The sequence below is a fragment of the Haloarcula marina genome (assembly GCF_024218775.1).
Lineage (GTDB): Archaea > Halobacteriota > Halobacteria > Halobacteriales > Haloarculaceae > Haloarcula > Haloarcula marina.
In genome coordinates this window covers 1,975,198-2,090,540 of the sequence record NZ_CP100404.1, presented here as the reverse complement: position 1 = coordinate 2,090,540, position 115,343 = coordinate 1,975,198, and the positions used below count along the sequence as shown (strand labels likewise).

The 115,343-nt window shown below is 64.8% G+C and carries 99 protein-coding genes (2 of these 99 only partly in view); 65 read left to right on the top strand and 34 right to left on the bottom strand.

Annotated elements, in window-relative coordinates:
• The 5 genes from NJQ44_RS10835 to NJQ44_RS10815 form a co-directional block, all read left to right on the top strand.
• Positions 1-516 carry the 3' portion of a mechanosensitive ion channel domain-containing protein gene (locus NJQ44_RS10835; RefSeq protein WP_254271367.1) on the top strand. It extends 18 nt beyond the left edge of the window, so the window shows 516 of its 534 coding nt (coding positions 19-534); its start codon lies beyond the left edge, outside the window; its stop codon occupies positions 514-516.
• A gap of 78 nt (positions 517-594) precedes the next feature.
• A complete protein-coding gene (locus NJQ44_RS10830; protein WP_254271366.1) occupies positions 595-1,509 on the top strand; it encodes a metal-dependent hydrolase in 915 nt (304 codons plus the stop codon).
• A gap of 42 nt (positions 1,510-1,551) precedes the next feature.
• Positions 1,552-2,172: a hypothetical protein gene (locus tag NJQ44_RS10825; RefSeq protein ID WP_254271365.1), complete on the top strand. Its 621-nt coding sequence runs from the start codon at positions 1,552-1,554 to the stop codon at positions 2,170-2,172.
• The gene (locus tag NJQ44_RS10820) at positions 2,169-2,828 is read left to right on the top strand and encodes a DUF2238 domain-containing protein (protein WP_254271364.1); all 660 of its coding nucleotides are present in this window, start codon (positions 2,169-2,171) and stop codon (positions 2,826-2,828) included. Before NJQ44_RS10825 ends, NJQ44_RS10820 begins: the two co-directional genes overlap by 4 nt.
• A 1,040-nt stretch (positions 2,829-3,868) precedes the next feature.
• Entirely contained in the window at positions 3,869-4,690 is an 822-nt protein-coding gene (locus NJQ44_RS10815) for an SDR family NAD(P)-dependent oxidoreductase (protein WP_254271363.1), read from the top strand.
• 1 nt (position 4,691) lies between these two features.
• On the opposite strand, the gene NJQ44_RS10810 is transcribed toward NJQ44_RS10815, so the two are convergent.
• Positions 4,692-4,994: an L-rhamnose mutarotase gene (locus tag NJQ44_RS10810; RefSeq protein WP_254271362.1), complete on the bottom strand. Its 303-nt coding sequence runs from the start codon at positions 4,992-4,994 to the stop codon at positions 4,692-4,694.
• Between the two features lie 78 nt (positions 4,995-5,072).
• Between NJQ44_RS10810 and rhcC the strand changes: the two genes are divergently transcribed.
• Complete coding sequence (rhcC, locus tag NJQ44_RS10805; RefSeq protein ID WP_254271361.1) at positions 5,073-5,942, top strand: L-rhamnono-1,4-lactonase; 870 nt, start codon at positions 5,073-5,075, stop codon at positions 5,940-5,942.
• A gap of 12 nt (positions 5,943-5,954) precedes the next feature.
• Here the strand turns inward: rhcC and NJQ44_RS10800 are convergent, their stop codons facing one another.
• Positions 5,955-8,135: an LUD domain-containing protein gene (locus tag NJQ44_RS10800; RefSeq protein WP_254271360.1), complete on the bottom strand. Its 2,181-nt coding sequence runs from the start codon at positions 8,133-8,135 to the stop codon at positions 5,955-5,957.
• Positions 8,136-8,137: 2 nt separating this feature from the next.
• Positions 8,138-8,659, bottom strand: coding sequence for an LUD domain-containing protein (locus NJQ44_RS10795; protein WP_254271359.1), 522 nt, complete (start codon positions 8,657-8,659; stop codon positions 8,138-8,140).
• A gap of 280 nt (positions 8,660-8,939) precedes the next feature.
• Here NJQ44_RS10795 and NJQ44_RS10790 point away from each other — a divergent pair, with 280 nt between their 5' ends.
• The 7 genes from NJQ44_RS10790 (at position 8,940) to NJQ44_RS10760 (ending at position 16,934) form a co-directional block, all read left to right on the top strand.
• Positions 8,940-10,337, top strand: a complete 1,398-nt coding sequence (locus tag NJQ44_RS10790; RefSeq protein WP_254271358.1) for an ABC transporter substrate-binding protein — start codon at positions 8,940-8,942, stop codon at positions 10,335-10,337.
• A gap of 59 nt (positions 10,338-10,396) precedes the next feature.
• Positions 10,397-11,323, top strand: coding sequence for a carbohydrate ABC transporter permease (locus tag NJQ44_RS10785; protein WP_254271357.1), 927 nt, complete (start codon positions 10,397-10,399; stop codon positions 11,321-11,323).
• The gene (locus NJQ44_RS10780) at positions 11,323-12,288 is read left to right on the top strand and encodes a carbohydrate ABC transporter permease (RefSeq protein ID WP_254271356.1); all 966 of its coding nucleotides are present in this window, start codon (positions 11,323-11,325) and stop codon (positions 12,286-12,288) included. The genes NJQ44_RS10785 and NJQ44_RS10780 overlap by 1 nt, the downstream gene beginning before the upstream one ends.
• Positions 12,289-12,350: 62 nt before the next feature.
• Positions 12,351-13,517: an ABC transporter ATP-binding protein gene (locus tag NJQ44_RS10775; protein WP_254271355.1), complete on the top strand. Its 1,167-nt coding sequence runs from the start codon at positions 12,351-12,353 to the stop codon at positions 13,515-13,517.
• A 33-nt stretch (positions 13,518-13,550) separates the two neighbouring features.
• A complete protein-coding gene (gene rhcE / locus NJQ44_RS10770; RefSeq protein ID WP_254271354.1) occupies positions 13,551-14,579 on the top strand; it encodes a 2-keto-3-deoxy-L-rhamnonate dehydrogenase in 1,029 nt (342 codons plus the stop codon).
• Positions 14,580-14,694: 115 nt separating this feature from the next.
• Positions 14,695-15,900: an L-rhamnonate dehydratase gene (rhcD, locus tag NJQ44_RS10765; RefSeq protein WP_254271353.1), complete on the top strand. Its 1,206-nt coding sequence runs from the start codon at positions 14,695-14,697 to the stop codon at positions 15,898-15,900.
• Between the two features lie 2 nt (positions 15,901-15,902).
• Complete coding sequence (locus NJQ44_RS10760) at positions 15,903-16,934, top strand: LLM class flavin-dependent oxidoreductase (RefSeq protein WP_254271352.1); 1,032 nt, start codon at positions 15,903-15,905, stop codon at positions 16,932-16,934.
• Positions 16,935-16,955: 21 nt separating this feature from the next.
• Here NJQ44_RS10760 and NJQ44_RS10755 read toward each other — a convergent pair whose 3' ends face one another.
• Positions 16,956-18,152 carry an ABC transporter substrate-binding protein gene (locus NJQ44_RS10755; protein WP_254271351.1) on the bottom strand — a complete coding sequence of 399 codons (1,197 nt, stop codon included), beginning with the start codon at positions 18,150-18,152 and terminating at the stop codon, positions 16,956-16,958.
• 210 nt (positions 18,153-18,362) lie between these two features.
• Here NJQ44_RS10755 and NJQ44_RS10750 point away from each other — a divergent pair, with 210 nt between their 5' ends.
• The 5 genes from NJQ44_RS10750 to NJQ44_RS10730 all read left to right on the top strand — a co-directional run bounded on the left by NJQ44_RS10750 (position 18,363) and on the right by NJQ44_RS10730 (position 24,090).
• Entirely contained in the window at positions 18,363-19,121 is a 759-nt protein-coding gene (locus tag NJQ44_RS10750) for an IclR family transcriptional regulator (RefSeq protein WP_254271350.1), read from the top strand.
• 46 nt (positions 19,122-19,167) lie between these two features.
• Positions 19,168-20,016 carry a 2,4-diketo-3-deoxy-L-rhamnonate hydrolase gene (gene rhcF, locus NJQ44_RS10745; protein ID WP_254271349.1) on the top strand — a complete coding sequence of 283 codons (849 nt, stop codon included), beginning with the start codon at positions 19,168-19,170 and terminating at the stop codon, positions 20,014-20,016.
• Positions 20,017-20,473: 457 nt separating this feature from the next.
• Positions 20,474-21,325, top strand: coding sequence for a fumarylacetoacetate hydrolase family protein (locus NJQ44_RS10740; RefSeq protein WP_254271348.1), 852 nt, complete (start codon positions 20,474-20,476; stop codon positions 21,323-21,325).
• Between the two features lie 60 nt (positions 21,326-21,385).
• Complete coding sequence (locus NJQ44_RS10735; protein ID WP_254271347.1) at positions 21,386-21,907, top strand: LUD domain-containing protein; 522 nt, start codon at positions 21,386-21,388, stop codon at positions 21,905-21,907.
• 2 nt (positions 21,908-21,909) lie between these two features.
• Positions 21,910-24,090 carry an LUD domain-containing protein gene (locus NJQ44_RS10730; RefSeq protein ID WP_254271346.1) on the top strand — a complete coding sequence of 727 codons (2,181 nt, stop codon included), beginning with the start codon at positions 21,910-21,912 and terminating at the stop codon, positions 24,088-24,090.
• A gap of 18 nt (positions 24,091-24,108) precedes the next feature.
• Here the strand turns inward: NJQ44_RS10730 and xacF are convergent, their stop codons facing one another.
• Positions 24,109-25,551, bottom strand: a complete 1,443-nt coding sequence (xacF, locus tag NJQ44_RS10725) for a 2,5-dioxovalerate dehydrogenase (protein WP_254271345.1) — start codon at positions 25,549-25,551, stop codon at positions 24,109-24,111.
• 93 nt (positions 25,552-25,644) lie between these two features.
• Here xacF and NJQ44_RS10720 point away from each other — a divergent pair, with 93 nt between their 5' ends.
• Positions 25,645-26,511 (top strand): fumarylacetoacetate hydrolase family protein, encoded by an 867-nt coding sequence (locus NJQ44_RS10720; protein WP_254271344.1) that lies wholly within the window; start codon positions 25,645-25,647, stop codon positions 26,509-26,511.
• Positions 26,512-26,756: 245 nt separating this feature from the next.
• Here NJQ44_RS10720 and NJQ44_RS10715 read toward each other — a convergent pair whose 3' ends face one another.
• The 3 genes from NJQ44_RS10715 to NJQ44_RS10705 form a co-directional block, all read right to left on the bottom strand.
• The gene (locus NJQ44_RS10715) at positions 26,757-27,029 is read right to left on the bottom strand and encodes a DUF7968 family protein (protein ID WP_254271343.1); all 273 of its coding nucleotides are present in this window, start codon (positions 27,027-27,029) and stop codon (positions 26,757-26,759) included.
• Positions 27,030-27,115: 86 nt separating this feature from the next.
• Positions 27,116-28,213, bottom strand: a complete 1,098-nt coding sequence (locus tag NJQ44_RS10710) for a Gfo/Idh/MocA family protein (protein ID WP_254271342.1) — start codon at positions 28,211-28,213, stop codon at positions 27,116-27,118.
• Between the two features lie 4 nt (positions 28,214-28,217).
• Positions 28,218-29,393 (bottom strand): mandelate racemase family protein, encoded by a 1,176-nt coding sequence (locus NJQ44_RS10705; RefSeq protein ID WP_254271341.1) that lies wholly within the window; start codon positions 29,391-29,393, stop codon positions 28,218-28,220.
• Positions 29,394-29,540: 147 nt separating this feature from the next.
• On the opposite strand from NJQ44_RS10705, the gene NJQ44_RS10700 reads away from it, so the two are divergent.
• From NJQ44_RS10700 to NJQ44_RS10685, 4 genes are read left to right on the top strand one after another with little or no spacing between them, the layout of a single operon-like run.
• Positions 29,541-30,347: an SDR family NAD(P)-dependent oxidoreductase gene (locus tag NJQ44_RS10700; protein ID WP_254271340.1), complete on the top strand. Its 807-nt coding sequence runs from the start codon at positions 29,541-29,543 to the stop codon at positions 30,345-30,347.
• 4 nt (positions 30,348-30,351) lie between these two features.
• Complete coding sequence (locus NJQ44_RS10695) at positions 30,352-31,221, top strand: amidohydrolase family protein (RefSeq protein ID WP_254271339.1); 870 nt, start codon at positions 30,352-30,354, stop codon at positions 31,219-31,221.
• Between the two features lie 54 nt (positions 31,222-31,275).
• The gene (locus tag NJQ44_RS10690) at positions 31,276-32,442 is read left to right on the top strand and encodes an enolase C-terminal domain-like protein (protein WP_254271338.1); all 1,167 of its coding nucleotides are present in this window, start codon (positions 31,276-31,278) and stop codon (positions 32,440-32,442) included.
• A 60-nt stretch (positions 32,443-32,502) separates the two neighbouring features.
• Positions 32,503-32,958 carry a universal stress protein gene (locus NJQ44_RS10685; protein ID WP_254271337.1) on the top strand — a complete coding sequence of 152 codons (456 nt, stop codon included), beginning with the start codon at positions 32,503-32,505 and terminating at the stop codon, positions 32,956-32,958.
• Position 32,959: 1 nt separating this feature from the next.
• On the opposite strand, the gene NJQ44_RS10680 is transcribed toward NJQ44_RS10685, so the two are convergent.
• Complete coding sequence (locus NJQ44_RS10680) at positions 32,960-33,757, bottom strand: ATP-binding cassette domain-containing protein (protein ID WP_254271336.1); 798 nt, start codon at positions 33,755-33,757, stop codon at positions 32,960-32,962.
• A gap of 98 nt (positions 33,758-33,855) precedes the next feature.
• Between NJQ44_RS10680 and NJQ44_RS10675 the strand changes: the two genes are divergently transcribed.
• From NJQ44_RS10675 to NJQ44_RS10665, 3 genes are all read left to right on the top strand, one after another.
• Positions 33,856-34,842 carry an ABC transporter permease gene (locus NJQ44_RS10675; RefSeq protein ID WP_254271335.1) on the top strand — a complete coding sequence of 329 codons (987 nt, stop codon included), beginning with the start codon at positions 33,856-33,858 and terminating at the stop codon, positions 34,840-34,842.
• Between the two features lie 71 nt (positions 34,843-34,913).
• The gene (locus tag NJQ44_RS10670; RefSeq protein ID WP_254271334.1) at positions 34,914-35,975 is read left to right on the top strand and encodes a substrate-binding domain-containing protein; all 1,062 of its coding nucleotides are present in this window, start codon (positions 34,914-34,916) and stop codon (positions 35,973-35,975) included.
• 46 nt (positions 35,976-36,021) lie between these two features.
• Positions 36,022-36,891: an MBL fold metallo-hydrolase gene (locus NJQ44_RS10665; protein ID WP_254271333.1), complete on the top strand. Its 870-nt coding sequence runs from the start codon at positions 36,022-36,024 to the stop codon at positions 36,889-36,891.
• Between the two features lie 16 nt (positions 36,892-36,907).
• Here NJQ44_RS10665 and gfo6 read toward each other — a convergent pair whose 3' ends face one another.
• The 5 genes from gfo6 to NJQ44_RS10640 all read right to left on the bottom strand — a co-directional run bounded on the left by gfo6 (position 36,908) and on the right by NJQ44_RS10640 (position 41,669).
• Complete coding sequence (gfo6, locus tag NJQ44_RS10660; protein ID WP_254271332.1) at positions 36,908-37,990, bottom strand: D-xylose 1-dehydrogenase Gfo6; 1,083 nt, start codon at positions 37,988-37,990, stop codon at positions 36,908-36,910.
• Between the two features lie 53 nt (positions 37,991-38,043).
• Positions 38,044-38,805: an HpcH/HpaI aldolase family protein gene (locus tag NJQ44_RS10655; RefSeq protein WP_254271331.1), complete on the bottom strand. Its 762-nt coding sequence runs from the start codon at positions 38,803-38,805 to the stop codon at positions 38,044-38,046.
• A gap of 357 nt (positions 38,806-39,162) precedes the next feature.
• On the bottom strand, positions 39,163-39,924 hold the full coding sequence (locus tag NJQ44_RS10650; RefSeq protein ID WP_254271330.1) for an IclR family transcriptional regulator: 762 nt from the start codon (positions 39,922-39,924) through the stop codon (positions 39,163-39,165).
• Between the two features lie 73 nt (positions 39,925-39,997).
• Positions 39,998-40,969 (bottom strand): carbohydrate kinase family protein, encoded by a 972-nt coding sequence (locus tag NJQ44_RS10645; protein WP_254271329.1) that lies wholly within the window; start codon positions 40,967-40,969, stop codon positions 39,998-40,000.
• Positions 40,970-41,012: 43 nt separating this feature from the next.
• Positions 41,013-41,669, bottom strand: coding sequence for a transaldolase family protein (locus NJQ44_RS10640; protein WP_254271328.1), 657 nt, complete (start codon positions 41,667-41,669; stop codon positions 41,013-41,015).
• Positions 41,670-42,089: 420 nt separating this feature from the next.
• Here NJQ44_RS10640 and NJQ44_RS10635 point away from each other — a divergent pair, with 420 nt between their 5' ends.
• The 7 genes from NJQ44_RS10635 (at position 42,090) to NJQ44_RS10605 (ending at position 48,862) form a co-directional block, all read left to right on the top strand.
• The gene (locus tag NJQ44_RS10635; RefSeq protein ID WP_254271327.1) at positions 42,090-43,313 is read left to right on the top strand and encodes a sugar ABC transporter substrate-binding protein; all 1,224 of its coding nucleotides are present in this window, start codon (positions 42,090-42,092) and stop codon (positions 43,311-43,313) included.
• A 34-nt stretch (positions 43,314-43,347) separates the two neighbouring features.
• Complete coding sequence (locus NJQ44_RS10630) at positions 43,348-44,364, top strand: ABC transporter permease (RefSeq protein WP_254271326.1); 1,017 nt, start codon at positions 43,348-43,350, stop codon at positions 44,362-44,364.
• On the top strand, positions 44,361-45,191 hold the full coding sequence (locus NJQ44_RS10625) for an ATP-binding cassette domain-containing protein (RefSeq protein ID WP_254271325.1): 831 nt from the start codon (positions 44,361-44,363) through the stop codon (positions 45,189-45,191). Before NJQ44_RS10630 ends, NJQ44_RS10625 begins: the two co-directional genes overlap by 4 nt.
• A 53-nt stretch (positions 45,192-45,244) precedes the next feature.
• Entirely contained in the window at positions 45,245-46,147 is a 903-nt protein-coding gene (locus NJQ44_RS10620) for an SMP-30/gluconolactonase/LRE family protein (RefSeq protein WP_254271324.1), read from the top strand.
• Between the two features lie 67 nt (positions 46,148-46,214).
• A complete protein-coding gene (locus NJQ44_RS10615; RefSeq protein ID WP_254271323.1) occupies positions 46,215-47,402 on the top strand; it encodes a UxaA family hydrolase in 1,188 nt (395 codons plus the stop codon).
• Positions 47,399-47,710: a UxaA family hydrolase gene (locus NJQ44_RS10610; protein WP_254271322.1), complete on the top strand. Its 312-nt coding sequence runs from the start codon at positions 47,399-47,401 to the stop codon at positions 47,708-47,710. Before NJQ44_RS10615 ends, NJQ44_RS10610 begins: the two co-directional genes overlap by 4 nt.
• Positions 47,711-48,862: a UxaA family hydrolase gene (locus tag NJQ44_RS10605; RefSeq protein ID WP_254271321.1), complete on the top strand. Its 1,152-nt coding sequence runs from the start codon at positions 47,711-47,713 to the stop codon at positions 48,860-48,862.
• Positions 48,863-48,895: 33 nt separating this feature from the next.
• Here NJQ44_RS10605 and NJQ44_RS10600 read toward each other — a convergent pair whose 3' ends face one another.
• A complete protein-coding gene (locus tag NJQ44_RS10600; protein ID WP_254271320.1) occupies positions 48,896-49,861 on the bottom strand; it encodes a mannonate dehydratase in 966 nt (321 codons plus the stop codon).
• A 92-nt stretch (positions 49,862-49,953) separates the two neighbouring features.
• Between NJQ44_RS10600 and NJQ44_RS10595 the strand changes: the two genes are divergently transcribed.
• Both NJQ44_RS10595 and NJQ44_RS10590 read left to right on the top strand, forming a co-directional pair.
• Entirely contained in the window at positions 49,954-50,298 is a 345-nt protein-coding gene (locus tag NJQ44_RS10595; RefSeq protein WP_254271319.1) for an L-rhamnose mutarotase, read from the top strand.
• A gap of 93 nt (positions 50,299-50,391) precedes the next feature.
• Positions 50,392-50,850, top strand: coding sequence for a universal stress protein (locus NJQ44_RS10590; RefSeq protein WP_254271318.1), 459 nt, complete (start codon positions 50,392-50,394; stop codon positions 50,848-50,850).
• A gap of 13 nt (positions 50,851-50,863) precedes the next feature.
• Here the strand turns inward: NJQ44_RS10590 and NJQ44_RS10585 are convergent, their stop codons facing one another.
• From NJQ44_RS10585 to NJQ44_RS10575, 3 genes are read right to left on the bottom strand one after another with little or no spacing between them, the layout of a single operon-like run.
• Positions 50,864-51,325 carry a MaoC family dehydratase gene (locus tag NJQ44_RS10585; RefSeq protein ID WP_254271317.1) on the bottom strand — a complete coding sequence of 154 codons (462 nt, stop codon included), beginning with the start codon at positions 51,323-51,325 and terminating at the stop codon, positions 50,864-50,866.
• Positions 51,326-51,366: 41 nt separating this feature from the next.
• Positions 51,367-52,377: an aldose 1-epimerase gene (locus NJQ44_RS10580; protein WP_254271316.1), complete on the bottom strand. Its 1,011-nt coding sequence runs from the start codon at positions 52,375-52,377 to the stop codon at positions 51,367-51,369.
• Positions 52,378-52,417: 40 nt separating this feature from the next.
• Positions 52,418-53,419: an LLM class flavin-dependent oxidoreductase gene (locus NJQ44_RS10575; protein WP_254271315.1), complete on the bottom strand. Its 1,002-nt coding sequence runs from the start codon at positions 53,417-53,419 to the stop codon at positions 52,418-52,420.
• Between the two features lie 82 nt (positions 53,420-53,501).
• Here NJQ44_RS10575 and NJQ44_RS10570 point away from each other — a divergent pair, with 82 nt between their 5' ends.
• Positions 53,502-54,164, top strand: a complete 663-nt coding sequence (locus tag NJQ44_RS10570) for an RraA family protein (protein WP_254271314.1) — start codon at positions 53,502-53,504, stop codon at positions 54,162-54,164.
• A gap of 9 nt (positions 54,165-54,173) precedes the next feature.
• Here NJQ44_RS10570 and NJQ44_RS10565 read toward each other — a convergent pair whose 3' ends face one another.
• From NJQ44_RS10565 to NJQ44_RS10555, 3 genes are all read right to left on the bottom strand, one after another.
• Positions 54,174-54,962: an SDR family NAD(P)-dependent oxidoreductase gene (locus tag NJQ44_RS10565; protein WP_254271313.1), complete on the bottom strand. Its 789-nt coding sequence runs from the start codon at positions 54,960-54,962 to the stop codon at positions 54,174-54,176.
• 50 nt (positions 54,963-55,012) lie between these two features.
• Positions 55,013-56,074: a mannonate dehydratase gene (locus NJQ44_RS10560; RefSeq protein ID WP_254271312.1), complete on the bottom strand. Its 1,062-nt coding sequence runs from the start codon at positions 56,072-56,074 to the stop codon at positions 55,013-55,015.
• A gap of 79 nt (positions 56,075-56,153) precedes the next feature.
• Positions 56,154-57,389 carry an ABC transporter substrate-binding protein gene (locus tag NJQ44_RS10555; protein WP_254271311.1) on the bottom strand — a complete coding sequence of 412 codons (1,236 nt, stop codon included), beginning with the start codon at positions 57,387-57,389 and terminating at the stop codon, positions 56,154-56,156.
• A 79-nt stretch (positions 57,390-57,468) separates the two neighbouring features.
• On the opposite strand from NJQ44_RS10555, the gene NJQ44_RS10550 reads away from it, so the two are divergent.
• From NJQ44_RS10550 to NJQ44_RS10540, 3 genes are read left to right on the top strand one after another with little or no spacing between them, the layout of a single operon-like run.
• Positions 57,469-58,665, top strand: coding sequence for a CaiB/BaiF CoA transferase family protein (locus NJQ44_RS10550; protein WP_254271310.1), 1,197 nt, complete (start codon positions 57,469-57,471; stop codon positions 58,663-58,665).
• Between the two features lie 41 nt (positions 58,666-58,706).
• On the top strand, positions 58,707-59,864 hold the full coding sequence (locus tag NJQ44_RS10545; protein WP_254271309.1) for a glycoside hydrolase family 88 protein: 1,158 nt from the start codon (positions 58,707-58,709) through the stop codon (positions 59,862-59,864).
• Entirely contained in the window at positions 59,861-61,522 is a 1,662-nt protein-coding gene (locus NJQ44_RS10540; protein WP_254271308.1) for an acetate--CoA ligase, read from the top strand. The genes NJQ44_RS10545 and NJQ44_RS10540 overlap by 4 nt, the downstream gene beginning before the upstream one ends.
• Before the next feature lie 11 nt (positions 61,523-61,533).
• Here the strand turns inward: NJQ44_RS10540 and NJQ44_RS10535 are convergent, their stop codons facing one another.
• A complete protein-coding gene (locus tag NJQ44_RS10535; RefSeq protein WP_254271307.1) occupies positions 61,534-62,181 on the bottom strand; it encodes a DUF4864 domain-containing protein in 648 nt (215 codons plus the stop codon).
• A gap of 244 nt (positions 62,182-62,425) precedes the next feature.
• On the opposite strand from NJQ44_RS10535, the gene NJQ44_RS10530 reads away from it, so the two are divergent.
• Positions 62,426-63,172: a DUF7260 family protein gene (locus tag NJQ44_RS10530; protein ID WP_254271306.1), complete on the top strand. Its 747-nt coding sequence runs from the start codon at positions 62,426-62,428 to the stop codon at positions 63,170-63,172.
• A 30-nt stretch (positions 63,173-63,202) separates the two neighbouring features.
• Here NJQ44_RS10530 and NJQ44_RS10525 read toward each other — a convergent pair whose 3' ends face one another.
• The 3 genes from NJQ44_RS10525 to NJQ44_RS10515 all read right to left on the bottom strand — a co-directional run bounded on the left by NJQ44_RS10525 (position 63,203) and on the right by NJQ44_RS10515 (position 66,934).
• Entirely contained in the window at positions 63,203-65,107 is a 1,905-nt protein-coding gene (locus tag NJQ44_RS10525; RefSeq protein WP_254271305.1) for a PDC sensor domain-containing protein, read from the bottom strand.
• A gap of 2 nt (positions 65,108-65,109) precedes the next feature.
• On the bottom strand, positions 65,110-66,471 hold the full coding sequence (locus NJQ44_RS10520; protein WP_254271304.1) for an ABC transporter substrate-binding protein: 1,362 nt from the start codon (positions 66,469-66,471) through the stop codon (positions 65,110-65,112).
• Positions 66,472-66,634: 163 nt separating this feature from the next.
• The gene (locus tag NJQ44_RS10515) at positions 66,635-66,934 is read right to left on the bottom strand and encodes a DUF7344 domain-containing protein (RefSeq protein ID WP_254271303.1); all 300 of its coding nucleotides are present in this window, start codon (positions 66,932-66,934) and stop codon (positions 66,635-66,637) included.
• Positions 66,935-67,213: 279 nt separating this feature from the next.
• Between NJQ44_RS10515 and NJQ44_RS10510 the strand changes: the two genes are divergently transcribed.
• From NJQ44_RS10510 to NJQ44_RS10490, 5 genes are all read left to right on the top strand, one after another.
• Positions 67,214-68,080 carry a PAS domain-containing protein gene (locus NJQ44_RS10510; protein ID WP_254271302.1) on the top strand — a complete coding sequence of 289 codons (867 nt, stop codon included), beginning with the start codon at positions 67,214-67,216 and terminating at the stop codon, positions 68,078-68,080.
• Positions 68,081-68,158: 78 nt separating this feature from the next.
• A complete protein-coding gene (locus NJQ44_RS10505; protein ID WP_254271301.1) occupies positions 68,159-71,392 on the top strand; it encodes a PAS domain S-box protein in 3,234 nt (1,077 codons plus the stop codon).
• Between the two features lie 79 nt (positions 71,393-71,471).
• The gene (kdgK1, locus tag NJQ44_RS10500; RefSeq protein ID WP_254271300.1) at positions 71,472-72,431 is read left to right on the top strand and encodes a bifunctional 2-dehydro-3-deoxygluconokinase/2-dehydro-3-deoxygalactonokinase; all 960 of its coding nucleotides are present in this window, start codon (positions 71,472-71,474) and stop codon (positions 72,429-72,431) included.
• Between the two features lie 121 nt (positions 72,432-72,552).
• Positions 72,553-74,310, top strand: a complete 1,758-nt coding sequence (pyk, locus tag NJQ44_RS10495; RefSeq protein ID WP_254271299.1) for a pyruvate kinase — start codon at positions 72,553-72,555, stop codon at positions 74,308-74,310.
• Positions 74,311-74,367: 57 nt separating this feature from the next.
• The gene (locus tag NJQ44_RS10490; protein ID WP_254271298.1) at positions 74,368-75,339 is read left to right on the top strand and encodes an ROK family protein; all 972 of its coding nucleotides are present in this window, start codon (positions 74,368-74,370) and stop codon (positions 75,337-75,339) included.
• 40 nt (positions 75,340-75,379) lie between these two features.
• Here the strand turns inward: NJQ44_RS10490 and NJQ44_RS10485 are convergent, their stop codons facing one another.
• The 4 genes from NJQ44_RS10485 to NJQ44_RS10470 form a co-directional block, all read right to left on the bottom strand.
• On the bottom strand, positions 75,380-76,555 hold the full coding sequence (locus NJQ44_RS10485; protein ID WP_254271297.1) for a Cdc6/Cdc18 family protein: 1,176 nt from the start codon (positions 76,553-76,555) through the stop codon (positions 75,380-75,382).
• A 56-nt stretch (positions 76,556-76,611) separates the two neighbouring features.
• On the bottom strand, positions 76,612-77,688 hold the full coding sequence (locus tag NJQ44_RS10480; protein ID WP_254271296.1) for a DUF7973 family transport facilitator: 1,077 nt from the start codon (positions 77,686-77,688) through the stop codon (positions 76,612-76,614).
• A 3-nt stretch (positions 77,689-77,691) separates the two neighbouring features.
• Positions 77,692-79,224 carry a glycerol kinase GlpK gene (glpK, locus tag NJQ44_RS10475; protein WP_254271295.1) on the bottom strand — a complete coding sequence of 511 codons (1,533 nt, stop codon included), beginning with the start codon at positions 79,222-79,224 and terminating at the stop codon, positions 77,692-77,694.
• 128 nt (positions 79,225-79,352) lie between these two features.
• On the bottom strand, positions 79,353-81,929 hold the full coding sequence (locus NJQ44_RS10470) for a methyl-accepting chemotaxis protein (RefSeq protein ID WP_254271294.1): 2,577 nt from the start codon (positions 81,927-81,929) through the stop codon (positions 79,353-79,355).
• Positions 81,930-82,267: 338 nt separating this feature from the next.
• On the opposite strand from NJQ44_RS10470, the gene glpA reads away from it, so the two are divergent.
• From glpA to NJQ44_RS10455, 3 genes are read left to right on the top strand one after another with little or no spacing between them, the layout of a single operon-like run.
• Complete coding sequence (gene glpA / locus NJQ44_RS10465; protein ID WP_254271293.1) at positions 82,268-84,001, top strand: anaerobic glycerol-3-phosphate dehydrogenase subunit GlpA; 1,734 nt, start codon at positions 82,268-82,270, stop codon at positions 83,999-84,001.
• Entirely contained in the window at positions 83,991-85,262 is a 1,272-nt protein-coding gene (gene glpB / locus NJQ44_RS10460; RefSeq protein ID WP_254271292.1) for a glycerol-3-phosphate dehydrogenase subunit GlpB, read from the top strand. The genes glpA and glpB overlap by 11 nt, the downstream gene beginning before the upstream one ends.
• Positions 85,259-86,626, top strand: a complete 1,368-nt coding sequence (locus NJQ44_RS10455; protein WP_254271291.1) for an anaerobic glycerol-3-phosphate dehydrogenase subunit C — start codon at positions 85,259-85,261, stop codon at positions 86,624-86,626. The genes glpB and NJQ44_RS10455 overlap by 4 nt, the downstream gene beginning before the upstream one ends.
• A gap of 103 nt (positions 86,627-86,729) precedes the next feature.
• On the opposite strand, the gene NJQ44_RS10450 is transcribed toward NJQ44_RS10455, so the two are convergent.
• Both NJQ44_RS10450 and ppc read right to left on the bottom strand, forming a co-directional pair.
• Positions 86,730-87,182: a universal stress protein gene (locus tag NJQ44_RS10450; protein ID WP_254271290.1), complete on the bottom strand. Its 453-nt coding sequence runs from the start codon at positions 87,180-87,182 to the stop codon at positions 86,730-86,732.
• A gap of 96 nt (positions 87,183-87,278) precedes the next feature.
• The gene (gene ppc / locus NJQ44_RS10445) at positions 87,279-89,975 is read right to left on the bottom strand and encodes a phosphoenolpyruvate carboxylase (RefSeq protein WP_254271289.1); all 2,697 of its coding nucleotides are present in this window, start codon (positions 89,973-89,975) and stop codon (positions 87,279-87,281) included.
• Between the two features lie 224 nt (positions 89,976-90,199).
• On the opposite strand from ppc, the gene NJQ44_RS10440 reads away from it, so the two are divergent.
• From NJQ44_RS10440 to NJQ44_RS10400, 9 genes are all read left to right on the top strand, one after another.
• Positions 90,200-90,904 (top strand): helix-turn-helix domain-containing protein, encoded by a 705-nt coding sequence (locus NJQ44_RS10440; RefSeq protein WP_254271288.1) that lies wholly within the window; start codon positions 90,200-90,202, stop codon positions 90,902-90,904.
• 100 nt (positions 90,905-91,004) lie between these two features.
• A complete protein-coding gene (locus NJQ44_RS10435) occupies positions 91,005-92,438 on the top strand; it encodes an ABC transporter substrate-binding protein (protein ID WP_284440252.1) in 1,434 nt (477 codons plus the stop codon).
• A 1-nt stretch (position 92,439) separates the two neighbouring features.
• The gene (locus tag NJQ44_RS10430; protein WP_254271287.1) at positions 92,440-93,243 is read left to right on the top strand and encodes an ABC transporter ATP-binding protein; all 804 of its coding nucleotides are present in this window, start codon (positions 92,440-92,442) and stop codon (positions 93,241-93,243) included.
• Complete coding sequence (locus tag NJQ44_RS10425; RefSeq protein ID WP_254271286.1) at positions 93,240-93,938, top strand: ABC transporter ATP-binding protein; 699 nt, start codon at positions 93,240-93,242, stop codon at positions 93,936-93,938. The genes NJQ44_RS10430 and NJQ44_RS10425 overlap by 4 nt, the downstream gene beginning before the upstream one ends.
• Positions 93,935-94,924: a branched-chain amino acid ABC transporter permease gene (locus NJQ44_RS10420; protein WP_254271285.1), complete on the top strand. Its 990-nt coding sequence runs from the start codon at positions 93,935-93,937 to the stop codon at positions 94,922-94,924. Before NJQ44_RS10425 ends, NJQ44_RS10420 begins: the two co-directional genes overlap by 4 nt.
• A gap of 178 nt (positions 94,925-95,102) precedes the next feature.
• On the top strand, positions 95,103-96,227 hold the full coding sequence (locus NJQ44_RS10415) for a branched-chain amino acid ABC transporter permease (protein ID WP_254274332.1): 1,125 nt from the start codon (positions 95,103-95,105) through the stop codon (positions 96,225-96,227).
• Entirely contained in the window at positions 96,224-97,252 is a 1,029-nt protein-coding gene (locus tag NJQ44_RS10410) for a 3-oxoacyl-ACP synthase (protein ID WP_254271284.1), read from the top strand. Before NJQ44_RS10415 ends, NJQ44_RS10410 begins: the two co-directional genes overlap by 4 nt.
• 62 nt (positions 97,253-97,314) lie before the next feature.
• Entirely contained in the window at positions 97,315-98,118 is an 804-nt protein-coding gene (locus NJQ44_RS10405; protein ID WP_254271283.1) for an alpha/beta fold hydrolase, read from the top strand.
• The gene (locus tag NJQ44_RS10400; RefSeq protein ID WP_254271282.1) at positions 98,111-99,679 is read left to right on the top strand and encodes an AMP-binding protein; all 1,569 of its coding nucleotides are present in this window, start codon (positions 98,111-98,113) and stop codon (positions 99,677-99,679) included. Before NJQ44_RS10405 ends, NJQ44_RS10400 begins: the two co-directional genes overlap by 8 nt.
• A gap of 55 nt (positions 99,680-99,734) precedes the next feature.
• On the opposite strand, the gene NJQ44_RS10395 is transcribed toward NJQ44_RS10400, so the two are convergent.
• From NJQ44_RS10395 to NJQ44_RS10385, 3 genes are all read right to left on the bottom strand, one after another.
• The gene (locus tag NJQ44_RS10395) at positions 99,735-101,285 is read right to left on the bottom strand and encodes a sensor histidine kinase (RefSeq protein WP_254271281.1); all 1,551 of its coding nucleotides are present in this window, start codon (positions 101,283-101,285) and stop codon (positions 99,735-99,737) included.
• Positions 101,286-101,750: 465 nt separating this feature from the next.
• Entirely contained in the window at positions 101,751-103,001 is a 1,251-nt protein-coding gene (locus tag NJQ44_RS10390) for a mandelate racemase/muconate lactonizing enzyme family protein (protein WP_254271280.1), read from the bottom strand.
• Positions 103,002-103,052: 51 nt separating this feature from the next.
• Positions 103,053-104,249, bottom strand: a complete 1,197-nt coding sequence (locus NJQ44_RS10385) for an ABC transporter substrate-binding protein (RefSeq protein ID WP_254271279.1) — start codon at positions 104,247-104,249, stop codon at positions 103,053-103,055.
• A gap of 104 nt (positions 104,250-104,353) precedes the next feature.
• Here NJQ44_RS10385 and NJQ44_RS10380 point away from each other — a divergent pair, with 104 nt between their 5' ends.
• The 8 genes from NJQ44_RS10380 to NJQ44_RS10345 all read left to right on the top strand — a co-directional run.
• Complete coding sequence (locus NJQ44_RS10380; RefSeq protein WP_254271278.1) at positions 104,354-105,841, top strand: methyl-accepting chemotaxis protein; 1,488 nt, start codon at positions 104,354-104,356, stop codon at positions 105,839-105,841.
• Between the two features lie 123 nt (positions 105,842-105,964).
• Positions 105,965-106,930 carry a sugar phosphate isomerase/epimerase family protein gene (locus tag NJQ44_RS10375; RefSeq protein ID WP_254271277.1) on the top strand — a complete coding sequence of 322 codons (966 nt, stop codon included), beginning with the start codon at positions 105,965-105,967 and terminating at the stop codon, positions 106,928-106,930.
• Between the two features lie 22 nt (positions 106,931-106,952).
• Positions 106,953-108,059, top strand: a complete 1,107-nt coding sequence (locus NJQ44_RS10370; RefSeq protein ID WP_254271276.1) for a Gfo/Idh/MocA family protein — start codon at positions 106,953-106,955, stop codon at positions 108,057-108,059.
• A gap of 57 nt (positions 108,060-108,116) precedes the next feature.
• Entirely contained in the window at positions 108,117-109,196 is a 1,080-nt protein-coding gene (locus tag NJQ44_RS10365; RefSeq protein ID WP_254271275.1) for a M24 family metallopeptidase, read from the top strand.
• 108 nt (positions 109,197-109,304) lie between these two features.
• Entirely contained in the window at positions 109,305-110,963 is a 1,659-nt protein-coding gene (locus NJQ44_RS10360) for a glycoside hydrolase family 13 protein (RefSeq protein WP_254271274.1), read from the top strand.
• 2 nt (positions 110,964-110,965) lie between these two features.
• Positions 110,966-112,714 carry a glycoside hydrolase family 13 protein gene (locus tag NJQ44_RS10355; protein ID WP_254271273.1) on the top strand — a complete coding sequence of 583 codons (1,749 nt, stop codon included), beginning with the start codon at positions 110,966-110,968 and terminating at the stop codon, positions 112,712-112,714.
• 2 nt (positions 112,715-112,716) lie between these two features.
• Positions 112,717-114,432 carry a glycoside hydrolase family 13 protein gene (locus NJQ44_RS10350; protein WP_254271272.1) on the top strand — a complete coding sequence of 572 codons (1,716 nt, stop codon included), beginning with the start codon at positions 112,717-112,719 and terminating at the stop codon, positions 114,430-114,432.
• Between the two features lie 77 nt (positions 114,433-114,509).
• Positions 114,510-115,343, top strand: partial view of a glycoside hydrolase family 13 protein gene (locus NJQ44_RS10345; protein WP_254271271.1) — the 5' end (the start) only. The gene runs 885 nt beyond the window's last position; only the first 834 of its 1,719 coding nucleotides appear in the window; it begins with the start codon at positions 114,510-114,512; its stop codon lies off the right edge, out of view.

Genomic DNA, 115,343 nt, shown 5'->3' with positions numbered 1-115,343 from the left:
ACGTCGGCGCTCGAAGAACTCTACGCCAGCATCGCCGCCGCCCTCCCGAACCTAATCGCCGGAATCGTGTTCCTCGCCGTCGCGGCGGTGTGCATCAAAGTCGTGATGACGGCCGTGCGGGCGATACTCGCACGTACGCTCCCCGGCGAAGCACCGGTGTACCGTCAGTTCATCGCCGCACTCGTCCTCGTGTTCCTCTGGTTCGCCGTCGGCCTCTCGTTCCTCTCTATCGTCGGCCTGACGCTGGTGGCAGCGTCGCTCGGGACGGCGACGGGGTTCCTCGCACTCGGCGTCTCCTACGCCCTGTCGGGCATGATTGCCGACGCCGTCGCGGGCGTGTATCTGCTCCGCGACCCGGACTTCAACCCCGGCGATACGGTCACCGCTGGCGACACGACGGGCGAAGTGACGGCTATCGAACTGCGAAAGACCCGGTTCGACGTAGCGGGAGACACCGTCGTTCGGGCGAACGCAGACATCGAGAAACGCTGGACGAAGGTCGAATCGGACGACTGAATGCGTCTCGAAAGCGTTTGTACGGGAGACACAGACTGACACGCGATACTTATATCTCTCGGCGTCGAATTCGTGTCTATGTTCATCGGCCACGGATTAGTAGCGTTCAGTATCGCGGCGCTCGTCGCCGATAGACTGAACGTTCCCCGTGACCGCGCGCTCGTCTTCGGTTTCGTCGCCGGACTGTTCGCGTCAGTCCCCGACGTGGACGTAGTGTACGCGCCGGTGGGGCTGCTCCTCCGGTCGGTCGAAACCGTCGGTCCCGACGTGTTCTGGGAGACGGCCAACGTGATCCATCGCGGACCGACCCACTCGCTCGTGATGGGGGCAGCCCTCGCTGTCGCCGTCGGCCTCTGGGCGCTGGAAACCCGGAGTACGCGGGCGCTCTCGCTGTCGCTCGTCGGATTGCTCGTCGCCGTCGCCACGGCCGCCAGCGGCCTGGTCGGCGGCTTGGTCGTCCTCGTGTTCGCACTCGGCGGCCTCGGCGTCAGCGTCCTCGCACGGCGTTTCGAGGTGGGGGCGCGGCCCCTCGTTGCCCTCGCTGCGGTCGGCCTCCTTTCACATCCGTTCGGCGACCTCTTCACCGGGTCTCCGCCCCCGTTGTTGTACCCGTTCGACGCCGTCCTCGTCGCCGAGCGACTGACGCTCCATCCCGACCCGACCGGGCACCTCTTGGCGGCGTTCGCTATCGAACTCGGGACGGTCTGGCTGGCCGTCTGGACCTACGCCCGGCTGTCCGGGTATCGTCTGCCCGCGCTCGTCAATCCCCGGGCGTCGCTCGGCGTCGGCTACGCCGTGGCCGCCCTGGTCCTTCCGGCCCCGACGCTCGACCAGTCCGCGCAGTTCGTCTTCAGCGTGCTGGCTATCGGCGTCGTCGGCGCGCCCGTCCGGCCGTTCCGTCACGGGGTCGACTGGCTAGAGACGCTGGTCACCGGGTTGACTGCCGTCACCATCGCCGCACTCGCGTACGCGGTGGCGTACGGATTCCTCTGACCCGCCGATAGTATTTTCCACGCAGAACCGCTCCAAAGCGATATGAGTGGTGACGTGACGAATTTATTGCGCGATAGACGGACCAACGCGATACTCGCGTGGACGCTCGTCGCCATCGTGGCGGCCGTCGTCCTCGCGAGCGTCGTCAACGGACAGTTGCTCTGGGCGGCGTTCGCCGCCGCCGTAGCGGCGCTCGCGGTGCTCCCACCGGTGGCCCTCTGGAATCGGGACGCGATGCTCCCGTGGGAGATTCTCCTTCTGGCCGCGCTTCCGGTGGTCGGGCGCGCGTTCGCAACGGTTCGGGTGACCGGGAACGTAGCCACGTACCTCTCGGTGGCGGCCATCGCGCTCATCGTCGCCGTCGAACTCCACGTCTTTACACCCGTTCGGATGACGCCGCGGTTCGCTGTCGTGTTCGTGGCCGTCGCGACGATGGCGACGGCTGGCGTCTGGGCCGTCGTCCGCTGGGTCGCGGACCAAACGCTCGGGACCGCGTTCATCCTCAATCCGGCGCTCACCGAACATGCGATAGAGCGCGCCATCATGTGGGAGTTCGTCGCGTCGACTATCGCTGGGGTCGGCGCGGGCGTCGTCTTCGCCGTCTACGTCAGTCGGCAAATCGGCACGACGCGGATTCCCGAGGAGGTGCAACCGGAGGGATGAGGGTCCGCGACTACCTCGGGGTCAGCCACCGACGCCAACGGCAACTCTCACGGGCGATGACGCTGGCGATGGTCGGTATCCTCGCCATCGGCGTCGACCGCGGCAGCACCGGCGTCATCGTCAACACGGCCGTGGGCCTCGCGGTCACGCAACTCCCGCCCCTGCTCGAACGGGACTACGGCATCGCGCTCGACCCGGCCCTGACGCTGTGGATTACCTCGGCGGTGTTTCTCCACGCTCTCGGCGTCCTCGGTCTGCCCGGTTCCGAGACGAACTTCTACGCCGGAATCTGGTGGTGGGATCACGTCACCCACGCGCTCTCGTCGTCTATCGTCGCCGCCGTCGGCTACACGACGGTCCGGGCTATCGACCGTCACTCAGAGGAGATCTACCTCCCGTCCCGGTTCGTCTTCGTGTTCATCCTCCTGTTCGTCCTCGCATTCGGCGTGCTCTGGGAGGTCATCGAGTTCTCCATCACGTTGGCCGCGGAGGCGTCGGGCAACGCCACGATTCTCACCCAGTACGGCCTCGACGATACCATGTTGGACCTCGTCTTCGACACCATCGGGGCAGTCGTCGTCGCCGTCTGGGGAACCGCACATCTCACCGACGTTGTCGGTCACGTCGAGGGATGGCTGGAGACGCGAACGAGTTGAGGTCGCCGCCGCCGAACGGCGGCGCTTCATCGGTCCCGTTCCCGTTTGCACGAACCGACGTATGAGATACGCCGCGGCGTACCGTCGAACTTCTGCGTCGGAATTTAACGGATGTCTATATGGAGCTTGTAATCAGATTTTGCGTAGAAGAATGCCAACCTGAATATAGATTTGCGATAATAGTGGTATATTTGGCGCTAATAAACTCATTAAAAATATATTTGAACATAAATATAGAAAACTAGAGATAAAAGTACGAAATAAGATTCTATTGTGACTAAATATCTAGTTATAGGTTGGGAAATCCACTCCAGATAATCTCAATCGATCACTGCTAGAATCGTATTGAGGTCACGGACGGGCGCCCGGTCGAAAGATAGACTCTCATTCGAAATAACGTATGTACGGGTGTTATCTAAGAACTCTCCGCTCGGAACGCGAATAACAATAGTACGTGTATTATGGAGGTCTCAGACTGCTGACCTGCGGCGGTAGCACTACTTCAGCCCTGCATTTCCGGCGATACCGGACGAAATCATCGCCTCGGACGCGTGGATTTCGAATCGAGGCACGAACGGAGCGGAGTCAATCGCCGATAACCGCGAGAGCCAGATGGTCACCGCCGTCTCGACTGGAAGCGTTTACTGTGTCGATTTCGGGTATCTTACGGCTCTTCGGTCCTGTTCCCCTTCCCTGACTGTGGCCGGGACGCGCCAACAATCGACTACCGACCGGTCGCTGTCGCCAGTCCGCAATCCGGTATTGGCAGAAATGCTCCGGTATCACCGGAAAAATTACGACCGGTTGCTCCACGGCGGAATAAATTCACAATGTCGAGATTAGTGACGGGAAAACCGAAAGGGCGCTTGAACGTGTTGATGTCCCCACCTGAATGCGGTGGTGTGGTACGTACGCACGTGCTCTACGTGGCCAGTAGTTGGAGTGAATTTTCTCCGGTATTGCCGGACACACCTTTCGAAGGTCGGTACCGCGACCGAACACCCTACACGCTTACGTACGCTCGCCACGGACGAGCGGATATGTCTGCACCAGAGACGAGCGACCGTTCCGCACAGTCAGATACACGGCTTCGTGACCGCCACGTCGTCGTCACCGGTGGCGCACAGGGCATCGGTCGCGGCATCGCGGTCCGGTGTGCGCGGGCGGGCGCCGACGTGACCGTCTTCGACCTCGATACAGAGACAGCGGCCGAGACGGCCGATGCGGTGCGCGGACTCGGGCGCGAAGCGGCTGTCGTCGAAGTTGACGTGGCCGACGAAGCCTCCGTGGACCGCGGCGTCGAGGAGGCCGTCGCAACGTTCGGCCCCATCAACGGCGTGGTCAACAACGCCGGTATTCAGCGTTCCGTCCCCTTACTGGAGACGAGCGAGGCCGAGTGGGACCGGCACTTCGCGGTCAACGCCAAAGGGACGTTTCTGGTCGCGAAACGGGTCGCCGGGCAGATGATTGCGGACGACGTGGCGGGGAGCATCGTCAACATCTCGTCAGTGGGGGCGGAGCGCCCGTTCACCGGACAGGGGGCCTACGGCGCTTCGAAGGCCGCGGTCCTGACGTTGACGACGGTACTGGCGAAGGAACTCGCCGAGCACGGCATCACCGCGAACGCCATCAAACCGGGGACCGTCGAGACGCCGATGGTCACCCAGTGGCTCGAAGAGAAGGCCGCCCAGAGCGGTCAGTCGCCCGACGAAGTCCTCTCGGAGTCGCTGTCGTCGCACATCCTCGACAGACCGGCCCAACCCGAAGAAATCGGTCACGTCGCCGTCCTGTTGCTCTCCGACGAGGGCGAGTGGATAACGGGCGAGTCGATTGCGGTCGACGGCGGCTATCTGAAAGGCTGACTTAAACCATCCGATACACTTCGTCCATCCACTGGTCGTCCTCGTCGACGAGGATTGGGTCCATCACCACGTTCCAGTCGGCTTGCGCGTCGCTCTCGGCCATGACTTCCTTGAGTATCTCCGGATTCTCGACGTCGAGAAAGCCGAAGACGTGACCGTCCTTCTCGAAGACGCTGTACGTCTCGATGCCCGCGCCGGAGTCGAGATACGCCGACTCCAGCGCCTCGGGCACGTTCTCGTGTTCTTTGCGGTACGCCTCTCGCTGGCCCTCCTTGATGCGGAGGTGGAACGCTATTCGCGCCATACGTTGAGGCAGTTCCTCGGCCCTCGGCTTAGTTCTTCCCCGGTACAATTTAGTAGGCCGCCCGACGATTCTCCGCGTATGCTCGATACCCATACCCACGCGTGGGGCGCGGCGAGCGACGAGCACCCGTGGGTGAACGGCCCGATACTGGACCTCGTCGACGGATTCGACGTGCACACGGTCTACACAGCCGACAGATTGCTCGCGGACATGGACCGCAACGGCGTCGACGAGGCCGTCGTCGTCGGCTACCCTATCTGCGACTGGACGGACAACTGGTACACGATGCGAGCGGCCGCGGAGTACGACCGTCTGTACGGTATCGTGATGCTCGACCCGTTCGCCGACGACGCCGCCGACCAACTGCGCCGATGCATGGACACCGATGGCGTGCTCGGATTTCGCCTCGGTGCGGCGTGTCCGTACGACCAGATGTGGGAGACGTTCGACCCTAGCGTGACGTGGCTACGGGACGCTATCGCGGAAACCGAGTTCTGGGAGGCCGCCGTCCAGACCGATGCGACGGTCCAGATTCTCTGCGACCACAGCCAACTGGACCAGGCGCTCGAACTCGTCGACGCCTACCCCGAACTCACTTTCCTGTTCGACCACTTCGCGCACGCGGGACCGGAGACGCCCACTGACGAGGGAACGTTCGCGCAGTTTGCCGACCTCGCCGCATACGACGGCGTCGCGGTGAAAGTTTCCGAGATTCCACACATGTCCGACTCCCAGTTCCCCTACGACGACATGCACGACCACGTCCGGTGGTTCCTCGACACGTTCGGCCGTGAGCGCGTCATCTGGGGGTCGGACTTCCCGAACGTAAGCGACGTGGCGACGTACCCCGAGTCGTACAACTGGCTTCGACACGTCGATTCGGTGTCGGCGAAAGACTGCGAGTGGATAACCGGCGAATCGTTCCGACGGCACGTCGGTCTCGACTGACCGCGGACAGACTTACTCGGCGAGCAGTTCTACCGGATGTCGGGGCTGTCGTTCGAGGAGCGCGTCAATCTGTTCGAGACAGGAGGTGCCGCTGGCGACCACTGGGCGGTCCCTGACGTCGTCGGCCTCGAACTGCTCGCGCAGGCGGTCACCGACATCCATGCTGAGTTCGTAGTAGTCACCCTTGTAGCCGAAACTCCCGGCCATGCCGCAACACTCCACCTCGGAAGTCGTCACGTCGTAGCCACACTGCTCCAAGACGGCGACAGTGTGTGCTTCGAGGCCGAGCGTCCGTTGCTGGCAGTGACTGTGGTAGGCGAGTCGTCCGTCCTCGACCGTCGAGAGGGCATCCGCGTCGGCCCCGTGCACCAGCAGGCCGTAGACGTACTCCATGACCTCGTAGCTGTTCTCGGCGAGGGTCATGAACTCGCGGTCGCCGAGCAGTTTCTCGTACTCCCGCTGGAACATCGCGTGGTCGCTCGGTTCGACGACGACCACGTCGCGGCCGTCCTCGATATGTGGGGCGAGGGCGGTGGAGACGCGTTCGGCGTGGTCCTGCGCGGTGGCTATCATCCCCTGTGAGAGCGGCGCGCGACCGCTGGAGGCGACGGACGGGACGACAACGTCGACGCCCAGCGCTTCGAGGACCTTTACGGCCGCTTTCCCGCGGTCGACTTGCACGTGGTTCGTGTACACGTCGGGATAGAGAACCGCGCGGCGGTCGGGGTTCGAGACGGTCGACTCGCGCGCGGCGACCCACTCGACGAACGTCTCGCGCTGGAACTGCGGGAGGTCCCGACGCGGGTCGATGTCCAACGCCCACGCCATCGCTCGGCGCGACAGACCGGTGTCGGCCAGCCAGTTCGAGAGGGGGGCGGTGGCGCTCCCCACCTTCGCCATCGTCTCGAAGTTGCCGAAAAAGCGCTTCTGGAGCGGCGCGCCTTCGTTTTCCTCGTCGGGCGTGAGGCCGTCGACCAGCCACTCTACCGGTTCGTCTTTCTCCCGGTTGATGCGGTCGCGGACGACCGTGTTTATCCACGGGATGTCGATGCCGACGGGACAGGCGTTCACACAGCGGCTACATCCGGTACAGAGGTCGTTGAACTCGGCGGCGGTATCGAGGCCCTCGATGCCCGCTTCCCATCCGGTGGCGATGCCGCCCGAGTACGTCTCGCCGCCGAAGGCGTGGCCGCCGACGCTCTGGAAGTTCGCACACGAGTTCGAACACGCCGAGCAGCGGATACAGTACAGCGTCTCTTCGAGGTGTTCGTCCTCGCGCATGTCCATGCGGCCGTTGTCGATGAGCACGAGGTGGAAATCCCGGTCGTTCTCGAACTCCGAGAGGGGCGTCTCGTCGTCCTCGAAATCCACGACGGGTGTCTCGACGGGCGGAGTCAACAACGAGACGTAGGAGGTGATGTCCTGTCCGGTCCCAGAGCGGCCGATGAGTTCGACGAACGGGTGCAGGTCGCTGACGGTCGGAATCACCTTCTCGACGCCAGCGACCGCGACGTGTGTGTCCGTCGCGGCCACCGTCTTGCGGGCGTTGCCCTCGCTGGTCACCAGCGCCATCGTTCCGGTGTCCGCGGTGACGAAGTTCGCGCCGGTGATACCGACTTCGCTGTCGACGATTTGTTCGCCGAGTTTCTCGCGAGCGAAACGAGTCAGTTCTTCGGCCGTCTCCAAGGGTTCGTCGGGGTCGAAGACCTCGTTGAACAACTCTGCGATGCTGTCGCGGGACTTGTGGATGGCGGGGGCGACGATGTGGGAGGGGGCTTCGTCGGCCACTTGGAGGACCCACTCGCCGAGGTCGGTTTCGACCACGTCGACGCCGTCACTCTCCAGTGCCTCGTTGACCTCGATTTCCTCGCTGGTCATGGACTTGCTCTTGACGACGCGGTCGGCGTCCCGGTCGGCGACCACCTCGCGAATGTAGGCGTTGGCGTCGTCAGCGTCGTCGGCGACGTACACAGTCCCGCGGTTTTCTTCGACGGCCTCGGTCAGTTGGTCGAGGAGTTCGGGGAGGCGCTCGATGGCGTCTTCCTTGATGGCGCGGGCTTCGGTCTTTAGGTCCTCGTAGTCCTCCAGTTCGGCGACCGAGCGGTACCGGCCCTCGTTGAAACCGCGCGTGTTCTCCGCGACAGCGACGCCTTCCGTCCGCATCAGTTCTCGAATCTCGTCGGCGCTCGCCATCCTTACGCACCCTCCTCGATGATGACGACGTGGACTGTTTCGGGGCCGTGCGCCCCCTGGACGAGCGCGCCCATGTCCGCCGTCGCGCTCGGTCCCGTCGCGAGAACCGCGCTCCCTCCAGTCCGATTGAATGTCGCGTCGAGGGTTTCGATGGCGGTGTCCATGTCGTCGACGACGTCGCTCGCACGGACGAGGGCAACGTGGCGCTCGACGAACAGACTCACCAGTTCGCTCGCGCGGTCGTCCAGCGTCAGAACGAGCGACCCGTAGTCGGAGACTGCGAGGTCGGCGGCCGTTACACCGGTCGTCGCCTCGCGGAGTTCGACTGGCGTCGGGTCGACGGACACCCCCGCGTCGGCGAGCGTGAACCCGTCGCTTCCGAACGCGTCCCCGAGTGAGACGCCGACGGCCGGGTCGACGACGGTTTCGGTGAGCGCCGCCGCGATGGTCGATTCCTCTGTGCGGGTTACTGTCACACCCAACTCGTCGAGAGATGTCTCGAAGGCCGAGCGGCTCTCTGTCATCGTATGCGTACGCTGGCACTACTCCGTCATTTAGCTTTGGTTGCCGAGCGGCGGCGTTTGTGTCCGGTATCGACGTATGACGTTCGTTTCGCACCCGCCCGCACACTCATACTTCCTCGCAACACACGCGGACGCTCGGTCACTCTGTGAAATGCCCATTATAAATTCCGATAAATTTATTAGATGCGACACACCTCATTTGTAATAGCGGACCATGACAAACGATAGCTCGCGGACTCGGCTCAACAGGCGACGATATCTGACCGGCCTCGGAACCGCAATGGCTGCTGGCCTCGCTGGCTGTGGCGGGGGCGGCGGTGACGGCGGAAGTAACGGCGGCGGTGGCGGCGGAAGTGACGGCGGCAGCGGCGACGGTGGATCCGGTACGCAGAACCTCGACTTCTGGCTGTTCGGCGGGATTCCTGCCGAACGGGAGTACATCAGCGGCAACTACGACAGCTACGGGACCCACAACATCAGCTACCAGCACCAAGAGTGGGGCCAGAAGTACCAGATTATCGCCTCGGCGGCGGCCAACAGCAACCTCCCGGACGTGATGGCGGGCCAGTGCCAGCAGATTCCCGACTACGTCGGCGCGCAGGCGATTCAGCCGCTCGACCAAGACGCCTACGCCGACCAGCTGGAGGAGATTAACAGCCACTTCGTCCAGGCCAACATCGATACGATGGTCTACGAGGGCCTCGGTGAGACGAGCGGCGAGCGCCAGTGGGGCCTCCCCGGCGGCTACGCCGACCTCGGACCGTTCATCGACATCCGGACGGACTACCTCGAACAGACGAGCTTCGACGCGCCGCCTCGGAACTGGCCCGAACTCCTGCAACTCGGCCAAGAGATGCAGGAAATCGACGAAGTCTCGGCCGCTATCACCGCGCCGGGGACGGACTTCGGCCTGACGACCGGGTACTTCATCGGCTTCGTCTACGCCAACGGCGGCCGGTACTTCGACCCCGAGACGATGGAGGCCACCGTCGATCAACCCGGCTTCGTCGACGCCGTGAAGCTCTATCAGGACATCGCGGAAGCCGGCCTGTTCCCGGACTCGATGGCGGAGAACAACCACATCGACGCCGGGCGACTCCTCCGCGAGGGCGAGTCGGGTATCTTCATCACGTACTCCCACGCGAACGCCGTCTACCAGACGACCGGTGCGCCCCAGCCGTGGCTCGACGGCGAAGGTCACACGGTCACCCGCGCGCCTCTGCCGGACTCCCCGTCGGGGAGCTTCCAGCCTCAGGACCTGCTCCTGCAGAACGCACAGGGCTTCATGATGGGCGGCGGGACGGCCAGCAGCGCCGAGCGCGACGCCGCGTTCGACTACATCAGTTGGTGGAACCAGCCCGAACAACTCGCACCGTGGACGTACAGCGCGGACGCCGACGTGGGCATCCGCGGCCGCGTTCCGACGCTCACGAGCGCGTTCGAGGACCCGAGCGACCTGTTCATGAGCCAGTTCGGCGACCTCGTCACGCTGTACCAGGACGACGACCTGTTCACGCGAACCTCGCGGTTCCCGTCGTTCTCGGGCATCGCCTCGATGCAGAGCATCATCAACACGCAGGTCATCCAGCCCGTCGTGCTGGGTGATGCGACGGCTGAAGAAGCCTGTAGCAACGCCAACTCCGCCATTCAGGAAGTCGTCGACGACCAGATCGCCTGAACCCCGGGGAAATATTCTTAACCACGACTATAGATATTCGAGGTAGATACGATTCAACTATGAGTTACGTAGACCAGGCACAGTCGTCGTACGAGAACGCGACCAAGCACATCCCAGAGGGCGTCAAGGTGTATCTCCCGATACTGCCGGTGATGGCGCTGGTGGGTGTGTTCATTCTCTACCCCATCGCACAGGCGATTTACTCCAGTTTCTTCGCCAAGAGCCTCCTCCGGCCCGACCAAGCGGAGTTCGTCGGCGTCGCGAACTACGTCGAGATTTGGACGGACCCGGACATCCATCAGGTCCTCTGGAACACGTTCGTCTGGGTGACCGTCGGCAGTCTGGCGGCCATCGTTCTCGGCTTCCTGATGGGATGGCTTCTAGACGAAAAGCTCCCGTACACGAGCGTCGCGAGCGCCATCGTGCTGATTCCGTGGGTCCTCCCGCGGGTGGTCGGCGCGTCGATTTGGCAGTTCATGTTCGGTGGCTCGCAGGGTATCGTCAACGAACTGCTGGTGCAGATGGGTCTCATCGACGAGTACATCGTCATGCTGGGGTCGTCGGACCTCTCGCTGTGGCCGCCCATCATCGGGATGATTTGGCGGCTGGCGCCGCTGTTCGCGCTGTTGACGCTGACCTCGTTGCAGGGTATCGACGAACACCTCTACGAGGCCGCGCGGATGGACGGCGCGACGCCGTGGGAGCAGTTCCGCTACATCACCATCCCGATGATGAAGTACAACCTCGCCATCGGCTTCCTCCTGATGCTCATCTACAACGTCAGGAACTTCTCGATGGTGTGGGTGATGACCAAAGGTGGTCCGGGCGTCTCCAGTAGCACGCTCCCGGTCATGATCTACCGCGCGGCGTTCATCGACTTCGAAGTCGGGTTCGCCTCCGCGCTCTCGGTGATGCTGTTCGTCGTGTTGCTGGTGTTCTCGTACTACTACATCCAGTTCTACGACAAAGTCCAAGGTGAAATGTAATGGCGACACAAGACTCAGACCCGACGGCGGAGTTCCGGAAGAATCAGTCGTGGCTCTACGACTCGAAAGCGGGCGGGTACGTCAGGAAGACGGCCATCGGCCTCCTGACGCTCGTCATCGGCGTGTTCGTGCTGTTCCCGCTCTATTGGATGGTCGTGACCGCGTTCAAGACGACGGCGGAGATTCAACAGATTCCGCCGACGGTGTTCCCCGAGGACTTCTCGCTCGAAGGGTTTAGACTCGTCATCGAGTCGTCGATACAAGCGGGCGGGTACGCGGGACTGGTCCAGAACCTGTTCGGTATCACGGTCACGTCGGCCATCGACATCAACCTGCTCGGTCTCGTCGTCAGCAGTCTGAAGGTCGCTGTCGGGGCGGGCGTCATCGCCGTCGTCCTCGGCACGGGGGCGTCGTACGTCCTCTCGCGCCGCGAGTTCCGCGGAAAGAACCTACTGATGAGCCTCTTGCTGGCGTCGCTGATGTTCCCCGGGACCGCCATCATGGTCCCCGAGTGGGAACTCATCTCGTGGCTCGGTCTGTTCAACACGCACCTCGCGCTCATCCTCATCTACGGCGCGATGACCGCGCCGTTCGTCGTCTGGCTGATGAAGGGGTTCTTCGACGACTTCCCCGACTCCATCATCGAGGCGTCGCGCATCGACCAGTGTACCCCCTTCGAGACGTTCTGGTACGTGCTCGTTCCGATGGCGCGCAACTCGCTCATCGCGTCGTTCATCTTCGCGTTCCTCCTCGCGTGGAACGAGTTGGTGTTCGCGCTGACGCTGCTCGACAACTCGAAGTTCACCGTCCCGCCGGGACTGCTGACCTTCGTGCAGGGGTTCAACACGCAGTGGAACGTGGTCGCCGCGGCGTCCATCATCGTCTCGATTCCGGTGCTCGCCGGGTTGGCCTACATCCAGCGCTACTTCGTGCAGGGGCTGACCGGCGGCGCAATCAAGGGGTAACACCCTTCGTCAGCGTCGACATGACGCTAGCTTTAAGGTGCGCTGGATGGTAGCAATTTTCAATGACACACCTAGAGTTAGATAGTGTCACGAAAGTGTTCGGCGACCCCGAGAAAGACGGCGTCGTCGCTGTAAACGACCTGCACATCGACGTTCCGGACGGCGAGTTCCTCGTCTTGCTCGGGCCGTCTGGCTGTGGGAAGACGACGACACTCCGGATGATTGGCGGCCTCGAAGACCCGACCGAGGGCGAAGTCCGATTCGACGGCACCGTCGTCAACGACGTGAAAGCGCGTAACCGCGACGTGGCGATGGTGTTCCAAGACTTCGCGCTGTACCCGCACATGACCGTCCGGGAGAACCTGGGCTTCGGTCTCAAACGCGAGGACAACGGGATGTCCGACGACGAAATCGACAGCCGCGTCACCGATGTCGCCGAGATGCTCGAAATCGAGGAACTACTCAACAACAAACCGTCACAGCTCTCCGGCGGCCAGAAACAGCGCGTCGCGCTCGGGCGGGCCATCATCCGAGAGCCGCGAATGTTCCTGTTCGACGAGCCACTGGCGAACTTGGACGCGAAACTCCGGAAGACGATGCGGACCGAAATCGACGAACTCCAGTCGGAAGTCGGTATCACGTCGGCGTACGTCACGCACAACCAAGAGGAGGCGATGACCATCGCCGACAAAATCGCCGTCCTCAACAACGGCCAACTCCAGCAACTCGGCACGCCCGACCAGGTGTTCAACGAGCCATCGAACCTCTTCGTCGCGCAGTTCGTCGGCAGCCCCGACATGAACCTCTTCGACGGGACGCTCAGCGACGCTGGCGACGCGTACCGCGTGGACATGGACACGACGACCTTCGACATCCCGAAGGCACTGGTCGAGGGGGAGATAACCGCCGACGAGGTGCTCGTCGGCTTCCGTCCCCAGGACCTGTACCAGGTCCGGAACCGAGCCACCGACGGTCCGGAGTTCGACACCGAAGTGCGCGTCGTCGAACCGGTCGGCACAGAGGCTATCGTTCACGGGACCTCGTTCCTCGGCGACGTGACAGCGAAAATCGGTACCTTCCACGACCTCGAACCGAACGACCAGATGACGCTCACCATCGCGCCCGAGCACGTCTACCTGTTCGACGCGAACACGGAGAAACTGCTCAAAGGGCGACTGGTCAGCGAGCGGAGCGAGAACGAAGCGTCGGCCGACAGCGTCGAAGCGTGACCTGTCAGCGTCGGCACCCACCACTTACCAACTATGAAAGCAATCGTCCAGACAGGACCCCGGTCCGTCGAGATACAGGAACGAGAGAAACCGACGATAGCGCCCGACGAAGTGCTCGTCAAAGTCCACACGGCGGGCCTGTGCGGCAGCGACGCGCACGCGTATAAGTACGACGGCGGCTACGAGTGGATACCCATCCCGCGAATCATGGGTCACGAGTACTCCGGCGAAGTCGTCGCTGTCGGCGACGCCGTCGACGGGTACGCCGAAGGCGACAAGATAATCGAGGAACCGATTCACGACTGCGGGCACTGCTTCCAGTGTAAGAACGGCCAGGAGAACGTCTGCCAGAACTTCTCCATCACGGGGATGCACCGCGACGGAGCGTACGCAGAGTACGTCGCTGTCGCGCCGGAACACCTCCACGTCGTCCCCGACGGCGTCCCCCTTCGGCACGCCGCCATTACCGAACCGACGAGCATCGCCACGCGCGCGGTGCTCGAACAGTCGGTGACGACGCCGGGCGACAACGTCCTCGTGGAGGGGCCCGGTCCCATCGGCGTCCTCGTCGCCGCCGTCGCGGACTCGCTCGGCGCGAACGTCGTCGTCTCCGGGCTCGACCAAGACGCCGCCTATCGCCTGCCCCTGCTCGACGACCTCGGAATCGAGACAGTCAACGCCCAGTCGACAGACCTCGGCGACGTGGCCGAGGACCACACCGGCGGCATCGGGTTCGACGTGGTGTTCGACTCGACCGGTCACCACTCGGGTATCGTCACGGCGAACGACCACGTCCGCAAGGGCGGACAAGTGGTCGTCGTCGGCATCCCGAACGCGGCCAGCGAGGTGACGCTCACCTCGACGGTGCGCGGAGAAGTCGATATCAACACCTCCTACGGGTCGACGTGGACGAACTTCGAGCAGGCGCTTCGCCTGATGGAGCGCGGCGAAATCGCCGTCGACGAAATCGTCGACACCTCGTACGGGATGGAGGACCCGCAGGACGCCTTCGAAGCGTTCCTCGCCTCCGAGACCTGCAAACCGGTCTTCCAGTTCAGCTAACCGCGACGCCGAAGCGCGCGAACGCGTCGACGTAGCGACAGCTATTCAATCCACACCAAATCAGGGGGATAGAAAGGCTTTAGCCCCGTCGTGCGGACTGTTCTAGTAGCACACAATGGAGATTACAGACGTTTCAGCGACGAAAGTCAGCAACGAATCGTGGGGCGAGTTCATCGAATTTCCCCTCGTCACCATCATGTCGAAGTACGACGAGTACCGCAACGTCGACGGCGAGAACCCCCAGGCCCGCCGGAAGTGGATGGGACCGGTGGGCGACGTGGTCGTCGAAGTCGAGACCGACGCGGGCATCACCGGTGTCGGCGTCGGCAACTGGGGTAGCGGCGCTATCGCTACCGTCGTCGAAGAGACACTCTCGAAACTCGTCGTCGGTGAAGACCCGATGCGCCGCGAGCACCTCTGGGAGCAGATGTACCGCGCGACGCTCCCCTTCGGGCGAAAAGGCGTCGCCGTCATGGCCATCAGCGCCGTCGACCAAGCCCTGTGGGACATCGCCGGCAAAGAGACCGGGAAACCGGTCTACGAACTGCTCGGCGGTCCCACCAAAGACGAGATTCCCGCCTACGCGTCCAACCTCCACCCCGTCGACATGGAGAAACTCGAACGCGAGGCAATCCAGTACGCCGAGGCTGGCTTCGACGCGATGAAGTTGCGCTTCCTCCACGGTCCCGAGGACGGCCGCGCGGGTATGAAGAAGAACGAGGAAATCGTCAAGACCGTGCGGGACGCCGTCGGCGACGAAATCGACATCGCCGGGGATGCCTACATGGGCTGGTCGGTAAAGTACGCGAAGAAGATGACCCAGCGCCTCGCGAAGTACGACATGGCGTGGGTCGAGGAACCGGTCATCGCCGACGACATCGACGGCTACGCCGAAGTCCGGGAGGCCGCGCCGATGCCCATCTCCGGCGGCGAACACGAGTTCACGCGGTGGGGCCACGAGGAACTGCTCGAACGGGAAGCCGTCGACATCCTCCAGCCAGACGTGGGTCGCGTCGGCGGTATCACCGAGATGAAAAAGGTCGCTGACATGGCGGAAGTCCACGATGTGCCGGTCATCCCCCACGCCGGGACGAACCCGACGCTGCACGCCATCGCCGGGCACACCAACATGCCGATGGCCGAGTACTTCCCCATCCCCGAGTGGTTCCAAGAGCAGCAGGAAGAGCAGGAGTCGACGTACGCCGACGCCATCTTCCAGAATCCGCCCTCGCCCGAAGACGGGTCGATACCGCTACCCGACGAACCCGGCGTCAGCACGGAACTGAACCACGAGGCACTGGAACACTTCGCCATCGAGTGACCATGTCGGACATCAGTTTCGAGTACAACGTCCCCGTCTTCGCCGGTGCGCCAGATGCTGGCGACGACGAACCCGTCCACCGGGACACGCCGGAGTACGAGGCGCTCGACTGGGAGACGACCAAGGAGGGCATCCTGCTCGCCGAGGAACTGGGCTTCGACGCCGCGTGGGCGCCCGACCACCTGATGCTCGGACGGAATCGAGCGGAGTACGAGTGCTGGACGCTCCTGTCGGCGATGGCCGGATTCACCGACGAGATGAACATCGGGTCGCTCGTCCTCTGTAACGACTACCGCAACCCCGCGCTGGTCGCGAAGATGGCGGCGACGCTGGACGTCATCTCCGACGGTCGCCTCGAACTCGGTCTGGGCGCGGGATGGCACGAACCCGAATACGACGCGTACGGCTGGGAGTACCGCGACGGGTTCGAGCGCCTGATGCGCTTGGACGAGTCGATTCGGCTGATGAAGCGGATGTGGGACGCCGGCGGCGACGGCGCGAGTTTCGACGGCGACCACTACCAAATCGAGGACGCGGCCTGTGCCCCGACGCCCGTCCAAGACCCGCACCCGCCGATTCTGGTCGGCGGGCAGGGAGAGCAAGTGACGCTGAAACTCGTCGCGAAGCACGCCGACGTGTGGAACACGGACGTGTTCAACGGCGACGTTGACACGCTGAACCACAAAATCGGTGTCATCGAAGACCACTGCGACACGGTCGGCCGCGACCCGGACGACATCGAGTACTCGTGGGACGGTCACGTCATCTGCACGCGCGACGAGGAGAAGTTCGACCACCTCGTCGACCTGATGACGCCCATCCAGTTCGAAGCGGAGTATCAGGACCAAGCGCCGATTCGCACCGCCGAGGACGCCCGGGAGTTCTTCGTCATGGGGACGCCCGAGGAGTGCGCCGAGGCCATCGAGTCACGTATCGACGCCGGCGTCACGAAGTTCCAGTGCTGGTTCGTCGACTTCCCCGACACCAGCGGGATGGAACTGTTCGCCGACGAGGTCATGCCGGAGTTCCGATAGGCCCCGTCGGGTCGCTCGTACCTACTTCTCGCGGTCGAGCGCGGTCAGTATCTGCGTCGCCGTCGCGTCCACGTCCCCTTCGGACAGGAACGTCGCTATCGCCGTCAGCACGCCGACACGCTGGTCGGGGGCGATTCCGAGTCCGCGGGTCGCGTCGACGTGGTTCCTCGCCGAGCGGTAGGCGTCCATCTGGTCCCGAAAGAACGGCGAGAAGCGGTCGAGCGAGACGTCCTCGCGCGGTGGAAGCGCGCCGCGGGTCCGTGTGAAGCGCTCGATGGCCGTCGCTGAACCGACATGCCGAAGCACGTCCTCGGTCGTCTCGGTATTCGTCGCAGTCGAGGGCATGAGGAACGCGTCCATCACCAACTGGAACGTCTGGGTCGTCCCGGGAAACGCGACACAGCCCCAGTCGGTCCCGTAGTCGAATCCGTCGCGGTTCTTGAGGACGCCGCCCGCCCAGTCGCCCATCGCGAAGAAGGCGGCCTCGCCGTCGACGAACCGGTCCAGACCGGCCTGCCAGTCGTCGTACAGCGCGTCGTCGGGGACGAACGAGGCGAGGGTCGCCAGCGACGACAGCGCCTCGCGGACGAGGTTCCCGTCGCGCTGCGGGTCGTCGCCGCGGAACAGGCGGTCGTACGCGTCGGCGGTCCCGTGGCTCAACACGAGCATGTCCCACACGTCCAGCGACGGCCACGGGCGTTTCTGCGGCACGAGGAGGCCCGCCGCGTCGGTTTCGTCTTCGACGGATTCCAACGCCGTCACGAGCGCAGCGACGTCGGTAATCGACGACGGATTGACACCGGCGCGCTCGACGACAGCGCGGTTGAAAAAGAGATTGTTCTGGCGCTGCATGTTGGTCGGAATCGCCCGATAGGTGCTGTCGAACCTGACCGCGTCCTTCGCGCGGTCGAAGTACGTTTCCGTGTAGCCCGCCGCCTCCCACATCGGGGAGATGTCGGCGACGACGTCGGCGTCGATGTACGGTTCGAGGTTGCGACCGGGCCACGTCTCCAGTATGCTCGGTGGCTTGCCGCGGAGGATGTCGACCTTCCCCTGGAGGCTCACGTTCGGATTCGTCCGCTGTCTCACGTTCGCGTCGGGGACATTCCGTCGGACAGTTTCGAGGAGCGCGTCCATCGCCTGTTGGTCGCGACCGACGAAGTGGTGCAAGATGTCGACTGTCGATGCCGCCTGGGTCCGCAGTGTTCGCTCGGGCATGGTGGGGGAGTTGGGTCAGCGCCGAATGTACCGCCGAACGGGACGCTCGCCGCCGATGTGGCTGTCCTGTGGTACGATTCAGAGTCTAAACTACACGGTATTAAAAATTGGCACACAGGTTCCGACGGTCCACTCGGCGTCGTATCCGCCTCTCCCATGTTTCCGGTAATGACGGAAAGACTTTTTTCAGCGTCTATCCATGGTTCGCGTATGAGCAACGATGTCCCAGTCAATGCGGCGAAGGTGTCGCTGGAGATAGTGGAGATACTCCGCGAACGCGACGGGGCTGGCGTCTCGGAGGTCGCACAAGAACTCGACAAGCCGACGAGCACCGTTCACGACCACCTCCGGACGCTCGAACGGGAGCAGTACCTCATCAAGGAGGGGGACCAGTACCACGTGAGCACCCGGTTCCTGCAACTCGGTGACCAAGCCCGCTCCCGAAAGAAGGTGTTCAACATCGCTCGCCCCGAGGTGGACGAACTGGCCGAAAAAACGGGGGAGCACTCGAATCTCATGATAGAGGAACACGGCCTCGGCGTCTTCCTCTATCGGGCGCGCGGCCCCGATGCGGTCCAACTCGACACGCACGCCGGGATGCGGGTCCCCCTCCAAACGACTGCGCTTGGGAAGACGATAATGGCGTTCCGTCCGCGGACGGAAGTCGAGGCCATCGTCGACAGACACGGTCTTCCGAAAATCACCCCCCGAACCATCGCCGACGAGGACGAACTGTACGAGACGCTCGACGAGGTCAGAGAGCGCGGGTACGCGTACGACGACGAGGAACGCGTCAAGGGGATGCGGTGTATCGCCGCCCCGATAATGAACCAGAACGACCGCGCTATCGCGGCCGTGAGTGTCTCCGGGCCGAAGAGTCGAATGCAGGGCGAGCGATTCACCGACGAGATTCCCGCGCAGATTCTGCGCAGTGCGAACGTCATCGAGGTGAACCTGACGTACTCGTAGCCGGTAAACACAACAGTTAGGTAGCAGTGGCCGGCAGTTCCCGGTGATGCAGTTCGTTCGCTACACCACTGGCAGTGCCCCGCAGTGGGGCGTCCGCCGGGACGACGACATCGTCCCGTTGGCCGGACTCCGCGAAGACGTCTCGTACCAACAACTGACCGACGCCGGATTCCTCCGCGTCGTCGAAGACGCCGTCGACGCGATGGCCGACCACGCAATACCCGCCGCGGAGGCGAAACTGCTCGCCCCTGTCCCGCGCCCGGGGAAAATCGTCTGCGTGGGGCTGAACTATCACGACCACGCAGAGGAACAGGACGAAGAGGTCCCCGAGAAACCGCTGCTGTTCGGGAAGGCGGCCACGTCGGTCACCAACCCCGGCGACCCCATCGTCCATCCTGCGGAACTCGATGAAGTCGACTTCGAGGTGGAACTCGGCGTCGTCATCGGCCGCACTGCCAAGGACGTTTCGGCAGAGGAAGCCCGCGACTACGTCGCCGGGTACACCGCCGTCAACGACGTGAGCGGGCGGGATGCGCAGTTCGACGACGGCCAGTTCTTCCGCGGAAAGAGCTACGACACGTTCGCGCCGATGGGGCCGACGCTCGTTCCCGACGAGCATCTCGACCCCACAGAGTTGGACGTGGCCTGCCGCGTCAACGGCGAGACGATGCAGTCTTCGAACACCGAGGAGTTCATCTTCGGCGTCGACGAAGTCGTCGAGTACATCAGCGGGTTTACGACGCTTCGGCCGGGCGACGTCATCTCGACGGGTACCCCCGGCGGCGTCGGCATCTTCCGCGACCCGCCCGAACTGCTCGAACCCGGCGACAGCGTGGACGTCGAAATCGAGGGTATCGGCACGCTGACCAACCACGTCGTCGCCGACCGGGACTGACGACGCGGTCCACGACGCCCAACGCGAGGCCACACGCGTCGAGCAACGACTCATTCTCGAATCCGTCCGCGATTAATCGAAGAAGTCACGATTCGGGCCGATTTTCCGCGTCGCCACCGCTCCCGCACTCGGCCGCGCACTCTCAGTCAATTTCACACTATGAACCCAATTCGAGAGGGTATGTATCCAGAAAGGGCTCATAGACTCCTAATTGGGTATAGAAAAATCAGACATAACCCACAATGGGCCGTATTTAGATAATAAATGGCGACTTTTGAACACTATTGCGCATAATGTCTCACTATCTGACGACCTTACTCTCACACTTGTCAAAACTCTTCTTCCGTCGAGACCATATTTCAGGGAACTACCTTCGGTAGCTGAGTCGTCGGGTAACCGGTGCGACGGCGAGACAGTATCGAAGACTTATGTACCCGCGCTTCGACCCTCTCTCTGCATGCAGTTCGTTCGCTACACAGTCGGCGGTACCAGTCCAGCGTGGGGAGTTCGTGCAGACGAGACAGTGTACTCGCTGGCCGATTGGCCGGGCGGGGAACCGACGCTCGCCGAAATCGGGTCGGCGGGCTATCGGCGGCGGGTCGGGTCCGCGCTCGAAACCGGGGCGCTGACTGAAGTAGACGGCGACGTGTCCCTGCTCGCTCCAGTCGAGGTACCGGGCAAAATCGTCTGTGCGGGGCTGAACTATCGGGACCACGCCGAAGAACAGGACGAGGAGATACCCGAGAAACCGCTGCTGTTCTCGAAAGCGGCCACGTCGGTCACCAACCCCGGCGACCCCATCGTCCATCCGAACGCGCTGGGAGAGGTGGACTACGAGGTGGAACTCGGCGTCGTCATCGGACATACGGCGAGCAACCTCCACCCCGACGAGGTTCGGGACCACGTCGCTGGCTACACGGTCATCAACGACGTGAGCGGCCGGGACGCGCAGTTCGACGACGGCCAGTTCTTCCGCGGGAAGAGCTACGACACGTTCTCGCCGATGGGACCGGCGCTCGTCGCTGGCGACGGGTTCGACCCGAACAACGTCGACGTGGCCTGCCGCGTCAACGGCGAGACGAAGCAGTCCTCGAACACGGAGCAGTTCATCTTCGACGTGGACGAACTCGTCGCGTACATCAGCGACGCGATGACGCTCCGGCCGGGCGACGTTATCTCGACGGGCACGCCCGGCGGCGTCGGCATCTTCCGTGATCCGCCCGAATTGCTGAATCCCGGCGACAGCGTGGAAGTCGAAATCGAAGGCATCGGCGTCCTGGAGAATCCGGTCGTCGCGGAACGTCAGTAACCGCCCGAGACGCGGGACCTCGAACGTTTATACACGTGTGTTCCGTGTGTCCGCACACCAATGGCTACTGACACGCTCGGCGCGTTCGAGTCGTCACTCTCGGCGTACGACGTTCCGGTGACTACCGTCTCTCAGACGGGGTTCGCCGCGGCCGTCGACGAGGCTGTCGACCCACCTGCGGTCGGCGTCGCACTCGACGGACAGTTCGACGGCCGAGACTTCTCACTCGACGACACCGCAGTCTCTGTCGACCCGACGCCAGTCGAACTCCGCGAGGCGACGACGGGTGTGACGGCCGCGGCGTTCGGCGTCGGCGACTACGGAACGCTGAGTCTCCGTCTCACCGACCGCGGGAGTGAACTCGTTAGTCTGTTCGTCGACCACCACGTCGTCGTCCTCCGCGAAGAAGACGTGCTGGCGACGATGGACGACGCCATCGCCGCAGTAGACGCCGACCTTCGGGAGACGCGCGGGAGCACCATCTTCGCGACGGGGCCGAGTGCGACGGCGGACATGGGCGCACTCGTCAGGGGTGCACATGGGCCGAAGTCGGTAGCCGTCCTCCTCGTGGAGGCCGAGTGAGTATGTCGAAGGCAGACGACATTCGAGAACTGATGCGGACCGAGGGCGCGGCCGTCGCGGAGAACACGCGCGGTTTCAACGAGGGCCGCTACCGCTCGGTCGCCGAACTGGAGGACTACGAGGACCTGAAGACCGAGGCCCGCGCCATCAAGGAAGACGCCATCGAGCGACTCCCCGAACTCCTCGAACAGTTGCAGGAGTCAGTCGCCGAGAACGGCGGGACGGTGTACGTCGCCGACGACGCCGCGGACGCCAACGCCTACATTCGCGAGGTCGTGGCCGACCGGGACGCCGACCGCGTCGTCAAGAGCAAGTCCATGACCAGCGAGGAAATCGAGGTCAACGAGGCACTGGAGAGTGACGGCGTCGACGTGGTCGAAACCGACCTCGGTGAGTGGGTCCTTCAAGTGGCCGACGAAGCGCCCTCCCACATCGTCGCCCCCGCAATCCACAAATCTCGCGAGTCTATCGCCGACCTCTTCAACGAGGTCTTCGACCCCGACGAACCCCTGGAGACCGCGGAAGAACTCACCCACTTCGCTCGCGAGAAACTCGGCGAGCAAATCGTCGACAGCGAAGTCGGTATCACCGGCGCGAACTTCCTCGCGGCCGACTCCGGGACCATGGCGCTGGTGACCAGCGAGGGCAACGCCCGCAAGACGGTGGCCGCGACAGACACCCAGATTACCGTCGCGGGCGTCGAGAAAGTCGTCCCCTCGGTGGCCGACTTTCATCCGTTCGTCGAACTCATCGGGCGGTCGGGGACCGGACAGGACATCACCTCCTACGTCTCGTTGTTGACTCCGCCCGTCGAGACACCCGTCGTGGACTTCTCGGACGATGATACGCCCCTCTCGGAGTTCGACGCCGACCGGGATTTCCACCTCGTGCTCATCGACAACGGCCGCATGGACATGCGCGAGGACGAACACCTCGAAGAGACGCTGTACTGTATCCGCTGTTCCGCCTGCGCCAATTCGTGTGCGAACTTCCAGAGCGTCGGCGGCCACGCCTTCGGCGGCGAGACGTACTCGGGCGGCATCGCCACCGGATGGGAAGCGGGCATCGAAGGCCTCGACACCGCCGCCGAGTTCAACGACCTCTGTACCGGGTGTAGCCGCTGCACCACCGCGTGCCCAGTGAAGATAGACATTCCGTGGATAAACACGGTCGTCCGCGACCGAATCAACCGCGATGGGGACGCTCCGGCGGCGTGGCTGGTCGACGGCCTCACGCCCGACGACGAGGACGAAGGCGCGCCGCTCCAGAAACGATTCTTCGGCAACTTCGAGACGATGGCGAAACTCGGGAGCGCCACCGCCCCCCTCTCGAACTGGCTGGCCGACACGCAGACGGCTCGGTGGCTCATGGACCGTACCGTCGGCGTCGACCCGCGTCGGGACCTCCCGCAGTTCCAGCGCGAGACGTTCGTCGAGTGGTTCGCCGCGCGCGAGTCGACCGTCTCGAACCCCGACCGCCGCGCGGTTCTCTATCCCGACGTGTACACGAACCACGTGCAAGTCGACCGCGGGAAAGCGGCCGTGAAGGTCCTCGAAGCACTCGGCGTCGACGTTGTCGTCCCGTCCGTCGCCTCCAGCGGTCGCGCGCCGTTCTCACAGGGGATGATAGCCACCGCACAGGACCACGCCGAACGGGTCGCAGAGGGACTCTCGCCGCACGTCGAGGCGGGCCGAGACGTGGTCGTCGTCGAACCGAGCGACCACGCGATGTTCTGTTCGGAGTACGAGAAACTGCTCGATACTGCGACCTTCGAGACCCTCGCCGAGCACAGCTACGAGGTCATGGAGTACGTCTACGGCCTGCTGGAGCACGGGGCCAGCGCGGATTCGCTCGGCCGCGTCGAGACGCCCGAAATCGCCTACCACAGTCACTGCCAGCAACGGACGCTCGGCCTCGAAGCTCACACGGTCGCCGTCTTGGAGGAGTGTGGCTACGACGTGACGACCTCAGAGGTAGAGTGTTGCGGGATGGCCGGGAGTTTCGGCTACAAGAGTGACTACTACGAACTCAGCATGGACGTTGGTGACCGCCTACGAGAGCAGTTCGAGGCCCAGGACGTTCGGGACCGCCCGGTCGTCGCCAGCGGGACCTCGTGTCTCGAACAGATAGACGCGCTCCTCGAACGACAGCCCCGACATCCGATAGAACTGCTCGCGCCGTGAAAAACGTCGGGTGCGGACTCAGTAGTTCAGGTACACCGTCTTCGAGAGGGTGTAGAAGTCCAGTCCCGCGTCGCCCTGTTCGCGGTACGTCTCGCTGGAGGAGTTCTTCATCCCGCCGAAGGGGACGTGCAGTTCCAGCCCCGTCGTCTTCTCGTTGACCTTCACGACGCCGGATTCGGAGTCGTCGACGAAGTCGTGGGCCTCCGAGAGGTCCTGCGTGACGATGCTGGCCGAGAGGCCGTACTCGACGCCGTTGGCGACGTCGACGGCTTCCTCGTAGCTACTGACGGGGATGACCGCCAGTACCGGGCCGAAGATTTCCTCTTGGGCGATGCGCATGTCGGGGTCCACGTCCGAGAAGACGGCGGGTTCGACGAAGTAGCCGTCGCCCTCGCTGGCCTCGTCGCTCCCCGTTTCGAGCGTCGCGCCTTCGTCGACGCCGATGCCGACGTATTCGAGGGTGCTGTCGCGTTCGCTCTCGGCGACCTGCGGCCCCATGTCCGCGCCGTCCAGTCCGGCGCCGATGTCGATGGACTCGGCCGCGTCGACGACGCCAGCGACGAACTCCTCGTAGACGTCCTCGTGAACGATGGCTCGTGAGGTGGCGGTACAGGCCTGGCCGGTGACGCCGAACGCGCCCGACGCCGCGATGTCGACGGCCTCGTCCACGTCGGCGCTCGGCATCACGAGGACGGGGTTCTTGCCGCCCATCTCCAGTTGGATGCGCTTGCCCGTCTCCTGGGCTTGGTCGCCGACCATGTTTCCGACGGCGGAACTGCCGGTGAAGGAGACAGCGTCGACGGCTTCGTGGGTGGTGAACGTCTCGCCGACGGAGCTACCGGGGCCGGTGACGTAGTTCAGGACGCCGTCGGGGAGGCCCGCGTCGTCCAGACACTCGACCAACTGACGGGCGACGCTGGGCGCGATGGAGGCGGGCTTGAACACGATGGTCGTCCCGGTCGCCAGCGCCGGGGCGATTTTCCACGCCGGGATGGCGATGGGATAGTTCCACGGCGTGATGAGGCCCGCGACCCCGATTGGCTCGTTTACCGTATAGAGCGTCGTATCCTGACTGCTGGAGGATTTCACTTCGCCCCCGAGGTCGCTGGCCTTCGTCGCGTAGTACGCGAAGATGTCGATGGCTCGCTGGACCTCTCCGGCGGCCTCTGGACGCGCTTTCCCCTCTTCGCGGACCAGCGTCTCGGTCAGTTCCTCCTTGCGCTCGGCGAGGTTCTGCGAGGTTTCGCGCAGAATCGCACCGCGCTCGGGACCGGGCGTCGCCGCCCATTCCTCGCTCGCCGCGTCGGCCGCTTCGACGGCTCGTTCGGCGTCCTCGGCGCCTGACTGTTGGAACTCACCGACTACGTCGCTCGGGTCGGCGGGGTTGTGCGTCTCGAACGTTTCGCCAGTCTCCGCGGCGATCCACTCGCCGTCCACGTAGTTGTGGTATGTCTCCGTCATCGCTCTGAGGGACACGCCGGGAGTACGAGTAAGTTTTGGTGCCGAACGCGTGACCGCAACGGCCAAGAGCCTCCGGTGTGCAGTATCGTGCGTATGCGTTACTATCGCACAGCCAGTGCCGAGGGACCCCGACTCGTCGCTCGCGACGGCGACCGTGCGTACGACCTCACCGCCGCCCGACCGCGGGTGACCGGATTCGACGAACTCGCGCACGTCGCGCACGTCGCGAGCGAAACGGTCGACGACGTGGCCCGTCGGCTACTGGACGAGGCCGACGAAATCAACCCCCCCGACGAGGCGACTGTCCGCGTCCCCCTCCGCGCCGACGAAGTGTGGGCCGCGGGTGTCACCTACGAAATCAGCGAGCAGGCCCGCGAGGCCGAGAGCGGGATGCCCGAGATGTATCTCGACGTCTACGAGGCGGACCGCCCGGAGATATTCTTCAAGGCCACGCCCTCGCGCGTCGTCTCGCCGGGCGACGCCGTCGGTATCCGGGCCGACTCGGAGTGGGACGTGCCGGAACCCGAACTCGGCATCGTCCTCCACGACGGCGACATCGTCGGCTACACCGTCGGCAACGACATGAGCAGTCGCTCCATCGAGGGCGAGAACCCGCTCTATCTCCCGCAGGCGAAGATTTACGCCCGCTCGTGTTCGCTCGGTCCCTGCGTCGTCACCCCGGAGGCCGTCGGCGACCCGCACGACCTAGAGATGCGGATGACCATCTCGCGCGACGGCGAACAGTTGTACGAAGAGGGAACGTCGACGAGCGAGATGGTCCGCACCTGCGAGGAACTCGTCTCCTACCTCACGCGGCACAACGACATCTCTGAGACCACGGTGTTGCTCACCGGCACGTCGCTCGTTCCAGCGGAGGGGTTCACCCTCGAACCCGGCGACGACATCCACATCGACATCGACGGTATCGGTCGACTCTCCAACACGGTCACGACCGTCTGAGGCGACTACCGTCGCCGGTTTCTCCGTCGGGCTCTCACGAACAAAAGTCCCGACGACACAGACAGCCGTTCACCTTTACAGAACGCAATTACACGTGCGGCGAACGCATATCTGCCCGGTAATAACGCGCGTACGATTGTTAGAATTTCCTCGTTTTTGCCGTTCATTTATATACGAAGGCACCGTTCCGATAGGATGAACGGGCCTGGTTCGTCGGACGACTGCACGCCTGTGCGTGCAGTCGCTCATCCGTCTCGCTCGCTGGACTCGACGGCGAACTCGAACTGCGTCGTCTCGCCGACGACGCTTCCGCCGGAGACGCTCTCGACGGTGAGAGTTATCGCCGTCGTCTGGCCACACCCGTCGTTGACGACTTCGTCCCACTGGTCGCCGGGAGCGACGGGACCCGCGCGACGCCGTCGGAGATAGCGACGAAACGGCACCGTTCGGACCTTCGACCCGACGCCGTCGCCCGTGGCGGGCACGCTGAGACGCACTGAGTCCGCAACGTCGACCATACCGGAGCGATTGGCGCGCAAGTCCTAAAGTGTCCCGGCCAGCGCAAAACGTGTTCAGCGAAGCCGAACGATTTCGGACCGCGCAGTCACCACGACGTGATGTTCACGTCGCGTAACGGCCGGTCCAGCGGGATGGACACCTGCCCACCGGTGTAGTGCGAGATGTAGAAGGCCGCGATGATTTCGAGCGAGCGAGTGGCTTCCTCGCCCGTCGACGGATTGTCCATCTCGCCGTCCAGCACCGACACGATATCCGAGGCGGCGTTGGCGAAGGCGTCGCGGTAGTCCTCGTCCCACGTCCACGCGCCCTCGATGCCGGGCAACGAGTCTTCGACGTGGTCGCCGTCTTCGAGACGCCAGTAGCGCCACTCGCCGTCGTCGTTGTTCAAGTACAGTTTCCCCTCGGTGCCGATGAAGTTCAGCGTCATCGAGGAGGGTTCGCGGGGTATCGTGCAGTCGATGGTCACGAACGCCCCGTCGTCCATCACCACGAATCCGCCGCCGCCCGCGTCGTCGACGCGTTCGGCGGCTTCCAGCGATTCGACGGCCTCGTTCTCGCCCGTGATGTGTCCGGCGACCTTGCTGGCCCTGTCGTCCAGCAAGTAGACCAGCGTATCCAGCAGGTGCGTCGAGTTCCGCAGCAGTTCCATCCGGAACTGCGTCGAGACCGAAAGCACGTCGCCGATGATATCTTCTTCCTGCACCAAGTCGCGGAGTTGCTGGAGTTTGGTCGTGAATCGGAACGAGTGGTTGACGAGCAGTTCCGTGTCCGTCTCGTCGCACACGTCGACCATCTCCTCGGCGTCGCTGACGGCCGACGCGATAGGCTTCTCACACCAGACGAGCGACGGGTCGGCCGCCGACCGGGCGGCGTCGACGACGTGGGCGGCGTGGAGGTACGACGGCGTGCAGACGGAGACCACGTCCAAGTCCTCGGCGTCCAACATCGCCTCGTGACCCACGTACCGGTTCTCCGGTGGGATGTCCCACGCCTCGCCGAACCGGTCGAGTTTCTCCTCGTCCACGTCGGCAACCGCGGCGAGTTCGATGCCGTCGGCGGCGTCGATGCCGCCCGCGTGACTCGCGCGGACCTTCTTCTTGCCGATGTCCTCGGCGTCGTGCATCCCGAGGATGCCCATCCCAGCGATACCGCCCGTTCCGATGATTCCGGCTCTGTATGTCATGGCCTCACTCGTACGTGTGGAGACTGCCGGTCGCGTTGGTCTCGATGTAGTCCCAGTCGTACTCGACGCCCAGTCCCGGGCCGTGTGGCACCTCGACCATCCCGTCGCTGTCGACGGTGTCGAGTTGGTCCTCGTAGTCGCCCGCGTAGATGGGCGGCGTGGTGTTGGGGGCGTCCGGGTGGACCAGCGCCATCTCGTAGTAGTTGGTGTTGCGGATGGCGGCGATGCAGTGGCGTTGGGCGGGTCCCGGCGCGTGGAACTCCACGTCCAGACCGAACCCTTCCGCGACTTTCGCGCGCTTCATCGCACCGGTGATACCACCGTCGTACTCGGGGTCGGCGCGGAGGAAGTCCGTCGACTCGTTGGCGACGAAGTCCGTCGCCGGTTCGAGGCCGCGGACGTGTTCAGTCTGGAGAATCGGCGTGTCGAGCGACTGTCGGAGTTTCCGGTGGGCGTGCTGAGAGATGCCGCCGTCCCGGTACGGGTCCTCGTACCAGAAGAACCCTTCCTCGTCGAGGGCACGGCCGAGTTTCAGCGCGTCGGCGAACGTCTCCAGTTCGCAGGCCGGGTCGTGCATCATGTCCATCTTGTCGCCCACTCGCTCGCCGACGGCGTGGACCGCCTCGATTTCACGGCGTAAGTCGCGCGACCCCTCGCTACCGCCCCATCCGTGAATCTTGAACGCCCCGTAGCCCATCTCCAGACACTCCTCGGCGAAGTCCGCGAACGCCTCGGGCGTGTCGAGGCCACCGTTCTCGTCGCCGTGGTAGGTCGACGCGTAGGCGGGGAATCGCTCCCGATAGGTTCCGAGCAGTTCGTGAATCGGCGCGTCGTAGTACTTCCCGGCGAAGTCCCACAGGGCGACGTCGATGGGGCCGATGCCCATCCGGTCGTACTTCCGCAGCGCGCGTTTCACCTCGCTCCAGTGTTTCTCCCGTTCGAGGGGGTTCTTGCCGACGAGGTAGTCGGCGAACATGTTTATCTGGGCTGCGCCGGGGGAGTTCCCGCCGACGTACTCGCCGGTGATGCCCTCGTCGGTGTGAATCTTCAGGCCGAACAGTTTGCGCTCGGTGACTGCACCGGGTTCGTAGACGAGATTGTACCCGTGCTGGTCTGTGCCCACGTCCTCGATGGGATAGGCAAACTCCACTGATTCGATGCTAGTTATCTCTGGAGCCATACTCGTATCATGAGATACCACCACAATAAACGTAGGTGCTTGTGTGGTCACTTGCCGTTTGGTCGGGGGCCGCGGCCGTCGGGCGATGTCGCCGCCGAACTGGACCCTACCGGTGGATTCTTGACCGCGTGGCGAGAGAGTCGTGATATGGTAGGTCACACCGAGTACGACTACGGTGACGAGTCGGCTATCGTCACCGGGTCGACGAAGGGTATCGGACGCGGTATCGCGGAGGGGTTGGCCGGGGCCGACGCGAACGTCGTCGTCAACTCCCGCAGCGAGTCGGAGGTAACGTCCGTCGCCGACGAACTGGCCGACCACGGAAGCGGGGAGGTCATCGGCGTCGCCGCCGACATGGGCGACCCGGGAGACATCGAGAGACTGGTCGAGACGGCAATCGACGCCTTCGGCGAAATCGACCTCCTCGTGAACAACGCGGCCGTCTGGCCGAACGAGGACTCGCTGGTCGACTCCGACATCGAACAGTGGGACTCGACGATGGACGTCAACGTTCGGTCGCAGTACTACGCCGCGAAACTCGTCGCCGCACACATGCGCGAGAACGACATCAAGGGGAGTATCATCAACCACACGAGCCAGGCGGGCGACAGACGAACCGGCCCCTTCGGGATGTACGGTATCTCGAAGACCTCTATCAACGGCCTGACGTGGCGAATGGCACAGGAACTCGCTGAGGACGGTATCCGCATGAACGCCATCTCGACGGACGTGACCGAGACGCACCAGACGTGGGTGGAAGCCGAAGCGGAGGCCGAGAACGAACCCGACCGGACGGCCGAGGAGATTCTGCGGGCGCGGGGTGAGAGACGGCCCATCGGCCGCCTCGGCCAACCCGAAGACCTCGCGAACGCCGTCCTGTTCCTCGCGAGCGACAAGGCCTCCTACGTCGTCGGCGACATCCTCAGAGTGAGCGGCGGCGGGAACTTGGAGTGATTCGATGCGATTCGTCGATACACACACCCACACGTGGGGACCGAACACCGAGGAACTGCCGTGGCCGGTCGACGTCCTGCCGCCGGGGTGGGAGGGCGCGTACACCGGCCACGACCTCGTGGCCGACATGGACGCCGCGGGCGTCGCGGAGAGCGTCATGGTCACGACGCCGATGTACGGCCGCGGGGTCCGCGCCAACGAGTACACGATGCGCTCTACCGAGGCCTACCCCGACCGCCTCTGGGGCGTCGGTCTCATGGACTTCTACGGCGACCCCGACGACGTGCGGGCCGACCTTCGGCGCGTCGTCGGTCACGACCGAATGCTCGGCGTTCGGATGCACGCCTGTCTGGAGTACGCCGAACACTCCACCGAACTGAATCGCACCGCCGACTGGATACTCGACGACGAACTCGACGTGGTGTGGGACGAGGCGGCCGAACTGGACACCTCGATATTCATCTTCCCGAAGGCCGAGCAGATTTCGACCATCGAGACGCTCGCTGGCCGCTACCCGGACGTGCAAATCGTCGTCGACCACATGGCGTTCCCGGACGAGACCACCGACCCAGACGCGGCCCCGTGGACGGACTTCGAGTCACTGGCCGACCACGACAACGTCGCGGTGAAGGTAAGTTCGCTCCCGCGGTCCAGCGAGGAGGCGTGGCCTTACGAGGACCTGTGGGGCTACGTCCGCAATCTGCTGGAGTGGTTCGGCCCCGAGCGGCTGATGCTCGGGTCGGACTACCCGTGGATGGACGACTGGGCCGACTACGAGTCCTGTCTCTCCTGGGTCGAGGAAGCGGAGTTCGCGTCCGCCCGCGACTACGCCTACATGGCGCACCGAACGTTCGAGCGGATTCACGAGTCCTGACGGCGACTCGTCGGGACCCCTAGCGGTTTACCGACCGAACGCGTTTCCCTCCGTATGGCTGTCACTATCGACCGCATCGAAACCGTCGAGTTCGAGTACGAACTCCCAGACGTGGGGACGCCGCCCGGCGGGTTCGACGTTATCTACGACCCCGGCAACACGATGACGCGTTCGCTGTTCGCCGTCCGAATCTCGACGAGCGACGGGCTAACGGGCGAGTACGTCGGCAGTAACTCGCCGGGTGCGGCCCAGATAAACATGGTCGCTGACTACCTCGTCGGCCGAGACCCGACGGCCCGCGAGCGGCACTGGTCCGAACTGAAACGCGCGCTGCGGAAGTACGACCGGATGGGCATCGGCCCGTTGGACATCGCGCTGTGGGACTACGCAGGCAAGAAGTACGACGCGCCGATTCACGAGTTGCTGGGGAGTTATCGGGACCGGTTCCCCGCCTACGCGTCGACGTATCAGGGCGACCGGAGCGGCGGCCTCGACTCGCCCGCGGCGTACGCCGACTTCGCCGAGGAGTGTCTGGAGATGGGGTATCCGGGCTTCAAGGTCCACGGGTGGGACGGCGACTGGCGTGACCCGGACCTGTTGGCCGAGACGGTGCGCGCCGTCGGCGAGCGAGTGGGCGACGAGATGGACCTGATGGTCGACCCTGCGTGTGACCTCGACACCTACGCCGAAGCGCTACAGGTGGGGCGGGCCTGCGACGAGTACGGCTACCTCTGGTACGAGGACCCGTACCGGGACGGCGGCATCTCCCAGCACGGACACCGGAAGTTGCGGCAGGCGCTCGACACCCCCATCCTCCAGACCGAGCATATCCGAGGGCTGGAACCACACACTGACTTCGTCGCCACCGAGTCGACTGATTTCGTCCGGGCGGACCCCGAGTACGACGGCGGCTTTACCGGCGCGTCGAAGATTGCGGCGATGGCCGAGGGGTTCGGTCTGGACGTGGAGTTCCACGCGCCGGGGCCCGCCCAACGCCACTGCATCGCGGCGACGCGGAACGCGAACTACTACGAGATGGCGCTGGTCCACCCGGACGCCCCCAACACCACGCCGCCCATCTACGCGGGCGGTTACCGGGACGAACTCGACGCCGTCGACGACGACGGGAGGGTCCCGGTCCCCGACGGCCCCGGCCTCGGCGTCGAGTACGACTGGGACTACATCGAAGCGAACGAACTCGGGCGGCGCGAGTACCGGTAGCGGCCGTGTGAGGGACGACTGCCCGCAACAGCTAATTGTCACCCAGACGAAACGAGGTGTATGGCTCTCGAACGAGTGCTGTTGGCGATACCGCCGGCGGACCGCGCCCACCTCGAACCGCTCGTCGACGCCGTGGTGGAATTGACCGCGGGGACGGCGGCGACGGTGTACTTGCTCTACCTGTTTCCGGACGACGACTTCGAGGCCGTGGCGGCGGAGATGGACGTCGACCCGACGACCGACCTTCTCTCGCCCGACGAACTCGCCGCCCGGCACGACAGCGTGCAACTGCCCGCGTCCCGATTGACCGAAGCGGGCATCGAGCACGAAGTCCGGGGCGTCGCTGGCGGCGACCCGGCCGAACAGGTCGTCAAGCGAGTCGAGGAGTTAGCTGCCGACGTGGTGGTCGTCGGCGGAACGCGACGGTCACCGACGGGGAAGGCAATGTTCGGCGACACCGCCCAACAAGTCCTCCTGAACGCGCCGTGTCCGGTGCTGTACGTCAAACGGGAGTGACTCAGGCGTCGGCCGCCCGTTCGCTCTGCTCCTCCTCTGGCATCCCGCCGACCATCCGCTTGACGATTTCGTCCTGGTCGAACTGTTCGCCGTCGAGAATGCCCGCGCTCTGGCCCTGATGGAGAATTTGGATGCGGTCGGCGGCCCGCCGGATGTAGTCGAGGTTGTGCGAGATGAGGATGATGGAGATGCCCTGGTTCTGCATCCGGTCTATGAGGTCGAGGACGCGGTCGGCCCCTTCGACGGAGAGCGCACTCGTCGGTTCGTCCATGATGACGATTTTCGGGTCGGAGAGGAGGGTTCGCGAGATGCTGACGAGTTGGCGCTCGCCGCCCGAGAGGTTCGACACCTTCTCGTCGACGTCCACGCGAATCTCCAAGTCGTCCAAGAGTTCCTGGGCCCGTTTGCGCATCCGCTTCTTGTTGAGGACGCCCAACAGGGAGTCGTAGCCGTTGACTTCCTCTCGTCCGAGGAAGATGTTCTGCGTGACGGTGAGGTTACCCGCGACGGCGAGGTCCTGAAACGTCGTCTCGATACCGAGGTCCTTCGCCTGCCGGGGGTTGTCTATCCGGACCGTCTCCCCGTCGACGCGTATCGTCCCCGAGTCGGGGTGAATCGCCCCGGCGAGGCACTTGATGAGCGTCGACTTGCCCGCGCCGTTGTCGCCCGCCAGCGCCAGCACCTCGTTACGCCGGAGATTGAACGTCACGTCCTGTAACGCGACCACTTCGCCGTACTTCTTCGTGATTCCCTCCATCTCGACGATGTGGTCTGCGCCGGTTTCGGTGCCCGCGGCCATGACAGACACGTGTCGGCCAAACTGTAAAAAGGTTCCCGCCGATGCGCCGCGCTATCGAGGCCCAAAGGTATATTGTATATCCATTGAAACGTATTCGCATGTCGAGTTCGGTCGTCAAATCCGGCACGATAGGCGAACGACTGACGGTAGCCAAGATTAGCCAGTACGGACCGATTATCGGACTGATCGGTCTTTACGTGGCGTTCTCGGTGCTGAACGACCGGTTTCTCACCGTCCAGAATCAGGTGAACGTCCTCCAGCAGGTGTCGATTATCGGCATCATGGCTATCGGCGTCACCTTCCCCATTCTCTGTGCCGAAATCGACCTGAGCATCGCGCAGGTGATGGAGGTGTGTGGGCTGACTATCGCGACGCTCGCCGTCGGTGCGCGACTGTTCGAGGGGTTCGGTGTCCCGGTGGTCGTGGCAATCCTCGCCGGGCTGACTCTCGGCGCGCTGTTCGGCCTCATCTCCGGTTACGTCACCGCCCGGTTCGGCGTCCCCTCGTTCATGACGACGCTGGCGATGCTGTTCCTCGCCGACGGCCTCGGCCTCATCGTCTCCGGGAACCGCCCGATTATCGGCCTCCCGTCGTCGCTGACGGCCATCGGCGGGTCACGAATCTTCGGCTTTCCGAGCATCGTCATCGTCTTCCTGTCGCTGTTGGTCATCTCGCAGTTGATTCTCTCGTACACGAAGTTCGGCCTCTACATCTACGCTATCGGCGGCGACAAGCAGTCTGCCGAACGGATGGGCATCAACGTCATGGTCGTCCGGATGGGGACGCTCGTCATCTCCGGCGTGTTCGCCGCCATCGCGGGGTTGGTGACGCTCGGGCGCCTCGGAAGCGCCGTCCCGACGATGGGAACGGGCCTCCTCCTCCCGCCCATCGCCGCCGTCATCCTCGGTGGCGCGAACCTCTTCGGCGGGTCCGGTAACATGGTCGGGACGCTCATCGGCGTCCTCATACTCGGCATCCTCCAGAACGGTCTGAACCTCCTCGGCGTCGGCCCCTCGGGCCAACTGGTGGCACAGGGTATCGTCCTGATGCTGGCCGTCCTCGCCAACGTTGTCGGACAGGACTGAAACTGATAACTGAAAAAACTGTCAGCCTGACCGATACTTCTTTTACCCGTGGGGGTGAATACTGTCACCGTATGCCACGAGACATTCGCAGACGGACGTTTATTCGGAGCGGCGCGATTGCCGGAACAGCCCTGCTCGCTGGCTGTGGCGGCGGCGACGGCGGCGACGGTGGCGACGGCGGCGCCGATACGGAGACGGGGACTGGCACCACCGGCGGCGACGGCGGTACGACAGACACTACCTCGACAACGGAGTCGAGCGAACCGCCGTCCGTCGGTCTGTCCGTTCCATCGCTGGAGTTCACGTTCTTCGCGCGGATGCAGAACGCGTTCAATCAGGCCAAGAGCGACGGCATGATAGCCCAGAGTTCCACGTTCTACGACGCGGGCAACTCCCAGAGTACGCAGGTTTCGAACGTCGAGACGGCCATCTCGAACGACATCGACTTCCTGCTTATCTCGGCCATCACGGCCGAGGGGGTCATCAACGCTATCCGGCAGGCCAACGAGGCGGGTATCCCCGTCATCGCCATCGACCGCAACGTCGCCGAGGGCGAGACGGTCACCTACGTCGCCTCCGACAACGTCCAACTCGGCCAGCGCTCGACCGAGTTGTGTCTCCAGTTCATGCAGGACGCTGGCAGTCAGGACACCTACAACGTCGTCCAACTGGAAGGGACGCCCGGCGCGAGCGTCACCAACGACCGCGGAGAGGGGTTCAGCAACGCCGTGAGCGAGAACGACGGCCTCACTCGCCTCGCCAGTCAGACCGGCGAGTTCTCGACGCAGAACGCCCTGAACGTGATGGAGGACTTCCTCACGCAGTACGGCGACCAGATAGACGGCGTGTTCTGTCAGAACGACTTGATGGCCCTCGGCGCGCACCAGGCGCTCCGAAACGCCAACAGGTCCATCCCGGTGACGGGCATCGACGGCACCGAGGCGTGGGTGCAACTGTTCTCGGACAACCAGTACTACGGGACCGTCGCCCAACTCCCCGAGGAGATGGTGACGACGGCCATCGAGAGCGGGATTGCCTACCTCAACGACGAGAGCGTCGAAGACACCATCGTCATCGAAGGGCTCGAAGTCACGCAGGACAACGCCTCGGACTACCTGAACCAGTACTTCTGAGGACGGCCAGCCAGGGGCCGTCACCGCCCTGTCGCCCGACACACCGATGACACAGGACACGATTCACGCGACGTGGGGGACGTGGCTCGCGGACGAGATAGCGCGCACGGAACCGGACGGCGTCGCCGTGTGGTACCTCGGCTGTAACGGCTTCGTCCTCAAATCGCAGGCCACGACGCTGTTCGTCGACCCGTACTTCGGCGACGGCGACCCGCCGACGCTGGTGCGGATGATTCCCGTTCCAATCGACCCCGCCGCCGTCGATACCTGCGATGCGGTCCTCGTCACCCACGAACACATCGACCACATGCACCCGCCGTCGTACGGCCCACTCATCGAGGAATCGGGAACGCTGTACGCGCCCGAGGCTGCCTACGAGGAACCGGACTACGACGGTGACCTGCGGGTCGATACGGACCGACGGGAGCGCATCGCCGTCGGTGACGAGTTCTCGGTCGGGGATTTCACGGTCCACGTCCGCGGGGCCGACGACGGCGACGCCATCGAACCGGTGTCGTTCGTCGTCGACCACGACGCCGGGACATTCTTCCATCCCGGGGACAGCAAGCCCGCCGACGCCTTCGCGGCCATCGGTCGGGAGTTCGACATCGACCTCGGCGTTCTCGCGTTCGGTACGGTCGGCCGCATCCACCACACCGACGACGGCGGGACGCGGCCGACGAAGTGGTACATGACCGAGTCCGAGGTCGTCGAGGCGGCCAACGCCCTCCGAGTGACCCGACTGCTCCCCTCGCACTACGACATGTGGAAGGGCGTCGCGGCCGACCCGAAGTCACTCCACGAACACGCCGCCTCCTACGAGTATCCGCGAACCCTCGAAGTCGTCCGCGTCGGCGACCGGGTTGACCTCGGGTCGCCGGGCGTCGTCGGGCCGTCGACGCACCGGGAATCGTAGCCGTCCCGACCCGGGTTCAGTCGAGTTCGACGACCCGGCCCGTCTCGGCCGATTCGTAGACGCCCTTGATGGTCTTGATGTCCATTAACCCGTGTTCGCCGGTTCCGTACGGTTCCGTCTCGGTCAGCAGACAGTGCGCGAAGTACTCGAACTCCTCTTCCATCTGGTCGATTTGCTCGAACTCGATTTCCATCTCGCTCCCGCCGTGGGAGACGTGGAGTTTCCGCTCGTCCCACGGGTAGAACGCGGGTTCGACCCGTACCTCGCCCTCGGTTCCGGTCACCCGGATGTGACTCGCCATGTGGGCGTTCTGACTCGCGGTACAGAGGCCGAACACGTGGTTCGGGAAGTCCACCTTGAACGCGGCGTGTTCGTCGGGCACGTCGTCGAACTCTTCGGCGACCGAAGCGACCGACCCCTGAACCCCGATGGGGTCGGCATCCAGCAGGAACCGGGCGGTGTTGAGCGAGTAGATGCCGATGTCCATAGCCGCACAGCCACCGGAGAGGTCCCAGTCGAGTCGCCACTGGTCCGGGTCGGGTACGAGTTCGAGAATGGGTTCTGTCATGTTGCCGTGGACGAAGACGGGGTCGCCGACGTAGCCCGCCTCTATGAGGTCCTTCGCCCGCCGGACCGCGGGTTCCGTGTGCATCCGGTAGGCGACCATCAGGGTCACGTCGTGTTCGTTACAGGCCGACACCATCTGCTCGGCCCGTGAGACGGTCGCCTCCATCGGCTTCTCGCAGAGGACGGCCTTGCCGAGTTCCGCGGCCGTCTCGACGAACGGGAGGTGTTTCGCGTTCGGGGTCACGACGTAGACGGCGTCGTAGGCGTCGCTGGCGACGCCGTCGTGGAACTCCTCGTACGTGATGGCGTGTTCGACCGTCTCGGAGTCGGCGGCCACGGACGCCGCTTTCTCCGAGTCACCGCTGACCAGCACCGTCGTTTCGGCCAGGTCACCGGCGGCGACGGCGGGCATCGCCTGCTCGCGCGTCCACCATCCGACCCCGACCATCGCGAAGCGGACGGGGTCGTCCGTCTCGGTGAGCGTCTGCCAGTCTCGGTCGTCGAACGCCGTAGTCAGGTCCGATAGCTCCATATCCGACACTCTCTCCGAGTGACAAAAGAACTACCGGCGGCGCGGGAGGGCGGTCACTCCGCGTCGACGGCGTCGACGATGTCCTCGAAGGCCCGTGTCAGAAGCGCGCCGTCGACGCCGACGGCGACGTACTGCACACCGGCGTCTAGCCACTGGCGCGCCATCGCGGGGTCGTCGGCGAACGTCCCGACGACTTTTCCCGCCTCGGTGGCCCGGTCGCAGACCTCCGTCATCAGCGCCTCCACCCGGTCGTCGCGCACCCGCCCGGGGATGCCGATGGACTGGGACATGTCGTAGGGGCCGAGAAACAGCACGTCGATGCCGTCCACCTCGAGGATGCCGTCGAGATTCTCGACACCGCGCTCGCCTTCGATGTGGCCGATGACTGCCCGCCGCTCGTTCTCCCGGTCGGTGTAGTCATCGGCCCCGGTATAGCCGCCCGCTCGGACGTACTGCGAGAGGCCGCGGGAACCGAGAGGGTCGAACCGCGCGTGTTCCACCGCGGCCCGCGCGTCCTCGACCGTCTCGATTTGCGGAATCTCCACTCCGGCCGCGCCGATGTCGAGGGCACGCTGTATCTCCGCCTCGGAGTTGTTCCGAACGCGGACGATTGGCGCGGCCCCCGCCCGCTGGGCGGCCGCACACATCCCGGCGGTGGTTTCGGCTGTCAGCGGTCCGTGCTCCTGGTCGAGGATGGTGAAGTCCATCCCCGCGACACCTGGCATCTCCGCCGCCATCGCCGAGTCGAGGAGTTGGAACGTCCCGACGACCGTCTCACCGTCGAGTAAGCGCTCTCTAAACGACTGTGGGTCCATACACACTACAATCATGTCAATCAATATGGTTCTATCGGCGCAATCGCTGGTCGGGTCCTCGAAATCGGTACGGTGAGAGTGAAACTGCGTTCACTTCTGCGGAACGGCGGTGTTACGAAACTAGCTCCGTTTTAGCTCAGTTACTAACACCAGTATTTGTGTTATAACCGGCCTTTTATATCAGTTGGGTTAGGGCTACAGTGTGTTCAGCAGGGGTGAACACCAGAACTGCCTGACTGAACGACTATCGAAATCGCTCGTTCTGACAGTACACGGGCGAATTGCGGGGTGCTCACCGGGTCACAGGCCGACGAACCACGGGGACCAGAGAACGGACAAAGGTCACGAGAATCCGAGTTACGAGTACGCCATGTTGATTTCGATGACGTTGGCCGACGAGCGCAGGAGTTCCGGAATCTCCTCGTGGAACAGGTCGCCCTTGATGCGCGTCGTCGGCCCCGAGACGCTCAGAGCGGCGACGAGGTTCCCGTCGTCGGCGACCACGGGGGCGGCGACACAGCGGAGGCCGGGGAGTCGTTCCTCGCGGTCGTAGGCGTACCCGCGCTCTCTGACCTCGTCGAGTTCTGTCTTCAGTTCGGCCGGGTCGGTAATCGTGTTCTCCGTGCGTTCGGGCAGGCCGTGGATGGCGATTATCTCGTCGACGCGCGACTCGGGCAGTTGGGCGAGAATCGTCTTTCCGAGCGCGGTGCAGTGGAGTTTCACGCGTTTGCCCGCGTAGGTGTCGACGCTCACCGCCTGTCCGCCTTCCGCTCTGGTGATATAGACGCCTTCACCGTGTTCCTCCACGGCGGCGTTCACCATCTCGCCCGTCTCCTCGGCGAGTGCGTTCACCTCCGGGCGCGCTTTCTCGTAGATATCCATCCGATTTCGCGTGTACTCGCCGAGTTCGAGAAAGCGCAGGCCCACGCGGTAGGTCCCATCCTCGCAGATGATGTACTCCTCCTCTGAGAGCGTCTGCAGGTGGTTGTGGACCGTACTTTTCGCGATGCCGAGTTCGCTCGCTACGTCTGTGACGCCCGCCCCGTCGGCCCGCTTGAGTTCTTCGAGGATACGGAACGACGTTTTCGTTGCGGCGACGGTGTTGTTCTGACTGGGCATAGCCCAGCCTACGATAGCCCCTGACTTAACACTGTTCACTATCGCGGGACGACTGTGCGGCCAGTCCGGACGCTCACTCGGCCCACGGAATTCGGTCGTGGAACTGTCGAATTCGGTCGAACCCGGTCAGCGCCGACACCGCCCCGGCCTGCGTCGTGGCGACGGCCCCGGCGGCGTTCGCGAGCGCCAGCGCCTCCTCGGGGTCGGTGACGCCGTGGGTGAGCGACGCGATGAATCCGGCGAGGAAGGCGTCGCCCGCCCCCGTCGTGTCGACCACGTCCACGTCGTACCCGGCGTGTCGTGCCCATCCCGCCACGGGGCTATCGTCCGTGCCGTAGCACAGCGCACCGCGGTCGCCGCGGGTCAGGACGACGGTGTGCGGCCCGTACGCGGCGACGTCGCGAGCGAGCGCCTCGTGGTCGTCGGTTTCGAACCCGGCGGCGTCGAGGTCCTCCGGCGTCGCCTTGACGACGTCGACGCTCTCTAGCGCGCCGCGAACGACCGCCCGGAACTCGTGGGTGCTGTGCCACATCTCCGGCCGCCAGTTGGGGTCGAGCGACACCGTACACCGGTCGGCCGCGCGCGACTGCAGTTCCAGCGTCGCGGACCGACTCGGTTCGACGCTCATCGTCACGCCCGTCGTGTGGACCCACGACAGCGAATCGAGCGCCTCGTCCGGTACGGTGCCGGTTTCGAGGCGGGTGTCCGCCCCGCGGTCACGGTAGAACGTGAACGAGCGGTCCCCGGTCTGGTCGTGCGTGACGACGGCGAGCGTGGTCCGTCCGCCGGTATCTGTCACGATGAAGCGGTCGGGGATGGCCGACTCCTCGAAGTGCGACCGCAGGAACGCCCCGAAGTCGTCGGTCGCTAGGCGCGTCCAGAACAGCGGCGGCGCGCCGATTCGGTCCATCGCCAGGGCGACGTTCGCGCCCGACCCGCCGAACTTCGGGGCGTAACCACCGGCGTCGCCCGGCGGCCCGGAGCGTTCGGGGACCAAATCGACCAGCGTGTCGCCTGCGACCAGCACCGTGGGATGTTCGGACATACTCGCCCGTTCAGCGTGCCGGTACTTAGCTACTGCCCGAGTGTCACTCCGTCAGCGGACTGCCGCGGTCGCCCCAGTCGGCCTCGAACCCGGCGACGCCTTCGTCGGTGCCGGGGTGTGGGATGTGGTCGTCGAGGACGGACGGGGACATCGTCACCGCGTCGACGCCCGCCTCGTACAGCGCCACGGCCTGCGTGGTGTTGCGGATACTCGCCGCCAGCACCTCCGTCTCGAAGCCGTAGGTGTCGTATATCGTCTGGATGCGTTTGACTGTCCCGACGCCGTCGGAACCCGCGTCGTCGAGGCGGCCGACGTAGGGTGCTACGAACGTCGCGTCGTTCTTCGCCGCCAGAACGGCCTGCTCGACGGAGAACAGGACGGTCGTTCCCGCGCGGACGCCGGTCTCTCTGAGTCTGCCCAGCGCCTCGAACCCCTCGCGCGTCGCGGGAATCTTCACAACGATGTCGTCGGCCCACTGCTGATAGCCGTGGGCTTCCTCGACCATCCCCTCTACGTCGTCGGCGAGGACTTGGACGAACAACGGGCCGTCGACGAGGTCTGCGAGGTTCGCGATGACGGTCCTATACGAGTCGTCTGTCGACGCCACGAGCGACGGGTTGGTGGTGACACCGTCGATGACGCCCAGCGCCATCGCTTCGCGGACGGCGCCGGTGTCGCCGGTATCGAGGTACAGTTTCATACAATTTCGTGCGCGGCGCGCTCAGATGAATGTACCGCTCGACCGGACCGCCCGCCCGTGGTCTTGCACCGACGTGTGACCGTTCGCGAATCGTGTTCGAACACACACGGTCGAGAGTCGAGAACAGATGTTTCTTCTAACGTCAGGGTACCGTAGAAGGCTGAACCCACTTCTCAGCGCGAACATACCCGGTGATGCGACGAGACGACGGCGGTTAATTCCCGAAAAGAAACGTTCGAAACAAACACGATATCGTACAACATCTGCGGCCGGTGGGAGCGTGGAGAGTATCCTCACGTTACCCAGTCTCGTCCGTGAACTATCGCGAAATCCTTCGAAGGCATATTAACCTCGACGAACGACCGACGACAGCAGTTTTCAACAATCTTTATGTATATACACCCTGTAGCTGACCTTTGTATGGCAGAGAATACCAGACGGAAGTTCATCAAGACGACAGGTGCTGCGATAACGACGGTTTCGCTCGCCGGGTGTGGTGGTGGCGACGGCGGCGGCGGTGGCGACGGCGGCAGTGACGGCGGTAGCGACGGTGGCAGTGACGGCGGCAGTGACGGCGGTACGACGGGCAGTTCGGACGGCGGCAGCGGCAACACGCTCCAGAAGGTCGGGATGTCAGCGTACGTCCGCGGCGGGTCGTGGATTACGGCCTACATCGAGGCGGCGCGCTTCTACGCCGAGGACCTCGGCATCGAACTGGACGTGCGCCCGAACCAGCAGAGCGCACAGAAGCAGGTGCAGGACATCCGGGACTTCACCAACAGCGACCACGACGCCATCCTCGTCGGTGTCTGGTCGACGGGTGCCGCAGAGAGCGCCATCAACGCCGCGATGGACGCTGGCACGCCGGTATTCGCGACGAACGCCGACACGTCGAGTTCGCAGATTCCGCTGTACGTCGGGTTCAGCAACTACGACGGCGGCGCGAGTTCGGCAGAGGAGATGGTCACGGCGCTCGAAGCGCAGTACCCCGATAAGGACAACTACCGCGTGCTGAACGTCCGCGGCCCGCAAGGGAACCAGTCCGCGAACCAGCGCTCGCAGGGGTACCTCGACGTTCTGGCCGAGAACGACAGCATCGAAGTCGTCCAGACCCTCAACGGCGAGTACGCCCGCGACCAGGCCCAGTCGACAGTGCAGGAGTGGATCAACGCGAACGGTCGCGTCGACGGTATCTACTCCGGCAACCTCTCGATGGGTCTCGGCGTCGTGCAGGCGCTTCGGAACCTCGACATGCTCGTTCCGAAAGGCGAAGAGGGCCACATCTGTCTGACGCAGATGGACGGTAGCCCAGAAGTGAACCCGCTCGTCGGCGATGGCACCATCGACGCCGCCGTCGACCAGCCCAACTACTTCTACAACCCCATCGCGATGCAGTACATGAAGGAGTACGTCGAGGCTGGCAACGACCCGAGCGTCATCCCCGAAGTCGGGTCCGAGGTCACTGCCGACCAACTCAACATCCAGCCCGGCCAGCACAAGGGCGTCGAGATGTGGTCCGAACCCATCTGGGAACCCGGAGTCATGCGCGAACAGAACGGTCACCCGTGGTTCCGCACCAACAGCGTCGTCATCACGGACGAGAACTACGACCAGCCATTCCTCTGGGGCAACGTCTGGGGCTGAACGCGGCATCTAACGACACCATATCCCTTCAAATATGTCTACGGAACAAGGATTCATCGGACGGACATTCGGCGACAGAGACGACGTAATACTCACGCTGCTGGACAACATGATCTGGCCGATTCTGGCCATCGTCATCCTCGGCGTCCTCGTGTTCGTCCCGCAGACGCTCAGAAACGTCAACGCCATCCGCCTCGTGCTCTGGGCGTCTGTCCCCATCGGACTGCTCGTCCTCGCGGAGAGTCTGTGTCTGCTGTCCGGGCACTTCGACCTGTCTATCGGCTCAATTGCCGGGTTCTCGGCGATGTTCACCGGCATGATTCTCGGGACCTGCCCGAGTTGCTGGGGCATCACCACGAGCCCGTGGGCTGGCTTCGTCATCATCCTGCTGACCGGGTCGCTCATCGGCCTCGTCAACGGTATCATGATCGCGAAAGTCGGACTGAACCCGTTCCTGCAGACGCTCGCGTTCCTCATCATCTTCGAGGGCGCGAAGACGGCGATGCAGACCCAACCGGTGACGGGACTGCCGCGCCTGTACGTCGACGTCGGTGGGAACCCCGAGTTCGCTATCGGTGTGTTACTGGTTGCGTTCCTCGTGTTCGGCCTCCTGATGCACTTTACCACGTTCGGTCAGTCCGTGTACGCGCTCGGCAGTTCAGAGAAGTCGGCGCGAGAGGTCGGTATCGACACCGAACGGCTCATCATCCTCGTCTACACCATCAGCGGGACGCTGGCGGCTATCGCCGGACTGATGCTGACCGGCTTCGTCGGCGTCGTCCCACCGCTCATCGGTGAAGGACTGGTGTTTCAGGCATTCGCCGGGGCGGTCATCGGCGGCATCAGCCTGTTCGGCGGGCGCGGGAAGATTACCGGCGCGCTCGGCGGCGTCATCCTCATCCAACTCGTCCAATCGGCACTCAACAACAGCCCCGCAGTCGGGGCGACCCAAATTCAGATGATTAACGGAATCGTGTTACTGGTGGCGATACTGCTGTACAGCACGCAGGCGAAGATTCGGGCTCGCATCCTCGCGAGTGGTGCGGCATGAGCGTCGAAGACGCCGCCGAAACCGCACAAGAGAGCGCGAGCGGGCAGGACACCAGCGATGGCTCCGCGCCGAAACTTCGCGTCGAGAACGTCACCAAGCAGTTCGGTCGCATCATCGCCGTCGACGACGTCACGCTCGACATCCAGGAGGGTGAAATCTTCGCCCTCGTCGGTGACAACGGGGCCGGGAAGTCGACGCTGATGAACGTCCTCAGCGGCGTCCACGCACCCACCAAGGGGACCATCTACAAAGACGGGCGAGAAGTCCACTTCTCGAATCCGTCGGACGCGCGAGCCAACGGCATCGAGACCGTGTACCAGGACCTCGCGCTCATGGACGACCTGGACATCGCGACGAACATCTTCATGGGGCAGTTCCCCCGACGCGGTATCGGGCCGCTGTCGATCATCGACTGGGAAGAGACGTACGCGCGCTCCGAGGAGATAATGATGGAGCGGTTGGGTCGCGACGTCGACATCAAGACCGAGGTGGAGTTCTTCTCCGGCGGTCAGCGCCAACTCGTCGCGGTCGGTCGAGCGCTCGCGTTCGACCCGGACGTCATCATCTTAGACGAACCGACGAGCGCGCTGTCAGTCGACGCGACGCGACTCGTCCAGAACACCCTCGATAAACTGGCGGAGGACGGTATCACTATCGTCATCGTGAGCCACAACATCGAGTCCGTCTTGGCCCACGCCGACCGCATCGGCGTCCTGTATCAGGGTAATCTCGTGGACATCAAACAGCCAGAGGAAACGGACCTCGAAGAGCTGAACGAACTGATGACCACGGGGACGCTCAACGCCGGACTGCTGGACGACGACTAACTCCCCTCCTTCTCGCAGTTACGTTTACGGTCCGCCGGGTCGATACTGAGTGCATGGCCGACGCAATTCCGGAAATAGTCGTCGACATCGAGTGTGAGACAGGCGAAGGACCGCTGTGGCACCCCGACGAGGAACTGCTCTACTGGTGTGACATCCCGAACGGTCGCATCTATCGGTACGACCCGACGGCGGACGACCACGAACTCGTCTACGAGGACGCCGACGAGCGCATCGGGGGCTTCACGTTCCAGACCGACGGGTCGCTCCTCCTCTTTCAAGAGGCCGGTGCGGTCCGTCGTCTCGACCAAGACTCTGGGACGGTCGACACCGTCACCGACCCGGACCCCGACCGCTTCCACGAGCGGTTCAACGACGTCATCGCCGACCCCGAGGGGAGGGTCTACGCTGGCGTGATGCCCGATACCGAGCGCGACCTGTCGGGCCAACTGTACCGTCTCGACACCGACGGGACGTTCACGCTCGTCCGGGAGGAGTGCGTCCTCCCGAACGGGATGGGATTTACCGAGGACCTCTCGAAGTTCTACTTCACCGACACCGGCGAAGTCGACCCGGACTGTCCGGGCTACATCTACCGCTACGACTACGACCGAGCGACGGGGGACATCTCGAACCCGGAGACGTTTCTGGACGCCAGCGACATCGAGGGAATGCCCGACGGCATGACCGTCGACGACGAGGACCACGTCTGGTCGGCGTTCTGGGACGGCCACAAACTGATTCGCTTCGCGCCGGACGGGACCCGCGAGCGGACCGTGGAGTTCGACCCGCGGAAGGTGTCGTCGCTCACGTTCGCTGGCGAGGGCTACGAGACGGCGTACGTTACAACCGCGTGCGTCGAGACGCGGGCGGAAGAGGGCGCGGGCGCGGGGAGCCTCTACCGCGTCGACCTGGGTGTGAGCGGGCGCGAGGAGTTCCGGTCCGATATCGACGTGTAGTCCTCGTCGCCACCGCCCAAATCGGCACCACGGAAACGTTTTAGTCCGGGAGTGGTGAAGTTTAGCCATGCCAACTTTCGAGGGCTATCCACGGGCAGATGGACCGCCCGGTGTCCGGAACTACGTCGCCGTGATACCGACGTCGGTCGCCACGTCGCCGATTGCTGACGAAATCGCCGCGCAGACGGGCGAAAACGTCCGGTCGACGCCACACCAGATGGGGAGCGACCCGCCAGCAGCGGCGAGAGAACAGATAGAGCGCACGCTCGTCGGCGTGGGCACGAACCCGAACGTCGGGGCGGCACTCGTCGTCGGTCTGGGGACGGAACGAATCGCCGCGGCCGACATCGCCGAGGGGATTGCCGACGCCGAGCGGACGGTCGAAACGCTCACGCTCCGCGAGGAGGGCGGGACGGTGGCGACAGTCGACGCCGGGGCCGCCCTCGCCAGCGACCTCTGGGACGAGATTTCGGACCGCAGTCGCGTCGAGTGCGACGCCAGCGAACTCCGCTTCGGCGTCGAGTGTGGCGGGTCCGACGCGACCAGCGGTATCGCCTCGAATCCGGGGGTCGGGGCGGCCTGTGACCGACTGGTCGAGGACGGCGGCACCGCCACCTTCTCCGAGACGCCGGAGTTCATCGGGGCCGAACACATCCTCGCCGACCGCTGTGTCGACGAGGAGGTCCGCGAGCGACTGCTGGACCGCGTCGACCTCCGAGAGGCGACGGCCGAACTGATGGGCGTCGACCTGCGGGGCGCGCAACCGAGTCCCGGCAACCAGGAGGGCGGCCTGACCACTATCGAGGAAAAGAGCCTCGGTGCGATATCCAAGGGCGGGACGACGCCGGTCCGAGGCATCGTCGACTACGCCGAGGAACTCCCCGTCGGCGGCGGCCTGGTCCTGATGGACACGCCGGGGTACGACGTGGAGAGCGTCGTCGGCAAAGTCGCCGGCGGCGCGCAGGTAATCGCCTTTACGACCGGCCGCGGGTCGACTACGGGGAACCCGCTGGCACCGGTCATCAAGGTGACTGGGAATCCGAAGACGGCCGAGCGCCTCGCGAACAACATGGACGTGGATGCGAGCACCGTCATTGAGGGCGAATCGCTCGAATCCGTCGGTGACCGCATCTACGAGAAACTCCTGTCGGTCGCGAGTGGCGAGCGAACCGCCGCGGAGCAACGGCGACTCGAAGAGTTCGCCATCAACGAACTCCAGCCGAACGAACTGGAGAAACTGCGAGGTGGCGTATGAAGGGCAAAGTGCTCGGTGACCTCGGGTTGCACATGGCCGCCGACGACAACGTCGTCACCGCCATCGTCGACGCGGAGGCGGGGGCGACGCTCCCGTACGAGGGAACCACCGTCGAACTCCCCGACGACGTGCAGTTCGGACACAAGATTGCGCTCGTTCCGCTCGAACCCGGGGACGACGTCCTCAAGTACGGCGAAGTCATCGGACAGGCGACCGAGACGGTCGCACCCGGCGAGTGGGTCCACACGCACAACATGGAGAGCAAGCGCGGCCGCGGCGACATCGCCGCCCAGGCGGAGGCGAACTGAATGTCGACAGCAGAGACGAACGAGACGCGGTCCGAGCACGAGACCGACCCCCGAGAGCGACGGCTGACGGGCTATCGCCGCCCCGACGGTGGCGTCGGCGTCCGAAACCGCGTCCTCGTCGCCCCGTCGGTCATCTGTTCGCACATCGTCGCAGAGCGAATCGCCGACGCCGCCGACAACGCCGTGAGCGCGCCGCACGACCACGGCTGTGCGCAAATCGGCGCCGACCACGAACAGACCGAGCGGACGCTGTTGAACCTCGCACAGAACCCGAACGTGGCGGGCGCGACGGTCGTCGGACTCGGCTGTGAACACCTCCAGAGCGCGCCGTTCGCGGCGCGTATCGAAGACCACGGGGTCCCGGTCCGCGAAACGTCGATTCAGGACGCCGGTGGCTCTGACCCGTGTACCGAGGAGGGCATCGAAGCGACGAACGAACTCGCCGCCGACGCGGCGACCGTCGACGCCACCGACGCGTCGCTCGGCGACCTCACAATCGGCGTCGTGAGTTCCGACCTCGACGACTCGACCCGAGACACCGCCGACCCCCTCGTCGGCGAGACGGTCGACGCGCTACTCGACGCCGGCGCTCGCGTCGCCGTCGCCGGGAGCGAGCGACTGGCACCGCACGCCGACGCCGCCGCCGACCGGGCCGCCAGCGAGGCCGTCGCAGACGACATCCGCGCGGCCGCCGAGCGAAGCGCCGACCGACCGGGGAACGTCCGCGGACTCGTCCGCCGCGCCGCCGACAGTCCGTTCGACGCCGTCGTCGGGTCGTGGGGCGACGCGTCGGTCGACGAGTTCGTCACCTACGGCGAACGACTCACTATCGACAGCGGCCTCGCCGTCGTCGATTCGCCCTCGCGCTTCGAGGAAGCCGCGACGGCCCTCGCCGCCGCTGGCGCGTCGGTCATCGTCCACGTCACGGCCGAGGGAATCCCGACGGGACACCCGGTCGTGCCGGTTCTCAAAGTGACGGGTGACGAAGGGACGGCGGAGTTACTCGCCGACGACATCGACGTGGACGCACGCTCGGCGTCGGCGGAGACTGTCCTCGACGAACTGCACCGTGTCGCCGACGGTGGCGAAACGGCCACGGAGCGCCACGGCCTCACGAAGTTCGCGATAAACCGCGTCGGTCCCTCGCTGTAAGCCGTCGAAAAATCCGATTTTGGCAGCCGGTCGTTACTCGTCGGCCAGTGCCTGCTCGCGCAGGCCTCGCATGTAGCCGATTGCGAACAGTCGCCCCTTCGTGTGGTACCCTGGGTTAGAGTTGTCTTCGCCCGCCATCGTCGGGACGTGGTCGGGTCGCATCGGCACGTCGTCGCCGACGTGGTCTTCGTAGGCGCGCATCGCCGCGAGCATGTCCGTCGGGCCGTCGTCGTGCCACGTCTCGACGAAGCGGTCGGCGTCGCCCTCGATGTCGCGGAAGTGGACGAAGTTGATACGGTCGCCGAAGCGCTCGATGGCCGCGGGGATGTCCGCGCCCATCGCCGCGAAGTTCCCCTGACAGAACGTGACGCCGTTGTACTCGCTGTCGTAGGCGTCGAGCACGCGGTCGTATGCCTCGACGCTGGTGACGATTCGGGGGGTCCCGCGGAGCGATTCGCGGGGCGGGTCGTCGGGGTGCAGGCCGAGTTTCACGCCCGCCTCCTCGGCGACGGGGGTCACTTCCTGCAAGAAGTATTCGAGCGCTTCCCACACGTCCTCGTGGGTCACGTCGGCGAACGATTGCGGGCCGCCCTGGGTCTTCTCGATGTCGAACTCCGTGACGTAAGAGCCACCGCGCGACTCGACGTGCGCGGCCGTCCGCGCCCACCGGACGCCGGCCATCCAGTCGTAGCAGACGACCGGGATGCCGATTTCACCGCAGTTCCTGAGGAACTGTTTGAACACTTCGATGTCCTCGTCGCGGCCCTCGGCCCCGACGCGAACGCGGTCCGAAATGGGGACGGAGCCTTCGAGGACCGAGAACTCCAGCCCCGCGTCCGTGAGCCAGTTGTCCAGTCCTTGCAGGTCGTCGTAGGTCCACTGTGTCCGCCCGTCGCCGATTTCTATCGGGTGAATGACCGTCTTCTCGACGCCCATCTGTTTGGCGAGTTGCCACCGCTCGTCGGGTTTCGGGGGGAGAATGAGTGCTGGTGCGACCATGCATCTCCTCCAGTCGCCACGCTACTAATACTCCCGGAGTCGGCAGGCCCGTCGGCGTAACACTCATTTGCCCCGCGGGAGTCTCGGCCTCTATGGCAGACGACACAGAGCGGGCCGTCTACGTCCAGCGAATCGACCCGGACCAGCGCGAGGCGTACGTCGACGCACACGACGACGTGCCCGAAGCCGTTACCGACGCGATGGACCGCGGCGGCGTCGAGGAGTTCGAACTGTACCTCCGCGACGACATCGCCGTCTGCATCCTCGAATGTGCGGACCTCGACGCGTACTTGGCGGCCGTCGACGGCGACGAGGAGGTGGCCGAGTGGGAGCGGTACACGGGCCAGTTCAAGAAAGAGGGCGTCGACGCAGACGCCGACCCGGAGTCGGGAATCCCGTTCATGGACTGCATCTGGCGGTTCGAACCCGAGGAGTAGGCACTCGCAGCGAGCGTCGGACCGCTACGAGTACCGGTCCGTTACGACCGCAGTGACCGGAGCTATTTTTTCGGATGCCGTCGAAAGCCGGGTATGGACACGTCACTCGACACAATCCTGCTCGCAATCGGGCCACAGGACGACGACAGACTGGACGAACTCGCCCGGGTCGCCCTGCAAGTGGCCAAGCCCACCGGCGCGACGGTAGTCCTCACGCACGTCTTCACCCCCGAGGAGTTCGAGGAAGTCGCGGAAGAACTCGACTACCCGAGCGCCACGGAGGAGGACTTAGACGAGATTCTCGAACGGCATCAGTCGGTCCGGTATCTGGAAGGCCTGTTCGACGAGAACGGTGTGGAACACGAGATTCGCGGCGTCGTCGGCAACATCAGCGGCGGCATCGTGAAAGCGGCCGAGAAGACGGACGCCGACCGCGTCATCATCTCCGGTGGCTCTCGGTCGCCCGTCGGCAAGGCCGTGTTCGGGAGTACCGCACAGACCGTCCTCATCAACTCGCCCTGCCCCGTGACCTACGTCCGGCCGCGCGACTGAGGCCCGGGAAACCCTATTCGTCGCCCTCTCGTCGCTCGACCAGCGTGATGTGTTCGCAGACGAGCAGCGTCGTCTCTGCTTGGTCGGTCACTTCGTACCGGTAGACGACGCGGCCGAGGGAATCGTTGTACTCCTCCGTCTCGACGACTTCTCGGTGGACGCTGAGCGTCGTCCCGATACCGACGGGCTTGACGAACCGCAGGGAATCGTAGCCGTACGAAAAGGAGCGTGGGTTCATGTCGGCTATCAGCGCTTCGGCCACGGAGAAGACGAGGTTCCCGTGGGCGATGCGCTCGCCGAAGTCGGATTCCTCGCTGCGCTCGACGCTCATGTGGAGCGGGTGAAAATCACCGGAGAGGCCAGCGAAGTTGACCACGTCCGCTTCGGTTATCGTGCGGGCGGCCTCGACGCTGTACGTCTCGCCTTCGTCGATGTCCTCGAAGTACCGGTCGGTGTCTTTCGACGGAGCTGTCATCGCCGAATCTACGCCGACGGAGGGTATAAAGCCACATACCGTTATTTGACGGTGTGCGTCGCTAACCGGACTGTCGACGACTGCGTCTCTCCCGGACCGAGTGACTCGGCCGTCCCGTTCTCGACGGCGTCGGCGACACCCGAGTTCGGAATCGACGTGCAGGGTTCGAGGCCGACGTTGTAGTTCCGGCCGAAGAACGGTGCCGCCTCGAACCCGCCGAGCGGTTGCCAGTACCAGAGGTACTCGTAGAACGAATCGGGATACTCGACGGTGACGCCCAACTCGAGGTCGGGGTTCGAGAGGGTGTACCGGCCCTCGGAGAAGTCCGCCAACGCGACGAGGTCGTGGACCCGTTCGCCCGCGGCCGGGAATTCACGCAGGTCGACGGGGCCGTCGTCAGTCTCACAGACTGGCCACTCGAACGTCTCTCCGGGCGGGAGGCGGGCGGTGTCGGCCGTCTGGTCCGGGTCGACGTGGACCGTCTCGCAGGGGACCGAGAGCCGTGCCTCCGGGGCCACCAGGGGTTCGCCGAGCGCGATGTGCTGGAGCCACGAGTAATCGACTTCGACCGCGCCGGTGTTCGTCACCCGCTCGCTCACCTCGACGGCCGACTCGCCCGCCGCGAGCGTCACGTCCCGTTCGATGTCGAACGGGTAGCGTGTGAGCGAGGCCGAAAGCCTGACACCGACTTCGTCGGGCGTGTCAGTCAGCACCGTCGTCTCGAACGGGACCAGACTCGACTCGCCGTGGAGCGCCAGCGGTGCGCCGTGGGCCGACGACGGCCCGCCCGCGCCGGGGAGCACGCTCTGCCACCCGCCGGGATAGTGGTCCAGAAACGAGAACGCGCCGTCGGGTGCGCCCACCGTCCCACTCGCCGGAGCGCGCCACTCGTGGGGGGCCTCGAACAGCACGTTCACGTCCGTCCGCTTGTCGCGTATCTCCGTCACGTCGCCGCCCTTCCCGGGCAGTATCTCCACGCGGAGGTGGTCGTTCTCCAGAAACAGGGCGTCGATGCCGCGCCGGGTGTACTCGTCGGTGAGGGTGCAGGCCATGCACCCGATTCGCCGCTGTGTCACATAACCGTCGGGGCCGCTACTGGAACTCCGGCATGACCTCGTCGCCGAACAGTTCCATCCCCGTCGTGTCGGGGAAGTCCAGAAACATCAACTGGAGCTTTCCGAAGCCGAGGTCCCGAATCCGCTCTATCTGGGTCGCCACCTGCGAGGGCGTCCCGATGAGCATACTCCCCTTCTCGCGGGCGTCCTCGGCGTCGTCGAGCGTCTCGTCCATGTCCGACTCCTCGCCCCACGGGAGCGGGAAGATGTCGTCGACGGCCGCCTCGACGGCTTCCTCGTCCTCTCTGACGAGGACGTGTGCGAGCCACGACCGCTCCACGTCGTCGGGGTCGCGGCCCTCGTTTTCGAGGTACTCGTCGAACTTCCGGACTTTGAAGTCGATGGGTTTGCCCCGCGCTCGGGCGCTTATCTCGACGTTCCACTCGTCGGCGTGGCGGGCGATGAGCCTGAGCATCTTCGGTCCCGCGCCGCCGATGACGATGGGCGGGTGCGGGTCGCTGACCGGTTTCGGGTTGTTCAGCGCGTCGTCGATGGCGAAGTGGTCTCCCTCGAACGTCGGATGGTCCTCGGTGAACATCGCTTTCGCCACCTGCACGCTTTCTTCGAGCATCTCGATTCGGGTCCCGATGTCGGGGAAGTCGAAGCCGTAGGCGTGGTGCTCCTCCTCGTGCCACCCCGCCCCCAGACCGAGGCGGAGGCGGCCCTCTGAGAGGATGTCCACCGTCGTCGCCATCTTCGCCAGCAGCGCGGGATTGCGGTAGGTGATAGACCCCACGAGCGGGCCGATGTCCACGTCGTCGGTGCGTTCCGCGAGCGCCGACAGGAGCGTCCACACCTCGTACTCCTCGGCCTTCGGCCCGAGCATGAAGTGGTCCGGTGCCCACAACCCTTCGAGGCCCACGTCGACGGCGGCGTCGACGCCGCCCATAATCGTCTCTCGCTCGACGGTTTCGAGCATCGGCGTGTCCCGGTGGACACCCGCACCTGCGTAACACTGGACCATCCAGTCGAATTGCATACCCACTCTGCGGTTCCGACCAGAATAATTGTTGGGGGTTCCTCGCAGATAGATTCTTGTGACCGCCGCGCCCGTATCCGGTATGAGCGACCCGTCAGTCGGCGACCTGTGTGAGCGCTACGAGCAGTTGTACCCCGGTGCGGTCGTCGACGTACTGGACGACGAGGGGTTGGAAGACCAGACGCTCTCGCCCGACATCGCGCCGCTACGGGACGGGATGACCGCGGCGGGCGTCGCCTACCCCGTCGTCGGCCGCCCGAACCGAAGCGTCGACCCCGAGGAGAACATGCGCAACATCCTCCAAATGCTCGGCGACGCCCCGGAACACGCCGTCCTCACGTACCAGACGAACGACGACAGGGCGGCCCACCTCGGGGAACTGTCGGTCGTCTCGCTGCAGGAACAGGGCGCGCGCGGCGCGGTGTTAGACGGCGGCGTTCGGGACGTATCCTACATCCTCGACGAGGAGTTCCCGGTCTTCGCCCGCTACCGCACGCCCGCCGACGCCGTGCCCCGCTGGGAGATTCTGGAGTGGGGAACGGACGCCGTCGTCGGCGGCGTCGAAGTGTCGGCCGGTGACATCGTCCTCGGCGACGAGGACGGCGTCGTCGTCGTTCCGGAAGCAATCCGCGTCTCGGTTCTGGAAGCCGCAGAAGAACTCGCCGAGACGGAAAACGAGGTCCGGGACGCTGTGCGTGCCGGACGGGCCCCGCTCGACGCCTACGACGAGTACGGCGTGTTTTGAGCGGTTGGTTCAGAGACCGCTGTGGGCCAACCATCCCCCGTCGACGGGGAGGTTCGCGCCGGTGATGAATCCCGCTTCGTCGCTCGCGAGGAAGACGGCGGCGTCGCCCACGTCCTCGGGCTTGCCGAACCGCGGGAGCAGCGTCTGTTCGCGCGATTTCGCCATGTCTTCCTCGGTGACGATGTCTTGTAGCGGCGTCTCGACGTAGCCCGGGTTGATGCAGTTGACGCGGACGTTCTCATCGCCCAGTTCCATCGCCAGGTCCCGCGTCATGTTGACGACGCCGCCCTTCGCCGCGGCGTATGGCGGGCCGCCGCCGCCCTCGAACCCGCGCACCGACCCGATGTTGACGATTTGGCCCTCGCTCTCGACGAGGTGCGGGACGGCGAACTTCACGCAGTAGAAGACGCCGCTCAGGTCGATGTCGATGGACCGCTGCCACTCCTCGACGCTCGTGGTCTGTGAGTCCCCGACGATTTGGATGCCCGCGTTGTTCACCAACACGTCGACGCCGCCGTAGGTGTCGACGGCCGCCTCGACCATCGCCTCGACGCTGTCGGGGTCGCCCACGTCCGTCTCGACGAACGTTCCGTCGCCCGCCGTCTCCTCGCTGACGAGTTCGTCCGTCGGCGTCGTCACGTCGGTGTCGTACTTCTCGCCCTGTTTCGGTTCGCGTCGCACGTCGGCGACGACGACGTTCGCGCCCTCCTCGCCGAATCGGTTCGCGATGCCGCGGCCGATACCGCTTGCCGCGCCGGTCACTATCACTGTCCGGTCTGTGTGTCGCTCTGCCGCCATAGTCAGAAATCAGGGGCGACCGACTTAAGGGTAGGTCCCGGTGCGTCGAGTCAGCGCCCGCGCTCGTGGCGAATCGCGTTCAGCATCCCGTTCAGGTAGCCGACGGCGTGGGCGCGCCCGCGGTGTTCCCAGTCGGTGTCGCCCTCGACGTGGGGGACGTGGTCCGGGATGACGAGGCCCGAGAATCCCACCTCGTCCAGCAGCGACAGAATCTCGTAGGCGTCGTAGTTCCCCTGGTCGACGAACGTCTCGTTGAACCGCGGGACCGTCCCGTCCACGTCGCGGAAGTGGACGTAGAACAGTTTGTCGCGCTCGCCGAAGTAGCGGATGACCTCGGGCAAATCCTCGCCCATCTCGGACCAACAGCCCAGACAGAACTCCAGTCCGTGGTTCTCGCTCGGCACCAGTTCCATAGCCCGCTTGAAGTTCTCGAAGTTGCGGAACAGTTGTGGAACGCCGCCGAGCGACCGCACGGGCGGGTCGTTGGGGTGCAGACACATCTGCACGCCCGCCTCCTCGGCGACGGGGAGCAGTTCCGAGAGGAAGTACTCGTAGTTGTCCCACAGTTCTTCCTCGGTGTACTCCCGGCCGTGGGTGAAGTCGTCTGGGACGGCATCGAGGTCGAACCCGGACGCGCCCGCGCCGCCTCGAACTGTCACGTCGGTGTTGCGCCAGACGCCGCCGGGCATCCAGTGGTAGCCGAACATCGGGATGCCCGCCCGGCCGATGTTCCTGATGGTCGTCTTGACGTGTTCCATCTGCCTCTCCCTCCCCTCCCGACCGAGCATGATTTTGTCGTAAAAGGAGATGGGGATGTTCTCGATGGCGTTCAGGCGGAGGCCCGCCGACTCGACGCGTTCGCGCAGTTCGACGAGGTTCTCGTACGACCACTCCTCGTCGCCCTCTAACGGAATCCGCTCGTTGTCGGGCATGTGCGGGTAGTCCGGCGAGTACCGATACATGTTCAGGAGGATGTCGTCGACGCCCAACTGCTTGCAGAAGCGGAGTTTCTCCGGCGTTGGGTCCATGAACTGACCGAGGCCGATACGCATCGGGAGCCCGTCGAAATCGACCGTCTCGGCGTCGCTATCGCTGGCCGTTGTCTCGCTCATAGTGGAGGAAACCCGGCGGACGGCGATAAGTGTTACTCGGTCGCACGCTCTGCGGACGGTCGACGACCGCCCCGACCGCTCACTCCAGCAACGCTCGCGCTCGCTCGTCGGCCTCGGCGAGGCCGTCCTCGACCGACATCGACCGGTCGACGACGACGGCCTCGACCATCTCGTTCAGAATCTCGTTCAACTCCGTGTACTCGGGGATGCGTGGGAGCGTGTTCACCGGGCCGGTGTTCACCTCTTCCAATATCGAGTAGAACGTGTTCGACCGCAGGATTTCGGGGTCGCGCCACGTCGAGAACCGCGTCCCCGACGCTCCCTCTTGTGTCGTGATGCGGTCGTTCTCCGGCGAGGCGGCGTGGCGGATGAAGTCGTAGGCGAGGTCCGGATGCTCGGCCCCGGCGGGGACGGTCAGGCCGTAACACACCGTCAGCGAGGTGTGCTCGCCCGCGGCGGCGTCCGCCCGCGGGATGAGGCCGTAGTTCGTCCGGCCGAACGCCGCCGAGTCGGGGTCCTCGGCCATCGCGCCAAAACCCGACCAGTTCCACATCATCGCGGCCTTCCCGTCGGCGTAGAACTGCCCCGTCTCGACGCTCTCCATCTCGACGGATTCCGGCGGCGCCACCTCGTGTTCGTGAATCAGGTCGTGGTAGTACTGGAGCGCCTCTCGACCTTCGGGGCTGTCGAAAGCCGGGGTGCCCTCGTCGTCGAGCAACTGTCCGCCGCGACTCCACAGGTGGATGGCGAAGTCGTACACGTCGTTGTGGCCGTCCGGTTTCGCGGCGACGACGGTCCCCCACATGTCCTCGTCGGGTCGCGTGAAGAACGACGCTACCTCCAGAAACTCGTCCCACGTCCGCGGCACAGAGAGGGGGCGACCGTACGCCTCGCGGAACGCCCGTTGCTCGTCGACGCTCTCGAAGCAGTCCTCGCGGTAGTGGAATATCTCCGGGCCGTCGTGGTACGGGACGCCGTAGGTCGTGCCGTCGTAGGCCATCAGGCCGCGCAGGCTCTCGGCCCAGCCTTCGGGCCAGTCTTCGGGCGGGTCTGCCGCCATCCGGTCGTCCAGCGGTTCGAGGTAGCCCGCGTCGGCGGCCATCGGCAGCCAGTCGCTCAGGCAGAGGAACAGGTCGTACCGGCCGTCGGCGATGTCGCCGGTATCGAGCAACTCCTCGTGAATCTCGGGAAGCGGGCGATGGTCGCGTTCGAAGGTAACGTCGGCGTCGACAGACGCGGCGAACGAGTCCATCTGTCGCTGGAGCGCGTTCTCGAACCCCTCGAACGGCCGCCCGACCAATCGAAGCGTTGGCATGTCCGAACCGACAGCGGAGTCGACATTAAGTGTACCGTCGAAACCAACGTTTATGCCCGAGCCACGACGTGTAACGGATATGGAGCGGGCACTCGACGGCGTGAAAATCGCCGATTTCACGCAGATGATGCAGGGGCCGTGGGCCACCCAGAAACTCGGTGACATGGGGGCCGACGTAATCAAGATAGAGCGACTCGGCGGGGAGTGGGAGCGAGATTTGGAGGCGGGCGGCGAACTGCTGGACGGCGTCAGCCCCTTCTTCCTCGCCATGAACCGCAACAAGCGGTCGGTCACGCTCGACCTCAAATCCGACGAGGGCCGCGAACTCGCCCTCGACATCGCGAGCGATGCGGACGTGGTGGTGGAGAACTTCCGACCCGGTGTGATGGAGAAGTTCGGCATCGGCTACGACGACGTGACCGAGGTGAACCCCGACGTCGTCTACGTCTCGGCCTCGGGATTCGGCCGCGACGGCCCTTACGCCGAGCGGCCCGGACAGGACCTCCTCTTGCAGTCGATGAGCGGACTGGCGAACTACACCGGGCGGAAGGACGACCCGCCGACGCCCGCCGGAACCGCCGTCGTCGACGAACACGCGGCGATGCTCATCGCCCTGCACACGATGTTCGCGCTGTTCCACAAGGAACGAACCGGCGAGGGCCAACGCGTCGAGGTGAACCTCCTGAACGCCGCCATCGATTTCCAGTGTCAGGAGATTACCGCCGCGCTGAACATGGACACGGAGTTCGAGCGCAGCGAGGAAGGCGTCGCGCAGGCGTGGCTCGGCGGTCCGTACGGCATCTACGAGACGGCGGACGGCTACGTGGCAATCGCGATGGCTCCGATGGCGGCCCTCGCTGAAACGCTCGACCTCCCCGCGCTCGCAGACTACGAGACGGCCGCCGAGACGTACGAACACCGCGACGAGATAAAGCGGACGCTCGAAGCGTACACTCGCGAACAGGAGAGCGACGAGTTGCTGGCGACGCTGCTTGAGGCGGACGTGTGGGCGGCCGAGGTCAACGACTTCGCGGACCTTGCGGCGGACCCGCAGGTCGAGCACAACGAGATTCTGGTCGAACTCGACCACCCCACGGACGGAACCTTCGAGACTGTCGGGCACCCGGTCGAAATGTCCGAGACGCCCGCCGAGACCCGGTCGCCGCCGCCGCTTCCCGGCCAACACACGGGCGAAGTCCTCGCGGAACTCGGATACGACGCCGACGAGCGGACGCGTCTCGCCGACGAGGGAATCGTGGGCGGAACGGTCGACTGACCGGCCCACAACTTCAATATTCGCGACCGGTAAGAGAAGGTATGTCAAATGCTGGCGGCCCGTACCGAGCCGCGCTTGACGCGGTGCTCACGCGGGTCGAGACGACGCTCGACGAGACGGGAGACAGGTTTCCGTACGTGTACGACCGGGAGGGCGATGCGTGGGAGACGACGGCGAACGGCAACTGGTGCGGCGGCCACTGGATCGGACTGCTCTGGACCGCCGCGAGCCACGCGGACGACGAGCAGACGCGCGACCGGTTCGAGCAAGCCGCCCGAGAACACACCGACGCGATGTACGAGTACATGCCGCGCGACTCGATGTTCTGCGGGATGAACTTTCTCTACGCCGGATTCCGCGCCTACGATGCCTGTGGCGACCGGACGCTGTTCGGTATCGGACTCGAAGGCGCGGACGCGATGGCCGACGCGTTCGACGAACGCGCCCGACAGATTCCGCTCGGCAAACTGGCGATCAAGGGTCCGGAGCAGTTCCGGGGTCCCGACTCCGACCACGGCCCACCGGGCGAACGCCTCGGGGCCGTCGACAACCTCTACACCGCCGTCCCGGTGCTGTGGCGTGCCTACGAGGAGACGCAGAACCCCCGGTTTCGGGACGTGGCCGTCTCCCACGCGGACCGCCACCTCGACTGGTACCTCCGGGGGGACGGCCGGACGTGGCATCACGCCGTCTTCGACGAGAGGGGCGCGCTGGAGCGACAGTACAACGAACTGGCCCACGGGGCGGACACCTGTTGGGCGCGCGGACAGGCGTGGAACATCGCGGGACTCGCGGCGGCCTATCGAGCGACGGACGCAGACCGGTATCGAGAAGCCCTCGAACGGTCGGTGGCGTACTACCGAGAACACGCGCCGACCGACAGGGTCCCACACTGGGACTTCGAGGTTCCGGACGCGGCCTCGGAACCGCGGGACACGAGCGCCGCGGCCATTACCGCCTACGGCCTGCTGACCCTGCTCCCGGACCGTCCGGCCGTCACCGACCTCCGAGACATCGGGTGGGAGATACTGGACTCGTTGATAGGGAACTACCTCGTCACGGACGCGCAGGACCCCTCGTACGGGCGGGTCGAACAGGGGTGTTTCAACCGGCCCGGCGAGTACGCCGTCGACACGGAACTGGTCTGGACGCAGTACTACGTCGCCGAAGCCCTCTCGACGGTGCTTGGCGACCGATGACGTGGACCGGCTACGACCTGCCGAGCGACCCGGATAGCTACGAGGACCTGCGAGACGGGTTCGCGTGGCGGGTTCCGGCGACGTACAACCTCGCCGACCACGCGCTCTCGGGTCCGGCCGACCGCCTCGCCCTCTCGCACGTCCCCGAAGGCGCGGTCGACGCACCGGACCGCACCCGGACGCTGACGTACGGCGACCTCGACAGCGCCTCGGCGACGCTCGCCGCACGACTCGCCGAATCGGGCGTCGGCCGCGGCGACCGGGTCGCCGTCTGTCTCCCCCAGTGTCCGGAACTGGTGGTCGCACACCTCGCCGTCCTCCGCCTCGGCGGCGTCGTCGTCCCCGTCTCGATGCTCGTCGGGGACGACTCGTTCGCCCATCTGCTCGCCCACAGCGACGCGACGGCGCTCATCGTCGACGCCGTACGGTGGGAGAGCGCGGAGGACGGTCTCCCCGGCCCGTCGACGGTCCTCTCCGTCACCGTCGACAGTGGAAACGACGCGCTCGGAGGGCTTGCGGCCCACACGGAGAACGTCGAGGCCCCCGCTGACCCGCCGATGGTCGCCACGTCGCCGTCGGACCCGGCGATGATTCTGTACACGTCGGGGTCGACGAGCGACCCGAAGGGCGTCCTCCAGAGTCACCAGTACCTGCTGGGGTCACTGCCCGGCTATCACTGCTGGTTCGGCTTGTTCGACGAGGCGGCCGCCCGTCGGGCGCGAGCGTGGACGCCGTCGGAGTGGGCGTGGGCCGGGGCACTGTTCGACGTGGTGTTCCCGACGCTCGCCGTCGGCGGCACCGTCGTCTCCTCGGTTCGGCGACGGGGATTCGACGCCGAGCGAGCCCTGACACTCGCCGAGGCACAGGGCGTCACGCACGCCTTCCTGCCGCCGACGGCGCTCCGGACGATTCGCAACGAGGCAGACCCCGCGCCGACGGCCGTGCCCGACCTCGAAGCGGTGATGTGCGGCGGCGAACCGCTCCCGGCGGCGGTCTCGTCGTGGGCGGAAGCCACCCTCGGCGTGACGGTCAGCGAATCGTACGGACAGACGGAGGCGAACGCGCTGGTCGGCGAGGTGGCGGGCGTCTATCGCACCGACGAGGCGCTCGGACGGGCGTATCCCGGGCACGATATCGTCCTCGTCGACGACGACGGCGCGGCGGTGCCCACGGGCGAAACCGGCGAGATAGCGGTCGTTTGCCCGGACCCAGTCGTGATGAGAGAGTACGTCGGCGACCCGGCGGCCACCGATGCGGTGCTGTCGGACGAGTTCCTCCGGACCGGTGACTTAGGCCGGTTCGACGACGACGGGACACTCACGCACCTCGGACGGAAGGACAGCGTCATCATCACCTCGGGCTATCGAGTTAGCCCGCTCGAAGTGGAGGGCGTGCTCTCGGACCATCCCGCCGTCGCCGCCGTCCGCGTCGAGGGCGAACCGGACCCGGAGCGCGGGCAGCGAGTCGTCGCGTTCGTCGTCCCCGCGGCGGACGCGACGGCCACCGACGACCTCGCGGCGGCGTTGCGGTCGACGGTCGCTGACCACCTCGGGCCGCACAAGCGCCCGCGGCGAATCGCGTTCGTGGAGGAGTTGCCGACGACGCGGACGGGCAAGACCGACCGGTCGGGCGCGCTCGACGACGGCGAGGGGGCGTGACCCCCCTGCGATTACGACGCGGTGATGCTCGTCGTCATCCAGCACCCGCCGTAGGGTTCTATGGTCTGTATCATTTGGAGTTCCAGTCGCCACGTGTAGACGCTCGTCTCGTTCCCATCGGTGACTTTGACTCGCTGAGACGCGAACGCGCCGTCGCGGACCAGCGGTTCGTAGGTCACCGTCGCGGGGGAGAGGAGCGGGCGATACTCTGACGTGACTACGTCGACGAAGTCCTCGTACGACCCGAACGCGGATCGGTACGAAAGGGCCATGAACCGCCACGTCGCGTTGACGCCAGCGTGCGTGACCGGGTCGTCGTTCTGGAGCGCGTTCACCTGTATGTGGACGACGAGGCCCGGCGGCCGGTCGCAGGTCGGCCGGAGCGACAGGTATCGTCCCTGCGCGGATGCTGTTCGGTTCGCATCGCTCACGACCCCGACCCAGTGTCCGCGCTGTGACGCGCCGCCCGCGAGCGACCGACCGTTCGGTTCCGGTGTCGGCGTCGGGGTGGGGGTGGGGGTCACCGCCGTCTCCGGTACGGGTGCGGGCGTCACCGCCGGTTCGTCGGCGGACCCGCCGGTCCCCAATAGCTCCCCACACCCTGCGAGTAGCAGGGCGGCGGCGAGCAGCAGTACGACGAGTGGGCCGCCCCGAGACATACGTGAACGACGGGGCGCAGTGACTTCGGTGTTCTCATCGAGCGAAATATGATTATTAGTTGGTTTTAGTGTGTTTCGACTTGTGAGGCGCAATAATATAGAATAGTGCTGAAATAGGTATATGCTCAAAAATTGGATATCCAATGTAATGAATCCAATCACCCGATTTGGACAGTGATAACGACCGCTCGGCAAGATATAGGTGAAACAAACATTTTAGTTATAGTCGCACGAAGTCGTGATAATGATTGACACCAACGTCTCTGGGACCCGATACCTCCAATCCTTTCGGCGGCACGTCCTCGGCCCCGTCACGACGGCGCTCGATATCGTCGAGGCAGAGCAGTCTGAAGTCGCCGCGGAAGCCGACGCCTTCGAAGCCTTCGCGTCGCGGGTCGCCGACGTCGATGCCGCCGAACCACAGTGGCTACCGATGGCGCAGTCACAGACCCTGCAGACTCGGCAGGACCGATGCTCACAACTCGAACGTGTCCGCGAGGCGTACCGAGAGACAGTGATGAGCGTCCCGCACTACGAGGCGGTGTACGACGAGTCGCTGGTCGAGAACGTGATGTTGGAACTCGGCGAGGCACTCGCCGAACGGTTTCGCCCCAACGGCGGGCAGTTCACTGCGCCGTACAAACAGGCGCTCGTCACGGCAGCCAAAGACGCGGCGACCGAACGGGAGCGGTTTCTGGAGACGCTCGACCGCGAGGAGTCGTCGCTGGAGACGGCGCGCGACTCCCTGATGGAACTCGTCGTCGGCCTCGACGGCATCACCATCCCACACTGGTACGAGTCGACGTTCGCCGAGACGCTCGAAGGCGTCGTCGAAACCCGGCAACGGCACTTAGACCGACAGGTGGCACTGCCCGGGGAGAACAGGGTGAGCCTGTGTACGCTCCTGTACGACGACCAACAGTGGACGTTCCCGGTGTTGACCGCCGCCGCGCGGACCCGCGAAATTCTCGGCGAGGACGAATCGCCCTGAGTCGGCGAATCGAAAAACTCCTCTCGCCGGTCAGTTGTCGTCGTTCTCCGCGAGGCCCTGCGAGGGGCCGCCCGAGAAGACGAACTCGTGTTCGGCCTCGGTCTGGAACCGGCCGAGGATGTCGCCGAGCGGTTGCGCGTAGCGCTTGAGTCGTTCGGCGCGCGACGACACTTCGTTCAGTTCTGCGGCCTGTTCCTCGGCGGCCCCGGCGACCGTCTCGGATTCGGCCATCATGTTCTCGCTGGTATCCGCGGCCTCCTGTAGCGTCGTCGCCGTCGTCTGGAACGCCGCGAGCGAGTCGGCCATCTCGACTTCGGGGTTCTCGTCTTGGAACCGCTGTAACTGCTCGACGAGTTCGTCCAAGTCCTCCGAGAGCGTCTGGAGCCGTTCTTTCTGGTCGTAGGCGTCGTCGGAAATCTTCTGGACGGACTCGGCGACCTGTTCGGAGGCGTCGCGCACGGACTCGGCGCTGGTCAGCACCACGTCACCGGAGTCGGCCACTTCGTCGGCGAAACTGTCGAGTTGGCCGATGGTCTTCTCCAGTTCGTCTATCATGCCGTTGAACTCGCTCGCGATGCGGTCCATGGCCTGATTCTCGCCGTCCGTCTCCATCCGCCTGGTGAGGTTCCCGGCGGCCGTCGCCTCCATCACTTCCGAGAACTCCTCGGCCTTCGTTTGGAGGTACTTGTTGACCTCCATCGCCTCGGCGCGGGAGACTTCCGCCTCCTTCTGTGCGCGCTGAGCCTCGTTAATTTGCTGTTTGAGCGCGTCGCGCATGTCGGCGAACCCGTCGTACAGGCGACCGATGTTGTCGATGCGGGACGAGGAGATGTCCACGTCGAGGTCACCCTCGCGCATCTGCTCGGTCTTTCGGGTGAGGCGGTCGATGGCTGTCGCGGTGTTGTAGCCGAGTACCGCGCCGACGCCGCCGATGAGCAGGACCATCACGACGGTCCCGACGATACCGTACAACTGGACGTTCTGGACGAATCCGAACACCGCCGAATACGGGGCGTGGACCAGCACGACCCAGTCGGTGCCCTCGATGGGCGAGAAGCCGACGGTGTACTGCTCGGCGACCACGTCGCCCGCGGGCATGGTGGCGATGACGCCCGCCGCTTGGTCGCCGCCGCGCAGGTCGTTGGCCTGCGAAATCGGCTGGGTCGCTTCACCGCCCGACGCGTACTGCTGGAGCATCTCGTCGCCGACGCCGCCCTCGGCGCTCTCGTCGAACATGACGACGTTCGAACCGTTCACGACCTGCGTGAATCCACCCTCTGCGCGCTCTGAGCCTTGCAGGGACTCGGTGATGCTGTCGACGGAGTACTCGATGACGATATACCGGTTCTGGGAGGCGTCGACGGGACTCATGAACCCGACGACGGGACCGGTCTGTGTCTCGTAGACGCCGGAGTGGGTCACCTCTCCCGCCCGGTCGAACGACGTGTCGGCCGTCCATCCCCGACCGACGGTCGAGACGTTCGTGTCGGCACTCAGCGACGTACTCGCGACGACGTTCGTGCCGGTTATCTGCCGTTCGACCAGGTGGACGCTCGACACGTCGGCCGATAGCCCCGCTTCCCGATTGCGGAGTTCCGCCCGCAGGTCTTCGGTATCGTCGGTGGTCCACCCGTCACTCGAGGAGACGAACTGCACCGACAGGCGGTTGCGTTCGAACCACTGCTCGATGATGTCCCCCTCCTGTGCGGCGACGCCCCTGTACTCGTCGGTGACCTGTGTCTCGGTGTAGGTACGGACCTGTTCCGTGGCGGCGATGCCGACGACGCCGACGGACAGCGCCATCACCACCAGCACGATACCGAACTTCAGCGCGAAGTTACGCCGAATCGGGTCCGGCGTAATCGTCGCGAGGAGACCGCCGCTCGCATCGTCGCCGCTCGATTCCCCATCCAGAGGTGTGTCCTGTCCACTCATAGTTAGTTACCGTCCAGCGAGCAGTCGGTCGCCGGTCCCTCGGTGCACGGGTACGTCGCCTCCCGTGTGGTCTCGACCAAGTCGTAGTACCGACCGAGACTCTGCTGTTCGCGCGGCCGTCCCCTGACGATTGGGACGGGACGCATCGACTGGTGGTCGCATGCCCGCATCGTCTGTGCGCCCATCCCCGCACCGTACTCCCACCCCTCCAGAGCCGAGATGACCTCGTTCGGGTCGAACGTCTCGGCGCGAGCGACGGCGTGGGCGTACTGCAGCGTCTGCGTGTAGGCGACGTGGGCCGGGCCGGAGGGTATCCACGACGACGTGGAGTTCGTGCCGCCCTTGTACTCGTTACTGAACGAGTCCATGAACTGGCCCGACAGCGGCGTCACGATGGACGTGTCCCACGCGATGGTCCCGAGAACGTCTTCGATTGCACCCGCGGCCGTCTGCGCGACCGCCCGGGTGTAGAGCGGGATGACGACGTTCTCCTCGGGGAACGCCTCGCGGACCGCGCGGACGGCGTTCGCCGCGTCGAGTCCCCGGAAGTTCAGGACGAGAACGTCTTCGTCGGCGTTCTCGATGTCCGCCGTGTACTGCGTGAAGTCCCGCGTTCCCAACTGGGCCCCCAGACTCCCGACCGGTTGCCACCCGGCGTCGGTCAGGAACTCCTTCATCTGTGAGCGCTGTGCGTACCCCCATTGGTCCTCGGAGTACAACTGGAAGAAGTTCACGTCCGAACCGAACTCCTCGACGAGGACGGGCGTGAGCGCCTTCGCCGTCATGTAACTGTTGAACATCTCCCGGAACGTGAACCGGTTGCACTTCTGGCCGGTCATCGAGTCGATGTGGGTCATCGTCGACATGTAGATGACCTCGTGTTCGGCCGCCAACTCCTGATGGGCGAGGCCGGTGTCGCTGGTCGACCCGCCCGACAGCATGATGATGTCGTCGTTCTCTATCATCGACGCCGCGGAGTCCCGCGCCGTCTCGGGGTCGCTCTGCGTGTCTCTGACGACCGTTTCGACCGTCTTTCCGAGGAGGCCCTCGCCACTCAGTCGCGGAAAGAACTTGTTGTTGACCCATCCCCCACCCTCGTTGATGTGTTTGACCGCGAGTTCGTGACCGCGAAGTCCCTCGTCGCCCGTCGTCGAGAACGGCCCCGACTGGGCGACGTTGAATCCGAACGTGACGGTATCCCCTGAGACGGGATAATTGCCGATGCGTTCCGCTGTCGATGTCCCCGAGCCACTGCCGCTCCCCCCACCACATCCGGCGAGTCCGGCGAGCCCCGACGCACCAGTCGCTCTGAGAAACGTCCGCCGAGACAGCGTCGCCGTCTCACTCGTTGCCCTACTATCCATAGAACTGTGTGCAAAATATGGGTACAAAAGCCTTTGGAGATATGAAGTATCATCCCTCAGATTAATGTCGTCAGAGCTGAACTATACTCGACCCATCCAGTGTGGGTCGGGCGTCAGATAACGCCGAGAACGGGTGACTGTACGAAAATCCGGCCGAATCCCGCTATCGGGGGCTATCGGTGGCCCTCGCGGCCTCGGGAACCGGGTCGACGACGTTGGCGTCGGCGTCGTAGTCGATGATATCGACGGCGTCCATCTTGGGGAGGTGGATGTGATGGAGTGTCGCGGCGATTCGACGGTCACCATCGTCGTCGGATGGCCATCTGTCGTCCTCGACGAGGGTCGCCGCGAGGTCCGCCAGCGCCAGGGAACTCGTCCGGCCAGCGAGGGCGTGCATCGTCGCCCGTCGCTCCGGCGAGGACAGGAGCGAGTACTGTTCAGTTCGCGACAGTCCGTTCGTCATCGGAAATTCTTCGATGACGTCCAAGTTTATCGGTGACATCGGTGGTGATTCAGGGGGTATTCGCTGCCCCGGAGTGTTCGTAACGAAGCACGTCTCGCCCCTAAGGCTGACCTAATAACAATTAGGTAGCGGTCGTTTCGCCGTCGTTGGTTCGCGTCCTGTAACGTGGTTGGAATTACGCGCTTTCGACCGAAACGATTTCTCGTCCCGAATTCCCACCCTGAACCCGGAGACTCCACCGGCGGAATGTTGATATATGTTTGCTGAGTAAGGGTTCCGATGACACTCGATTCGTTGACCGGCCCCCTCCGGGAGACGCTCTCGGTGTTCGAACGCTCGGGCGAACCGTGGACGACGCCCGAAGTGGCGGATGCGCTCGAACTCGGCCGCCGGAGCACGTACGCGCGTCTCGACAGACTCGCAGACAACGACGTACTGGAGACGAAGAAGGTCGGCGCGGGCGGCCGAGTCTGGTGGCGGCCGTCGACCGTGCCTGACACGAGCAGTGACCGTGCCCGGACGTTCTCGGACCTCGCGCAAACCCTCCCCGGTGCCGTCTGTCGCCACCGGGACGACGGCGAGTGGGTGGTCGGCGCTATCGACGACGAGGCCGCGGCGCTCACGGGGTACGACGCGGCGGTTATCGAATCCGATGCGGTCAGTTGGTCGGCCGACATCGTTCACCCGGAGGACCGGGACTCCGTGGAGCGCCACGTACAGACGGTGCGAACCGAGGGAGACGGCGGTCGCACCGACTATCGTATTCGGACCGCCGACGGGGCCGACCGGTGGGTTCGAGAGCGGACCACTGTCGTCTCGGGGCCGGATGGCGAGGACGACCGCCTCCTCGGCGTCGTCATCGACATTACCGACGCGAGAGACGCGACGCGGGAACTCGCCGCGGTCGAGGGACGGTTCGAGGCGCTGGACCGTGCGACCGACCGGCACGCGGTGGTCGACGTCGACGACGCGGGCGCTGTCGAGCGGTGGACCGACAGCGCCGCCCGTCTGTTCGGCTACGGGGCCGACGAAATCACGGGCGAACCGCTCTCGACGCTGTACGACTACCCGGAGCGCGGTCGGGACGTGGTCGACGACCTCTCGGCCGCGGCCGACGACGCACTCGCGGCGGACGCCGAGGGCTGAACCGCCGACGGAACCCGATTCCCGGCGACGGTCACCGTCGAACGCGTCGGACCCGATACCCACGAGAGCGAGTTCGTGGTGGTCGTCCGCGACGACACCGACTATCAGCGCTACGAGGACCGACTGCGCGAGGAAGTCTCCTTCAGCGAGAGCGTCCTCAACTCCCAGCGCGACATGGTTTACGCGTTCGACACGAGCGGTCAGTTCCTCCGATGGAACGACCAGTTGCAGGCGGTGACGGGCTACACGGACGCCGAGATCGCCACGATGGGACCGACCGAGTTCATCGCCGACGGCGACGTTCCGGCGGTCGCCGAGGCTATCGACCGCGTCTTCGCCGGTGAGAGCACGACGGTGGAGGCGGACATCGCGACGAGCGACGGCGAGACGATTCCCTACGAGTTCAGCGGCACGCCGATAACCGACCGCGACGGGCGCGTCGTCGGCCTGACCGGCGTCGGTCGCGACGTGACCGAACGGAAACTGAAGGAACGACGGCTCAAACGCCAGCGAGCGGAACTCCAGCGCGAACTGGAAGACGTGTTCACTCGTATCGACGACGCGTTCCTCGCGGTCGACGAGGGGCGGTTCGTCCACGCGAACGAGCGCGCGGCGGCCGTGTTCGACCGGTCGCCGGAGTCGCTCGTCGGCCGAGACGCCTGGGCGACGTTCGACGACGTGTTCGACGCAGCGGTCGAGACGGCCTGTAAGCGCGCCGTCGAGACGCAGGACTCCGCCTCCTTCGAGACGTACGCGCCGGAGGAAGAGACGTGGTTCGAGGTGAACCTGTATCCGTCCGAAAGCGGGCTGTCGATGTACTTCCGAGACATCACCGAGCGCAAGGAACGAGAGCGCGACCTCTCCCGCTACGAGACGCTGTACCGAGAGTCCAAGGACGCCAATATGGTCGTCGACGCCGACGGTCGGTTCAGCGAAGTCACTCCGACCGCGGCGCGCCTCCTCGGCTATGACCCCGACGACCTCACCGGTGAGTCCATGCTTTCGGTCGTTCATCCCGACGACCGGGAGACGGCACGGGAACAGTTCACCCGTCTCCTCGACGACCCGTCCCGCGAACCGCAGGTGCAACTCCGCCTGGAACGGCACGACGGTGACCGGGTCATCGTCGAAGCGGCGGGCCGGAACCTCCTCGACGACCCGGCCGTCGAGGGCGTCGTCGTCTACATGCGGGACGTGACCGAACGGGTCGAGCGAGAGCGGGAACTGGAACTGTACGAGACTATCGTCGAGACGATAGAGGACGGCGTGTACGTCCTCGACGAGGACTTTTGCTTCACCGAAGTCAACGACGCCTACGTGGAGATGACCGGCTACGACCGGGCGGAGTTGCTCGGGAGCCACTGTTCGCTGGTCGTCTCGGAAGACGTTTCGAACGATTCGCGAGACCGGATGGGGGAACTCGCGTCCGAAGGGGGCAGTGCAGTCATCGAAGCCGACATCCAATGTGCGGACGGGACGACGATTCGAGCGGAGAGTCGGTTCAGTGCGCTGTCGGGAACTGGTGGCCACGCACACAAGGTGGGCGTCGTCCGCGACGTGCGTGACCGGGTCAGCCGAGAGCGCGAACTCAGAGATAGGGTACAACAACAAGAGGTGGTCGCGGAGTTCGGCCAACGGGCGCTCGAAGCCTCGGACCTCGACGCGCTGTTCGACGAGGCGTCCGCTATCGTCGCCGAAACGCTCGGCAACGATTACTGTAAGGTCCTCGATTTGGACGCCCAGGCGGATGAACTCTTCCTCCGGGCGGGTGTCGGCTGGAACGACGGCGTGGTCGGGTCCGCGACGGTGTCGGCCATAGAGAACGAGTCACAGGCCTCCTACACGCTGTCGACGGAGGCGGCGGTCGTCGTCGAGAACCTCGAAACGGAGACGCGGTTCAGCGGCCCCGACCTGCTCCGTGACCACGACGTTCGGAGCGGTATCAGCACGACCATCGGCCCGACAGAGAACCCGTGGGGGATTCTCGGAACCCACGATACCGAGGTGAAGGAGTTCTCCCTGTACGACGCGAACTTCGTCCAGTCGGTCGCGAACATCCTCGCGTCCGCGATTGGACGGCACCGACACGAGCGAAAGTCCGCCCGCCGCCGCGAGCAACTCACCGCGTTGAACAGCCTCAACGAAGTCGTTCGGGAGACGACCGAAGCGATTATCGAGAAATCGACGCGCGAGGAGATAGAGCGGACCGTCTGCGACCACCTCGCCGCGACAGACTCCTACCTCTTCGCGTGGACCGGCGAGGTAGACAGCGCCTCGGAGACGGTGCGCTTGCGGACCGAATCGGGGGTCGAGGGCTACCTCGACGACCTCACTATCTCCGTCGACCCGGACGACGAGAAGAGCGAGGGACCGACTGGTCGCGCGCTCAGAACCGGCGAGACGCAGACGATACAGCACGCCGACGCGGACCCGCAGTACGAACCGTGGTGGGACATCACGTCGGAGTACGGATTCCGGTCCTCGGCGGCCGTCCCGATTACGCACGAGAGCACGACCTACGGGGTGTTGAACGTCTATTCCGACCGGCCGGAGGCCTTCGAACGCAGCGAGCGACGCGTCATCAGTCAACTCGGCGAGGTAGTCGGTCACGCAATCGCGGCCGTGGACCGAAAGCAGGCGCTGTTGAGCGACGAAGTCGTCGAACTCGAACTTCTGATACCGAACTTCCTCTCGGCGTACGAGTTCGAACAGTCCGACGAGGAGTCCATCTACCTCGACCACACCGTCCCGGTGGGCGACGACGAGTACCTCATCTTCGGCCACACGACGCCGGAGGGCCTCGACACCGTCCGGTCGATGGCCGACGAACTCCCGTTCTACGAGGACGTGACCGTCCGGGGCGAGGGCGACGAACCGCGGTTCGAACTGTCCGTCTCGAAGCCGCCGATACTCTCGGTGGTCGCGTCGATGGGCGGGTCCATCGAGGGTGCCGTCGTCGAGAACGGCGAGTACCAGTTCACGGTCCACCTACCGCCGAGCGTGGACGTGGGTCGGGTCATCGACGCGGTCACCGACGCCGAACCGGACGTGACGCTGCTCAAACGACAGCAACTGACTCTTCCGGACCAGGACGAGAGCGCGGAGGTGAATCTGTTGACAACCGACCTCACCGAGCGGCAGTACACCGCCCTGGAGACGGCCTACCACGCTGGATTCTTCGGTTGGCCCCGAGATGCCACCGGGGAGGACGTGGCAGACGCGCTGAATATCGCCCCGCCGACGTTCCACCAGCACCTCAGAAAGAGCCAGCGGAAGGTGTTCGACGCGATGTTCGGCGGGGGACCGGCCTAATCGCCGCGGTCACCGTTTCGAATCCGGCGGCCGACGCGTCTCTCAGGGATTTATACCGAGCGGGCGACGAGGTGGGCACATGACAGACCTGGTCACATTCGGAGAGACGATGCTCAGGCTCTCTCCACCCGACGAGGAGCGATTAGAGACCGCCGACCAGTACATCGTTCGGGCCGCCGGAGCGGAGTCGAACGTCGCCGTCGCCGCCCAGCGACTCGGCCTCGACGCCGTCTGGACCTCGAAACTGCCCGATTCGCCCGTCGGCCGTCGGGTCGTCGGCGAACTCCGGAACCACGGCGTGGACACCGACATCGTCTGGGACGACCCCGAAGCGGGCCGACAGGGGACCTACTACCTCGAACAGGGACAGAAGCCCCGCGGCAACGAGGTCATCTACGACCGGGCCGACGCCAGCGTGACCACCGCCGAGACGGGAGAACTCCCGACCGAAACGATAGCGGACGCCACCGGGTTCCACACCACCGGTATCACTCCCGCGCTCTCCGACACCCTCGAAACGACGACCGCGGAGGTCCTCTCGATGGCGCAGGACGCCGACACCGTGACGAGTTTCGACCTCAACTACCGGTCGAAACTGTGGGACCCCGCGACGGCGAAGTCGGTCCTGACCGAGCTGTTCCCCGACATCGACGTGCTCGTCGCCGCCCGCCGCGACGCCGAGACGGTACTCGGCCGAACCGGTGACGCCGAGTCCGTCGCCCGCGGACTTGCGGACGACTACGGCTTCGACGTGACCGTCGTCACCCGGGGTTCGAAGGGCGCTCTCGCGCTCGAAGACGACACCGTCTACGAGCAACCGACCTTCGAGGCGTCGAACGCCTACCCGGTCGGCACGGGAGATTCCTTCGTGGGCGGTTTCCTCTCGCAGTACCTCGCGGGCGAGTCCGTTCCCGAAGCGCTGGCGTGGGGCGCGGCGACGGCCGCGCTGAAACGTTCGGTCCCGGGCGACATCGCCGTCGTCTCACCAGCGGAAGTCCGCGAAGTCATCGAAGGCGACACCGAAGCGATATCCCGATAATCGCCGAACCGCGGGATAATTCTGCGACATCCGACAAGATTCTTATCCCCCGGCTTAGTACGCTTCAGTATGATTCACCGAAGTGCGAGTTCACTATCGTTTTTCCCCGGAGGACAGGCCGATGCGTAGCGCGAAAATAGTCTGTACCCTCGGCCCGGCCTCCGAGTCAGTCGAGGATATCGCCTCGCTCGCGGAGGCCGGTATGTCAGTCGCGCGACTCAACGCGAGCCACGGTTCGCCCGAACACCGCCGGACCATGATAGAACGGATTCGAGAGGTCGACGAGGCCGTCGACTCGCCCGTGGCGTCGATGCTCGACATGCCCGGTCCCGAAGTCCGCACCGCCCCCATCCGAAAGCCAATCGAACTCGAAGAGGGGACGACGGTTCGCTTCGTCGTCGGCGACGAGGCGACGCCCGAGGAAGTCGGCCTCTCGAAGTCGATTACGAGCGTCGAGTCGGGCGACCGGGTCCTCTTAGACGACGGTCGCATCGAGACGACGGTCGAACGCGTCGAGGACGACGTGGTGTTCGCTCACGTCGAGAACGGCGGCGAACTCGGGGCGCGGAAGGGCGTCAACGTCCCCGGCGTCGAACTGGGGCTGCCGACTATCACCGAGAACGACGAACAGGAACTCGACGTGGCCGCCGAGATGGAACCTGATTTCGTGGCCGCCTCCTTCGTCCGCGACGGCGACGCCATCTACGAGATAAATCAGGCCTTAGAGGACCGCGGCGTCGACATCCCCGTTATCGCGAAAATAGAACGCGCCGGGGCCGTCGAGAACCTCGACTCCATCATCGAGGCCGCCTACGGCGTGATGGTCGCCCGCGGCGACCTCGGCGTGGAATGTCCCCTGGAAGATGTGCCCATCATCCAGAAGCGCATCATCCGCAAGTGCCACCAGGCGGGCGTGCCGGTCATCACCGCGACGGAGATGCTCGACTCGATGATTCACTCCCGGCGGCCGACTCGCGCGGAGGCCTCGGACGTGGCGAACGCCGTCCTGGACGGCACCGACGCCGTGATGCTATCCGGTGAGACGGCTATCGGCGACCATCCGACTCGCGTCGTCGAGACGATGGACCGCATCGTCCGCGACGTGGAACAGAGCGAAGAGTACGCCGAGTCGCGCGAACAACGGGTCCCCACTGCCGGTGGGACGCGGACCGACGCCTTGGCGCGTTCCGCTCGCTTCCTCGCTCGGGACATCGGTGCGTCGGCCGTCGTGGCCGCCTCCGAATCCGGCTACACGGCGCTCAAGGCCGCGAAGTACCGTCCGTCTATCCCCATCGTCGCGTCGACGCCCAGTGAGCGCGTCCGTCGTCGACTCGCGCTCTCGTGGGGCATCACGCCCGTCACGACCGATTACACTACCGACGGGGCCGACGCCATCATCCAGAACGCTGTGCAGTCGGCCTTGGAGACGGAGGCTGCCGAGGGCGGCGACACCGTCGTCGTCCTCTCGGGGATGATGACCGAACTGGAAGGCATGAACACGGCGAACATGCTGAAGGTCCACGTCGCCGCCGAAACGGTCGCGAACGGGCGGTCGGTCGTCGAGGGCCTCGTCACCGGTCCGGTGTTCCACGTCGAGGACGGGGACATCACCGACGCGCCAGATGGCGCGATTCTCGCGGTCCCCGAGAACTTCGATGGCGAGTTCATCGGCGACACGAGTCGCGCTGGCGGCATCGTCGACGCCCACGAAGGTTTGACGAGTTACGCCGCCATCATCGCGCGCGAACTGTCGATACCGATGGTCTCCGACGCGCGCCTCGACGGCGTCGAAGACGGCTCGATTATCACGCTCGACGCCGAACGCGGCGTCATCTACGAGGAGGCCGTCGGTCGCGAGCAGTTGAGCGACGAACGGTAACACGGCTGGCGTCGAATATGTGCAATTAAGTAGCGGAAGAGCGACCTTCCCATCAACATGGCCGCATACGCTGGGGTCGACCTCGGTGCGACACACATCCGCGCCGTCATCGGCGACGCGTCAGGAACGCCGATTGCGTCGTACAAACGCGAGACACCACGCGGGCCCAACGGCATCGCGGTGACCGAAGCAGTCCTCGATGCGCTTCGCGAGGCCTGTGACGCCGCGAACATCGAACCGACCGACGTTCTGGCGGCGGGCATCGGTTCGTTCGGCCCGTTGGACCTCGCCGAGGGTATCGTCGAGAACCCCGCGAACCTCCCCGACACTATCGACCGGATTCCGCTGACCGGTCCCGTCGAGAACTTGCTCGGGACCGGCGAGGTGTATCTCCACAACGACGCCAACGCCGGGGTCATCGGCGAACGCTACTACTCGGACCGAAACCCCGACGACATGGTGTATCTCACCATCTCCTCGGGCGTCGGTGCTGGCGTCGCCGTCGACGGAAACATCCTCAGCGGGTGGGACGGTAACGCTGGCGAAGTGGGCCACCTCACCATCGACCCGCACGGCTTCATGACCTGTGGATGTGGACACGACGGCCACTGGGAGGCGTACTGCTCGGGCGAGAACATCCCGCGCTACGCGACCCAACTCCACCGCGAGGACCCCGTCGACACGGCCCTGCCCATCAACACCGAAGGGTTCGACGCGGCCGACGTGTTCGAGTACGCTGGCGAAGACGAGTTCGCTTCCCACGTCCTCGAACAGATTTGTCACTGGAACGCCATCGGCGTTGCCAACATCGTCCACTCCTACGCGCCGCTGGTCGTCTACGTCGGCGGCGCCGTCGCCATCAACAACCCCGAGCAAGTACTCGACCCGATACGCGAGCGCTTAGACGACATGGTGATGTCGAACATCCCCGACATCCAGTTGACGAACCTCGGCGACGACGTGGTGGTTCGCGGCGCACTCGCTTCGGCGCTCACCGAGGGGACCGGCGACCCCGCGAAGGCACGCTGAGCGGTCGCTGGGTACCGTTCTGAAAAGCGACGACGCGTCGCTACTGCCGAAGGTCGTAGAGCCGACGGAACGCCGTCGGCGGGAAGCGCGGGACGACCCGGCTCGGGGGCCGTCCCTGTCCCTTCTGTGCGGTCGATTGCACGCGCTCTACGACGCCCGCTTCGGCCATCTCGTAGAGGAAGCGTTTGACCGTCCCCGGCGAGAGGTCCACCGAGGAGCGACCGCCGATTGCCTCCGTGGTCGCGGTGACCGACGAGCGTTCGTCCGGCCCGAGGTCGATGAGTGCGCGTAACACCGACTGCCTGTTGGCTGGCAGCGACAGGACGATGCCGAGCGAGACACAGGGGGCCGGAATCTCGTCGATTGCGGCCTCCACGTCGCCCTCGGTCAACTGGTTTCGTCCCGCGTCGCTGGCGAACTCCGTCGCGATGAACAGCGCCACGAGGGCGTCGTGGGCGTTGCCCTCCGCCCATTCAGCGATACGGCGGGCGAGGCCGTGGTCCAACGCCTGCTGTGCGAGGCCGACGGATGCCCGCGTCATCAGCACGTCGACGAGCATCTGCCGCTGGTAGCGGTCGACGTGAATCGAGTCGGCAGTGTACTCCGTCAGCGTCGTCTCCGGTGGCGGCGTCCGACCGATAGCGAGCCAACTGACGTTACTCGGGAGGCCCGCGAACAGCTCTACGAGTGTTTCTTCGTCTGTACTACGTGATTCGCCGACGTGGTCGACGGCCACGACGACACCGGCACGGGAATGCCCCAGTCGCTCGTGCAACTGTTGGCGGAGCGTCGACGTACCGATGCCGTGTTCCGGGACCGCCTCCTCGACGAGTGCGTCCAAGACGGCGTGGTAGAACGCGAACTCGCTGGTCGTCTTCCTCGCGTCGACGTACACGAACGCCGGGGACGTGGGTGAGTGTGCGCGGGTCGTCGTGTGAATGACGGCCCGCGTCTCGTTGGGTAACTGGTTCAGGTGGGAGAACAGCGCCGTGACGACGGCGGATTTCCCCGCCCCCATCGGGCCGTGGACGTACGCGTTCGGCGGGAGGTTTCCGTCGAACACCGGGTCCAAGTGGTCCAGCAACTGCTCGAGCACTGGCCCGCGGTCGGCCGGTTCGTCGATGTGGGTCACCGGCGACAGCGAGTCGTAGTCCTGAACGAGTCGCGGTGCCCCGTTCCGGCGTCTGCGTCGTTTGATTCGCGCTTCGAGATCCATAGCCTGTGCGAATAGTGTCTACCCGAGATGGGAAGTTGGTAGTAAAAAGGCTGTTGTCAGGGCAGCGGAATCCAGACCGCCGTCGGGAACACGCCCACCAGGAACAGCACGGCGATGATGAACGTGCAGACGACGATGGCCGCTGCGGGCGGGTCGAAGTGAGTGTCCGAGTGCGCGTAGAAGATGCGCTGGACGACTTCGCCGACCAGTGCGCCGAGGATACCGAAGACGGCCGCGGCGATGATCATCGTCGGTTCGCCAGCCATCGGCGCGACGGCCAGTGCGGCCGTACTCGCCGGGAGGGTCATGTGGTGCGTGACCGGAATCTTCTCGACGCCGAGGTTGAGGAACGTCAGCGACGCCGCGGAGATACCGAACCCGAGGAACGCACTGCCGGTGACGATAGCTATCCAGCCGCCGAGCAGACCGGCGACGAGGCCGATCATGGCGACGTTAGCCCACTTGTACTGGTGGGGGAGCCACGGTTCGACCGCGAGGCGGGTCGCTTGGACCGTGCCGCCGTCGGCGGCGACGCGTTCTTCGCCCTTCTCGAACGGCGTCATGTCCAGCAGGTTGTTGCTGCCAGCCCCGATGATGGGGTAGCCGAAGACGAGGCGGTGGACGACAGCCGAGAGGACGACGGCGATGGCGATGGGGTCCCACGGCGCGCCGATACCCGCGGAGACGCGGGTAATCAGCAGACCGAGGATACCGAAGACGCCGCCGACGGCGAGGATGTCCGGGCGGGTACCCAGCGCGTAGGCGATGTCCTTCGCAGGGTGATAGTCTCCGTCGCTCGGTTCCGGGAGGCCGTCGTTTTTCGCGGCGTAGGCTGCCGCAGCGGCACCGGCGGCGAAGGAGATGTGCGGCCCGAAGACCGGACCGAACGCGATGGAACCGGTGACGCCGACGCCGATTTCGCCGCCAGCGATGTCGAGTACCGAACCGAGTTCGGCGACGAGGATGTTCACCGCCTCACCGGCGATGACCATGAACCCGGTGAAACAGAACGCCGGGAGCGCGCCGATTGCGGCCCCGAACGCACCGCCCGCGAACGCGGCGAGGAGGAGCGCGATGAACCGCGGCACCTCGACGCCGAATATCGGAATCTGAAGGAGCAGACCGGAAACCATCCGTTATTCCTCCTGTGCCCAGTCCAGCGAGCGCTCGACGGCGTCGTCCCAGCGGCTGTAGAGTTTGTCGACTTCGTCGGCGCTCTTCTCGGGACTGAACTCGCGGTCGATCTGCCAGTTGTCGCGGAGTTCGTCCACGGTGTCCCAGTAGCCGACGGCCAGACCCGCGGCGTACGCGGACCCGAGCGCCGTCGTCTCGTCGACTTCCGGACGGGCGATGTCCGTCTGGATGATGTCGGACTGGAGTTGGCAGAGGAAGTTGTTCTTGACGGCCCCGCCGTCGACGCGAAGCGAGGTCAGTTCGACGCCGGAGTCGGCCTCCATCGCCTCGGCCACGTCGCGGGTCTGGTAGGCGATGGATTCGAGCGTCGCACGGACGATGTGTTCTTTGCGCGTGCCGCGCGTCATGCCGACGATGGTGCCGCGTGCGCGGCCGTCCCAGTGCGGCGCGCCGAGGCCGGTGAAGGCCGGAACCATGTAGACCCCGTCCGTCGAGTCGACGGACCGGGCGAGTTCCGCGGTCTGTGCGGCGTTGTTGATGAGGTCGACGTCTTCGAGCCACTCGATTGCCGCGCCGGTGATGAAGATGGACCCTTCCAGCGCGTACTGGACGGGTTCACCGGACATCTGGAAGCCGATAGTGGTCAGGAGTCCGTGGTCGGACTCGACGGCCTCGTTCCCGGTGTTCATCAGGTAGAACGAACCGGTCCCGTAGGTGTTCTTCGCGTCTCCCTCGTCGAAACAGGTCTGGCCGAACATCGCGGCCTGCTGGTCGCCCAGCGCGCCAGCGACGGGAATCTCCTCGCCGAGGAAGCCGTCGGCGTCCGTGTGGCCGTAGTAGTCCTCGTCGGAGGACGGTCGGACCTCCGGCACCATCGAACGGGGGACGTTGAACTCTTCGAGGAGTTCGTCGTCCCATTCGAGGTCCCGGATGTTGTACAGCATCGTCCGGGACGCGTTGGTCACGTCAGTGATGTGGTTGCCGGTGAGGTTGTAGATGAGCCACGCGTCGATGGTCCCCATCATGAGTTCGCCCGCTTCCGCACGGTCGTGAAGGTCCTCGCCGCGCGAGGCCTCCATCTTCAGCGGTTCGGCGTTGTCGAGAATCCACTCGGTCTTGGTGGCCGAGAAGTACGCGTCGGCTTCCAGCCCGGTCTTCTCACGAATCCACTCGACTTTGTCCGCCTCCTGAATCTCCTCGACGCGGTCCGTCGTCCGGCGGTCCTGCCAGACGAGCGCGTTGTGGACCGGCTTGCCACTCTCCTTGTCCCACACGATAGTCGTCTCGCGCTGATTTGTGATACCGAGCGCTTCGAGTTGGCTGGCGTCGAGGTCTGCGTCCTCCAATCCGCGCTGGACGACTTTCTTGGTGTTCTCCCAAATCTCGATAGGGTCGTGCTCGACCCACCCCGGATTCGGATAAATCTGCTCGTGTTTTTCGTATGCGTTCGCTACGACTTGCCCGCTGTGGTCGAAGACCATGAAACGCGTTCCAGTCGTCCCCTGGTCGATCGAACCGACGTATGTGTCTGCCATTGGTGTTCTCTCCGTATGGGCGGACCTTGTTTATCCAAGACCCCGCCTTATGAGTAAACAATATAGTGAATCATTATAAAGATTACTACTGCTTCCATAGTAGGGATAAAAAATACGAAATGATTCTTCTAACGCTTTGATGCGTACGATTCGAGTTGTTTCTCGACCTGCGAGTTGACTCTCGTCAACCGTTCGGACACCTCGTCGACAGATTGGACGTTGTCGATGCCTTCCTCGACGATGGTCCGGACGGTGTCGAACGGCCCGATTTGCGCGCCCCGGGTCGCGGTGGTGTCCGTCGTCCCGACCAACTGGTCGAACGCCGTGGCATAGTGGGGGTTCGCTTCGAACCAGCCTTCCGACCGAAGTTCGGGTATCGCGTCTTCGTGGACCGGGAAGTACCCCGTCTCCTGGTGCCACCGCTTCTGTTGGGCCGGTTCCGAGAGCCACGTCAGGAACTCGCCGACGGCCGACCGCGTCGAGGCCGGGAGGTCGTCGCTCAGCCACAGTGACGCCCCGCCGACGAGGACGCCCGTTCGGTCGCCAAGTACCGGGAACATCCCGGTTTCGACCTCGAAGTCGCCGCTGGATTCGATGGCCCGAAGCGACGAGGTCGACCCGATGAGCATCGCCGCCTGCCCGTCGTGGAAGGCGTTGCGGGCCTTCCCGCGGGCCTCGATACCGGGGTCGAGATACAGGCCCTCGGATTCCATCTCTGTCAGCCAGCCGACCAACTCCCGTGCGAACTCGCCGTCGAGGTTCGCGGTCCGTGGGGTTCCCGACCGACCGTTGTCGTTGTCGACGAGCAGTTCGTCTGCCTCGGCGAACCACTGCTCGACGAACCACGAGTAGTTCGCGAACGTGATGCCGTAGTCCGTGACGTTCCGGGAGACGAGCCGCTGTGCGGCCGAGCGAACGTCCGCGAGGGTTCGTGGCGGCGAGTCGGGATCCAGTCCCGCCTGTCGGAACGCGTCGCGGTTGTAGGCAAGCACCGGGTTCGACGCGTTGAACGGGAGCGATTGGAGCTTCCCGTCCATGCGGTAGTAGTTCGAGACAGAGTCCAACAGGGAGTCGAGGTGGTCGGCCGGAAGCACGTCCTCGACCGGCACGAAGTATCCACTGTCGCGTGCGCGCGTACTCCCGATTTCGAACACCTGCGCGATGGCCGGGCCGGTACCGGCGGCCGCGGCGTCGAGCGTCGCGTTCAGCGTCCCGCGATAACTCCCCTTCGAAGTGAGCGAGATGGCGATATCCTCGTGTGACTCCTCGAACTCGCGGGCCAGCGACTCCAACAGGAGCGCCTTCTCCCCGCCCATCGCGTGCCAGAATTCGACGACGGTGTCCGCCGACCGGGCCGTCCCGGCCGCCCCGTCCAACTCGAACTCGTCGAGCGTCCGTTCGAGCGTGTCCGCGCGCTCGGTCAGCGTCGAGACGCGAGTCGATACCTCCGCCAGTTCCGTCGTTTGCTCCTGTGCGGCGTCGGCGGCCGTCGCCGCTTCGGTGGCGGTCTGTTCGCTTATCTCGCCCACCTCGTCGACCATCGAGACGACTTCCTGGGTCGATTTCGCTTGGGTGTCTGTCGCGTCGTCTATCTCCTGAACGCTCGCGTCGACGTCCTCGACGCGCTGGACGACGGCGTCGAGTTCCTCGAGAGCCTCCTCGACGGCCTGGTGGGTGCTCTCGACGGTCGTCTGGGTATGGTGCATCTCCTCGACCGTCGCTTCGGCGTGGTCGTGAACCCTGTCGATGGAGGACTCGATTTCGTCCGTCGCGCGCTTCGTCTCGCTGGCCAGGTTCTTCACCTCGTTTGCGACGACGGTGAACCCGTCGCCCTCCTCGCCAGCGCGGGCGGCCTCGATGTTGGCGTTCAGGGCGAGGATGTTCGTCTGGTCCGCTACGTCGGTGATGAACTCCACGATGTCCTCGATGTCGGTCATCAGATCGTTCAGCCGTTCGACCTTTTCCGCCGTCTCCTCTGCGTGGTCGGTCAACTGGTCGAGTTCGTCCATCGCGTCGCCAGCGGCACGCTGTGCGCTCGTCCCGCGCGAACTGGCTTCCTTCGATGTCTCTGCCACCTGGTTGGCCGAGGCGGCGATCTCCTCGATGGTCGCCGAGAGACTGCGCATTTCGTCGGAGATGTCCCCGATGCGCTCGCTCTGCGTCTGCGACCCGGTCGAAATCTCGCCGACCGCGTCGCCGACATCGCGGCTCGCGCCTTTCACGCTGTCGAGGCGGTCGTCGACTCGTTCGGTGGCCGACGATACCTGCTCGCTGAACGACGCCATCCGCTCGACCGTCTCGCGCCACTCCGCCAGTAACTCACCGTAGGAATCGTAGAGAACGCGGGCCTGTTCGGTGGCTGGCTTCCCCGGCGTGACGGTGAAATCGCCGTCGGCGTTCGCGTCCACCACCTCGGCCAAGTCCGCGACGGCGCGCTGGAATTCCTCTCGCCGCGCGCGCTCGGCCGCGAGTTCGTCTTCGAGTCGGGCTATCTCCTCGTCGGGTGAGGGGCCGTCGTCGACGACATCCGCGTCGCCGCTGTCTCCACCACTGTCGCCTCCGGTGTCGTCTCTTCGGTTCGTCGATGACGCCGAGGGGTCTCGCTCGTCGGTTCCTGTCGTCTCGTCACCGCGGTCCCTGCTGTCCGCCGTGCCGCCGTCCGACCGGACGGGTACCTCGGATGAAAACGGATTCCACCTGCTCATGCCTGCCGCACACTCCCCATGATGCTGACCATTATCTCACGTACAGGCAATGTCATACACAATCATATATAGTAGTTACTGGGGGTTGGCCACCACTAGTAACCAATACGAAATCCTTCTTCTCTTCTCTGTACCGTTCGAATAACCTCTAATTCGGCCGTACTACAGCTCCACAACTCGAATATGCGCGTCTGTCCGAGTGTGAAACCGTGTAGCAGACGACGCCTCAAAAGACTCTGACAGTCCATTGACAATCATGATTACCGATAAAATTTACTGGCGAACCCCCGTTCAACGGTAAAATAAAGTGGATGCACTCCGAAGCGCAGGTATAACAGATGGCATCGACACCACACATCGCCGTCATCGGCGGTGGTTCGACCGGCGTCGGCATCGCCCGTGACCTCGCCATGCGGGGCCTCGACGTGACCCTCGTCGAGCAGGGGAACCTGACCCACGGGACCACGGGGCGGATGCACGGCCTGCTCCACAGCGGGGGCCGTTACGCCGTCTCGGACCAGGCCAGCGCGACGGAGTGCATCGAGGAGAACCGCGTCCTGCGGGACATCGCCAGTCACTGCGTCGAGATGACCGGCGGGATGTTCGTCAAACGGCCGGAGGACGACGAGGAATACTTCCAGAAGAAGTTAGAGGGCTGTAAAGAGTGTGGCATCCCCGCCGAAGTCGTCTCCGGCGAGGAGGCCCGCGAGATGGAACCCCACCTCGCGAAGGACATCGACAAGGCGATTACCGTCCCCGACGGTGCAATCGACCCGTTCCGACTCGTCGTCGCCAACGCCGCCAGCGCACAGGAACACGGCGCGCGTATCGAGACGCACTCGAAGGTGACCGACCTCCTCGTCGAAGACGGCGAGGTAGTCGGCCTGGAAGTCGAACACGCCTCCGGCGCTGGCAAACGTGTCCACGGGACGGCAGGCGGCACCGAGGAGATTCGGGCGGATTACGTCGTCAACGCGACGGGCGCGTGGGCAGGGCGCATCGGCGACATGGCGGGTGTCGACATCGCCGTCCGCCCGTCGAAGGGCGTCATGACCATCATGAACGTCCGACAGGTCGACACCGTCATCAACCGCTGTCGGCCGAAGGGCGACGCCGACATCGTCGTCCCCCACGAGACGACGGCCATCCTCGGGACGACGGACGAGGAAGTGGAGGACCCCGAGGACTACCCCGAGAAACAGTGGGAAGTCGACCTGATGATTGAGACGCTGTCGGAACTCGTCCCGATGCTTCAGGAGGCCCGGACCATCCGGTCGTTCTGGGGCGTCCGCCCGCTGTACGAACCCCCGGACGTGGGCAGTGAGGACCCGACTGACATCACGCGGGACTTCTTCCTCTTGGACCACGAGGAACGGGACGACCTGCCGGGCATGACCAGCATCGTCGGCGGGAAGTTCACCACCTACCGGATGATGGGCGAGAAGATTTCCGACCACGTCTGCGGGAAGTTCGGCATCGACGCCGACTGCCGCACCGCGGAAGAACCGCTCCCCGGGAGCGAGGACTTCTCCGTGCTCCGCGACTACATGGACGAGTTCGGCCTCCGGTCCCCCATCGGCCGCCGGAGCGTCGAACGCCTCGGCTCTCGGGCCGACGAAGTGCTGAAGACGGACTCCCCGAATCCGACGGTCTGCGAGTGCGAGGGCGTCACCCGCGCCGAGATTCAGGACGCCATCAGCCAGTCCGGGTCGGACCTGAACGCCGTCCGCATCCGCACCCGCGCCTCGATGGGCAACTGTCAGGGCGGCTTTTGCTGTCACCGGATGGCCAACGAACTCCACGGCGAGTACGACGAGGCCATCGCCCGTGAGGCGTGGGACGAACTCCTGCAGGAGCGCTGGAAGGGCCAGCGACACGCCCTCTGGGGCGAACAACTCTCGCAGGCGGCGCTGAACTACGCGCTCCACGCCACGACACAGAACCGCGACCACGACCCGGCGAGCGGCGAGCGCGAACCGGTCGATTTCGGCGCGTTCGACACCGGCGTCGACAGCGGCGGACACTCCGGCGCGGCAGACGTCGCCGCCGACGGAGGGACGCATGGCGATTGAGTCGGAGGTACTCGTCGTCGGCGGTGGCCTCGCGGGCCTGACCAGCGCCATCGCCGCCGCCCGCGAGGGCGCGGACGTACGCCTCGTCTCCTACAAGCAAAGTACGCTCCGGCACGCCTCCGGCCTCGTCGACCTGCTGGGATACACGCCCGACGGCGAGGGGCCGCTGACCGACCCCTACGCGGCGATGGCGGACCTCCCCGCCTCCCATCCGTACCGAACGGTCGGCGTCGACACCGTCCGCGAGGCGATGTCGATGTTCGACGAGGTGACCGACTACGAGGGCGGGCACACGGACACGAACGCCCTGCTGCCGACCCACGGCGGGACGGTCAAGCCGACAGCGCGATACCCGCGCGGCGCCGCCGCGGGCATCGCCAGCGACGACCGCGACGTACTCCTCGTCGGCATCGAGGAGATGACCGACTTCGACGCGCCCCACGCCGCCGCCCACCTCGATGCGGCGGGGGTGCCCTTCGACGTGCGCGGCGAGACGATTCGGTTCCCCGGCGACCTGCGGGCCGACGCGAAAGTGACCCGGTACGCGAAGCTACTGGACACCGACGGCGAGGTGGCCGTTCGCGGACGCAAACGGCCCGCCCGCGAGGCGCTAGCTGCACGCGTGAACCCGCTCATCGACGACGAGACGCGCGTCGGGTTCCCGTCGATTCTCGGGGACGACCACGCCGATGAAGTCCGCCGTGACCTCGGCGAGCGACTGGGGGCCGACGTGTTCGAGGTGCCGATGGGGCCGCCGTCGCTCCCCGGCCTCAGACTCGAGGACGCGCTGTTCGAAGCGCTCGACGAGTCCGGGGCCAGTTTCGAGACTGGCAACCCAATCGTCGACTACGAGGGCGAGGACGTTATCGAGCGGGTGTTCATGGAGAAAAACGGTGCGCGAATCCCGCTGTCGGCCGACCAGTACGTCCTCGCGACGGGCGGCCTCGTCGGGAAGGGCATCGAGTCCGACCGCGAAGGCGTCGTCGAACCGGTGTTCGGGTGTCACGTCCCCCACAGCGACGACAGATACGACTGGTTCGACACCGACGTGTTCGGCGACCATCCGTTCGCCGGGTTCGGCGTCGAGACGGACGCGGACCTGCGACCGCTGGCGGCCGACGGCACGGTGGAGTTCGATAACCTCCGTGCCGCGGGCGGCGTGTTGGGCGGGTACGACTTCGCGGCCGAGAAGTCGGGCAGTGGCGTTTCGATTGCGACAGGCTATGCGGCGGGCACGAGCGCCGCGGCGGAGGGACAATGAGCGACGCACAATCACCAGACTTCGACCCAGTTGAACCGAACACTGGGGAGGACTTCGAACCGGTCGAGGTGTTCCCCGACAGCGACGATTTCGACCTGCGACCCGGCGCGGACTCGTGTTACAAGTGCTCCACTTGCGACACGAACTGCCCGGTCGCGGAGGTGGACGACGAGTTCCCCGGGCCGAAGTTCCAGGGCCCCGAGCAGTGGCGGCTGAAACAGACCGACGACGACTACGAGATAGACGACTCGGTCATGTCCTGCTCGAACTGCATGCGCTGTGACAACGCCTGTCCGTCGGGCGTCCCGCTCAGCCAGATGCACAACACCGCCCGCGGCGAGTACGTCAGCGAGCAGATGGACAAACTCTCCGTGGAGTACGTCCGCAACCGCATCCTCGCGAACTACCGCACGTCGGCGTGGTTCGCCAGCAAGGTCCCGCGCCTCGCGAACTTCGCGATGAACTTCGGCCCGGCCCGCTGGGTCATGGAGAAGACGATGGGCATTACCAGCGAACGGGACTTCCCCGAGTTCGCCCAGCGGACCTTCCGCGAGTGGTGGGCCGACCGCGGCGGGGCCGACGCCTCGCGACGCAACGCCCGCGAGGCCCGCGAGCGCCGAGGCGAACCCGCCGAAGCCGACAAGAAGGTCGCCTACTTCCACGGGTGTTACTCCAACTACAACACGCCGGAAGTCGGCAAGGCGATGGTCCACGTCTTCGAGCACTTCGGCTACGAAGTCGTCGCACCCGAGCAGAAGTGCTCGGGGACGCCGATGTTCGCCAACGGGATGTTGGACGACGCCCGCCGCCACGCCGAGGTGAACGTCTCCTCGATGTCTGACCTCGTCGACCAAGGGTACGACGCCATCGCTTCCTGTACCTCGTGTTCGATGGCGCTCCGACAGGAGTACCCCGAACTGTTCGACATCGACGGCATCGAAGACGTGGCCGCGAACACGTTCGAAGCAATCGAATACCTCCGAATCCACGAGGACATTCGCGACGAGATTCGCGCGGCCGACGTGTCAGGGGACCTCGCCGACGAGTTCGCCTACCACGCTCCGTGTCACGCCCGGAATCAGGGCCTCGACCGACAGGCCGTCGAACTGTTCCGCGACTTAGAGGGCGTCGGTATCGAGGACGTGGGCGAGTCCTGTTCAGGTATCTCCGGGACCTACGGCTGGAAGGAAGAGAAGTACGAGAAGTCCATGGAGATAGGCGACGAGATGTTCGACCACATGGAACACGCCGAGGGGAGCACCGGCATGACCGAGTGTCCCACCTGCGCGATGCAGATGGAACACGGCACGGGCTACGAGATTCGTCACCCGCTGGAACTGCTCCAAGCCGCACTCGTCGAGTGACGACGGAGGGAACAGCCCGCTTTTTCCGACGGTTTCAGCCATCCCCGCGACAGCGCTGTCGCTACCCGGGCGAAATACGAGAGACGCGGGAAGAGAGAAGGCCTTACTCGCCGCCGCGGACGAAGGTGACCGGGCAGGGCGCGTTGAGCATGACCTCTTGGGCGACGGACCCGAAGACGGCTTTGCCGGTCGGGGACCGCTTGCGGCCGCCGACGACCACGAGGTCGGCGTCGGTTTCCTCGGCGAGGTCGACGATTTGCTCGCCGTGGTTCCCGACGGACCCTCGGATGCTCACGTCGATGTCGGCCCCGTCGAACACCTTCTCAAGTTCTCGGACGGTCGTGTGACGGTCGGCGACTTCGTCGGGGTTTGCCTCCGCGACGGAGGTGAACTCGAGTCGGTCGACGACGTTCTCGTACTCGTCTTCGGTGAACACGTGCGCGACGATGACCTCCGCACCGGTCGGTCCCGCGATGTCCGTTACCGTCTCGGCGAGTTCGTCGACGCGGTCCTTATCGTTCGGCCCGACTGCGAGGAGAATCTTCTGAATTGCCATAGCGCCACGTCTCGCGGCGTGACACTAAAAGCTTCGGTAGATACTACAGCTGTGGTAATAATCGTTTAGAACGGCGTGAAGGCGCCTGAAAGTCGCTTATCCGGTGTTTTTCATCCCGGCCGCGATACCTTGGACCGTCAGTCGGAGCGTCTGCTTCTCGGTCTCGGTGAGGTGCGACTGCTGGAGCAGTCGGACCTGCAAGAGGTTCAGCGGGTCGACGTACGGGTTGCGACGTTCGAGGTTCTGTTCCAGCCAGTCACGCGAGAGGAGGCTGTCGCGACCAGCGATTTCCAGCACGAGGTCCACCGTCTCCTCGTACTCGGCCTCCAGACGCGGGAAGATGCGCTCTCGCAGGTCTTCGTCGGCGAGGTCGGCGTACTCCCGAGCGATGTTGAAGTCGGTGCGGGCGAGGGCGAGCGACGCGTTGTCGATTTTCGTGCGGAAGAACGGCCACTCCGCGTACATCTCCTGGAGTGTCTCGATGTCGCCGCCGTCGTCGAGATAGGCGTTCAGCCCCGTCGCGATGGAGTACCACCCGGGGATGATACAGCGGGCCTGCGTCCACGAGAACACCCACGGAATCGCGCGCAGGTCGTCGACGCTGCGGTCCTCGCTCCGGGAGGCCGGACGCGACCCCATGTTCAGGTTCTCGATGACCGTGATGGGCGTCGCTTGTTCGAAGTAGTCGACGAAACCTTCGGTACCGAGGAGGTCCTGGTACTCCTCGCGAGCCGCGGGGGCGGCCGTCTCCATGGCGTCGCGCCACGCGTCGGGAATCTCCTCGACGGGGTCGTGCATCGTGTTGTGCCGGGCGCGAATCTGCGCGTTGAGCATCTGCTCTAAGTTGCGCTCGGCGATGTCGTGGTTGGCGTACTTCTCGGCGATGGCCTCGCCCTGCTCCGTGAACTTGATTTGGCCGGTGACCGTCTCGTTCGGGAGCGCGAGCATCGCGTCGTTCATCGGGCCGCCGCCGCGGGAGATAGAGCCGCCGCGCCCGTGGAACAGGCGCATCTCCACGTCGTAGTCGTCGGTGATGTTCGCCAGTCGCTTCTGGTTGTTGTACAGCGACCAGTTGGCGGCCAGGAACCCGTTCTCCTTGTTGGAGTCGGAGTATCCGAGCATGATTTCCTGCACGCCACCGCGGGCCTCCAGTGCGAGGCTGTAGGCGTCGTTCTCGAACAGCGTCCCCATGATGCGGCGCGCACCCGAAAGCGCGTACTCGGATTCGAGGAGCGGGACGATGTCCAACCCGCAGTATCCGGGCAAGTCGACGATACCGACTTGGTCGGCGAGGAACAGCACTTCGAGGACGTGGCTCGATTCCTCGCACCAACTGATGGCGTAGGTGTCGATGGCGTCGACGCCGAACTCGTCCTGCCAGTTGGCCGTCTCGCGGAACCGACGGAGGACGCGGGTCGAGTCGTCCGAGAGGCCCTCGGCGTCTTCCATGTCGATGACCTGTCCTTCTTGCAGAATCGCCTCGGTGAGGAACTCGACGCGTTCGTCCTCGTCCATCGAGGCGTAGTCGATGCCCTGGCGCTCCACGGCCTCGGCGATGGCGTCGGTGTGCATCTTGCGGTGGTCCCGCAGGTCGAGGCTGGCGAGCGCGAAGCCGAAGGTGTCGACCTTCCGAATCAGCGGGTCGACGTGGGACTCGGCGATGGTCTCGGCGTTGTTGTCGCGCAGGCTCTCGGCGATGGAACGGAGGTCCTTGAGCAGTTCGCCCGAGTCGTCGTAGCCGCCCTGCCGAACGTCGCTGACGCGCAGGACCGACTCGCGCATCAGTTTGAGCTTCTGACGGTAGGGTTCGTCCGGGTAGCGCTCCTCGGCCTCGCTCGCGACGCCGGGGAGTTTCGTCTTGTGTTCGCTGAGTCGCTCGTCGAACGTGTCGTCGGTCGTGATGTTCGACGCGTCCTGACTGAGGACACCGGAGAGTTCCTTCAGTTTGTTCCGGTATAGCGGGAGGATGGTGTCTCGCTGGCGTTCCAGCGTCTCCTCGGTGACTTCAGGCGTGACGAAGGGGTTCCCGTCGCGGTCGGACCCGGCCCACGAGCGGAACTCGTAGAGCTTCGGCACGTCGATGTCGCCGTCGTACTCGCCGTCGAGTGCGTGCTCCAGTTCGTCGTACACCTCGTCGATGACCTCGAAGAGTACGTTCTCCAAGTACCACTGCACGTTGAGCGCCTCGTCGGTGACTTCGGGCCGCCGGTCGCGGACCTGCGGGGTCTGCCAGAGGCTCGTCACTTCGGCTTGGAGGTCGCGGCCGACGACCTCCTCTTCGCGGTCGGTCAGCCGAACCTCGTCTAAGGTTTCGAGGTCACGGGCGACCGAGCGGAGCTTCGCCTTCACCGTCTTGCGGCGCGCTTCCGTGGGATGGGCCGTGAACGTCGGCTGGATGAGGACGTCGTCGAGGACTGACTCGACCGTCTCCGCGTCGGCCCCGTTGTCCGAGAGCTTCTTGACGGCGTCGAGGACGCTGTCCTCTAAGACGCCCGCCTGACTGCCCTCGCGGATTTCGCGGACGCGGTTTCGCTCCTCGGCGAGGTTGATGAGTTCGAAGTACGTCGTGAACGCACGAGCGACGATGTCCTGCATCTCGGGGTCCAGTCGGTCCAGCGTCTGCCCGACATCCTCGCGGGTCTCTGCGTCACCTCGACGGTACTCGATAGACGATGTTCGAATGCGTTCGACAATCTCGAACGCCTCCGTCGACGACTGCGCTTCGAGAACATCACCGAGAAGTTCACCAAGCTCGCGTACGTCTTGGTTAATCTCTCTGGCGTGCAAAGTCATACCATTCAATCCCAAGGCGAACCCTAAAACACTATTGAATCGGGGGCAGAGGACGCCGTAGACCCCTGTGGACGTTCATGTGAAAATAGAGACAGCGAATTGAACGGTTCAGGATACGTGAATCGTGGAATGAGTGTGCGACCGTTCGTAGGATTCTATTTCCGTGGTGGGCAGAATGATTTATCATTATGGAGACACGCAGTGGATGACAGCGTGGACTGCCTATGATCGACATCGCAATGGACATGGAGCAGTACGACTGCCCGTTCATCGACACGACGGCAGACCACGGTGTCGCGTTCGCGGCAGTCCACTGGGACTTCGATACCGCCCAACGGGAACTGGAGACTCGGATGGTCGTCGAGGCAGACGGTACCGGGGCGCTCGACTCGGGCCTGGAGACGCTACAGGACCACCGTAACATGAACGACGTCACGCTGGTCCGACGGCAGGACGACGTGGCGCAGATACGAACGGTGATAGCCGAAACGGCGGCGATGCGGACGATTCGGAACAACGGCGGCTACATCACGGGACCGTTCCACATAGCTGAAGGCAGCGAGATCTGGCACGTCGGCTTCGACAGGGGCCGTGACGCCGACGACACCCTCTCGGAACTCGACCGGGACAACGAGTTCGACATCATCGAACGCTCGGCGACGACGCTGCCCGAACTCAACGACGTGGCCCAGAACGCGGGGGCCGCGATGACGCTCATCGAGGGCTGTCGTGACCTCTCGGACAGGGAGCGGGAGACGCTCGAACGGGCCGTCTCGTCTGGCTACTTCGAGAGCCCCAGGGATGCGACCCTGGGGTCGCTGGCCGACGACTTCGGCATCTCGAAACCGGCCGTCTCGAAGAACCTCCGACGCGGCGAGCGCAAGATGATTGAACGGGTCGTGCAGGCCCTCGACGACATCGACTCCTGACGGCCGCGCGTCGCCGTCCGCGCCGCTCTGCCGTTCTGCCGTTCGCGGTTAACATGTTAACGCGCCGTTCTATTGTGGTCGTTCGTGTATGATATCCTGTATGCGAGAAAGTATCACACGGCGACGCGTACTCGGGTCGCTCGGCGTCGGCATCGCCGGACTCAGCGGTTGTGTCAGTGAGGACGGCGGCGATGGCGGCGGTGGGAGCGACGGTGGCGGCGGAGGTGGCGAAAACGACGGCAACTCGGACATGACTGAGGGAACCACAACCGGCGGGTCGGACAGCACGCAATCGGTGACGCTCGGGATGCTTCAGCCCCTCTCCGGGGACTTGGCGTACTACGGGCAACAGTCGCTCTGGGGCTTCCTCTCGGGGCTGGCCTACAAGGGCGACACCGACCCCCCCGCCGACCCCGGAACCGGGGAACTATCGATGACCGTCGGCGACGTGGAGTACACCATCTACGTCCGCGACACGGAGTTCTCGGCCGACGCCGCACAGACGGCCGCGACGAACCTCGTCGAGAATCAGGACGTGGACATGCTCGCTGGCTGCTCCTCCTCGGGCGCGGCGAGCCGAGTTATCTCGACGGTCGTGAGTCAGGCGGGCGTCCCGTACATGGCGGGACCGGCCGCCTCGGCCAGCATCACGTCGAGCAGCGAGACGTGCAGCGACATGGTGTTTCGCGCGAGCGAGAACACCGCGATGGACGCCCGGTCCGGCGGGAAGTACGTCGCCAACGAGACGGACGTTTCGAAGGTGTACCTGTTCGGTGCGGACTACTCCTTCGGGCGCGCTGTCGTGAACAACTACGAGGCCGTCCTCCGGGCGGAGGGCGTCGAAATCGTCGGTAAGCGCTTCGTCGAACGAGGCTACGCGGAGTGGGAGGGCCTGCTGGACAACGCCGAAGAGGCGGGGGCGGAGGGCATCGTCGGCGGATTCACCGTCGCGACGCTCCCGGCCATGTTCAACACGTTCCTCTCGGGCGAGTACCCGTACCGCGCGTTCGGCGGGTTCGCCACCCGCATCACCAACAGCGTCGTCGGCGGGACGCTCCAGAACGTGCTGGGCGAACCGCTGACCCGCGAGAAGATACAGAACGCGGAACTCGGGCCGTTCACGACCCGGTATCACTGGAATCAGTACGACAACGAGATCAACAACAGTTTCGTCGACAGTTACACCAGCGCCTACGGCGTCGTCCCGGACCTGTTCACGTCCGGGCTGTTTACCGCCGCCTCGGCCATTCAACAAGCTATCATCGAGGGCGGGTCGACCGAAGGCGCAGACATCGCGAGCGCGCTGAAGGGGATGACCGTCACGGACACGCCGAAAGGCGAGGGCGGCTACACGTTCCAGGAGTACAACAATCAGGCGCGCTCGGCCATGACCGTCGCCGACCCCATCCCGACCACCGACGAGTGGGCCGAGAACTGGGGCGCACCGATCATGCCCAGCGAACCGCTGGCCCGCATCGACGGGAGCGAGGCGACCATCCCCGCCGACAGCGACCAAATGAACTGCTCGCTGTAACATGCTCAGGACGCGAGGGTTGACCAAGGACTTCGGCGGCCTGACAGCCGTCGACAGCGTCGACTTCGAACTGGCGTCGGAACTCACGTCGCTCATCGGCCCCAACGGCGCGGGCAAGACGACGTTCTTCAACCTCCTGACGGGGGTCTTAGAGCCGACGGCTGGGAGCGTGGAACTGCGCGAGGGCGACGACTGGGTCGACATCACCGACGCGGCCCCCCACGAGACGGCCCAGCGGGGCATCCACCGGTCGTATCAGGTGACGAACGTCTTCCCGAACAGCAGCGTACTGGAGAACGTCCGCATCGCAGAGCAGGCCGCCGGGGAAGACTCGCACGCGATTTGGCGCAACGTCGATTACTTCGAAAAGTACACCGAACGCGCGTACTCGAGGCTCGACCGAGTGGGACTTGCCGACCGCGCGGCCGACGACGCGAGCACCCTTAGCCACGGCGCGAAGCGGAAATTGGAGGTCGCCATCGCGCTGGCGGGCGACCCCTCGGTACTCCTGTTGGACGAACCGAACGCGGGCGTCTCCTCGGAGAGCGTCGACGAGGTTCGCTCGCTCGTCGAGGACGTGGCCGCGGACCACGCGGTCCTGCTGGTCGAGCACAACATGGACATCGTGATGGACGTTTCCGAACGCGTCGTCGTCCTGCATCAGGGGCGCGTCATCGCCGACGGCGAACCGGCGGCGGTCCGGGCCGACCCCGACGTGCAGTCGGCGTACCTCGGCGGCTACGAACCCGGTGACCTCGACGACGCGGCGACCGACGAGACTGACGCCGGGGAGGGGGCCGCGTGAGCCTGCTGGAACTGGAGGGCGTCCACACCTACTACGGGGACAGCCACGTCCTCGAAGGCGTCGACCTCGCGGTGGAATCGGGCGAAGTCGTCGCCCTCGTGGGCCGCAACGGCGTCGGTAAGACGACGACGCTTCGCTCCGTCCTCCAGTTGACCCCGCCGCGGGAGGGCGACATCCGCTATCAGGGGGAGTCGCTGGTCGGACTGGAAACCCACGAAGTCGCGGCGCGAGGCCTCGGATGGATTCCCGAGGACCGCCGCGTGTTCGCACAGTTAACCGTCGAGGAGAACCTCCGGGTCGCGGTCCCGGAGCGCGACGACGTACAGGCGGGCCTGCAGTTGGCCTTCGAGTCGTTCCCCATCCTCGAAGAACGCCGTCGGCAGGAAGCGGGCACGCTCTCGGGCGGCCAACAGCAGATGCTCGCCATCGCGCGCGGACTCGTCGGGGACAACGACCTGCTGTTGGTCGACGAACCGAGCGAAGGACTCGCCCCACAAATCGTCGCGGACGTGGCCGAGGCACTGTCACGCGCCAGCGAGGGGGCGACCCTACTGCTCGTCGAGCAGAACCTCCCGCTGGCGCTGGACCTCGCGGACCGGTTCTACGTCGTCGACAACGGCCGCGTCGTCGACGAAGGGGACGCGGGCGCGGTGTCGGCCGACGACGAACGGTTACGGAGGTATCTCTCCGCATGATACTCGAAACACTGCTGGACTTTCTGACGGTGTCGGAACTCGGCAGCGTCCTCGTCGAAGGGCTGGCGAAGGCCGCGCTGTACGTGATGATCGCCAGCGGCCTGACGCTCATCTTCGGGCTGATGGGCGTCCTGAACTTCGCTCACGGGTCGCTGACGATGGTCGGCGCGTACCTCGGCGGCCTCGTCATGGTACTGACCGTGAGCCAAGCGACGGGCACGGTGGCTCGACTCGCCCTGTTCTTCGTGGCCATCGTCGCCGTGTTCGGCGCGCTCACGCTGTTGGGCGGGGCCATCGAGACGAGTATCATCCGCCCGCTGTACGACCGCCCGCCCATCTACCAGATACTGTTGACGTTCGGCCTGACGCTGGTCGTCGACGAACTCGTCCGCATCGTCCTCTCGCTGTACGGGATGCAACCGCTGTCGGACTGGCAGGCGGCGCTCGCGACCAAGCCGCAGTTCCTCCGGGAACCGGTGGCGCTGGGACCGGTCGACGTGCGGTGGCTCGCGGTCTTCGAGATTTTCGTGGGTGCGCTGACCGTGGTCGCAATCTGGGCGTTCCTCACGAAGACCCGGTACGGCCTCTACATCCGGGCCGGGAGCGAGGACACCGAGATGGCGTCGGCGCTCGGCATCGACGTTCGCCGCGTGTTCACCGTCGTGTTCGCGCTGGGTATCGGCCTCGCGGGCGCGGCCGGGACGTTGCTGATGTGGGACCAAGTCTGGGGGGCGAGCGTCCCGCTGGCGGCAGAGACGTTACTGCCCGCCTTCATCGTCGTCATCGTCGGCGGCCTCGGGACGTTCCGCGGGACCGTCGCCGCGTCGCTCGTCGTCGGGCTAACCGACGCGGTGATGACGTGGTGGTTCGTCAACTACGTCCGCTTCACCGGACTGCCGGAACTGATGCTGTTCCTCGTGCTGGTCGTGACGCTCATCGTCCGGCCACAGGGACTGTTCGGCGTCGAGGAGGTGGGGGGCCATTAGCACCGACACCGCCACGGTCACGTCCGGTGAGACGGCGTGGCCGACGCGGTACATCCGCGCCCACCTGCCGCATATCGCGGTCGTGGCACTACTGGCGGCGTACCCGTCGCTGTATCACCTCCTCGCGGAGACGCTGACGCTGTACGAGGCGGAGGTGTTGCTCCCCAGCGTCGATACGATGACTACGGTGCTGTACTTCGGCCTGTTCGCGATGTCGTTCGATTTCATCAGCGGCTACACCGGCTACCTCTCGTTCGGCCACGCCGCCTTCTACGGGACCGGCGCGTACACGGTCATCCTCGTCGCCAACGGTCTGGTTCCGCTGTTCCCGACGAGCACGCCGTTCATGATTTCGCTGCTCGTCGGCGGCGTGTTCGCAGTGGTGCTGGCCGTGGTCATCGGACTCGTCTCCTTCCGCCTCTCGGGCGTCTACTTCGCGATGATTACGCTTGGGTTCGCGCAGGTATTGTACATCTTCGTCCGCGGTTGGGACTACGTGGCGGCGAATCCACGCGACGGCCCCTCCGTCGGCGGCACGCACCCCGCTGGCTTCGAAATCGGCATCCCCGGCGTCGACCAGTTGAACCTCGCCATCGGCGTGCTGGCCGGTGAGGAGGCGACGGTGTTGGGCCACACGCTCGGTAGTACCGCAGTCTCCTACTACATGGTCGGACTGGTCGCTCTCGGGTGCTACTTCGCGATGCAGCGCATCCTCCACTCGCCGTTCGGCCGCGTGATGCTCGCCATCCGCGAGAACGAGGAGCGCGCCATCGCCATCGGCTACAACACGTACCTGTACAAACTGGGGGCGTTCGCCATCAGCGGGTTCTTCGGAGCCATCGCTGGCGGCCTGTTCGCGGGCTTCCGGCGGTCCGCGACCCCGGAGAGTTCCTTCTACTTCCTGACGACCGGCGACGCCCTGCTGGCGAGCATCATCGGCGGGTTCGGCACGCTGGCCGGGCCGTTGTACGGTCACCTGTTCGACGAGACCGTTCGTGAGTTCCTCTCGAAGTCCGGACAGGGCGGCGGTCTGCTGCCGTACCTCCGGGCCGGTCTCGGCGACCAAGCGCTCGCCACGCCAATCTTAGGCGACATGACGCTCGGCGTCCTCATCGACACCCTGTTGAACGGCCACGCGAGCCTCTACGTCGGCATCGTGTTCGTCCTGTTCGTTCTCTACGTCCCGGACGGCTTACTGGGGACGGTCCGGACCCGCGTCGGCGGGACGCTCGCGGACGCCGCCCGCGACCGATTCCGCGACGACCATTCGACCCCCGAACGCACGGAGGGCGACGACGAGTGACGGTCCACGTCACCGGCCTCGGCACCTACCTCCCCGAGGCGACGATGACCGGGGCCGAAATCGCCGAGCGTAGCGGTATCCCGGAAGCCGTCGTCACCGAGAAGATGGGGGTCCGGCGGAAGTACGTCTGCCCGCCCGACGGCGACCATCCCTCGGAGATGTGCGTCACGGCCGCCGAGGCCGCCCTGCGCGACGCCGGTCCCGACGATTCGGCCCTCCCCACTACTGCGCTCGATGCCGTGCGCTACCACGGCAGCGAGTTCAAGGACTACGTGGTCTGGAACGCCGCCGCGGCCGTCGCCCACAAACTGGGTGCCGACGGCGCCGCCGCCACCGAGAGCTACGCGCTCTGTGCGGGCCTTCCGGTGGCGATGCGGGAGGCCAAGGCACTGCTGGACGCCGACCCCGGCATCGACAGCCTCCTCCTCGTGGCCGCCAGTCGCGAGGAAGACCTGGTCGACTACGACGACCCCGACACCTCGTTCATGTTCACCTTCGGGAGCGGCGCGACGGCGTTCGTTCTCGAACGTGATGCGCCCGGGCGCGCCCTGGCGCGAGTTCGCGAGAGCGCGACGCTGACGGACGGCAGTTTCGCCGAAGACGTGGTCGTGCCCGTCGGCGGGACTCGGCGGCCGCCGAGTGAGGAAACGGTGACCGACGGCGGCCACTCACTCCGGGTACGGGACCACGAGCGGATGAAACGACGCCTCGCCGAGGTGAGCCTCCCGAATTTCCGCCGGGTCGCCGACGACGCGCTGGCGCGGTCCGGATACGACCGCGGCGACATCGACTTCGCCGCTATCACCCACATGAAACGGTCGTTCCACGAATCCCTCTCTGACGACCTCGGATTGACCGACGACGAGCAGCGATATCTCGACGAGTTCGGCCACGTGCAGAGTTGCGACCAGGGTTTGGCTCTCGATACCGTCCGACACGACCTGACCGACGGCGACGTAGTGCTCTGTCTCGCCGCCGGAACCGGGTACACGTGGGCGGCGACGGTGTTGGAGTGGTGTAGCTGAGACGCGACAGATGGTTCAGACAATGATTTGCCATTCGAGACCGACTTCGGAGGTATCGCACTATGCCTAACGCGTACAACGACGGGGTCCGACTCGCGTACGAGCGGTTCGGCCCGTCGGACGCCGAGACGGTGGTGTTCGTCGAGGGAATCGGCTACGGCCGTTGGATGTGGCGCTGGCAGCGCCGGGCCGTCGAAGACGCCTACGACACCATCGTCTGGGACAACCGCGGCACCGGCGACTCCGGCGAACCTGAAGGACCCTACACGATGGCACAGATGGCCGACGACCTCGGGGCGGTCCTCGACGACGCCGGCGTCGACGCGGCCCACGTCGTCGGCGCGAGCATGGGCGGGATGATAGCTCAGCAGTTCGCGCTGGCCGACGACCGGGTTCGGTCTCTGACGCTCATGTGCACGTCGCCGGGCGGTCCCGAGGAGGAACCCATCCCCGAGGAAACCCTCGAACGGATGTACGGCGTCCCCGACGACCTCGACGAGCGCGCGGCGATTCGCTACAAGATGGCTCCCGCGATGACCGACGCCTTCCAGCGGGACAATCCCGGCCTCATAGAGCGCATCGTCGACTGGCGTCTGGCGTCCGACGCCAGCGAGCAGGCCCGTCAGTGGCAGGGCGCGGCGGTCGAAGCGTTCGACGTTCACGACCGCCTCGGCGAAATTCGCGTTCCGGCGCTCGTCCTCCACGGGACCGCAGACCGCGTCGTCCCAGTCGAGAACGGCGAACTGCTGGCGACGGGCCTCCCCGACGCCGAACTCGTCCGCCTCGACGGCGCGCCGCACCTCCTGTTCATCGAACGCGCCGACGACGTGAACGACCACCTCACGGAGTTCCTCGCCGATGTCTGAGTTCGCCGACGGCCCGCAGGCGTGGGTCGGTGCGTGGAGCGAGAAGCGCGCGGCGCTGACGCCGGACCGCGAGGCCCTGGTCGACGCGACGACGGGCGAACGGTTCACCTACCGAGAGTTGGACCGCAGGGCGAATCGGGCGGCGCGCCTGCTCTCCGCCCACGGCGTCGCGGACGGGGGCCGCGTCGCCGTCGTCTCGCGCAACCGACCCGCCTTGGTCGACCTCTTTTTCGCCACTGGGAAGACCGGCGGCGTCCTCGCCCCGCTCTCACACCGCCTCGCTCCCCCGGAACTGGGGACGCTCCTCGACAGGGTCGACCCCGGACTGCTCGTCGTCGAGCAACCGTTCGTCGACGACGTTCGGACCGCCCTCGACGACGCGGAAGACGTGGACGCGACCCTCCTTCTCGTCCGGACAGCGGGAGACGAGGCTGGCGCGCCCGCCGATTTCGACACCTACGAGTCCGCGCTTCCCGACGAGGACAGCGCCGTCGAGACGCCCGACATCTCCCCGTCGGACCCTCACCTCCTCTTGCACACCGGCGGGTCGACCGGGACGCCGAAAGAGACGGTCATCACGCATCGGGCCGTCGTCTGGAACTCGATGAACACGATTACGGGGTGGGGCCTGCGCGCCGACGACGTGACGCCGATGGTGTTCCCGATGTTCCACACCGGCGGCTGGAACGTCCTCACGGTCCCGCTGTGGCACATGGGCGGGACCGTCGTCATCGCGCGGGAGTTCGACCCCGGTGACCTCCTTCGAGTCGTCGAGACGGAGGGCGGGACCGTCCTCGTCGCGGTTCCGGCCGTCCTCCGCATGATGGCCGACCACGACGACTGGGCGAGGACGGACCTCTCGTCGCTCCGGTTCGTCAAATCGGGGGGCGGTCCTTGCCGTCAGGCCGTCATGGACGCGTGGTGGGACCGCGGGGTCGACCTCTCCCAGGGCTACGGCCTCACCGAGTGCGGCCCCAACAACTTCGTGATGCCCGACGGATGGCCCCGAGAGAAAGCCGATTCGGTGGGGAAACCGGCCATGCACGTCGACGCCCGAATCGTGGCCGACGACGGCCACGTCGTCGAAAACGGCGCGGTCGGGGAACTCCAACTGCGCTCCCCCCACGCTGCCGACGGCTATCTCGACAACGCCGCGGAGACGGCCGCCACCTTCGGCGAGGGGTGGGTGGCGACGGGCGACCTCGCGCGCGTGGACGCGGACGGGTACTTCCACATCGAGGGGCGCACCAAGCACATGTTCGTCAGCGGCGGCGAGAACGTCTACCCCGCGGAAGTAGAGGACGCCATCGCCGACTACGCGGGCGTCGCCGAAGTCGTCGTCGTCCCCGTTTCCGACGAGCAGTGGGGGCAAGTCGGCAAAGCCGTCGTGGAGTTGGCTGCCGACGCCGAGGAGTTCGCCCTCACGGACCTCCGGGAGTTCCTCGACGGCCGCCTCGCCGGATTCAAACACCCTCGCCGTCTCGCATTCGCCGAGGAGATTCCGACGAGCGGTCCGTCGAAGATAGACCGCGAAGCCGTCGCCGAGCGATTCGACGGATAAAGCTCGGACAGCACGTCTCTCCCCCGGCTGAAGAGTCGTGTCTCAATCACGCTCGTCACTCGCTTTCCGAGTCGTGCTGCCGGAGGCTGAGCCGAATTTCCGTGCCATTTGTGGGGAGTCGTTCGGCAGTCACGTCACCGCCTGCTTCGCCGACAATCCACGTCACGAGCCACAACCCGACCCCGTTCGAATGGTCGAGGGGGTCTTCTTTCCGCTCTTCGAGGACACGTAGTTCGTTCTCCGGTATTCCCGGCCCGTCGTCTCGAACGACGAGTTCGACTGTCGACCCTTGCGTTCGGACCTCGATTTCGACCTGTGGGGCTGCTCCGGCGTGCTCAGACGTGTTTTTAAGTATCTCACGGACCGCGCGACCGAGTAGTTCGTTCCCGACGACGAGACACTCGGGAGGTCCGTCGTGGGTGATCTCTCCGGAGTGGTTGACTGCAGAGACTGCTCGGTCGACGACCGCAACGATATCTACCGGGCGTTCGATGAGTTTCTCCCCGTCTAATACGTCTTCGACGACCCGTACCTTCTCTCCCGTCTCGGCGAGGTCTTCCAGCGTCGACGCTACCGTATCGAGCTGTTCTAATTCAGTCTCGGCGTCGACTCGCTCGGTCAACACACCAATGCGGCCCAGTGCGACAGTGAGGTCGTTCCGGAGGTTGTGACGGAATACGCGAGAAAGCACCTGTAGTTGCGTCCGTCGCTCCTCCAATCGTTGTGCGAGTTCGTTGAACTCGGCTGCGATTCTCGTCATCTCGGTGCTCCCTCCGAAGGAGAGACGGCTTTCGTACCGTCCTTGTTCGAGGGCTTTCAGACCAGTTTGTATCTCTGATACCCGCCTGATGGTCGTCGTGTACCACCAAATGCCGAACAGGCTGAGGACGAGAACAACGACGCTGACTGACCCTGTTTGGAGTTGTCGAGCGCGCGAAATCGCGCGTAGCGATTCGCTCTGACTGTCTCGAACGATTATTTCCCAGTTCGTCGTCTCCATCGATGTCGTCGCCGTGATTGGGTCAGATATGGTCTCAGAATGCTCGTACAGGAGCGCTCGCTGTTGGTTGTACAATAGTTGTCGCTCCGAGACTATCCTGACCGTTTGCTGTTCGGGGAGATATCTCCTGATGTCCCGAAAGAGTGTCTCGGCGTCCATCGGAACGGTAGCTGCGACGACGCCGACGGTCACGTTTCCGTCGCGGAGTGGGACGGCAAGGATGAGTACACCCTCCGATCCGAACGCCGACGACTGTTCGAGCGTGTGGTTTTTCGATGTCCACTGGAACTCGGTTCTGAATCCCGGCACCCTGTCGTTCAAGCGGTTTCCATACGGGCCAGCAACGGTTCGGTGCGTCTCTCCTGGGTCAGTGACCACGACGGAAGTGTACTGGCTCCCTCTGAGAAAGCCCCGTGCCATCTCCGTATCCACCTCCGAATCGCCGGCGACGGTCGCGAGCAGTCGGAGGTCCAATATCGCGGTCCGGACGCGTTGGTCCAGAATCATCGCCGTCGTGTTCGCTGTCCTGTCGACCGATTGTTGTTGCTGGTCGTAGATGTCTCGTTCGTGACTCTCCGTACCGACGTAGACTGTTCCGACGAGCACCGCTGTGGTAAAGAGAAGTAGACCGACGAATATCGCAGCCAATCTAATCGCTAAATCCACTCCGTTAGTGACCACATAGATACCTGCGTCAATAAATACGTGTTTCTATCTCGGACATTCGGTTCGTCAAAACCGGGTGACTTCACGTTCCTGTTCGAATGGCATCCACTGACCGAACGGAGTCACTCCCTCGGCAGTGAAATATCGATCCGTGTCTCTTTTTTCTCGACGAACCCTGCGTCCCGAAGCTCCATTTCACCACGTTCCGGCGAACGCAGCCGAGTTTCGCTCAGCGGGCACGCCGTCGACTCACTCCTCGTCAAACGACGCCGAGCAATGCTCGGCAGGCTCGATGATTCGTCTCATTTCTCGTCGAACGCCGAAAATCGGAGATTTTCGTGCTTGCCGAAGCTTACGCCTCGTCGAACAACGCGAATCGGAGATTCGCTGGCTCGACGAGTCGTTTCACTCCTCGTCGAACAGCGTGTCGCCGTCGACCATGTGCTCCTCGACGGCGTCCATGTCGAGCGTCAGGCCGAGACCCGGTTCCTCCGGAATCTCGATGTAACCGTTCTCGATGACCGTCTCCTCGACGAGGTCGTCCCACCAGCCGAGTTCGTAGGAGTGGTACTCGACGGCCAGCGAGTTCGGGACGGCCGCGCCGACCTGTGCGCTCGCCATCGTCGCGATGGGCGAGGAGACGTTGTGCATCGCGACGGGGATGTAGTACTGGTTCGCCACGTCCGCGATTTTCCGGGTCTCGCGCATACCGCCGACCTTGGGCATGTCGGGCGCGATGAGGTCGACCGCCTGGTTCTCGATGAGGCGTCGCTCCTCGGTCACGCGGTAGCGGTTCTCGCCGACGGTGATGGGCGTGGTCGTGGACTTCGTGACTTCCTCTTGGACTTCGAGGTTCTCCGGCGGGACGGGGTCTTCCAGCCACCACACGTCGTAGTCCTCGATGGCTTCGGCGAGTCGCTTGCCGGAGCCACCGGAGAAGGTCCAGTGGCAGTCGAAGGCCACGTCGGCCTCGTCTTTGACTTCCTCGGTGACCTTCTCGACGATTTCGGCCTTGTGGCGGATTTCGCCCGGGCGGAGGTGACGGTTCGCGCGGTCCTTCTCGAACCCGGACGGCACGTCGAGGTCGAACTTCAGGGCGTCGTAGCCGAGTTCGTCGACGACGCGGCGGGCCTCGGCGGCGCAGGCGTCGGCGTCTGCCTCTTCCTCGGTGTGGCAGTCACAGTAGACGCGCATCTTGTCGCGGTACTTGCCGCCGAGTAGTTGGTAGGCCGGGATTTCGAGAATCTTGCCCGCGAGGTCGTGCAGGGCGATTTCGATGCCGGAGATGGCGGTGACGGTGACGCCCTCGACGCTCCCTTCGCCGGACATCTTCTGGATGAGGTGTTCGTACAGGCGGTCGATGTCCAGCGGGTTCTCGCCGATGACGAACGGCTTCATCCGCTCGATGAGTTCCGGGACGCCGGCCCCCCAGTAGGCCTCACCGGTGCCGACGATGCCCGCGTCCGTGTAGATGCGGACCAGAGTCCACGGGAAGTTCCCGTCGACCATCGTCGTCTGAACGTCGGTAATTTCCACGTCGCGGCCCCCACCGCGCTTCGCGGTCACTCCCATCGTCTCCGACGAGAGCTCTCGCATCGTGTATTCGGCGTTGGGGTCGTGCAGGTCTGCGTAGTCGATGTCGTTCGCCAGTCCCATGCGAGTGGCTTGCTACGCCCCTTACAAAAGTCTAGAGGAATTCGTCGCGGGTTACGTCGCGTCGAAGGCGGCGACGATGTCGTCGGCCACCGCGTCCACGTCCCACGTCGAGACGAACGTCGAGATGGCCGTCTTCAGTTCGATGAGTTGGGCCGGGCGAACCCCGATACCGTGGGTAATCGAGAGCGGTTGGGCGCGGGAGTGCTGGAAGGCCTGTTGCTGTTCTTGCAGGAACGGCGTGAACGTGCTGGTGTCCACGTCGGTCCGCGGCGGGATGGAGCCTTTCTTCTGGTTGAATAGCTTCTGTCCGTCGGGCGACCCCGCGTACGCGAGGAACTTCGAGACGGCCTCGGGGTCGTCGACGACGGCGGCCGAGATGACCGCGTCCATGTTCATCGCGTAGAGGTTCTCCGTCCCGGGGAACGGCACGTGGTCCCAGTCTTCGTGGTAGCGGAAGCGGTCGGACTCGCTGTAGGCCCCGGCGGCCCAGTCGCCCTGATGGAAGAACACCGACTCGCCCTCGATGAAGCGGTCGTTGGCGTCGGTCAGCGCCATGTAGAGTTTGTCGTCAGTAGCCACCTGGCTGTACTGTTTGACGATGTCCAGCGCGTCGACGATGGCCCGGCGGTGGGCCGACGCCGAATCGTCGGTGATGCCGACGTAGGTGTCGTGACCGTGTTCGCCCAGCAGGACCGTTTCCCACACCTGCAAGACGGTCCACGGGTTCTTCATCGGGAACAGCATCCCGACGTGGTCCGTCTCCCGGTCGATACGTTGTAGTTCGTCCGCGAACGCGCGAGGGCTGTCGATGCTCGCGGGGTCGACGCCGACCTCGTCGGCGAGGTCCACGTTGAAAAAGAGGTTGTTGATGCGGTGGATGTTGAGCGGGACGGCCCGGTACGCGCCGTCGAATTTCGAGGCCGTCTTCGGCCCGTCGAGGTAGTTCCGCTCCATGTCGCCGCTCTCCCAAACCTCCGTGACGTCACCGAGGACGCTGGCGTCGTCGTACGGTTGGAGGTTCTTCCCGGGCCACTCTATCCACACGTCCGGGGGGTTCTCCTTGAGGATGCGACTCTTGACTTCGAGGCTGAGGTTCTCGTCGGTAACGTCGCCGAGCGACACGTCGGGATGTCGCCGTTCGAACCCCTCCAACAGCGCGTCCAAGGCCGCGCCGCCGTCCCCACCGACCAGTCGGTGGAGCAACTCGACGCCGTCGCCGCCACTCCGTACCGACGAAGCACGTGACATACTGCCATCGTCTCTGCCGTGTGGTTATCAAAGTACCCCACCGGTTCTCACTCGTGATTATCCGGCCCTGATGATTTATATTCCCCCTTAATTGATTGTGGGGTATGGTACACTCTATAGAGCGAGGTGTCGTGGCATCTATACTGGGGCAGTTCGGCCACGCCCTGTATCAGGCACTCGTTCTCGGGTTCGCACCGTCGGGGGTGGCACCGGTTCTGTCGGTGGGGGGATTGGTCGCCGCGGGGGTTGGCGCGGCGTACTCACTACATCGGTTCAGCGGCGCGTCCAAACGGCGGTCGGCGCGCCTCGCCACACTCGAAACTGAGAACGAATCGCTCCGGACGGAACTCTCTCGCACCCGGACGATGCGGGACGAACTCGTCGGGGACTTGCGGACCGCACGGGCATCGCCGATGGGGGCCGACGGGCGGACCGGCCGTCCCGATGCGCCGGTCGCGACGACGGACGGCGGCGTCACCGCGCAGTCCGACGTGACCGTCGAGCGACTGAACGAATATCTCGCAGACTGCTGTGCGACGCTGGACGCCGCGAGCGAGGGCGACCTGCGACAGCGAATGAACGCGGGAACGACTTCCGACGCGATGAACGACCTCGCGACGGAGTTCAACGAGATGGCGGACGCCTTCGAACAGACCATCGACACCGCCGCCGAGTTCTCGGACGACGTGGCCGGGTCCTCGGAGCAGGTCACCGCCGCGACGGAAGCGGTCAAAGAGGCCTCCGAGAGCGTCGCGGGCACGGTGCAGGAAATCGCCGACGTGTTCCACGAACAGCACCAGCAGATTTCGACCATCAGCGAGGAGATGTCCGAGATGTCCGCGACCATCGAGGAAATCGCGGCGTCCTCGAACGAGGTCACCGAGATGGCCGACAAGACCGAGCGGCGTACCGTCGAGGGTATCGAGGCCGGACGGGACGCCCACGAGACGATGGTCCAGACCGTCGGCCGCACGGACGACGTGGTCGAGACGGTCCAGACGCTGAACCAGCAGATGACGGAGGTCGGTAAAATCGTGGACCTCATCGACAACATCGCCGAACAGACGAACATCCTCGCGCTCAACGCTTCTATCGAGGCCGCACACGCCTCCTCTGGGGCCGAGAACAACGGCTTCGGCGTCGTCGCCGACGAGGTCAAATCACTCGCCGAGGAGACCAAAGACGCGACGAACCAAATCGAGGACCTCATCGAGGACATTCAGGACCAGACCGACGACGCCGTCGACGAGATAATCGAGATGCAGGAGTCCGTCGAGGACGGGCAGGAGGCCGTCGGCGAAGGGCTCGAAGCGCTGGAATCCATCATGGAACACGTCCAGGAGACCAGTTCCGGCGTCAAGGAGATCAGCAACGCGACGGACGACCAGGCGGCAACCTCCGAGGAGGTGGCCTCCATCGCCGACGACGTGGCCGAGACGTCCCGGAAGAACGTCGAGGAAGCCGAACACGTCGCCGCTATCGCCGAGGAACAGAACCTCGCGCTGGGCGAGATGTACGTCAACGTGCGGATGCTGACGATGCGCGCCCAGCAGTTGAGCACGCTGTTCGAGCGCTACGAGACCGAGGACTGAGCGAGGCTGTCGCAACTGCTTCCGGTGGTAGGGGACCCGTTTGTCCGCGGAATACTGAATTAACTTGCGACAGTGTCGCCGTGGTCCCGAATTTTTATCGCGCCGCCATCTGTAGGACGCCGCATGGAAATCGGTGTCCTGACTGTGCCGCTCGGCGGCCAGCCACTCGAAGACGCACTGGCGTATCTGGACGGTATCGGCGTCGAAGCCGTCGAACTCGGTTGTGGCGGCTTCCCCGGCGACGACCACCTCACGCGCGACGAGTACCTCGGCGACGCCGATGCGCAGGCCGAACTGCACGACCTGCTCGACGAGTACGGGATGTCCGTGAGCGCGCTGGCGACCCACAACAACCCGCTCCATCCCGACGAGGAACGGGCCAGCGAGGCCGACACGGAACTTCGGGAAGCAATCGAACTCGCCGACCAACTCGGCGTCGACGCGGTGACCTGCTTCTCGGGACTCCCCGCTGGCGGTCCGAACGACGAGGTGCCGAACTGGGTGACCGCGCCGTGGCCCGGCGAACACGCCGACGCCCACGAGTACCAGTGGGAGGTCGCCGTCGACTACTGGGGCGACCTCGCCGACCACGCCGCCGACCACGGCGTCGACGTGGCTATCGAGATGCACCCGAACATGCTCGTCTACGAACCGCACGGGATGCTGGAACTCCGCGAGGCCACCAACGAGCACATCGGCGCGAACTTCGACCCCTCGCACCTCTACTGGCAGGGCATCGACGTGACGGCGGCCATCCGCCTGCTCGGCGAGGAGGACGCCATCCACCACTTCCACGCCAAGGACACGAAGGTCTACGAGGACAACGCCCGCGAGAAGGGCGTCCTCGACACGACGGGCTACACCGAGGAGGCCGACCGCTCGTGGCTGTTCCGCTCTATCGGCTACGGCCACGGCGAGGGCCACTGGAAGGACGTGGTCTCCACCCTTCGGATGGTGGGGTACGACGGCGCGCTCTCCATCGAACACGAGGACTCGCTGACGAGCGCGCGCGAAGGACTCGAAAAGGCCGTCGACGTGCTCGACCGCGCCGTCTTCCAGACGCAACCGGGCGAGGCCTACTGGGCGTGAACGACCAGCAATCTATCCACCAATGACCACAGAACCACTCGACATCGGCGTACTGGGGTATCGATTTATGGGCAAAGCGCACTCCAACGCGTTCGCGCGCCTGCCCATGTTCTTCGACGACGCACCCGACCTGAACCGCGACGTTATCGTCGGCCGCGACGAGGACGCACTCGAAGACGCCGCCGACAGCCTCGGGTTCGACCGCACCGCGACGGACTGGCGCGACGTGGTCGACGAGGTGGACGTGTTCTACAACCTCGGGCCGAACCACGTCCACGCCGACCCCTCCATCGCGGCGCTGGAAGCCGGGACGCCGGTGTTCTGCGAGAAACCGCTCGCACCGACGCTCGACACCGCCGAGGAGATGGCCGACGCGGCGGCTGACGTGGACGTTCCGGCGGGTATCGCGTTCAACTACCGGTTCATCCCGGCGATTCAGTACGCGAAGAACCTCATCGAATCGGGCGAACTGGGCGAGATTCACCACTTCCGCGGTCGATACTTGCAGGACTGGCTCACCGACCCCGACGCACCGTGGTCGTGGCGCAACGACGCGGAGATGGCCGGGAGCGGGGCGCTGGGCGACTTGGGCGCGCACACCGTCGACCTCGCGCGGTTCCTCGTCGGCGAGTTCGACGAGGTAAGCGGCCACCTGCGGACGTTCGTGGACGAGCGACCCGTCGAGGGCGGGGAGACCCGTCCCGTCACCGTCGACGACGCCTACTCGGCGCAGGTCGCCTTCGAGAACGGCGTGATGGGGACCCTCGAAGCCTCGCGATTCGCCAACGGACGGAAGAACGACCACACCATCGAAATCGAAGGGTCGAAAGGGAGCCTGAAGTTCTCGCTGGAACGGCTGAACGAACTCGAACTCCTGCGTGATGGGAATCGCGGCTACGAGACGATACTGATGACCGACCCCGACGACCCGTATCTCGACCACTGGTGGCCGCCCGGCCACATCATCGGGTGGGAACACACGTTCGTCCACGAGAACTACGAGTTCCTCTCGGCCGTCGCGAGTGACGGGGCGTACGAACCGAGTTTCGCCGACGGACTCGCCGTCCAGCGGGTGCTGGACGCAGTCGAGCGGAGCGACGAGGCGGGCGAGTGGGTCGACGTGGCCTGACAGTCGTACTTCGCCGCGTCCGACCAATTTTTGCCTTCGGGTCTCGGGGCAGAGAGTATGAGTCTCCACGCTCGCCTCGATTCGTTTCTCGACACGAACGGTCTCGAAGCCGTCTGGTTCGCCCGACCGAACAACTTCACGTGGCTCACCGGTGGCGACAACGTCGTCGACGCCTCCGCGCCGGTCGGCGTCGCGGCCGCCGGGTACGACGGCGACGGCGTCACCGTCGTCACCGACAACATCGAAGCCCCCCGCCTTCGCGACGAGGAACTGGCCGCAGGTGTCGACGTGGAGACGTTCCAGTGGTACGAGGGCGGCCTCGGCGACGCCATCGCCGACGTGAGTCCGACACCGGCCGCCGCCGACTTCGACGTGCCCGGGTTCGAGACGCTCTCTCCGACCGACCTCCGGCAACCGCTGACCGACGAGCAAATCGAGCAGTACCGCACACTCAGCGCAGACGTGGCCGAGGCCGTCGAGACGGTCGCACGCGAGGTATCGCCGACCGATACCGAACGGGACGTGGCCGCCGAACTGCGACGCGCGCTGTCGGTCCGGAACACGGGCGCGCCCGTCGTCCTCGTCGGCGGTGGCGAACGAGCGCCGAAGTACCGACACTACACGCCGAAAGACGCCGAACTGGGTTCCTACGCGCTCCTCTCGGTGACCGCACACCGCAACGGCCTCTACACCAGTTGCACCCGCACAATCGCCTTCGATGCGCCGGAATGGCTCGCTGACCGCACCGAAGCGGCGATGCGCGTCGAGGCGACGGCGCTCGCGGCGACGCAGGCTGTCGGCACGGACGGCGGGGCGGCGAGCGAGGTGTTCGAGGCCGTCCAGTCCGCGTACGACGCCGTCGGATGGGACGGCGAGTGGCGCAACCACCATCAGGGCGGTGCGGCCGGGTTCGCAGGTAGGGAGTGGTTCGGGACCCCGAGCGCCGACGAGGCGGTCGTTCTCCCGCAGGCCTACGCGTGGAACCCGACGGTACAGGGCGCGAAAAGCGAGGACACGACCCTCGTCACCGAGGACGACGTGGAGACGCTGTCGACCACGGGCGAGTGGCCGACGGAAGTCGTCGAGGCGGTGGGCTACGACTTCGAACTCGCTCGCCACGCGCCGCTTCGGCGATAGGCTACGGGCCTGTCGAGTGCGGTTTCCGTTAGTGCCGAAACGTGTTTACAACACCTGTTGTTGTCTAATGCGTAGATTTAAGTAAAGCATTAGACAACCTTACCGCGTATGGACGAGGAGCGTGCGTGGTGGAAAGAGGCGGTCGTCTACCAAATTTATCCCCGAAGCTTCAACGATAGCGACGGCGACGGTGTCGGTGACTTACAGGGAATCACCGACCGACTCGACTACGTCGCGTCGCTGGGGGCGGATGTCATCTGGCTGAACCCGGTGTACGACTCCCCGCAAGCGGACAACGGCTACGACATCCGTGACTACCGGGCCATCTACGACGAGTACGGAACGATGGCCGACTGGGAGGAACTGCTGGCGGAAGTCCACGACCGGGATATGCGACTCATCATGGACCTCGTGGTCAATCACACGTCGACGGAACACGAGTGGTTCCAGCAGTCCCGCCGCGACGAGGGCGGGTACCGGAACTACTACTTCTGGCGCGAGGGCGACGCCGAGCATCCGCCGAACAACTGGAAGAGCGGGTTCGGCGGGTCCGCGTGGGCGTCCGACGAGGAAGCCGGGATGCAGTACCTCCACCTGTTCGACGAGACGCAAGCCGACCTCGACTGGGACGAGGCGGCCGTCCGCGAGGACGTGTACGAACTGATGAACTGGTGGCTGGAGAAGGGTATCGACGGGTTCCGGATGGACGTCATCAACCTCATCTCCAAACCCGAGGGCCTCCCTGACGGCGACCCCGAACAGGACTGGGTCGGCATCGAACACTTCGCCAACGGCCCGCGCGCCCAAGAGTACTTAGCGGAGATGGCCGCCGAGACGTACGACAACTACGACGCGATGACCGTCGGCGAATGCGTCGGCATCGACGTGGAGACGGCCAGCGACTACGTCTCGGCCGACGGCCCGATGGACATGGTGTTCCACTTCGAGCACATGCAGGTCGACATGGGCGACCGCTGGTTGTCGCCCGCCGAGTGGGACCTCAGCGACCTGAAGGCGGTCATGTCCTACTGGCAGACCGAACTCGACGGGTGGAACTCGCTGTACCTGACGAACCACGACCAACCGCGTATCGTCTCTCGGTTCGCCGACGACGACGAGTACCGCGTCGAGTCCGGCAAACTGCTGGGGACGCTCCTCTTTACGCTCTCGGGCACGCCGTACGTGTATCAGGGCCAGGAAATCGGGATGACGAACTACCCGTGGTCCGGCCTCGACGAACTCGACGACCTCCAGTCCATCGGCAAGGTCGAGGAAGCCATCGAGGCGGGCGAAATCGACGGCTTCGAGGAGGTTCAAGATATCGTCCGAGCGCGCTCGCGTGACAACGCGCGGACGCCGATGCAGTGGGACGACAGCGAGAACGCGGGGTTCACCGACGGCGACCCGTGGCTCGCGGTCAACCCGGATTACGAGGACGTCAACGTGGCGGCCGCCGAGGCCGACCCCGACTCCGTGCTGCACTACTACCGCGAACTGGTCGACCTACGGGACGCCCACGACGTATTCGTCTACGGCGACTACGAACTCCTCCTCCCCGACCACGAGGAGGTGTGGGCTTACCGGATGGAACTGGACGAGGAGGCGGTCCTCGTCGCGCTGAACTTCAGCGACACCGAGACGACAGTCACTCTCGACCCGGCCGCCGCGGCCGCCGACCTACTCGTCTCGAACTACGACGAACAGCATCCGAACGGCACTGAACTGACGCTTCGGCCCTACGAGGCCCGTGTCTACACATTGAACTAACGATGGGTATCCAGCACACAGCACCCGACGAAATCGTATCGGACGACGAACGAGCCTGGTGGAAAGAAGCGGTCGTCTATCAGGTGTATCCCCGGAGTTTCAACGACAGCGACGGCGACGGTATCGGCGACCTCGCCGGAATCACGGAGAAAGTCGACTACCTCGATTCGCTCGGTGTCGACGTAGTGTGGCTCTGCCCGGTGTACTCCTCGCCACAGAGAGACAACGGCTACGACATCAGCGACTACCGGGCCATCCACGAGGAGTACGGAACCATGGCCGACTGGGAGACCCTCTTAGACGCGCTCCACGACCGCGATATGCGCCTCATCATGGACCTCGTGGTCAACCACACCTCCGACCAGCACGAGTGGTTCCAGCGCTCGCGCCGCCGCGAGGGCGAGTACGCCGACTACTACCACTGGCAGGACGGCCGCCCGGCCACAGAGGCCGACTACGACACTGCTGACGGCCCCGCGGACGAAGTCGCGCCGAACAACTGGGATTCGATCTTCGGCGGGTCGGCGTGGAGCTACGACGACGAGCGCGGGCAGTGGTATCTCCACCTGTTCGACGAGACGCAACCGGATCTCAACTGGCGGAATCCCGACGTCCGAGCGGCGGTCTACGAGATGATGAACTGGTGGCTGGAGAAGGGCATCGACGGCTTCCGCATTGACGCTATCGACTTCCTCTCGAAGGCCGAGGGGTACCCCGACGGTGACCCGAGCGCGTCGCTCGTCGGCCTCGAACAGTTCAGCCACGGTCCACGGTTACAGGAGTACCTCCGGGAACTGCACGACGAGACGCTCGCGAACTACGATGCGACGACCGTTGGGGAGATGGGCGAGACCACCGTCGAGCAGGTCAACGACTACATCGGCGAGGACGGCCCGCTCGATATGGCCTTCCAGTTCGACCATACGGGTGTCGACTTCGGGTCCGACGGCCAGTGGGACCTCGACGACTGGGGCAAGTGGGACCTCGTGGAGTTGAAGGGGATCATCGCCCACAAGCAACGCGCCGTGGAGTGGGACACGCTGTTTTTCGGCAATCACGACCTCCCTCGCGTCGTCTCTCGGTTCGGTGACGACGGTGAGTACCGAACCGAGAGCGCGAAACTGTTCGCGACGCTCCTGCTGACGATGTCCGGGACCCCCTACATCTATCAGGGCGAGGAGATCGGGATGACGAACGCCGAGTTCGACTCGCTCGACGAGGTGGACGACCCGATGACTCTCGGGAAGGTCGAGGAGTTCCTCGACGCGGGCGCTATCGACGCCCCCGAGGACGCACTGGGCATCGTCAACTACTGGAGCCGCGACCACGCCCGGACGCCGATGCAGTGGGACGACAGCGAGAACGCGGGGTTCACCGACGGCGACCCGTGGCTGGCGGTCAACCCTAACTACGAGGAGATCAACGTCGCCGCCGCCGAGGCCGACCCCGACTCCGTGCTGCACTACTACCGCGAACTGGTCGACCTCCGAGAGGGGAACGACGTCCTCGTCTACGGGACCTACACCGACCTCTGCCCCGACCACGAATCGGTCTGGGCCTACCGAATGGAACTGGACGAGGTGGCCGTTCTCGTCACGCTGAACGTTTCGGCCAGTGTGACGAGCGTGACCATAGACGACGCGGCCCGAAGCACGGCTCTCCTCGTCGCGAACTACGACGACGCCCCGACTGTGACCGACGCAAACCTGACGCTGCGGCCCTACGAGGCCCGCGTCTACTCCCTGAACTAACGATGGCAATCCAGCACACAGCACCCGACGAAATCGTATCGGACGACGAGCGCGCCTGGTGGAAAGAGGCGGTCGTCTATCAGGTGTATCCGCGGAGTTTCGCCGACAGCGACGGCGACGGCGTCGGTGACCTGCGAGGGCTTATCGACCGTCTCGACTACGTCGCCTCGCTCGGCGTCGACATCATCTGGCTCAACCCCGTCTACGACTCTCCCCAGGAAGACAACGGGTACGACATCAGCGACTATCAGGCCATCTACGAGGAGTTCGGGACGATGGCCGACTGGGAAGACCTGCTCGACGAGGTCCACGCCCGGGACATGAAACTCGTGATGGACCTCGTGGTCAACCACACCTCCAGAGACCACGAGTGGTTCGTCGAGTCCCGTCGGGGCAACCCAGAGTACGAGGATTACTACATCTGGCGCGAGGGCGACGGCGACGGGCCGCCGAACAACTGGGAGTCCTTCTTCGGCGGGTCCGCGTGGGAGTACGACGAGGAGCGAGAGGCGTACTACCTGCACCTCTACGACACCTCCCAACCCGACCTCGACTGGACGAACGAAGACGTGCGACAGGAGGTCTTCGACACCATCGACTGGTGGCTGGCGAAAGGTATCGACGGCTTCAGGATGGACGTCATCAACCTGCTCTCGAAGGTCGAGGGCCTCCCGGACGGCGACCCCGACGGCGAATGGGTCGGCGCGGAGCACTTCATCGACGGGCCGGAGATGACCGACTACCTCGAAGCGATGGACGAACAGGTCCTCTCGAACTACGACGTGATGACCGTCGGCGAGATGCCCCAACTGACCGTCGACGAGGCGACGGAGTACGCCGCCGAGGACGGGCCGCTGGACATGGCCTTTCACTTCCAGCACACGAAACTCGACTACGACGGCGACGAGCGCTGGGCCGTCGGCGACTGGGACCTGACCGAACTCAAGGAGATTATCGGCCGCTGGCAGACCGGCCTCGAAGACGAGGGCTGGAACGCGCTCTACTGGGAGAACCACGACCAACCGCGCGTCGTCTCCCGGTACGGCGACCCCGAGAACTACCGCCGCGAGTCGGCGACGATGCTGGGGACGTTCGTTCTCACGCTTCGCGGGACGCCGTACATCTATCAGGGCCAGGAACTCGGGATGACGAACGCGCCGTGGGACTCGAAGGAATCACTGCGTGACGTGGACGCCATCAACCACGCCGAGGAACTCCTCGAAGAACCGGAGTACGAGGACTACGACGACGTGAAAGACGTGGTCGGTTACCGCTCGCGGGACAACGCGCGGACGCCGATGCAGTGGGACGACGGCGAGAACGCGGGGTTCACCGACGGCGACCCGTGGATACAGGTCAACCCGAACCACGACGAGATCAACGTCGCGGCCGCAGATGCCGACGAGGAATCCGTCCTCAACTACTACCGCGAACTCATCGCGCTCCGCAAGCGCCGAGACGCCCTGGTCTACGGCGCGTACGAGGACTTGCTTCCCGGCCACGAGAGCGTGTACGCGTACACGCGCACCGTCGAGGGGGAGGGGGGCCGCGACCGCCTCCTCGTCGTCCTCAACTTCTCGGACGCCGACCTGACCACCGACCTGCCGGTGGAGTTCGACGACGCCGCCGTGTTGCTCTCGAACTACGACGCCGACGACGATGACCCGTCCACGGTGTCGCTCGCGCCCTACGAGGCGCGAATCTATCAACTCGACTGAGTCACCTTTTTTGTTTCACCCGCGCAGAGAGATGAGAACAGGTCGACAATTGCTACACGTTCCCACGCACACGACACATGAACACGACAACCAACCGCGAGTGGTGGAAGGAAGCGGCAGTGTACCAGATATACCCCCGTAGCTTCGCCGACAGCGACGGCGACGGCGTCGGCGACCTACGGGGTATCGTCGACAGAGTCGACTACCTCGAGCGGTTGGGCGTCGACGTGGTCTGGGTATGCCCAGTCTACGACTCGCCGAACGCCGACATGGGGTACGACATCCGGGACTACCGGACCATCATGGACGAGATGGGGACGATGGCCGACTGGGACGAGTTGCTCGCGGAACTCCACGACCGGGATATGCGTCTCCTGATGGACCTCGTCGTCAACCACACCTCCGACGAACACGAGTGGTTCCAGGAGTCTCGGGACCCCGACGGCGGGAAAGACGAGTGGTACATCTGGCGTGAAGGGTCGCCCGAGGAACCGCCGAACAACTGGATATCGCTGTTCGGCGGTCCGGCGTGGACTTACGACGAGGCGCGGGAGGCGTGGTATCTGCACCTCTTCGACGAGAAGCAACCCGACTTGAACTGGGAGAACCCCGACGTTCGGGACGCCATCTACGACATGATGAACTTCTGGTTGGAGAAGGGCATCGACGGCTTCCGGATGGACGCCATCTCCTGTATCTCGAAACCGCCGGGCCTCCCGGATGCCGATACCGGCGAAGACTGGTTCGACATGGACCTGTACTTCAACGGGCCGCGAATCCACGAGTTCATGCGGGAGATGGCCGCGGAGACCTTCGAGAACTACGACGTGATGCTCATCGGCGAGACGCCCGGTGCGGACCCCGAGGAGGCGAAGAAGTACTACGAGGACGGCGTCGACATGGTCGTCCAC

Excerpts from the sequence above, each read along its gene's own strand:
- NJQ44_RS10830 (WP_254271366.1), top strand. The coding sequence starts at position 595 with ATGTTCATCGGCCACGGATTAGTAGCGTTCAGTATCGCGGCGCTCGTC.
- NJQ44_RS10825 (WP_254271365.1), top strand. The coding sequence starts at position 1,552 with ATGAGTGGTGACGTGACGAATTTATTGCGCGATAGACGGACCAACGCG.
- NJQ44_RS10820 (WP_254271364.1), top strand. The coding sequence starts at position 2,169 with ATGAGGGTCCGCGACTACCTCGGGGTCAGCCACCGACGCCAACGGCAA.
- NJQ44_RS10815 (WP_254271363.1), top strand. The coding sequence starts at position 3,869 with ATGTCTGCACCAGAGACGAGCGACCGTTCCGCACAGTCAGATACACGG.
- NJQ44_RS10810 (WP_254271362.1), bottom strand. The coding sequence starts at position 4,994 with ATGGCGCGAATAGCGTTCCACCTCCGCATCAAGGAGGGCCAGCGAGAG.
- rhcC (WP_254271361.1), top strand. The coding sequence starts at position 5,073 with ATGCTCGATACCCATACCCACGCGTGGGGCGCGGCGAGCGACGAGCAC.
- NJQ44_RS10800 (WP_254271360.1), bottom strand. The coding sequence starts at position 8,135 with ATGGCGAGCGCCGACGAGATTCGAGAACTGATGCGGACGGAAGGCGTC.
- NJQ44_RS10795 (WP_254271359.1), bottom strand. The coding sequence starts at position 8,659 with ATGACAGAGAGCCGCTCGGCCTTCGAGACATCTCTCGACGAGTTGGGT.
- NJQ44_RS10790 (WP_254271358.1), top strand. The coding sequence starts at position 8,940 with ATGGCTGCTGGCCTCGCTGGCTGTGGCGGGGGCGGCGGTGACGGCGGA.
- NJQ44_RS10785 (WP_254271357.1), top strand. The coding sequence starts at position 10,397 with ATGAGTTACGTAGACCAGGCACAGTCGTCGTACGAGAACGCGACCAAG.
- NJQ44_RS10780 (WP_254271356.1), top strand. The coding sequence starts at position 11,323 with ATGGCGACACAAGACTCAGACCCGACGGCGGAGTTCCGGAAGAATCAG.
- NJQ44_RS10775 (WP_254271355.1), top strand. The coding sequence starts at position 12,351 with ATGACACACCTAGAGTTAGATAGTGTCACGAAAGTGTTCGGCGACCCC.
- rhcE (WP_254271354.1), top strand. The coding sequence starts at position 13,551 with ATGAAAGCAATCGTCCAGACAGGACCCCGGTCCGTCGAGATACAGGAA.
- rhcD (WP_254271353.1), top strand. The coding sequence starts at position 14,695 with ATGGAGATTACAGACGTTTCAGCGACGAAAGTCAGCAACGAATCGTGG.
- NJQ44_RS10760 (WP_254271352.1), top strand. The coding sequence starts at position 15,903 with ATGTCGGACATCAGTTTCGAGTACAACGTCCCCGTCTTCGCCGGTGCG.
- NJQ44_RS10755 (WP_254271351.1), bottom strand. The coding sequence starts at position 18,152 with ATGCCCGAGCGAACACTGCGGACCCAGGCGGCATCGACAGTCGACATC.
- NJQ44_RS10750 (WP_254271350.1), top strand. The coding sequence starts at position 18,363 with ATGAGCAACGATGTCCCAGTCAATGCGGCGAAGGTGTCGCTGGAGATA.
- rhcF (WP_254271349.1), top strand. The coding sequence starts at position 19,168 with ATGCAGTTCGTTCGCTACACCACTGGCAGTGCCCCGCAGTGGGGCGTC.
- NJQ44_RS10740 (WP_254271348.1), top strand. The coding sequence starts at position 20,474 with ATGCAGTTCGTTCGCTACACAGTCGGCGGTACCAGTCCAGCGTGGGGA.
- NJQ44_RS10735 (WP_254271347.1), top strand. The coding sequence starts at position 21,386 with ATGGCTACTGACACGCTCGGCGCGTTCGAGTCGTCACTCTCGGCGTAC.
- NJQ44_RS10730 (WP_254271346.1), top strand. The coding sequence starts at position 21,910 with ATGTCGAAGGCAGACGACATTCGAGAACTGATGCGGACCGAGGGCGCG.
- xacF (WP_254271345.1), bottom strand. The coding sequence starts at position 25,551 with ATGACGGAGACATACCACAACTACGTGGACGGCGAGTGGATCGCCGCG.
- NJQ44_RS10720 (WP_254271344.1), top strand. The coding sequence starts at position 25,645 with ATGCGTTACTATCGCACAGCCAGTGCCGAGGGACCCCGACTCGTCGCT.
- NJQ44_RS10715 (WP_254271343.1), bottom strand. The coding sequence starts at position 27,029 with ATGGTCGACGTTGCGGACTCAGTGCGTCTCAGCGTGCCCGCCACGGGC.
- NJQ44_RS10710 (WP_254271342.1), bottom strand. The coding sequence starts at position 28,213 with ATGACATACAGAGCCGGAATCATCGGAACGGGCGGTATCGCTGGGATG.
- NJQ44_RS10705 (WP_254271341.1), bottom strand. The coding sequence starts at position 29,393 with ATGGCTCCAGAGATAACTAGCATCGAATCAGTGGAGTTTGCCTATCCC.
- NJQ44_RS10700 (WP_254271340.1), top strand. The coding sequence starts at position 29,541 with ATGGTAGGTCACACCGAGTACGACTACGGTGACGAGTCGGCTATCGTC.
- NJQ44_RS10695 (WP_254271339.1), top strand. The coding sequence starts at position 30,352 with ATGCGATTCGTCGATACACACACCCACACGTGGGGACCGAACACCGAG.
- NJQ44_RS10690 (WP_254271338.1), top strand. The coding sequence starts at position 31,276 with ATGGCTGTCACTATCGACCGCATCGAAACCGTCGAGTTCGAGTACGAA.
- NJQ44_RS10685 (WP_254271337.1), top strand. The coding sequence starts at position 32,503 with ATGGCTCTCGAACGAGTGCTGTTGGCGATACCGCCGGCGGACCGCGCC.
- NJQ44_RS10680 (WP_254271336.1), bottom strand. The coding sequence starts at position 33,757 with ATGGCCGCGGGCACCGAAACCGGCGCAGACCACATCGTCGAGATGGAG.
- NJQ44_RS10675 (WP_254271335.1), top strand. The coding sequence starts at position 33,856 with ATGTCGAGTTCGGTCGTCAAATCCGGCACGATAGGCGAACGACTGACG.
- NJQ44_RS10670 (WP_254271334.1), top strand. The coding sequence starts at position 34,914 with ATGCCACGAGACATTCGCAGACGGACGTTTATTCGGAGCGGCGCGATT.
- NJQ44_RS10665 (WP_254271333.1), top strand. The coding sequence starts at position 36,022 with ATGACACAGGACACGATTCACGCGACGTGGGGGACGTGGCTCGCGGAC.
- gfo6 (WP_254271332.1), bottom strand. The coding sequence starts at position 37,990 with ATGGAGCTATCGGACCTGACTACGGCGTTCGACGACCGAGACTGGCAG.
- NJQ44_RS10655 (WP_254271331.1), bottom strand. The coding sequence starts at position 38,805 with ATGGACCCACAGTCGTTTAGAGAGCGCTTACTCGACGGTGAGACGGTC.
- NJQ44_RS10650 (WP_254271330.1), bottom strand. The coding sequence starts at position 39,924 with ATGCCCAGTCAGAACAACACCGTCGCCGCAACGAAAACGTCGTTCCGT.
- NJQ44_RS10645 (WP_254271329.1), bottom strand. The coding sequence starts at position 40,969 with ATGTCCGAACATCCCACGGTGCTGGTCGCAGGCGACACGCTGGTCGAT.
- NJQ44_RS10640 (WP_254271328.1), bottom strand. The coding sequence starts at position 41,669 with ATGAAACTGTACCTCGATACCGGCGACACCGGCGCCGTCCGCGAAGCG.
- NJQ44_RS10635 (WP_254271327.1), top strand. The coding sequence starts at position 42,090 with ATGGCAGAGAATACCAGACGGAAGTTCATCAAGACGACAGGTGCTGCG.
- NJQ44_RS10630 (WP_254271326.1), top strand. The coding sequence starts at position 43,348 with ATGTCTACGGAACAAGGATTCATCGGACGGACATTCGGCGACAGAGAC.
- NJQ44_RS10625 (WP_254271325.1), top strand. The coding sequence starts at position 44,361 with ATGAGCGTCGAAGACGCCGCCGAAACCGCACAAGAGAGCGCGAGCGGG.
- NJQ44_RS10620 (WP_254271324.1), top strand. The coding sequence starts at position 45,245 with ATGGCCGACGCAATTCCGGAAATAGTCGTCGACATCGAGTGTGAGACA.
- NJQ44_RS10615 (WP_254271323.1), top strand. The coding sequence starts at position 46,215 with ATGCCAACTTTCGAGGGCTATCCACGGGCAGATGGACCGCCCGGTGTC.
- NJQ44_RS10610 (WP_254271322.1), top strand. The coding sequence starts at position 47,399 with ATGAAGGGCAAAGTGCTCGGTGACCTCGGGTTGCACATGGCCGCCGAC.
- NJQ44_RS10605 (WP_254271321.1), top strand. The coding sequence starts at position 47,711 with ATGTCGACAGCAGAGACGAACGAGACGCGGTCCGAGCACGAGACCGAC.
- NJQ44_RS10600 (WP_254271320.1), bottom strand. The coding sequence starts at position 49,861 with ATGGTCGCACCAGCACTCATTCTCCCCCCGAAACCCGACGAGCGGTGG.
- NJQ44_RS10595 (WP_254271319.1), top strand. The coding sequence starts at position 49,954 with ATGGCAGACGACACAGAGCGGGCCGTCTACGTCCAGCGAATCGACCCG.
- NJQ44_RS10590 (WP_254271318.1), top strand. The coding sequence starts at position 50,392 with ATGGACACGTCACTCGACACAATCCTGCTCGCAATCGGGCCACAGGAC.
- NJQ44_RS10585 (WP_254271317.1), bottom strand. The coding sequence starts at position 51,325 with ATGACAGCTCCGTCGAAAGACACCGACCGGTACTTCGAGGACATCGAC.
- NJQ44_RS10580 (WP_254271316.1), bottom strand. The coding sequence starts at position 52,377 with ATGGCCTGCACCCTCACCGACGAGTACACCCGGCGCGGCATCGACGCC.
- NJQ44_RS10575 (WP_254271315.1), bottom strand. The coding sequence starts at position 53,419 with ATGCAATTCGACTGGATGGTCCAGTGTTACGCAGGTGCGGGTGTCCAC.
- NJQ44_RS10570 (WP_254271314.1), top strand. The coding sequence starts at position 53,502 with ATGAGCGACCCGTCAGTCGGCGACCTGTGTGAGCGCTACGAGCAGTTG.
- NJQ44_RS10565 (WP_254271313.1), bottom strand. The coding sequence starts at position 54,962 with ATGGCGGCAGAGCGACACACAGACCGGACAGTGATAGTGACCGGCGCG.
- NJQ44_RS10560 (WP_254271312.1), bottom strand. The coding sequence starts at position 56,074 with ATGAGCGAGACAACGGCCAGCGATAGCGACGCCGAGACGGTCGATTTC.
- NJQ44_RS10555 (WP_254271311.1), bottom strand. The coding sequence starts at position 57,389 with ATGCCAACGCTTCGATTGGTCGGGCGGCCGTTCGAGGGGTTCGAGAAC.
- NJQ44_RS10550 (WP_254271310.1), top strand. The coding sequence starts at position 57,469 with ATGGAGCGGGCACTCGACGGCGTGAAAATCGCCGATTTCACGCAGATG.
- NJQ44_RS10545 (WP_254271309.1), top strand. The coding sequence starts at position 58,707 with ATGTCAAATGCTGGCGGCCCGTACCGAGCCGCGCTTGACGCGGTGCTC.
- NJQ44_RS10540 (WP_254271308.1), top strand. The coding sequence starts at position 59,861 with ATGACGTGGACCGGCTACGACCTGCCGAGCGACCCGGATAGCTACGAG.
- NJQ44_RS10535 (WP_254271307.1), bottom strand. The coding sequence starts at position 62,181 with ATGTCTCGGGGCGGCCCACTCGTCGTACTGCTGCTCGCCGCCGCCCTG.
- NJQ44_RS10530 (WP_254271306.1), top strand. The coding sequence starts at position 62,426 with ATGATTGACACCAACGTCTCTGGGACCCGATACCTCCAATCCTTTCGG.
- NJQ44_RS10525 (WP_254271305.1), bottom strand. The coding sequence starts at position 65,107 with ATGAGTGGACAGGACACACCTCTGGATGGGGAATCGAGCGGCGACGAT.
- NJQ44_RS10520 (WP_254271304.1), bottom strand. The coding sequence starts at position 66,471 with ATGGATAGTAGGGCAACGAGTGAGACGGCGACGCTGTCTCGGCGGACG.
- NJQ44_RS10515 (WP_254271303.1), bottom strand. The coding sequence starts at position 66,934 with ATGACGAACGGACTGTCGCGAACTGAACAGTACTCGCTCCTGTCCTCG.
- NJQ44_RS10510 (WP_254271302.1), top strand. The coding sequence starts at position 67,214 with ATGACACTCGATTCGTTGACCGGCCCCCTCCGGGAGACGCTCTCGGTG.
- kdgK1 (WP_254271300.1), top strand. The coding sequence starts at position 71,472 with ATGACAGACCTGGTCACATTCGGAGAGACGATGCTCAGGCTCTCTCCA.
- pyk (WP_254271299.1), top strand. The coding sequence starts at position 72,553 with ATGCGTAGCGCGAAAATAGTCTGTACCCTCGGCCCGGCCTCCGAGTCA.
- NJQ44_RS10490 (WP_254271298.1), top strand. The coding sequence starts at position 74,368 with ATGGCCGCATACGCTGGGGTCGACCTCGGTGCGACACACATCCGCGCC.
- NJQ44_RS10485 (WP_254271297.1), bottom strand. The coding sequence starts at position 76,555 with ATGGATCTCGAAGCGCGAATCAAACGACGCAGACGCCGGAACGGGGCA.
- NJQ44_RS10480 (WP_254271296.1), bottom strand. The coding sequence starts at position 77,688 with ATGGTTTCCGGTCTGCTCCTTCAGATTCCGATATTCGGCGTCGAGGTG.
- glpK (WP_254271295.1), bottom strand. The coding sequence starts at position 79,224 with ATGGCAGACACATACGTCGGTTCGATCGACCAGGGGACGACTGGAACG.
- NJQ44_RS10470 (WP_254271294.1), bottom strand. The coding sequence starts at position 81,929 with ATGAGCAGGTGGAATCCGTTTTCATCCGAGGTACCCGTCCGGTCGGAC.
- glpA (WP_254271293.1), top strand. The coding sequence starts at position 82,268 with ATGGCATCGACACCACACATCGCCGTCATCGGCGGTGGTTCGACCGGC.
- glpB (WP_254271292.1), top strand. The coding sequence starts at position 83,991 with ATGGCGATTGAGTCGGAGGTACTCGTCGTCGGCGGTGGCCTCGCGGGC.
- NJQ44_RS10455 (WP_254271291.1), top strand. The coding sequence starts at position 85,259 with ATGAGCGACGCACAATCACCAGACTTCGACCCAGTTGAACCGAACACT.
- NJQ44_RS10450 (WP_254271290.1), bottom strand. The coding sequence starts at position 87,182 with ATGGCAATTCAGAAGATTCTCCTCGCAGTCGGGCCGAACGATAAGGAC.
- ppc (WP_254271289.1), bottom strand. The coding sequence starts at position 89,975 with ATGACTTTGCACGCCAGAGAGATTAACCAAGACGTACGCGAGCTTGGT.
- NJQ44_RS10440 (WP_254271288.1), top strand. The coding sequence starts at position 90,200 with ATGATCGACATCGCAATGGACATGGAGCAGTACGACTGCCCGTTCATC.
- NJQ44_RS10435 (WP_284440252.1), top strand. The coding sequence starts at position 91,005 with ATGCGAGAAAGTATCACACGGCGACGCGTACTCGGGTCGCTCGGCGTC.
- NJQ44_RS10430 (WP_254271287.1), top strand. The coding sequence starts at position 92,440 with ATGCTCAGGACGCGAGGGTTGACCAAGGACTTCGGCGGCCTGACAGCC.
- NJQ44_RS10420 (WP_254271285.1), top strand. The coding sequence starts at position 93,935 with ATGATACTCGAAACACTGCTGGACTTTCTGACGGTGTCGGAACTCGGC.
- NJQ44_RS10415 (WP_254274332.1), top strand. The coding sequence starts at position 95,103 with ATGACTACGGTGCTGTACTTCGGCCTGTTCGCGATGTCGTTCGATTTC.
- NJQ44_RS10405 (WP_254271283.1), top strand. The coding sequence starts at position 97,315 with ATGCCTAACGCGTACAACGACGGGGTCCGACTCGCGTACGAGCGGTTC.
- NJQ44_RS10400 (WP_254271282.1), top strand. The coding sequence starts at position 98,111 with ATGTCTGAGTTCGCCGACGGCCCGCAGGCGTGGGTCGGTGCGTGGAGC.
- NJQ44_RS10390 (WP_254271280.1), bottom strand. The coding sequence starts at position 103,001 with ATGGGACTGGCGAACGACATCGACTACGCAGACCTGCACGACCCCAAC.
- NJQ44_RS10385 (WP_254271279.1), bottom strand. The coding sequence starts at position 104,249 with ATGTCACGTGCTTCGTCGGTACGGAGTGGCGGCGACGGCGTCGAGTTG.
- NJQ44_RS10380 (WP_254271278.1), top strand. The coding sequence starts at position 104,354 with ATGGTACACTCTATAGAGCGAGGTGTCGTGGCATCTATACTGGGGCAG.
- NJQ44_RS10375 (WP_254271277.1), top strand. The coding sequence starts at position 105,965 with ATGGAAATCGGTGTCCTGACTGTGCCGCTCGGCGGCCAGCCACTCGAA.
- NJQ44_RS10370 (WP_254271276.1), top strand. The coding sequence starts at position 106,953 with ATGACCACAGAACCACTCGACATCGGCGTACTGGGGTATCGATTTATG.
- NJQ44_RS10365 (WP_254271275.1), top strand. The coding sequence starts at position 108,117 with ATGAGTCTCCACGCTCGCCTCGATTCGTTTCTCGACACGAACGGTCTC.
- NJQ44_RS10360 (WP_254271274.1), top strand. The coding sequence starts at position 109,305 with ATGGACGAGGAGCGTGCGTGGTGGAAAGAGGCGGTCGTCTACCAAATT.
- NJQ44_RS10355 (WP_254271273.1), top strand. The coding sequence starts at position 110,966 with ATGGGTATCCAGCACACAGCACCCGACGAAATCGTATCGGACGACGAA.
- NJQ44_RS10350 (WP_254271272.1), top strand. The coding sequence starts at position 112,717 with ATGGCAATCCAGCACACAGCACCCGACGAAATCGTATCGGACGACGAG.